The organism is Microbacterium sp. NPDC007973 (assembly GCF_042958465.1).
GTDB lineage: Bacteria > Actinomycetota > Actinomycetes > Actinomycetales > Microbacteriaceae > Microbacterium > Microbacterium galbum.
This window is the reverse complement of sequence record NZ_JBIBJJ010000002.1, coordinates 394511-504051: the sequence shown is the minus strand read 5'-3', so window position 1 is coordinate 504051 and position 109541 is coordinate 394511. Positions and strand designations below refer to the sequence as shown.

The following is a 109541-nucleotide window of genomic DNA, read 5'->3' as shown; positions in this document are numbered from 1 at the left end:
CCGCCTCCGCGGCGACGCGCGCGCAGATCGCCGACGCCGTCGCGCGCGGCGCCGTCGCGCGACGGGTCGATCTGGACGCTGCAGCATCCGCTCCCGCCGACGAGATCGCGGCCCTGGCCGCGTGGATGCGCAGCCTGCCGCCGTCCGCCCTCCCGCTGATCTCGTCGGTCACCGAGCTCGCCGACGTCCGCCGCGATGCCTACGCGACCGCGGATGCCGTCGAACACGTGCTCTCGGCGGTCGTCGCCGAGCTGGTCTCGACGGGCGACGTCCACCGGGTCATCGTCGCGGGAGGGGAGACCAGCGGCGCCGTCGTGCAGGCGTTGGGCGTCTCGACCCTCGAGATCGGCCCCCAGCTCGCGCCCGGAGTGTGCTGGAGCGCCGGCGAGACGGCATCCGGAAACACCGTCGCCCTCGTCCTCAAGAGCGGCAACTTCGGTCGCACCGACCTGTTCACCACTGCCTGGGAGGCCATCGCATGAGCGCCCTCGACGACCTCATCGCCGCGGGCCGTGCCCTGGTCGACGCGGGGCTCAGCCCCGGTACGACAGGAAATGTCAGCGTGCGCGACGGCGATCGACTGCTCATGTCGGGCACCGGAACCCGCCTGGGGTCGCTGACCCCCGACGACATCGCGATCCTCACCCTCGACGGTGCGATCGTCAGCGGCGCCCGACCCTCCAAAGAGGTTCCCCTGCACGTGGCCATGTTCGCCCGCAACCCCGAGCACCGTGCCGTTGTGCACGTGCATTCCCCCTCGACGGTGGCCGTCTCCTGCCTCGAACCCTGGGCGCCTCACACCGCCGTGCCCCCACTGACGCCGTACTCGCTCATGCGCGTGGGGCAGGTGCCGTTGCTCGACTTCGTGGCCCCGGGCGACCGGGCGATGGGTGACCTCATCACGGACTGCCCCCTCCTCTTCCGCGCTGCGCTGCTCGCCAACCACGGCGCCGTCGTGAGCGGGACGGATGCCGCGACAGCGGTCGACAGCACGATCGAGCTCGAGGAGGCGTGCCGCATCACCCTCCTCACCGACGGCCGACAGCGCCGCCTCATCGCGCCGGAGCAGGTAGCCGAGATCACGACCCGCTGGGGCACTCCGTGGACAGAGATCGCTTCAGTAAGCTGAGCGGGACCGAAGGACGAGGATGACCGAACCCGCCCCGATGATCCCCGATCAGCGTCGGGAGAGGATCGTTCAGGCCCTGCATCGCGAGCGCGTCCTGAGCTTCCGCCAGCTGAGCGACCTCGCGGGCGTGAGCCAGATGACGGTGCGCCGGGACATCGCCGTGCTCGAGGAACAGGGACTCGTGCAGGCGACGACCGGTGGGGCGAAGCTGGTCAGCCGCCTTGTGCTCGAACCATCGCGTGCCGAGAAGGCGACGACCGAGATCGCCGAGAAGACGGCCATCGCCCGACTCGCAGCCACTCGCGTCCGCGACACCATGACCATTTACCTCGATGCGGGTACCACCGCGCAGGCGATGCGGCCGTTCCTCGAGCACGTGCGAGATCTCACCGTCGTGACCAACGACATCGCCACCGTGCAGACCTTCCTCGATCACCCCTCCGCCGACCTCATCTCGGTCGGCGGGCGGGTGGACCGCACCAACCTCTCCACCATCGGCCGACTGACGCGCCTGACCCTCGCCGAGCTCTCCCTCGACCTGGCCTTCATCTCCTCGAGTTCGTGGGACCTCGCTCACGGCGTGACGACACCGGTCGAGGCGAAGATCGAAGCCAAACGCGCCGCCGTGGAGGCCGCCGAACGTGCCGTCCTCATTGCCGACAGCTCCAAATACGGGCGCTTCGCGAAGTACCGGGCGCTTCGCCTCAGCGAGGTGGCCGAGGTGATCACCGACGCCGGCTTGCCCGACAACGCGGCCGACGCCATCGTCGCTTCCGGCGTCGAGGTCGCCCGGGCCTGAGCGCGCCGCGTCACTGCTGGGCCTCCCCCTCGGCGTCCCTCGGCGAGAAGTCGATCGACGGAATGCCGGCAGCGACGCTCCAGCGCCCTCGGTCGGCACGCACTACCGGAGGGGGCCACCGATCTCGCAGATGGACCACCGCCCGGTCAAGGCACGCCGATAACGCTTCCGACCTGGGAGGATCGACGCATGGCAGACGAGGATCTCCCCGATTCGCTCGAACCGGCGACCGGCGTCCCGCCACGCGAGGAGCCGCCCGCTCCCCCGACCCCGAAGGGCGACCTGAGGGCCGTCTCGATCATCGCGATCGTCACGGGGGTGATCGTCATCGCCTGGTACCTGTTCATCGCGACGGCGCGCACGGTCGCCGAGATCGACCAGCTGCCGTGGATCCAGATCGGCATGTGGGTTCTCGCCGTGGTGTCGTTCGTGTGCGGCATCCTGAGCCTCAACGCGCGCATGGCGCGCGAACTCGCCGCTGCCGGCTTCATCGCCGGGGTCGCGGCGGGCCTGCTCTCGATCTCGATCGGATTCTTCAGCGAACTGCTGACCTGACGCGTCAGCCGGCGCACTCCCGGCTGAGCTCGGTCAACATCCATGCTCCGCTCGAGCGATCCAGGTGCACCGTCCCGCAGTCGCCGCTGTCGTAGGCCACGTCGAGGACCGCCTCGGACGCCGTCTGGGAGACGACCTGCACCTCGACGTCCGCTGACATTCCGGTCGCGGCATACATCGCCGAGGTCTGGGTGACCAACGTGGTGCAGTCGGTGATGCCGGCGCCGAGCGCGTCGTTGTACTCCTGTATCATGCGCTGCTGCAGGGGGGCGGTCAGGGCGCCGCACGCCGCGACGGTGTCGGCCGCACGCACAGCGCTCCACCACGACCGGAAGGCCTCGACCGGCCCGGTATCGGGCGACGCCGACGCCGTGGCCACGGGGCTCGCGGCGGCCGCGGCGGTCGGAGCGCCGTCGTCGGGAGCGGGCTCGGATGCCGTCGGGCCGGTGCAGGCGGAGAGGACGAGGCTGGCTCCGACGAGCGCGGCGAGAAGCAGCGGGCGGGGGGATCGCATGCCTCCATCCTCGGCCAGGCGGCTCCGTGGTGCCAGTCGGGTGAGGTGGGCGTGACCGAGGAATACCCGGGCCTCGGGTCGGGTTCGACCGTGACATGACGCCGTCGCACGCCCTCGAGCGCGCCTTCTCGCGCATCGACGTCTCGCCCGGCCACGCCTGGCGCCAACGCCTCGCGGCCGGGGATCGACTCACCCTGGCCCGCGGTGACGCGGCGCTGGTCTACCTCCTCGGCGGGGAGCTCACGGGCCGCGCCTCGCAACGATCGGCGTGCGCGGTCGACGCTCCGTCCGGCGCCGCGGCGGCGATCGCGGGCGACCGCACGCTCCTCGCGGGTGACGCCGTCGTCTCGCTCGGATGCCACGCCCTCACCCTGACGTCGCAGTCCGGCGCCGAGGTCACCGTCGTGCCGCTCGCCCTCACCCCCACCAGCGACACCCGCGCACTGCCGCCCGTCGTGTTCGTCAGCGACTTCGCGCGAGCAGAGCCCGCCGCCGCGGGGCTGGCCGCGCACCTCGGCATCCCGGCACCCGAGGTCGAGAGCCCGCGCGGCGGCGACGGCACGATCTGCAAGCTCATGGTCACGACGGTGCTGCTGTCGGCACTGCGCGCGTGGGCGGCGACCGCGCACGAGCAGACCTGGCCGCCCCGCACCGACGACCCCTTCCTCGCGCGGGTGGTCTCGGCGGTGATCGACGACCCCGGGCGCGAGTGGAGCATCGACCAACTCGCGGCCCTGGGCGCCATGTCGCGGTCGGTGTTCGCGGCGCGGTTCCGGCAGGTGTTCGGCACCTCGCCCGCGTCGTACGTGACCGAGGTGCGCATGCGGCGTGCGAAAGACCTGCTGGATGCCGGAACGGGCGTCTCCGAGACCTCCCGCGCCCTGGGCTACGCCTCCGACGAAGGCTTCCGACGGGCGTTCCGTCGCCACGTCGGCGTCGCGCCGTCGGCGTGGCGGGCGGGTCGGCGCGAGCTCGCGGTCTGACCCGGCGGGGTCGCGGGTCCGGGTTCAGGGGCGCGGTCCCGGTGCCCGGCGTTCGGGGCGCGGTCCCGGTGCCCGGCGTTCGGGGCGCGATCCGACGTTCGGGGCGGAAGAATGCCGCCCCGAACGGGGGGGGATGCGCCCAAACCCGCGAGGCCCGCCCCAACCCCGAAGGAATGCACCCCGACCCCCGAGCGTCCCGCCCCGAACACGAAGGTCAGCGCCCCACACCCCGAGCAGCCCGCCCCGCGGTCTCGGCTCCACCGCGACTCAGGGCCGCGCGGACCGCCGCTCGCGCACCGACACTCCGAAGAGCACCGCGCCGATGGCGAGGAGCGCGATGCCGATGGCATCCACCGTCTGCACACTCGTCGCGTCGACGAGGATGCCGCCCACACCTGCAGCGATGGTGATCGCGAGCTGGAACCCCGTGACGACGAGGCTCCCGCCGGCCTCGAGGCGGTCGGGCATGCGGTGGCCGACCCACGTGTTGACGATGATCAGCCACGACGAGAAGAAGAAGCCCCAGACCGCGACGGCGATCGCGACGACCGCGAGCGACCCGGGCATCAGCATGACGGCCGCGATCGCGAGGGCGATGGCGAGGGGTCCGACGACGGCGAGACGCGCGAAGGCGCGGTCGACGACGAGGCCGACGAGGATGTTGCCGACGAATCCGCCCACGCCGAAGAGGGCGAGCAGCAGCACGATCGTGCCCGCGTCGACGTCGGGGATGCGCTCGAGCGACAGACGCACGTAGGTGTACGCGACGAAGTGCCCCAGCACGACGAGCACGTGCCCGGCCATGCCGCCCATGTTGCCCGGGCGCCGGAGGGTGTCGAACAGGATGCCGAGACTCGACGCCGCGGCCGGCGGCACCGGGGGCAGCGCCACGCGCACCGCGACGCCCACGGACGCGGTCGCGACGGCGACGAGGAGGAAGGCCAGGCGCCAGTCGAGCGCCTCGCTCAGGGCCACCCCGATCGGGACGCCCGCGACCGTGGCCAGGGAGAGGCCGGCGGAGCCGAACATCATGGCCCGGCCGATGCGGTCGGGGCTCGACAGGCGCGCGGCGACCGTGATCGACATCGACCAGAACGCGCTGATCGCGGCTCCCAGCAGGAAACGAGCGACGAGGATCGCGGGCAGGCTCGGCGCGATCGCCACGACCAGGCTCGAGACGGTGGCCGAGGCGGCCGCGCCGACCAGCAGCGTGCGTCGGTCGAGACGCGGCAGCAGCAGCCCCACGGTGGGGGCGAACAGGAGCCCGGCGAGCGCGGTGACGGTGACCGTCTGCCCGGCCTGACCCGCGGTGACGCCGAGCGAGGCGGCCATCTCGGTGAGCACGCCGTTGGGGAGGAACTCGGCGGTGACGAGCAGGAAGCTCAGCAGCATGACGACGATCAGTCCGCCGTAACGCATCGTGGACGGCCCGGCGACGGGCGTGGGAACGGGAGCGGTGGTGGTCATCCTCCGATGCTCGCGGGCGGTCGTGGTTCGCGCCGGGCCGTTCGTCCGCGGCATCCGACCGATCGTCCGGGGGACCGTGGGCCCCGCCTCAGCCCATCGACGAGGGCCCCACGTACCGCGCGGAGGGCCGGATGATCTTCGGGTCGCGCGCCTGTTCGAGCACGTGCGCCGTCCAGCCGATCGTCCGGGCGAGGGCGAAGGTCGGCGTGAACATCTCACGGGGGATGCCGCACTGCTCCATCACGACGGCGGCGAAGAACTCGACGTTCGCCCGAAGGGGCCGCTCCGGATGCCGCGCGGCGAGCTGCCGCTCCGCCTCCGTCTGGAACGCCAGCGCCTGCTGCACCCGGTCGCCGCCGAGGCCGCGCGCGACCTCGCGCAGGAGCTCCGACCGCGGATCCGCCGTGCGATACACCGCGTGCCCGAAGCCCATGAGCCGTCGTCCGGCCGACAACTCCCCCGCGATCCACGCGCCGGGGTCGGCGCCCGCGGCGTCGAGGCTGTCGAGGGCGCGCGCCGGAGCTCCCCCGTGCAGCGGTCCCGACAGCGCCCCGAGCGCAGCGGTGAGACAGGATGCCATGTCGGCACCCGTCGACGCGACGACCCGAGCCGTGAACGTCGAGGCGTTGAAGCCGTGGTCCATCGCCGCGACGAGGTACGCCGACAGGGCGCGCACGTGCACGTCGTCGGGGACGACGCCGGACACACGCTCGAGGTAGCCGGCCACGAGGCCGCGGCCCGCCGGCATCCGTTCCGCAGCCGGAGCGAGTGCGAGCGGCGCCATCGCGGCGAACGCGATCGCCTCGTCGAGCCTCCCGGACTCGTCGAGGTCGTAGAGCGCCGGGGAGCGGCGGAGGGATGCCGCCAGCGTCCACACCGCGCGGAGCACCGCGAGCGGGTGGTCGCTGTGCTTTCGCACGGCGGCGATCAGAGGCGGCATCCGGTCGTCCGCCTGCGCCGAGGCGATCCGCTCGGCGAAGGCGCCCGGGTCATCGGGCAGCCCGCCGACGACGAGGAGGTGCCAGACGTCCTCGAAGGTGCGGGTGCGGGCCAGGTCGACCGCGGAGTGGCCGCGGTACTGGTAGAAGCCGGCCGCGCCGTCGACGTCGCTGATGGCCGTCTCGGCCGCCACGACGCCGTTGAGTCCGCGGGGCACCTCGATCAGATCGCTCATGCGCTCAGTGTGCGAACATGACGTCGACAGCATCAACGTTGATCGGATCAAGATGCCAGCGCCCCTCCCCCGCCTCACCGCCGCCCAAGCCGCCGCCCGACTCGGCGTCAAGCCCGAGACGGTGTACGCCTACGTCTCGCGCGGGCTGCTCGGCCGCGAGCGCGACGCGCGCGGATCCACCTTCGACGCCCTCGAGGTCGAGGCCTTCGCGACCGGGAGGCGACGCGCCGCCGCACAGGCGCCCTCGCACCCCACCACCGGCATGCCGCTGGGGGTCGTGCACACCGACATCGCCGACATCGAGGACGACGAGCTGCTCTACCGCGGTCGCCGCGCCCGCGATCTCGTGGACCGCCCGCTCGCCGAGGTCGTCGCGTGGCTCTGGGATGCCGAGCGCGTCGATGCCCCCGACCCCGCCATCGGGAGCGCGCGCGAGATGGTGGCGGCGCTGCCGCCGCACGCCGGCGCCATGGACCGTCTGCGCGCCGCCCTCACCGGCTTCGCCGCCGACGATCCCCTGCGCCACGACGCCTCGCCGGCCACGCTGCACCGCATCGGGTGGGCGCTGCTCACCGGTCTCCCGGTCGCCCTCGGCGGGGACCCCGACCACGACATCGCGCTGTCTCTGGCCCGGGCGTGGAACGCCCCGGCATCCATCGGACCCGCCGTCAATGCGGCTCTCGTGCTGCTCATCGATCATGACCTCGCGGTCTCGACCTTCGCCGCCCGCGTGGCCGCGTCGGCGCGCGCCGACGGATACGCCGCCGTCAGCGCCGCCCTCGGCGCGGCGGATTCGCCCCTGCACATCTCCGCCGCGACGCGCACGGCACGGCTGCTCACGCGCGTGCGCCGAGGCCTCGACCCCGAGCGGGCCCTGGCCGAGGCGCTGCAGGACGGCAACGGCATCCCGGGCTTCGGCCACCCGCTCTACCGCGACGTCGACGACCGCGCCGACGCCCTCTTCCCGTTCATCGCCGCTCTCCCCGACGGGGCCGGGACGATGAATGCCGTGCACCGGCTCTCGGAGGTCGTCGCCGCGCGGGCGCGCCTCCGGCCCAACGTGGATCTGGCGTTGGCCGCGCTGGCATCCGCCGCCCGTCTGCCCGAGGACGCCGCGAGCACGATCTTCGTCGTCGGCCGACTCGCGGGGTGGATCGCGCACATCGCCGCGGAGTACGCCGAGCCCGCGATGCGGCTTCGCCCGAGGGGCGAATACGTGGGGCGGTGAAGCCGAACTAGCCAGGTGGATGGCTAGGATGCCGCCATGATGTACAACGTCTTGGAGGCGCGCAACAACCTGTCGCGGCTGATCGCCGAGGTCGAGTCGGGGGTGGAGATCACCATCGCGCGACGGGGGGTTCCCGTCGCGCGGATCGTTCCGTTCGACGCAAGCGAACCGCCTCGGAACGCGTTCGCGGAATGGCTGCGAGAGAATCCGCTGACGCCCGAGCTGACGCGCCCCATCGAGCAGATCGAGGAGATCATCGCCGAGAACCGGGTCGCCGGAGCGTGATCTACGTCGACAGTTGCCTGGTGATCTATGCGGTCGAGCGCGACGACGAGCTCGGCGACCGGGCCCGCCAGGCGCTGGCCGAAACGGACTCCGCCCTGGCCGCGAGTCCGCTCGTCATGCTCGAAGCCATGGTCGGTCCGATGCGCGACGGGTACGCCGAGCCGCAGCTGCGGATGTGGAGCATCTTCGAGCGCTTCGAGATGTTGTCGGCCGGGCCCGACGCCTATCTGAGCGCGGCGCGCCTGCGGGCGAGGAACCCGGGTCTGCGGACGGCGGACGCTCTGCACCTCGCCATCGCCCAGCACGCGGGGTGTTCGCACCTGTGGACGAACGACTCGCGTCTCGCCGCGATCGCGCACGACTATGCCGTCGACGTCCTGACGGCTGCCTGACCCTCACCGCGCGGCGCCGACCAGCGTCAGCACGCTTCGCAGCCCCTCCGGCGTCCCCGGCCAGTGCCGCTCGATCGCCGGCATCCCCGCGTGCCGGATCGCGAAGCGCAGCGCGATCACGACCACGATCGCGTCGTCGGCATAGCCGATCACCGGCAGGAAGTCGGGGATGAGGTCGATCGGCAGCAGCAGATACACCAGCAGTCCGCCCAGCCACCATCGCGTCGCCCGCGGCACCGTCGGGTCAGCCGCCACCCGGCGGATCAGTCGCACCACGTCGGGCGCCAGACGCAGCACGGCGCGCCACTCGACCGCCCCTCCCGACCGCTTCTGCTGCACCCACAGCACCGCCACGAGGGCCAGCCACACGATGACGAGCCCGGCGAGCACACCGAGGACGACGGCGAGCCACTCCGGCATCGAGGATCAGCGACTCTCCCACTCGCGCGCCATCTCGACGACGGCGGCGACGGCGTCCGCGGTGTCGGCGGGCGTCCCGCCGGCGCGGCCCGCGACGAGTCCGGCCACGAAGGCGCTGAGCGGAGCGGCGGGGCGGGCGACGCCGTTCGCGACGTCGCGAGCGAGGTCGAGGATGAGCGGGACGGGGATGTCGCCGTCGGCCAGGCCGAAGCGTTCGGCGAGCGCGGCGCTCCAGTCGTTCAGCGCCTCGGGCGGCAGGGTGCGGTTCTCGGTCATGGCTCCTCCTCGGGCTCTGCGGAGATCGTCCCACGTGTCGATGTCGTGCGTCTCGCTCGCGGGGGCCGGGATACATGCGATCGCCAGCCCCTCGAGCAACGCGCGCATCGAGGCGTCGCGCCCCGCATCGGGAAGAGCGGATGCCGCGGCCCGCAGCGCCGCGGTGCGATAGCGGCCGAGGAGCCACTGGCGTCGGCCGTCGTCGAGGCACGCCCCGTCGGCCCCGGGCGGCAGCGGGGCGGCGAGCCGCTCGACGGCCGCAGCCGGTGCGGCGAGGTCGCAGGCGATGACGTAGACCTCGTCGGCATCCACCGTGTCCAGCGCCGCGACGGCGGCGGCGACCGGGCCACCGAAGGGCGGGTCCTCGCGCACCCACTCCACGTCGAGGGAGGCGTCGAGCACCGGCGCGACGACGACGATGCGCCGCGCGCCGCCGGCTCGCACCGCGGCGACCGCGGCAGCGAGCAGCGTCGAGCCCCCGACCTCGAAGAGCGGCTTCACCGCACCTCCGACCCGCGAGCCGCGACCGCCGGCGAGCAGGATCGCGTCGACGCTCACCACAGGGCCACCGACACCGTATCGCCCGCGACGAGATCGGCCGTGGTCGGCGGGATCACCGCGAGCCCCTCGGCGGTGCCGAATCCCCGGGTGCCGCGGGCCGTGGGCGTCGCCCACCATCGCGCGGGATCGCTGCGGTCGATCGTCACGGGGACGTATTGCGTCTTGTCGGCCCGGGCCCGCCACCCGGCGGCGAGCGCGATCCGCACCCGCGCACGGCTCGGCTCGACGTCGCCCTCGAGGGCGCGTAGCGCCGGGCGCACGAACAGCTCGAACGACACCGCGGCGCTCACCGGATTGCCGGGGAGCCCGAAGAGCAGCAGGCCGCCCGGGGAGCGCCCGAAGCCCTGCGGCTTGCCCGGCTGCATGCGCACGCGGTCGAACCGCATGAGGTCGCCGAGGGTGTTCTTCACGACCTCGTACGCGCCCGCGCTCACGCCGCCCGAGAAGACGACGACGTCGGCGCCGGCGGCCTCGGCGGCGGCGATCGCGCGGCGCGGGCCGTCGCCGGAGTCGTCGACGCTCGTGCGCAGCACGACCTCGGCCCCGGCCTCTTCGGCAAGGCCGGCGAGCAGCACGCTGTTCGACTCCGGGATCCGCCCTCGACGCAGTTCGGCGCCGGGCGCGACGAGCTCCGACCCGGTCGACACCACGGCCACGCGGGCGGCGCGCGAGACCTCGACGACCCCGACACCGGATGCCGCGATCGCGCCGATCCGCGCCGCGGTCAGGCGCACGCCGGCCTCGACGACCAGTTCGCCCGCCCGCACGTCCGAGCCGCGGCGGCGGATGTGCGTGCCCGGTGCCCGCGGGGCGACGACGACGTCGACGGGTTCGAGGCCCCCATCGAGGCCGCGCGCGGTGTCTTCGAACGGGACGACGGCGGTGGCGTCGGTGGGCACGGGCGCCCCGGTCATGATGCGAGCGGCGTCGCCGGCATCCATCCGCGGGTCGAGGTCGGTGCCGGCGGGAAGGTCGGCGATCACGCGCAGGGTCGCCGGCACGTCGAGGTCGCGCACGGCGAAGCCGTCCATCGCGGAGGAGTCGAAACCCGGCACGTCGACCGCGGCCGTGACCGGATGCCGGAGCACCCGGCCGCGCGCGGCGGCGACGTCGCGCGGTTCGGCGTCGAGGGGCCGCACCGTCTCGAGGATCGTCGCGAGGTGCTCGGCGACGTCGATCACGCGGCGGATCCGGGAAGGAGGAGGGGCATGTGCTCAGCGTAGGCTTCGAGGCCCGGCGCCGGCGCGGGAGGCCGGCGCTGACCGCAACCCGGGTCGTCCGGCCGCCGCACCCCGCTACCGTGTGCGCATGGACGGCCTGACCTACACGGAGGTCGGCGCGACCGCCGGCGAGATGCCCGCGGGCTACCACCACGTACGCGCCCACCGGGTGATCGGCCGCGGTCCGGACGTCTTCGCGCGCGCCGCCGATGCCCTCCTCGCGGGCGAGGCGCAGCGCCGGGCGGGAGCGCGCGTGGTGCTGAGCGAGACCCCGATGCGCGAGGGCACCCGCGTGACGATGCGCCTGGGGGTCGGCATCCTGAGCTTCCGCATCCCGTGCCTCGTGGTGTGGGCCGAACGCACCGACACCGTCGCGGGATTCGCCTACGGCACGCTGCCGGGGCACCCTGAGCGCGGGGAGGAACGGTTCACACTCACGCTGCGGCCGTCGGGCGAGGTGGTGTTCGACATCGCCGCGTTCTCGCGCCCGGGGCGCTGGTTCACGCGGGTCGGTGCGCCGGTCGGTCGCCTCGTGCAGGTGTGGATGACCCGGCGGTATCTACACGCGCTCTGACGGCGCTGCGGTCCGCCCCGCGCGACGCCCCGGTTAGATCGCACGATCCGCGGGGATCACGCTCGCCCTTGGCGCCGGTCGGCGTGCGATCTCGCGGCGGATGCCGACACGCGGCGACCAGAGCGACCGCTTATCGCACGTCGCCGACGTCTTGGCAACGCCCTGGACCTTCTCGGAGCACTTCTCGACCCTGGCGAAGCGCTTCTCGATGCCGAGACGGCGCGCGAAAGGAGAAGACAATGCGCGACATCATCCCCGGGTCCTCCGCCGCCGACCGGTCCTGCCGGTGACCGTCTCCTCCACCCCTGCCACCGAGAGCGACACCGCCGGAAAGCACCGCCGACCTCCTCGACAGAGGGTCAAATACAACCGCCGTGAAGCGATCGCGGGCTACCTGTTCATCTCGCCGTGGATCATCGGATTCCTCGTCTTCACGGCAGGCGCGATGATCTACAGCCTCGTCATCTCGTTCTCGAGCTACAACCTCGCCACCGGCGCCGCCCGGCCGGTCGGGGCCACCAACTACGCCCAGCTCTTCGAAGACCCGCGGGTGGCCGTGTCCCTCGGCAACACCCTGTTCTATGCCGTCATGGCGGTGCCGCTCGAGATCGCCTTCGCGCTCTTCCTCGCGCTGCTGCTGAGCCGCGTCGGTCGCGGCGCCGGCATCTTCCGCACGCTTTACTACCTGCCGAAGATGACGCCGGCCGTGGCGACGGCGGCGGTGTTCTTCCTGCTGCTCAACGGCAACTCGGGGGCGATCAATCAGGCGCTCGGGGCCGTCGGCATCCAGGGTCCGCAATGGCTCGTCGACCCCGCATGGGTCAAGCCGAGCATCGTCATCATGGCGCTGTGGACCGTCAGCGGCACAATGGTGATCTTCCTCGCGGCGATCAAGAACGTGCCCGTCGACCTGTACGAGGTCGCGCAGATCGACGGCGCCGGGCCGATCCGCCGGTTCTTCTCGATCACCCTGCCGATGATCTCGGGCGCGATGTTCTTCAACGTCATCGTGCTGACGATCGCGGCGTTCCAGGTGTTCGACCAGGCGTATCTGCTGTTCTGGCGCGATCAGAGCAACGCCTCTCCCGAGGCATCCCTGTTCTACGCGATCTACCTCTTCCAGCAGGCGTTCCGCCAGTTCAATTTCGGCTTCGCCGCCGCGATGGCATGGCTGCTGTTCGTGATCATCCTGCTCATCACGCTCGTGCAGGTGCGCCTGGGCAACCGCTTCGTCTATTACGAGGGGGACCGCTGATGGCCACGACCCTGCAGACGCCCGGGGTCGCGCAGGCGCGTCCGGAACTCGTCGTCCCGCCCCGCAGACGCTGGCGCCGGGCGCTCAGCCAGCCGAAGACCCTCGCCGGCCGCGTCGTGCTCGCGTCGGTGCTGGTGCTGTTCGCACTGCTGTTCCTCTATCCCTTCGCATGGTTGCTCGCGGCGAGCCTCAAGCCGCGTGGCGAGGTGTTCGACAACGCCCTCATCCCGAAGACGTTCCTGCCGGGCAACTACGCCGAGGTGTGGAACCAGCTGCCGCTGCTGAACTGGATGTTCAACAGCGTCGCGATCGCCCTGCTCGCCGCCACCACCGTGGCGGTGATGAGCTCGATCGTCGCCTTCGGCTTCGCCTACTTCCGCTTCCCCGGCCGCGGACTGCTGTTCGGCCTCGTGCTGGCGACGATGATGCTGCCGGGCGCGGTGACGATGATCCCGATCTACCTGATCTGGAAGGAGACGGGCCTGCTCGGCACGTGGGTGCCGCTGTGGGGCATGAACCTGTTCGGCAGCGCCTTCTACATCTTCCTGCAGCGGCAGTTCTTCCTCGGCGTGCCGCGCGAGCTGTTCGAGGCGGCGCGGCTCGACGGCTGCAGCGCCTGGGGACTGTTCTGGCGCATCGCGATGCCGCTGTCGATCCCCTCCTTCATCATCGTGTTCCTCTTCGAGTTCCAGGCCAGTTGGAACAACCTGCAGGCGGCGCTCATCTACCTCAACGCCGGCAGCGTCGAGGACTTCACCGCCCCGCTCGGCATCGCCTACGCGATGACGAAGTACAGCCCGAGTGCGGGCGGTCAGGGCGATTACCAGTACGTGATGGTCGCCTCTCTCCTGGTGACCCTCCCGATGCTCATCATCTTCGCCTTCGGCCAGCGGTACTTCGTCGAGGGCGTCGCCACCCAAGGCCGTAAGGGCTGACTCCTCTCCCCCCGTTCCGAAAGGACCCCCACCATGCGCAAGCGCTCCCTCGCCGGTGCCGCCGCCGTCGCGGCATCCGTCATCGTCCTCGCCTCCTGCAGCGGCGGCGGCGATCCCGCCGAGCAGGCGGCCGACGTCGACTTCTCCGCCACGCCGAGCGGCACCCTCGCGGCGTGGGGCTTCGAGAACGCCGACGACGTGGGCCAGTCGCGCCTCGACTACGCCGCTGAGCAGCTCCCCGACGTGCAGGTGACCCTGGATGCCACGGCCTTCGACGCGCAGAAGTTCACGACCCGCATCGCCGGTGGCAATGTGCCCGACGTCGTGCAGATGGACCGCCGGTACGTGACGACCTACGCCGCTCAAGGACTGCTGATGCCGCTCGACGCGTGCTTCGAGGCGAAGGGCGTGACCCCCACCGACCGGTGGTACCAGAACGTCGTCGACGACGTCACGTACGAGGACGCCGTCTACGCGGTGTCGCAGTTCTACCAGCCGCCGGCGATCCTGCTGAACATGAACGTGCTGAACGAGGCGGGCGTGAGCCCCGACGCCTTCGACACCTCCGACATGGACGGCCTCCTCGCCGCGATCGGCAAGATCTATCAGGGCTCGGGCAGCACCCCGACCCGCCTCGGATTCGATCCCGTCGCCACCGGACAGGGGGGCCTCTGGGTGCTGGGCATGGGCGGCCAGCTCACCGACGACACCGGCAAGCCCACCCTCGACGACCCCTCGAACGCCGCGGGCATCGACGCGCTGAAGAAGATCACTGATGCGCAAGGCGGGTACGCCGCGGTGAAGAGCTTCACCGACTCGTTCGACACCTTCGGCGACGCGAACCAGTTCGTGTCGAACCAGGTCGGCGCGCAGGTCGCCAACCAGTGGTACCCGAACGTGCTGAGCGCCTACCGCGACCAGATCTCCCTGCAGGCGGTCCCCTTCCGGGATGCCGAGGGCCAGCCGTTCTCCCTCGCCTCCGGCACCGCGTTCGTGATCCCCGTGGGGGCGGAGAACCCCGCCGCGGCGTGCGCGTGGATGACCGATCTGACCTCGACCGAGGCGTGGATGGCGGCCGGCGCCGCGCGCGCCACGACCATCGAGGGCAAGGGCGGACTCAACACGGGCCTGTTCACCGGGTCGCCCGAGGCCGACGAGAAGATCCGGTCGCAGTACGTCACGCCTACCGGCGACAGCGGGTTCGATCAGGTCATCTCCACCTACTACGACGTCGTCGGCTCCGGCCGGTCGTTCGGTTCGTCTCCCGCCGGCCAGGACATCCAGAACGAGCTGAACAACGCCATCACCGCGGCTCTGCTGGGCGACAAGACGACCGAGCAGGCCCTGTCCGACGCGCAGCAGGCCGCGCAGCGCGCGTACGACAACGCGACGGCGCAGTAAACCCCGCCTCACGTGAGAGGGCGCCCCGGCCGCAGCCGGGGCGCCCTCTCACGTCTGTGATCTCAGCTCCGCGGTCGCTCGTCCTCCACGACCGACTGCACGCCGTCGACGGCCGGCGTCTCGTCGTCGCCGCGCACCTCGTCGGCCGCGATCGCGATGTCGACCGCGGCGTCTTCGAGCGCCTCGGCGACGACGTCGCGCACGTCGGCGCGCTCCTCGTCACCGCGCACGTCGGCGCGCTCTTCCTCAGCGGCGGGGTCGGTGGTGTCGAGGGCCGAGCCCTCGTCGGTCGGCTCGAGACCCTCGGTCACGCGGTCGGCGGCGTCGATGTCGGCCTCCGCCTGCTCACGGCGCGTCGCCTCGGCGTTCTGACGGGCAAACTCCCCGGCCGCCGCAGCCGCTCCGGCGGCGAGGTCGGAGGCGGCGTCCTTCGCGTCGCCGAGCGCCTTCGCTGCGTCATCGGCCTTCTCGCGCACGACGGCGGCAGCGTCGGCCGTCTGCTCGCGCACCGCGGCCGACGCGGCATCCGCCCTTTTCTTCGCCTCACCGGCGATCTCGCGGGCGCGGTCGCCCGCCGCCTCGGCCTTCTCGCGCACGGCGGCCGTCGCGGCATCCGCCTTGTCCTCCGCCTCGGCGACGACGTCGCGGTCGAACGGGCCGAAGACGCCGGTCACGACCACGTCGACGTCGATGCGCCCGCGTCCGAGCGGCTCGAGGGCCGTGCGGACGGCGGTACGCACCGCGTCCGACACCTCGTGGAGCTTGTGCGGATAGTCGACGACCAGCGAGATCGTCGCCGTGACCGAGTCGGCGCGGTCTGCGTCGATCTTCACGCCGGGAGCGGTGCTGGCCAGGCCCACGCGCTCACGGACGGCATCCGACGCGCGGCCGAGCAGGCTGCCCAGGGCGTGGACGCCCGGCACGGAGCCGGCAGCCGTGGCGGCGAGGCTCGCCGCGGCATCCAGGTCGGGCGGGTCGATGGTGGCATCGATGGTGGTCATGACGTCTCCTCGTGGGGTGTCAGTGCACGCGGGTGTTGTCGCGAGCGAGCTTCGCACGCAGACCCGAGTGGATGGAGATGTACGCGCGCAGGTTCTGGCCCGTGAGGGCGGCGAGGTTGGTGACGAGCGTGTCGACGTGCTCCGCCACCTGGCGCGGCGAGGTGTTCTGTCGCGGGGTGACCGCGACGTGCAGGACCGACTCGTTCTTGATCTCGCCGGCGGTGATGCGCGAGGAGAGGATCTCGTCACGCTCGGCGAGCGCGTTCTTCAGCGCCTCGGAGGCGAAGCCGTCGGTGACGGTGATGCGACCGGCGTCGTTCGCGCTGCCGGTGGACTGCAGCGCAGCCTGGCGGCGCCCGCGCACGGCGGCGGATGCGATGACGATGAGGATGATCGCGAGCACCACGAAGGCGGCGACGGCACCCCAGCCCGCCGAGTCACGACCCAGCGACTCGAGCCAGCCCTGGAATCCGCCCATGACGGAGGTCCAGGTGTCGGCGCCACCGGGCAGCAGTCCGACGACGAGCGCGAGAGCGCCCAGGCCGAGCAGCACGAGGGCGACCAGGAAGAGGATGAAACGGTTCAGACCGCGACGCGTGGCGTTCATCAGGACTCCTTGGTGTCGGGACGCTCGATGCGCAGGTGCGTGCGCACGGCGGGGGTGAGCTTGTAGGCGGCGACCTCGGCGTCGACGATCCGGCGCAGCTGCGCCTCGTCGACCGGGATGCCGACCGGGGGCCGCACCGTCACGTCGACGGCGCGGTGGGCGACGCCCACGACGATGTCGTCACGGGCGATGCCGGACTCGTTGCTGAGGTGCTGAGCCAGGGCGGATGCCACGACGCCGTTGTCGACGACGACGGCACGCTGGCCCCACTCCATCTCGTGACGCGACAGGCGCCCGGGCTTGAGGGCGATCACGAGGACGATGAGTCCGAGGATCGCGAGCACGACGCCGCCGACGATGAAGGCGACCGGCATGAGAGCGGTCGGGGCCGCGACGACGGCGTTGAGCGCCTCGCCGGGCGAGACCAGCAGCGGCTGGGCACCGGTGAGGGCGAGGATGATCTCGACCGCGGCGTACGCCAGGACGAGCAGGAGCAGCACGACCACGACGAGCATGGCCACGGTGCGCGGGGAGTGCGTCTCGCGACGCACGACGGTGCGGAGCACGGCGTCAGTCATCACAGCACTCGCTTTCGCTGGGGGGCGGTGGCGCCCGAGATGGTCAGGTCGACGCGCGAGATCTCGCGGCCGAACAGCCGCGACAGGCGCGTGCGCAGTTCGCTCTGGGCGGCGGCGGCCGCTTCGAGCACGGGGGTGGCGGCCTGGACGGCCGCGGTGTCGTCGAGGCGCGGCACCGGGAACGGCGACGTCACGCGCACCGCGGCGGTGTCGCGGGCCGAGACGATCTCGACGTGGACGCCCTTGGCATCCACCCCGATGATGTCAGCGGCGGCGCGCTCGGCCGTCTTCTGCAGCACGCGGTCGGCGATGTTCACCCGGCCGGCCGGGAGGCCGGGGCCGGCAACCGCGCTGCGGCTGCCGACCCCGGGGGAAGCGGTGACGGTGGTCACGATGTGCTCCGACCCTTGAAGGCGTTGACGACGTTGCGGAAGTCGATCTCACCCGCGGTGATGCGGGCGACGACCACACCGATCGCCATGAACAGGGCGACGAGGATGAATCCCCAGAAGCCGAAGATCAGAGCGCTGAGGGCCAGCACGAGGCCGGCGAGAGCGCCCTTCGTCGTGGCGCTCACTGGACGCGCTTCTCGGACTCGGCGTCGTTGTTGTCGTCGCCCGGGATGTGGACGTCGTTCACATCGACGTTGACCTCGACGACCTCGAGTCCGACGAGACGGCTGATCGCACCTGCGACGCGACCGCGGACCTGGTCGGCGACCTCCTGGATCGGGGCGCCGTACTCGACGACGATGGTGACATCGGCGGCGGCCTGGGTCTCGCCCACCTCGACCTTGACGCCCTGCGTCAGGTCAGTGGCGTTGATGGCGTCGCGGATGGCGCCGAGCGCGCGGGCTCCGCCGCCGCCGAGCGCGTACACGCCGTTGACCTCACGGGCGGCGATGCCGGCGACCTTGGCGACGACGCCCTCGGCGATCGTGGTCTTGCCCTCGGTGTGGGTCTCCTGACCGCGCGCGGCGAGGGGACGGTTCACGCGCGACGCCGACTGGGGGACGTTCTGCGCAGCGGGGGTGGTGGGGGCGTTCTCAGCCATGTCCGTGCCTTTCGATGTCGTGACCCGATGATTCGGGGTGGGCGCTTCGGCCTACACCACTAAGACGTACCGGCTTTCGGAATCGTCACGCCGGGATTGAAATTCCTTTCGCGATGTGTATGTCTGCGAATGCGCTTACGGCGTATATCGCTGTCGTGGCGGGAGGGTCAAGCGGCACCTTCTGTTCGTTTCGCGTCGCCATGATTCGGAGGTTGCGGCGGCATCCGAGGCACTCGGGTGTGACACTCGCCCTGCTCGCAACGTCATCCCCCCCGACACACCCGTGGGAACAGACAGAACGGAGCATCATGGGCAAGAAGGACAAGAAGCGCAACGAGCCGGTCGACATCGCGGACTCCACCTCGGAGCAGCAGCGGCAGAAGGCGGGCAGCTGGTCGTCGCCCGCGCGGTACGCCGCGGAGCTGTTCGGCACCTTCCTGCTGGTGCTGGGCGGGGTGGGCACGGCGCTGTTCGCGGCGAACTTCCCCAGCGCCGACGACAACCAGGCCGGTGTGGGCTTCCTCGGCGTGGCCCTGGCCTTCGGCCTGACCCTGGTCGCGGGCATCGCGGCGGTCGGCCACATCAGCGGCGGCCACTTCAACCCCGCCGTGACCCTCGGCCTTCTCGCAGCGGGCCGCACCGACGCCCGCCACGTGCCCGGGTACATCCTGGCGCAGCTGATCGGCGGCATCCTGGCCTCCAGCGTCATCGCTCTCGTGCTCGCGGGGCGCCCCGACGGCTTCGCCGCCGCGCAGGAGGCGGGCTTCGCCTCGAACGGCTTCGGCGAGGGCAGTCCGGGCGGCTACGGCCTCGCGGCGGTGTTCGTGACCGAGGCCGTGCTCACCGGCATCTTCCTCGCGGTGATCCTCTCGGTCACCGCCAAGGCCGAGTATCAGGCGTTCGCCCCGATCGGCATCGGCCTCACGCTGACGCTCATCCACCTCATCAGCATCCCGATCAGCAACACGAGCGTAAACCCCGCACGGTCGATCGCCACCGCCGCCTACGGCGGAACCCTGCCGCTGAGCCAGCTGTGGGTCTTCATCGTCGCCCCGATCGCGGGAGCCCTCGTCGCCGGCGCCGTGGTGCGCGTGCTGGGTCGTCGCACCGTCACGGCCTGATCGAGGACGCCGTACCACCGGCCCGGGAACGTGGGGTTCCCGGGCCGGTCCCGCGTCGGCCGGGCGTACGCTCGACCCATGTCCCCCCAGCTCCCGTCGGTGCGGTCCTGACATGGGCCGTCTCACCACCTCGCGCCGGGTGACGCGCATCACCCTCGAGGGGGCGAACCGACAGCGACCGGATGCCATCGCGGTCGAGGAGCCGCTCGAGATCCGCGTCGCCGGATCGCCGCTCGCCGTGACGATGCGCACGCCCGGCCACGACGTCGAGCTCGCCGCCGGCTTCCTCGTGTCGGAGGGCGTGATCAGCCGCGGCGACGAGTTCGCCCGCGCGATCCACTGCGGCGGTCCGGGCACGGGAGGCGCCGACGGCAACACCTACAACGTGCTCGACCTCACGCTCGCGCCGGGCGTGGCCCTGCCCTCCCCCGACATCGCCCGCTCCTTCTACACGACGAGCTCGTGCGGGGTGTGCGGCACCGCGTCGATCGAGGCGGTCGAGAAGGTCTCGACCTACGACGTCTCCCGTGACGCGCTGTCGGTGTCGGCCCACGAGGTCGCGGCCTTCCCCGACCGGCTGCGCGAGCAGCAGAAGACGTTCGACAAGACCGGCGGCCTCCACGGGGCCGCGCTCTTCGACGGCACGACGGGCGAGCTCCTCGTCGCCCGCGAAGACGTGGGTCGGCACAACGCCGTCGACAAGGTCGTCGGGTGGGCTCTGCTGAACGACCGCCTTCCCCTGCGTGAGACGGTGCTGCAGGTGTCGGGCCGCGTGAGCTTCGAACTCGTGCAGAAGGCCGTGATGGCCGGCATCCCGATGCTCTCGGCCGTGTCGGCGCCGTCGTCGCTCGCCGTCGAACTCGCCGAGCGCGCGGGCCTCACGCTCGCCGCCTTCGTCCGCGGGTCGAGCATGAACCTGTACACCCGCGCGGATCGCATCGTCGTCCCATCCACAACCCCCGTGGCGGAAGAGGTCGCGGGCGTACGCTGACGTTCGTGCGCGCGGTGTGTGGATGCCACCGGTTCGGCGCCGGAAACCACGGAGGGTGAACATGGGTGAGTCGTTCGGGCTGATGACCGAGGAACCGCGCCAGGGAGGCCTCGGGCCGCAGGTCGACGGCGAGTGGTCGAGCACCGGCCCCTACGAGCATCCTGCCGCCGGATGGGGCGCCGCTCTCACCGTGGGCAAGGTGCTCTACGAACAGCGTCAGCCCCTCGCGGGCACCAAGGCGATGTTCACGATGAACCACCCGAAGAGCGGCTTCGACTGCCCGGGATGCGCGTGGCCCGACGACAAGGGCGTCACCCTCGACATCTGCGAGAACGGCATCAAGCACGTCACGTGGGAGATGACCCACAAGCGCGTGGGCAAGGAGTTCTTCGCCGAGCATTCCGTGAGCGAGCTGTCGCAGTGGAGCGACTTCGAACTCGAGGACGCCGGGCGGCTGGTGGGGCCGATGGCGTACGACGCCGCGACCGACCACTACGTGCCGATCTCGTGGAACGACGCGTTCCGCCTGATCGCGCAGCACCTCACTGCCCTGGACTCCCCCGATCAGGCGGCGTTCTACACCTCCGGCCGCCTGAGCAACGAGGCGTCGTTCCTCTACCAGCTGTTCGCGCGCGAGCTCGGGACGAACAACCTCCCCGACTGCTCGAACATGTGCCACGAGGGCTCGGGCCGCGGGCTCACGGCATCCCTCGCCACCGGCAAGGGCACGGCCGACCTCGAGGACTGGGAGGCGTGCGACGCCCTCTTCGTGCTCGGCGTCAACGCCGCCTCGAACGCCCCTCGCATGCTCACGAGCCTCGCCGAGGCCATCGACCGCGGCGCCCAGGTCGTGCACGTCAACCCGCTGCGCGAGGTCGCGGGCACCCGCACGATCGTGCCGCACGAGATCGTCGACATGGCGACGTTCAACAGCACTCCCACGAGCACGATGAACCTGCAGGTGCGTCCGGGCGGCGACCTGGCCCTCGTCCGCGGTATGGCGAAAGTGGTGTTCGAGGCCTCGAAGACCGACCCCACGGCGCTCGACCAGGCCTTCCTCGACCAGTACACGAGCGGCCTCGACGCCTACCGCGCCCTCGTCGAGGCGACGCCGTGGTCGGAGCTCGTCGAGCAGGCGGGACTCACCGAGGCCGAGATCCGCGCGGCCGCCGACATCTATCTCGCCTCGAAGGCGTGCGTGATCAGCTGGTGCCTCGGAGTCAGCCAGCACCAGCACGGCGTCGACACGGTACGCGAGATCGTCAACCTGCTGCTGCTCCGCGGCAACGTCGGCCGCAAGGGCACCGGCCCCTCCCCCGTGCGCGGCCACAGCAATGTGCAGGGCAACCGCACCTGCGGCATCAACCACAAGCCCACCGAGGAATGGCTGGCGAAGCTCGACGAGGTGTGCGGCATCACCTCGCCGCGCGAGCCCGGCCTCGACACCGTGCACACGGTCGCGGCCCTGCACCGTGGTGACCTCAAAGTGTTCCTCGGCATGGGCGGCAACTTCGTGCGGGCCGCTCCCGACACCAAGCTGACCGCCGAGGGCATGGGCCGCTGCGAGCTGACCGTGCACGTGAGCACCAAGCTCAACCGCAGTCACCTCACCCACGGCAAGGAGGCGCTCATCCTCCCGTGCCTCGGCCGCACCGAGCGCGACATGCAGGAGGCGGGCCCGCAGTCGATCTCGACCGAGGATGCCATGAGCTCCGTCATGCTCTCGCTCGGCTCCCGCAAGCCCGCGTCCCCGCACCTGCTCAGCGAACCCGAGATCATCGCGCGCATCGCGCGGGCGACCATGCCCGGCTCGGCGACCCCGTGGGAGTGGTACGTGGGCGACTACGACCGCATCCGCGACACGATGGCGAAGGCGCTGCCCGGCTTCGAGGGCTTCAACGAGCTGGTGCGCCAGCAGTACGGATTCCGCATCCCCCAGCCCGCGCGCGAGCGCGACTTCCAGACGCCCTCCGGCAAGGCGGAGTTCTCGGATGCCGAACTGCCGAACGTCATCCCCGAGGAAGCCGACGTGCTGGTGCTGCAGACCATGCGCTCGCACGACCAGTGGAACACGACGATCTACTCGGCCGACGACCGCTACCGCGGCGTGCGCAACATCCGCGAGCTGGTGTTCATGAACCGGCGCGACATGAAGGAACGCGGTCTCGCCGAGGGCGACCTCGTCGACATCGTGGCGACCTCGCGAGACGGGTCGGTGCGCCGTGTGACCGCGTTCCGCGCCCTGGAGTACGACACCCCGCGCGGCAGCGCCGCCGGCTACTTCCCGGAGCTGAACGTGCTGCTCGGCCCCGATGACTACAGCCGCCAGAGCGATCAGCCGCTGATGAAGGACATCCGGGTCAGGATCGCGAAGACGGCGTGACGCCGGGTCAGGGCCCGGGCCGTCGTGCCTCGGCTCCGGCCGGAGCCACGCCGGGACCGGGCTGAAGTCCCGTCCCCGTGCACATCGGCGGGTCGATCGCCCGACCCGCCGATGCGTGCCTGCCCGCGGCGGCGTGCTGACCGCGTCTTCCGCCGTTGCGCACGGCCACCGCGCCCGACGCCGCGGCATCCGCCCCGGCGTCAGCCCGGCAGCACCCCCGTGCGCGCGAGCCCGGCGTACCAGTGCCCGCTGTCCTTCACCGTGCGCTCGAGGGTGTCGAAATCGACGCGCACGATGCCGAAGCGCTTCGCGTAGCCGTAGCCCCATTCGAAGTTGTCCAGCAGCGACCACACGAAGTAGCCGCGCAGATCGACGCCCTGCTCGAGGGCGCGGTGAGCGGCGGTGAAGTGACGGCGCAGGTAGTCGAGCCGTTCCGGGTCGGGGACGGACCCGTCGTCGGCCACGACGTCGTCGAACGCGGCGCCGTTCTCGGTCACCATGAGCGGCTGCTGCGGGAACTGCTCGCGCAGCGACAGCAGAAGCTCCTCGAGTCCCTCGGGCGCGATGTTCCAGCCCATGGCGGTCGACGGGCCCGGCTGCGGCAGGAACTCGAGCACGTCGTCGCTCCCGGGCCACGCCGTGCCGCCGGCGGCGGCCTTGTGTCCGTCGTTGCTCTGCTTCGGCGACACCCCGTCCCAGATCTGCGCGGTGACGGTGGAGTAGTAGTTCACGCCCAGCACGTCGAGGGGCTGATGGATGGCATCCAGGTCGCCCTCGTGCACGAACGACCAGTCGGTGACGGATGCCGTGTCGGCCAGCAGGTCGTCGGGATAGGCCCCGCGCAGCATCGGGCCGGTGAAGGCCCGGTTGGCGAGGGCGTCCACGCGTCGCACCGCCTCCGCCGCCTGCTCGCCGCGGCCTCGCGGCACGTGGAAGTTCAGCGTCACCGAGTACTCCGGGTCGCCGGTCGAGGTGGCCCGCAGCGCCTGCACCGCACGGCCGTGCGCGAGGTTGAGGTGGTGCACCGCGGCGAGCGCGGCGGCCGGTTCGTGGCGCCCCGGCGCGTGTCCGCCCTGCCCGTAGCCGAGGTAGGCCGAGCACCACGGTTCGTTCAGCGTCGTCCAGGTGTGGATGCGATCGCCCAGCGCCGCGCCCATGATCTCGGCGTAGCGCTCGAAGGCGTCGGCCGTCGCGCGCATCGGCCAGCCGCCGGCATCCTCCAGGGTCTGCGGCAGATCCCAGTGGTACAGCGTCGCCACCGGCCGGATGCCCCGCTCGAGCAGGCCGTCGACGAGACGCGAGTAGAAGTCGACGCCCGCCTGGTTGACGGCGCCGGTGCCCTCGGGGACGATGCGCGGCCACGCGATCGAGAACCGGTAGGCGCCGAGGCCCAGCTCCGCCATGAGGTCGAGGTCGGCTTCCCAGCGGTGATAGTGGTCGCAGGCCACGTCGCCGGTGTCGCCGTTCCAGACGCGACCCGGGGTCTTGCTGAAGGTGTCCCAGATCGAGGGGAGCCGGCCGTCCTGCGCCGCCGCCCCCTCCACCTGGTAGGACGCCGTGGCCGAGCCGAACGTGAAGCCCTCGGGGAAGACGAGCCCGCTGTCGCGGTAGTCGGTCGAGCCGACCGTCGGGGGAAGGGTCATCGGGAGGGCTCCTCGAGGTCGACGGTGAAGACGGACGATCGCCCGTCGGGGGTCGTGACGATGATCTCGCGCGTTCCGCTGCCGCCGGGGAAGACGCGCACCTCGAGTCCGTCGAGGTAGTCGTAGTCGGGTCGGTCCCCCCGCGCCCCCCACGGGATGACGGCGCCCGGGCGGACGTAGAGCGGCAGGCTGTCGAAGCCGTGGCGTTCGCGCAGCCAGCGCCCTCCGTCGGCATCCTCGCGGGCGTCGCTCCCACCGTACGGCGCCGTCGAGGCACAGGCAGACAGCCTCCCGCCCCTGATCAGGAGGGGATGCCGTCGCCCCACCGCTCCAGCGCCGTCGCGGTCGCGATCCGGACGGCGGCGGCGGGTTCTTGACGCGCCCGCCGCTCGCCCACGGTCTCGACGAGCGAGATCGCGGGCAGGTCCGCCGCCCCCGCGTCGACGACCCCCGCGACCACGAGGGCGCGCACCCCGTGCGCCGCGGCGAGCGCGAGCACGTGCCCGGGGCCTTTCCCGGCCAGGGAGGTCTCATCGAAGGCCCCCTCGCCGGTGAGCACGAGGTCGGCGCCCGCGATCAGCGCGTCCAGCCCCAGCGCGTCGGAGATGGAGGCGGCCCCGTCGACCAGCTCCGCACCCGCCGCCGACAGCGCGCCCGAGAGCCCGCCCGCGGCACCCGTGCGGGGAACGCGACGCACGTCCCGCCCGAAGCGGAGCGCCCACTCCGCGGCATCCGTCTCGAGCCGCTGCGTGAGGCGCCGCACCATCGCGGCATCCGCCCCCTTCTGCGGCGCGAAGACCCTCGCAGCGTCCTCGAACGCGACGGTCGTGTCGGTCAGCACGACGACCCGCCCGGGAGCGAAGGGGACGCGATCACCGAGAGCCTCGAGCGCCCCGCGTCCGCCGTCGGTCATCGCCGAGCCGCCCATGCCGACGACGATGCGCGACGCGCCGCCGTCGAGGGCCAGGGCGACGAGCTCGCCCACGCCCCGGCTCGTGGCGGCCCACGGATCGTTGCCGCTCGCTCCCCCGGCGAGCACGAGCCCGGATGCCACGGCCGACTCGATGACGGCCCGATCGCCGTCGAGGCGCCACGGCGCACGCACCGGCGCCCCCCGGGGTCCGGTCACCACGTCCTCGCGGTTCGCGCCGCCGAGAGCGTCGAGCGTGCCGTCACCGCCGTCGGCGATGGGCACGCCCACCACCTCCGCGCTGCGGCGCCACGCGCGCACGGCCTCGGCCATGGCATCCGCCGCCGCCCGAGCGCTCAGGGTGCCCTTGAACTTGTCGGGGGCGACGATGACGCGCATGCGGCCGCGTCAGACGTCGGCGCTGACGAGCACGCCTTGCCGCTGCAGGTCGGCTTGCACGCGGGAGACGACGTCCTGATACGCCGTGTGCAGCTTCCGCTGCTCCAGACCGTCGTCGCTGCCGCCGGCCGGCTGGAAGATCGGGCGGTGCAGGTCGACGCGGACGGTGCCCTCCAGGTCGGTGAAGCGCACGTCGAGTACCTCGCGCACGTCGGCGTCGTTCGCGCGCAGACCGAGGAACATGGTCTTGGCGACGCTGCCGTGGGTCGCCTTCCAGTGGTCGCGCCCCTCGGTCACGGTGAAGCCGGCCGCCTCGAGCGCGGTCCGAGTGGACTGCTCGGCGGCGGCGAGGTCGCCCGAGACGACGAGATGGAAGTTCAAGATGGCCATGGGCGTGCGCCTTTCGCTCCGGTGCGGCTCAGCCTGTCGGTTCCGCTCTCCTCTGCACAACCTCCGTTCGCGCCGCTTGGTGCGGGTGGGGGGTCTGCAGATCACCGCGCGGGGAGGGCGGCGGAACGGATGCCGTCCTCCCCACGCCCTCCCCACCCGGCGAGCGGAGATCGCCGCCCGGGCATGTCGGCCCGCCCAACTAGACTGGCTCCCGTCCGGCCCCTGCGATTCTTGGAGCTCAGCCGCGTGACCACCCCGAACCCCGCCGCCCGTACCGCCCTCGCCGACACGGTCGAGAACGCGATCGCCACGCCCGAGAAGGACCAGCCCTACGGCGCCCTGGGTCTCAAGAGCGACGAGTACGCGAAGATCCGCGAGATCCTGGGCCGCCGCCCCACCAGCGGCGAGCTGGCGATGTACTCGGTCATGTGGAGCGAGCACTGCTCCTACAAGTCGAGCAAGATCTACCTCCGTCAGTTCGGCCAGAAGGTCAGCGACGAGATGAAGACCCGCCTCATGGTGGGCATGGGCCAGAACGCCGGCGTCGTCGACGTCGGCGAGGGCTGGGCGGTGACCTTCAAGGTCGAGTCGCACAACCACCCGAGCTACATCGAGCCCTTCCAGGGCGCCGCGACCGGCGTCGGCGGCATCGTCCGCGACATCATCTCGATGGGTGCCCGTCCCGTCGCGGTCATGGACCAGCTGCGCTTCGGTGCCATCGACCACCCCGACACCCCGCGCGTCGTGCACGGCGTCACCAGCGGCATCTCGTTCTACGGCAACTGCCTGGGCCTGCCTAACATCGGCGGCGAGACGGTCTTCGACGCCGTCTACCAGGGCAACCCGCTCGTCAACGCCCTCGCGGTCGGCGTCATGCGCCACGAAGACATCAAGCTCGCCAACGCCACGGGCGTGGGCAACAAGGTCGTGCTGTTCGGTGCCCGCACGGGCGGCGACGGCATCGGCGGTGCGAGCATCCTGGCATCCGACACCTTCGCCGACGGCGGACCCACGAAGCGCCCCGCGGTCCAGGTCGGCGACCCGTTCGCCGAGAAGGTGCTCATCGAGTGCTGCCTCGAGCTCTACAAAGACGATCTGGTCGAGGCCATTCAGGACCTCGGGGCCGCGGGCATCTCGTGCGCCACGAGCGAGCTCGCCGCCAACGGCGACAGCGGCATGAAGGTCGAGCTGTCGAAGGTGCTGCTGCGCGACCCGTCGCTCACGCCCGAAGAGATCCTCATGTCGGAGTCTCAGGAGCGCATGATGGCGATCGTCGCGCCCGAGAAGCTCGACGCGTTCCTCGCCGTCGTCGGCAAGTGGGACGTTGAGACGAGCGTGCTCGGCGAGGTCACCGGCGACGGACGCCTCGTCATCGACTGGTACGGCGAGCGCATCGTCGACGTCGACCCCTCCACCGTCGCGGTCGACGGCCCCGTCTACGAGCGTCCCGTCGCCTACCCGACGTGGATCGACGCGCTGCAGGCCGACTCCGCCGCATCCCTCCCGCGCGCGACGGATGCCGACACCCTCCGCGAGCAGTTCACCACGCTGGTGGCGAGCCCCAATCTCGCCGACACCTCGTGGATCACGAACCAGTACGACTACTACGTGCTGGGCAACACCGCGCTGAGCTTCCCCGACGACGCCGGCATGATCCGCGTCGACGAGGAGACCGGCCTCGGCTTCGCCATCGCGACCGACTGCAACGGCCGCTACAACCAGCTCGACCCCTACAACGGCGCGAAGCTCGCCCTCGCCGAGGCGTACCGCAACGTCGCCGTCACCGGTGCCGTGCCCACCGCCGTCACCGACTGCCTCAACTTCGGCAGCCCCGAGAACCCCGAGGTCATGTGGCAGTTCAGCCAGGCCGTCGAGGGTCTGAGCGACGGCTGCCTCGAGCTCGGCATCCCGGTCACGGGCGGCAACGTGTCGTTCTACAACCAGACCGGCGACCAGCCGATCCACCCGACCCCGGTGGTCGGCGTGCTCGGCATCATCGACGACGTCGCCGCCCGCATCCCGAGCGGTTGGCAGGATGCCGGCGAGAACCTCTACCTGCTCGGCGTCACCGCCGACGAGCTCGACGGCTCGCAGTGGGCCGGCACCATCCACGACCACCTCGGCGGTCGCCCGCCGAAGGTCGACCTCGCGCAGGAGCGCAAGCTCGCCGAGCTGCTGCAGGCCGCGGGTTCGCAGTCGCTCGTCTCGAGCGCTCACGACCTGTCGTCGGGCGGCCTCGCACAGGCCCTCGCCGAGGGCGTCATGCGCTTCGGCGTCGGCGCACGCGTCTGGCTCACCGAGCTCATGGAGCGCGACGGACTGGATGCCACCGCCGCCCTGTTCAGCGAGTCGACCGGTCGCGTGCTGGTGAGCGTGCCGCGCGAGGAGGACGTGAAGTTCCGTGGGCTGTGCGACGGTCGCGGCTATCCGGTGCTGCGCATCGGCGTCACCGACATCGAGCCGGGCACCGAGGCATCCCTCGAGATCCAGGACGTGTTCACCGTCCCCCTCGCGGAACTGCGTCGCCTGTCGACCGAGACCCTTCCTGCGGTCTTCGGACCCACCGTCGCGGAGCCGGTGGCGTGAGCCGATCGCCGCGCGGGATTCCCACCCGCGCGGCATCGACTGCCCCGCTCGACGCCGCCGACACGCGGCACGGACCCCAGCCGAGAGGAGATGCGCGATGACGGATGACGACGACATGACCGTCTTCAGCGACAAGCGTCAGAAGCGCGTGAAGATCACCGCCTGGATCGTGATCGGTGCGCTCATCCTCACCGGCGGGGGCGCGACGGTGATCTCGCTCATTCTGGGCTGACGACGCGAGGCGATTCCTGATGTCCCTGATCGACCCGACTCCTGAGACCGTCGCCACGCTCGACGCCCTCTCCGATGCGGCGCGCGCCCAGCCCACCAGCTTCGCGGCAATGGATGCCCTCTGGCGCGCCGTCTACGCGCTGCCGCACTGGTCGTTCATCGCGCGCGGACCCGACGACGCCCCGTCGCCGTTCATCGGTCAGCTCGCGAACGGGCCGATGGTCTTCGCCTTCACCACGCGACAGCGCGCGCACGACGGCGCCCTCGCGAACGGACTCGACGAAGAGGCCGCCTCACGCGTGCTGAGCGTTCCGCTCCCCGGGGCGGTCGAGTGGCTCGCCGGGTTCGCGCAGCAGGGCGTCGTAGGCGTCGTGTTCGACCTGCCCGCGCAGGGCTACACGGCCCCGCTGCAGAACCTCCTGCCGATGCAGGCGCACATCGCGAGCGCTCCTCCGACCTGACGCCCGGCTCAGCCGAGGGCGGAGCGATCCGCCCGGTCCCGCCGGTGTGCTCGCGATCAGCAGGTCTCCCGCGCTGACGGCGGATGCCGCGCACACCAGGTGCACGGGGCGGAAGCACGGCCGACCTCGACGATCGTCGCTCGGTGCCGTCGCGAACGGCCGGCGGCTTGAAGGCCTGACCCGCCCGATCACGCAGGCGCGCCGTCTTCGCGACGGCGGCGTGCACCGAAGGGTGAAGTCGTCGTGAATCGAGCCCCGCACAAGAGACGCGGCAGCGCGCGGCGGGTGAGTCCCCGTCGAGCGCCTCGACGCCCTGCCCGCGATGGTCCGGACCGCAAGGTCCAGGTCGTTCCGCAGGGGTCGGCCCGGGGTGGTCGGGGCGGCCTCCTGAACCGAGGGCGTTACGAGATGTTTCGCCGGCGTAAAACGTCGGCGCTGAGCACCATTCTCGTCAAAAGAATTCTGTATACAGAATGCAGTTCCATTTATCCGACCGCTCCGCTCCACCCGAACCCGAAGGACATCATGCGTCGACACCCGCGCCGCGCGCTTCAGATCCTCAGCGTCGCCGCCCTCGCCGGACTCCTCCTGAGCGCCTGCGCCTCGCCCTCCGCCAGCTCCTCGGCGCCCACCGGAGACGCGTCCGTCACGGCGCCGTCGGGCCTCGCGTCGTCCGGGACCCTCACCTTCGGCGTCGCCGCCACCTTCCCGCCCTTCGAGTACAAGGACGGCTCCGACCTGGCCGGCTTCGACATCGAGATGGCTCAGGCTCTGGCCTCCGAGATGGGCCTGTCCGTCACGCCCAGCGACATGGACTTCGACGGCCTCATCCCCGCCCTCAACGGCAAGCGCATCGACATCATCAACTCCGCGATGTACATCAAGCCCGAGCGCGAAGAGCAGGTCGATTTCGTGCCGTACATGCTCGTCGGCGAGGCGGTCATGGTCCCGAAGGGCAATCCGAAGGGCATTTCGAACATCCCCGACGACCTCTCGGGCCTGACCGTCGCCGTCACGCGCGGCGCCATCGGCGAGACCTACATGACCGACTTCAACACTCAGCTCGAGGCTGACGGCAAGGCGCCCATGACGATCCTGACGTTGCCCACAAACCAGGACGCGCTGCTGGCCGTGACCTCGGGCCGGGCCGATGCGTTCGACACCTCGACTCCCGGCGCGGCCTACACGCAGACCGAGCAGCCCGACACATTCGAAGTCGCCGGCACGTTCGACCTCGGTACCGAGGTGGGGATCGCCGTGCGCAAGGGCGACACCGAGATGAAGACCGCCGTTGAAGCCGCGCTGAAGGAGCTGGTCGACTCGGGCGACTACGAGAACCTGATCGCCAGGTTCAACCTCCCCGCCGAGTCCAACTACTTCACCTCGTCGAAGTAACCCGTCGTCGGATGCCGAGGAGCTACGCATGAACGTCGTCGAATTCCTGATCTCGCCCGCGTTCCTCAACGGGGCGCTCGTCACGGTCGCGCTGACGGTCCTGTCGATGGTCCTCGGCATCCTCGGCGGGCTCGTCCTCGCCGGCCTGGGCGCCGTGCGTTTCGCCCCGGCCCGGTGGCTGGCCCGGGCCTACATCTGGCTATTCCGCGGCACGCCGGTGCTGCTGCAGCTCATCTTCGTCTTCAACGTGCTCCCGCTGGTCGGACTCCGCTTCGACTCGTTCACCTGTGCGATCATCGCGCTGAGCCTCAACGAGGCGGCCTACATGGCCGAGATCATCCGCGGCGGCCTCCTCGGGGTGCCGAACGGCCAACGTCCCGCAGCCCAAATGCTGGGCTTCACGCGCTCGCAGACGCTGGTGTTCATCGTGCTGCCGCAGGTGGCCCGTCTGGTGCTCCCACCGACGGGCAATCAGCTCATCGGCATGTTGAAGACCTCGGCTCTGGCTTCCGTCGTCGCGGTGCAAGACCTCATGCTGGTCGCCCAGCGCGCGGCCGCCGGCACCTTCGACTACGTCGGAACGCTCATCGCTGCGGCCGTGCTCTACCTGCTGCTCACCACGATCTTCAGCGGCGTCCTCGGCGTAATCGAACGCCGGATGGACACCGGTCGCAAGTCCGCCCGCCGCCGCAAGCGCGCCGCACTCGTCCTCGCCGCCGAAGGAGGCCGCTGACATGGCATCGATCATTCAAGCCCACTCGATCACCCGCACCTACCACGGCAGCTCCGTCCTCGAGGACGTCTCCTGCCGCATCGAGGAGGGCGAGTGCGTCGTCATCCTCGGCCCCTCGGGCGCGGGCAAGTCGACCCTGCTGCGGTGTCTCGCCGGTCTCGAAGACCTCGCCACCGGGACGGTCGACTTCCAGGGCACGCCCTACATCGACCGCACGGGCATGCGCCGGCGTCTGCGCGGCGAGATCGGCATGGTGTTCCAACAGTTCAACCTCTTCCCGCATCTCACGGCTCTCGACAACGTCGCCATCGCTCCGGTGCGCGTGCGACGGCAGCGCCCCGCCGCGGCCGAGCGGCTGGCGCGGGACACCCTCGCCTCGGTCGGCCTGGCGGATCGCGTCGATCACTACCCCGAGGAACTCTCGGGCGGCCAGCAGCAACGCGTCGCGATCGCCCGCGCCCTCGCGATGAATCCGTCGCTCATGCTCTTCGACGAGCCGACGAGCTCGCTCGACCCCGAGTACACCCGGGAGGTGCTCGAGGTCATGCGCCGCGTGATCGCCTCGGGGATGACGGTCGCCATCGTGACCCACGAGATCGCCTTCGCCCGCCAGATGGCCGACCGGGTGCTCTTCCTCGACCAGGGCCGTCTCATCGAAGACAGCCCCGCCGACGTGTTCTTCCGCTCGCCGAAGACCGAGCGGGCGCAGCGCTTCCTCGAGCAGATCGCGGAGGAGGAGTGACCTCCGTCTTGGCCCCCGGCCTCCACGACGCGCACACGACGGCGCGCGTGGATCGGCTGTCGTGGGCGACGGCGGGCCTCCCCCTCGCCCACGAGCTGCACCACGCGCGCGCCCGGACGGCGGCACTCGATGCGGTCGTGTGCCGCATCGAGATCGAGGGCGTCACGGGCATCGCCGAGGTACGCGGGAACGCCGCGTACGGCACGGGCGAGAATACCGCCGATGTCGTCTCGGCTCTCTCCCTCGCTCGCGCGACCGGCACGGTCGGCGAACGACACGCGAGCCTCTCCCGCCGCTCCCGGCTCGCGGCCCTCGCCCTCGACCTCGCCGCGTGGGACGCTCGCGCCCGCGCTGCCGGGCTCCCCCTCGCCGTCTTCCTCTCCGGCCCGGTCCGCGGCTCGATTGATACGCACGGTCAGATTCCCTTCGGAACGGTGGCGGATGCCGAGGCCCGCGCGTCCGCCCTCACCTCCGACGGACTGGGTCGCCTGAAGATCCGCGTGGGTGGCCCCGATGTGGCCCTCGACGTCGCCCGCGTCCGCGCGGCTCGATCCGTGGCCGGCGAGGCGGTGGACATCTCGGTCGACGCGAACGGCGCGTGGGATGCCGAGCACGCGATCGACGCGAGCCGAGCGCTGGCATCCCTCGGCGTCGTGTGGGTCGAGCAGCCCACCCCCGACCTCGAGGGCCTCTCCGCGGTACGGGCCGACGGCGCGGTGCGTGTCCGTGCCGATGAAGCAACGCACGACGTCGAGGATCTGCGTCTGCTGGGGGGCGTCGTCGACGGCGTGCATCTCAAGCTGGAGAAGAGCGGCTCCTTCGCCGCTCTGGATGCCGCCGTGGCCGCCGCCGAGGACGTCGGCCTCGACGTCGCGGTCGGCCAGTTCGACCAGGGGCGCCTCGGTTGCGCCGCGACCCTCCACTGCGCTGTCGCCCTCGGGTTCACCACGGCCGAGGTCTGGGGCTTCGCCGACGTCTCCCGCGATATCGCGGGCGTGCTCGAACGCCGGGGCCCCGGCGTCCCCCTCCCCTCCGGACCCGGGCTCGGCGTCGACCTGCTGACCCCCCTCGATTGGACCTCCGCACGATGACCCCCCTCGACACCGTCTCCCTCCTGCAGCGCCTGGTCGCCCTGGACTCCACCAACCCCGGCGGGGACGAGGCGGCCGTCGCCGGCGTCCTGGCGGAGGTGCTCGCCGACGCCGGCGCCGAGGTCGAGGTGATCCCGTACGCCGAGGGGCACGTCAACCTCGTGGCCGAGCTGCGGTTCGGTCCGGGGCCGCGCGTGATGCTCAACTCGCACCTCGACGTCGTGCCCGCGGGCGCGGGCTGGTCGGCCAACGCGTTCGCTCCCGAGGTGCGCGAGGGCCGCGTCTATGGGCGGGGATCGGCGGATGCCAAGGGCAGTCTCGCCGCGATGGCCGGGGCCGTCGTCGATATCGTCGCGGCCGGTGAGGTCACTCGCGGCACCGTCGTCTTCACCGCGGTCGGCGACGAGGAGGTGGGCAGCACCGGAGCACGCGCCCTGGTGGAGAACCTCGAGGTCGACGCCTGCATCGTCGGGGAGCCCACCGGGGTGCAGCTTCTGGCCGCACACAAAGGATCGCTGCGACCCGTGATCGAGGTCATCGGGCGCGGAGCGCACGCGGCCGCCCCCCACAACGGCGTGAATGCCATCTCCGGCGCGGCCGACCTGCTCGATCGACTGGCTCGGCACGCCGACATGCTCGGGGACCGCCTCCATCCTCTGACCGGAGCGCCGACCCTCACGCCGGTGCTCATCGAGGGGGGCCAGGCCCCCAACGCCGTGCCCGAGCGCTGCCTGATCACGGTCGATCGCCGCATGGTTCCCGGCGAGACCGCCGAACAGGTGCGCGCCGAGTTCGAGCGGATCCTCGATGACTTCTCGCGAGACAACGCCCCCCTCACCGCTCGGATCGCCGCGCTCGCCCCCTCGACCGGCGGTCCCTCGGAGACCCCGGCCGACGACCCCTTCGTGCTCGCGTGTCGATTGGGACTGAGCGCGATCGGCGAAGCGGACGATATCGGCGGTCTCGTCGTCAACTGCGACATGACCACGTTCCGCGGAGCCGGCATCCCCACCGTGGTGCTCGGACCGGGCGAGCTCGGCGTCATGCACGCCGCCGACGAGTACGTGCCAATCGACCAGCTCGAACGGGCCCGTCGCGCATACCGCGCTATGGTCGAGCGCGCGTTGCGGGAGCTGCCCTGATGGCCCGCATCGCCGTGGGCCAGGCCCCCTTCTCGGCCGACGTCGATGCCAACGTCGCCACCGCGCGCGACCTGAGGGCCGCCGCGAGTGCCGAGGGCGCCGACCTCCTGGTGTTGTCGGAGCTGTTCCTGTCCGGCTACCGCGTCGCAGGGATCGACGGGGATCGCACGCTGACACTCGATGACCCGCGGCTCGCGCCCCTCGTCGACGACGGCTCCCCCACCGAAGTGCTCGTCGGCGCCGCTGTCGACGGGCCCGGCGGGCGCCGGAACGCCGTGTTGCGATTCCGGGCGGGCGACGCCCCGGAAGTCGCCTACGCGAAGCTCCACCTCTGGGAGAGCGAGCGCGGCCCGTTCGCCGCCGGCCACGACCTGTCCGTGATCGAGGTGGCGGGCCTGCGAGTGGGTCTCGGCGTCTGCTACGACGCCGGGTTCCCCGAGTTCTCCCGGGCCTACGCCCACGCGGGCGTCGATCTCATCGTCTTCTCCTCCGCCTTCCTCATCGGAGAGGAGGCCGATCGCTACGACATCTACCACCCGGCGCGGGCCCTCGAATCGGGCTGCTTCGTCGTCGTCAGCGACGCCGCGGGCTCCGACGGCGACGGCCGCTTCTACGGCCACTCGCGCATCGTCGATCCGCGCGGCCGGGTGCGGGCCGACCTCGGCGAGACCGGCGCGCTCGCGTGGGTCGACGTGTCCCCCGCCGACGTGCGCGCGACGCGCTCCGCCCTCCCCTACCTCGACCACCTGCTGCCCGCGTACCGGGCGCACCTCTGACCCGATCGGAGATCACCGATGCCGACCTTCCCCGCCACCGAATACGCCGACCGCCTGCAGCGGTTCCAGCGCATCCTCGTCGAGCTCGACCTCGACGTCGCGGTCGTGACCGCCCCGGAGAACATCTGCTACCTGGTGGGCCACGAGACGCCGGGCTACTACACCTACCAGTGCCTTCTCGTGCCGCGTGACGGACAGCCCACCATCCTGCTGCGCGAGACCGAGACGGTCAACGCGGAGCAGACGACCTACCTCAGTGACATCCGCGGATATGCCGACGTCGACGACCCGATCGCCCGCACGATCGAGGTCGTTCGCGACGTCGCCCCGGCACCGCGTCGAGTCGGCCTCGAGGAGCGCTCCTGGTTCCTGCCTCCGGTGGCGTACCGCGCTCTGACAGAGGCCTTCGTGCCTGCCCAGGTCGTCGCGATCGACGACGAGGTCGCGTCCCTGCGCCTCATCAAGTCGCCCGCCGAGATCGAGGTGATCCGGGCGGCAGCGGCGATCACGGATGCCGGCGTGCGCGCGGCCGCGCTGACCGTCGCCGTCGGCGTCCCCGAGCGCGAAGTGGCGGCTGCCGGCTTCGCCGCGATGATCCGGGCCGGCTCGGAGTACGTGGCCATGGAGCCCTTCGTCGCCTCGGGCCCGCGCGCCGGCAACATCCACGCCTGGTGGGGCGACCGTCGTATCGAGGCGGGCGAGGGTGTGCTGCTGGAGATGTCGGCGACGAAGGGGCGATACAACGCCCCGCTCATGCACACGGTGCGCACCGGGGCGCTGAGCGGCGAGTCAGCCCGAATGGCGGAGGCGTGCCTCGCGGCGCGCGACGCCACGCTCGCGGTGGTGCGTCCGGGCCGCACACCCGCCGAGGCGCACGCGCGATGCAAGGCCGTCGTCGCCGAGCACGGTCTCTCGCACACCTACCGCAAGCGCAGCGGCTATTCCGTCGGTATCGGCTTCGCCCCCGACTGGGGCGAAGGGCACATCCTGTCACTGAAGGAGACCGAGCACCGTCCGTTCGAGCCCGGCATGGTCGTGCACGTGGTGCCGACGCTGCGCGCGGCCGGGGTGGCGGGCCAGGGCTTCTCGGCGACGGTGTTGATCACGCCCGAGGGCAACGAGATCCTCACCTCGTGCGACGTCTTCGAGAACTGAGCGTCCGATGCTGACTCCGATGGGCGCCTACGCCCTGACCGCCGAGGCAGACGGCCTGCTCTTCGTCGCCGGGATGACCCCACGAGAGGACGACGGCTCCCTCCGCGCGGGCATCGTCGGCGCTGACATGGACCTCGAGACCGCCCGTACGGCCGCCACGCGGGCCGTGACCCGGGCACTGGATGCCGCGAGCGAGAACCCGCGGTTCGTGCGCGTGGTCGCGATGACGGTGTACGTGCGCTGCGCGGTCGACTTCACCGCGCTGAGCACCGTCGCGGACGCGGCGAGCGCCGTCGTGCACGCGTGGGCTCCCGACCATCCCCTCCCCGCCCGCGCCGCCGTCGGTGTCGCCTCCCTCCCCGGTGGGGCTCCGGTTGAGGTCAGTCTCGTGCTGGGGGCATCGTGATCGTCCGTCCGGTCGTCGCCGTCCTCGAGGACGCGGTACCCGTCCGCGGCCTCGAGGAAGTGGCGCGCGACGCCGACCTCCTCGTCACGGACGCCGACGGCCTTGCCGAGGCCATGGGCCGCGCGGATGCCCTGCTGATGTGGGATTTCTTCTCCGACACCGCCGCCGCCCTGCTCGCGGCGGGAGTCCCGCCCCGGCTGCGCTGGATCCACGTGGCGGCGTCGGGTGTCGACGGCATCCTGAGCCCGGCCGTGGTGGACGCCGACGTGCAGGTGACGAACGCCGCGGGGGTGTTCGAGCGACCCATCGCCGAGTATGTGCTGGCGTGCGTGACCGCGCACACCAAGCAGCTCGCGCGCTCGGCGCATCGCCAGAGCCGGCGCGAGTGGGCCCCGCGCGAGACGGCGGACTTCACCGACGCGCGGGTGGTCGTGCTCGGCGCCGGGGCGATCGGACGGGAGCTGCGACGCCTGCTCGGCGCGATCGGTATGAACGTCACACTCGTGGCGCGCACCGCACGCGCGACGCCGGACGGCCCGGTGCACGCCGTGTCCAGCCTCTGCGAGGCCCTCGCCGATGCCGACGTTTTCGTCGTCGCCCTCCCGCTCACCGCCGAGACCCGGGGTCTCGTCAGCGATGACGTGCTCCGCGCCCTGCCCCCCTCGGCGCTCTTCGTGAACGTGGGCCGCGGGCTCACCGTTGACGAGGAGGCCCTGATCGACGCCCTGCGCGGCGGCCGCCTGGCGGCCGCCGCCCTCGACGCGTTCGCGGTGGAGCCGCTACCGGCGGACAGCCCGCTCTGGAGCGACCCGCGGGTCTTCGTCTCTCCGCACTCCTCGTCGCGGACGCACGGCTGGCGCGATCGTCTGGCCGCGCAGTTCGTCGCCCAGTACCGGCTCTGGCGGGCGGGGTCGTCGTTCAGCGCGGCCGTCGACAAGAAGCGGGGGTACTGATGGACGGCGGTGTGCTTCTGGTCTCGCACGGCGACGGTTGGCGGCCGTCCGATCCCGCCCGCCCGCTGCTGCGCGCGGACGATCTGGCCGCCACGCGCGGTGACGGCGTGTTCGAGGCGATCGGCGTCTTCGGCGGGCAGCCGCTTGCCCTCGAGGCTCACGTGGAGCGCCTGCGGCGATCGCTCGCCGCCGTGGGTCTCGAGGCGTGGAACACATCATCCGTGCGCGCGGGGATCGAGGAGGCCATCCTGCGCCACGCCCCGATCGCCGAGATGCTCGTCAAGGTGCACGTGAGTCACGGCCCCGAAGGGGAAGGGCCGTGGGCGTGGATCCACGCCCGGCCGAATGCCGATCACCGGTCCGCGCGACGCGACGGGCTCGCAGTGGCCCTGCTCGATCGAGGCGTGCCGCGGGGAGCCGGAGCGCGAGCGCCCTGGGTCCTCGCCGGGGTGAAGTCGCTCTCGTACGCCCAGCCACGCGCGGCACAACGCGAGGCGCGGCGCCGCGGCGCCGACGACGCCGTCTATGTGTCGACGGACGGCTATCTCCTCGAGGGCCAGGCCTCGACGCTCATCGTGCTGCACGGCGATGCGTTCTCCACCCCCGACCCCGTCGACGGCGCTCTCGTGGGCACGACCCAGGAGCGGATCTTCAGCGGCCTCGCTCGACGTGGTCACGCCGCGGTCGTCCGCAGCATGCACAGCGACGAGCTCGAGACCGCGGATGCCGCGTGGCTGTGCTCGAGCGGTCGGCTGCTCGCCCCGATCCGTTCCGTCGACGGCCGCATACTCCCCGCGGCGCCCGCGGCCACGGCCACGCTCTGGCAGGCCCTGGATCTCGCCGCCCGTCCCGCGGGGGCGCCCCCGGCCGTCCTGGGTAGCGTTCACCAGACAGCTTCCGGCCCAGCGAGGGGATACGACCATGAGTGAGACGTCGATCGACGGCGCGACCTATTTCCGCAAACAGGATTGGGCCTACGACCAGGTCCGCGCGCAGATCCTGTCCGGTGGAATCCCCGCGGGCAAGCCGATCGGCCAGGAGGATCTCGCCGATTCGCTCAACATCAGCCGCATCCCGCTTCGCGAGGCCTTGTCCCGGCTCAAGGCCGAGGGATGGCTCGAGGGGCTCCCCCACCGCCGCCTGGTGGTACCCGCGCTCTCGCTGGCGGGGGCCCGCGACATCTACACCGGACGCGCCTCGCTCGAGTCGACACTGGCACGCACCGCCGCGGCCGCGGGGCCTCACGCTCCGTTGGCGGTAGCGCGCGCAGTGCTCGACCGGCAGCGCCACGCCTCCGACACGGGCGACCTCCCCGGTTTCCGCGCGCTGGACCGCGAGTTCCACATGGGGATCTACGCTCTCGCCGGGATGCCGCAATCGATGTCGGCTGCGGCTCAGCTCTATGCCCTCGGCGAGCGCTACGTCGGCCTCTACCTCGGCACCACCGATCGCAGCGACGAGTCGCTCGCTGAGCACGCGCGCATCCTCGAAGCGGTCGAGACCGGGGACGCGGATGCCGCAGAGGCCTTGACGCGCGAGCACATCTCTCACGGCCTCGTCGTGCTCGAGGACTTCCTCCTTCCCGCAGAACCACCACCGTCAGAAATGAGCGACGAATGACCACGATCACGACCTCCCCGCGGCCCGCCGCGATCGACCGCCTCGACCTGCCCGAAGCGGAGGCCTACGCGGGTACCTCCGTGCGCGCCGCGGAGCGCGAACTGGAGCGTGCGTCGGTGGCAGCCGGTCCGGTCCTGGATGCCACGTACGCCAACACCCACCGTTTCCCCGCGCCCGCATACGCCCTCAGCGCCTTCACCGCCGCGGCCTCGGGCGCGGGGATGACATACACCCCCTACGTGGGCGACACCGGCGTGCGCGCCACCGTCGCTGCGAACATCGAGGCGCACCTGGGGCTGACCGCCACCGGGTCCAGCGACCTGATCCTCGCGCCGGGCACCCAGGGCGCCCTCTTCATTGCGCTCAGCGCGATCATCGAGCCCGGCGACCTCGTCATCCTCCCCGATCCCGACTACCTCTCGACCGAACGCACGCTGCGGTACCTTGGCGCCGACGTCGAGCGGGTACGCGTGAGCTTCGAGGACGCGGAGGGCCGCCCGACCCTCGACGCCGAGCGGCTGCGCGAACTCGCCGCCCGGTCGCCGAGGCTGTTCATCTTCAGCCACCCCAACAACCCCACCGGCGCCGTCTACTCCGACGAGACCCTTGAGCTCATCGCCGAGCTCGCGCAGCAGCACGACTTCCTCGTGCTGGCCGACCAGCTGTACTGCCGGCTCGTGTACGACGGGGAGGCTTACACCCACATCGCCGAACTGCCCGGAATGCGCGAGCGCACCATCACCACGCTCGGCCCTTCCAAGACCGAGTCCCTGTCGGGATACCGCCTGGGCCTCGCGGTCGCCCCTGCCGAGCTGATCGAGCGCATGGAAGACGTGCAGTCCATCACGGCGCTGCGAGCCCCGGCCTACGCGCAGCACGTGCTCGCGCACTGGCTCGCTGAGGACGGCGACTACGTCGCGGAACGCACCGTCGAGTACCAGGCGCTTCGCGACTGGACGGTCGACCGACTCAACGCGTCACCCGCCTTCACGGCGACGAGGTCGTGGGGGACGTCGTACATCTTCCCGCGGGTGCTCGCGCCGGTGTCGGATCAGGAGCTGGCGATCGCGATCAAGGAGCGAGCCGGCGTCATCGTCAACCCGGGCTACCAGTTCGGCGCCGAGGGCGCTTCGCACATGCGGCTGTGCATCGCGCAGGACGAGACGGAATGGCGCGAGGCGCTCGAGCGGCTCATCGCGGTGACGGAGTCCTTCCTGCCCTGACCTGCGCGGACGAGCCGCCGTCATCCTCGTCGGTCGATGTCGGCGGCTCACCCCGTGCGCATTCCGGCCCACCGCCCAGCCCGCTGTCGGGAGCCCGGCATAGCATGGGCGTGTGGAACCGCTGTTGGTCTTTCTGGCCGAGTGGTGGTGGATCGGCCCCGCGGCGGCCGGTGCGGGCACCGTCGGCTGGATCGGCGTGCGTCGATCCCGACACCGCGCGCTGCCGGCCGGAGCGACCACCACCGGCGATCGCGCCGCTCGCGCGTGGGCGTCACGCCCCCTGGGCAAGGCGGCGGCGCGGCGCCTCGAACTCGACGCGGCTCTGCTCGATCTGCAGACCGCGCGGCACGCCGTCACCCGCGGACGCGCCGACGTCAAAGTCGCCGACGCCGAGGTGGTGCGCGCTCAGGCGGAGCGGGCGGCATCCCGTGTCTCGTCCGACGTCGTCTCCGCCGCACGCGGACGCCTCACCGACGCGCAACGCGACCTGCGCGCCGCGCTGGCCGAGGTGCGCGCCCGCCGCGCCGGGGTGAGGGCCGCGAAGGCGATGCTCCCCGCGATCCGCGCGGGCAGCGCCCCTCTGCCGGTGGCGCGCCTGCTCTCGGAGCACGACGCGATCCTGGCGCGCTGGATGGCCTACGAGACCGACCCCGGTCTCGCCATCGACTTCCCGCAGATGAGCGACTCGCGCTCCCCGCTCCTCGCCGACTTCCTGCGCGCGAACGAGAGGGCGCAGTGGCTGCGGCCCGCATCGGTGCAGACGCGCCTCGAGCCCGCCGACTACCTCGCCTACCGCGATGCCGTGCGCCGCACCGCGCACGCGTTCGACCGCGCCGAGCGCGCAGCCCGCCAGGGTGCGGACCAGCCCGGCATCGAGGGCCCCGATGCGTGGAGCCGCGTGGCATCCGATCTGGCCGAGACCGCCCAGCGCGCCCTCGCCCGGTCCATGGAGTCGATGGGCCGCGCCGCCGCCCGCACCTGGGAGGAGCGCGGCGCCCGACGCGCTCAGAAGCGAACCCCGGATGCCGCGAGCCCCCGGCCGCAGAACGGTCCGGTCTGGCCGCCTCCCGCACGCGATCGGCCGCGACCTCCGGCATCCTGATGACGGCGAAGCCGGGCGGCGTAGCATGGCGCAGGTGCAGGACTTCTGGAACTTCGCCGGCCACTACTGGTGGCTCGTCTTCCCCCTCTTCGGAATGACGATGGGGGCGGTCAACGCGAGGGTGAAGCACCGCGAGGTCACCGCCCGCCGCCGCCACAAAGAGCAGCTCGAGCTGCTGCGGGCGCAGGGTCTGGCCGCGGGGGGCGAGCCTCCTGCCGCGCTCGCCCCGGCGACCGACGATGCTCGCGCGCGTCTCACGTCCGCGCATGACGCGGTCACCCATCGCTGGCTCGAATACGAGCTCGACGCCACGAAGCTCATCTCCTACCCCGCGATGAGCGATGGCCGACAGCCGCTGACGGCGGCGTTCCTGCGCGCGAAGAAGGTCGCCGACAATCTGCGACCGGCCGCCGACGAGACGCTCTCGCCCGAGCGCCTGCGCGAATACCGCGAGGCCGTCACCGACTACGAGGTCGCGTTCGACGTCGCCGAGCGCGAGGCGCGCCGCGTCAAGGATGCGGCGTTCACCGCCGACGAACGCAAGCGCCTCGACACGGCCAAGCAGCTGCTCACCGTCGCGACCGATCAGGCGGCGACGTCGAACGAGCGTCAGCTCGCGTACAAGCGCGTGCGCGAGGAGCTCGACGGCCTCATCTGGCTGAGCGACGAGGCGGTCGACGAGCTCGAGAAGAAGGTCGCGCTCGAGCTCCCCCGCGGCTCCACGCAGCCGCGTCCCTCGACGACCCCGCCAGAGCCCGCGGTCTGAGGCGCGCTCCGCCGCATCGCGCGGCCCCCGCCCAACCCCGCAGATCCCGCGGCGCCTTCTCGTCAGCCTGTGCGACGAATGCGCACGGGACCCCGCGCGGTGGTCACATCGACGACCTCGCCCTTCTGCGTGACCTCGACCTCGCCCAGGTCGACCAACTCTCGCGCGGCGTCGCGCGCCGGCTGCATGAGGTCGCGCCACTCCTCGCCGCCGACCGCGCGGGCGGCCTCAGACGGGCAGATCGTCTTGCCGGCATCCCTCGCCGCGAGGAGTTCGCGAATGGATGCCACGAGCCGAGGATCCGCACCAGACGACGGGGTCATCTGTCCAGTCTCCCTCCGCTGCGGGGAGTCGGGGCCAGAATGACCCGGTGATCACCGAGCGCCACGCCCCCGACCTCCCCGGTCGCGCCGTCATCGCCCAGCGGTGGAACCGCGCGGTCTTCGTGCACTGGCGGATCGACCCGGGGGAGGTCGCGCCGCTCCTGCCGCCCGGAACCCGTCCCGACGTGCACGACGGGTCGGCCTGGGTGGGGCTCGTGCCGTTCGTGCTGAGCGAGTTCCGCTTCCTGCCCCTGCCCCCGGTGCCCTTCGTGGGCACCTTCACCGAGATCAACGTCCGCACCTACGCCGTCGACGACGCCGGGCGTCGCGGCGTGGTCTTCCGCACGCTCGAGGCGGAGCATCTCGCGCCGGTCCTCGCGGCTCGGGCCCTCTTCGGCCTGCCCTACCGCTGGGCGCGCGCCGGCGTGCGCACCGAGGGCGAGCGCATCGAGTACCGCTCACGACGCCACGGGGGCCGGCATCCGGGCACGCGGATCCGGGCCCGGCTGGGCGCGGAGACGGTCGACGACGACCTCTCGCGCTTCCTGACCGCGCGCTGGGGCTTCCACGAGCGCCACCTGGGCCGCACGATCTGGGCCGCGAACAGCCACGAGCCGTGGCCCCTCGTCACCGCCGAGCTCGAGGCGATCGACGACGACCTCGTGGCGGATGCCGGCTTCCCGCAGCTGGCGGGAAGCGCCCCCGACTCGGTGCTCGCGATGCCGGCGGGCCACCCCGGCTTCATCACCCGCTTCACTGCGGCCCACACCGTCGCCTGACGGCGCGAGCTCGGGCGGGCTTCGTCAGAGAGAACAACACTTCACCCTCTGCCCCGGCTTTTTCATCTTCCCATGTTTACGTGCTCATTCATACCTTTTCCCCAAGGCGTCGTCCGGCGCCGCTCGGCGCCACAGCTGCGCCCGATGGAAGGAAATGATGAGAATCACTCGCCGAATCGCAATCGCGCTGGCGTTCGCCGTCGCCTCCCCGGCTCTCGCCGCGCCTGCGCGGGGCAATCCCGCTCGGGTCGACGGTCGCATCTACACGGCATGACCGTTCCGGTGTGCGCTTCCGTAGCCCCGCGGTCGAGCACCCTCCTGTGGTGGGTGGTCGGGGCTGCAGTCGTGGCGGTGTTCGCGCCGCTGCCGGACGGTTGGGCACTCACCGTGCAGGCCGCCGCACTCCTCTTCGCGGTATTCGCCCTCTGCATCGTCCGCGACCGCCCTTCGCGGCTCCTGGCGGCGCTCGTCGTCACCGTGCTGGGCGCCGTGGTCGGGCTTCAGATCACGGGGCACATCGCTGCGATGAGCCTCGAGCAGTCCTTCACCGAAGATGCGGTCGTGGTCCGCTGAGACGCAACCCGGGAGCGTCCAGCCCGATGCGCGGACGGCCCCCTCCACCCGATGGAGGAGGGGGCCGTCACCGCGCGGGGTCAGTCGCGCTGCGTCGAGAACGCGTCGGGGTTCTGCTCGAGCCACGCGTCGATCGCGTCGGCTTCCTTACCCTCGCCGTACTCGTTGACGACGAGGTCCTCCAGCGAGCCGTACTGCGCGTCGTCGAGCTGGATGCCGGCGATGAGCTCAGCGGCATCCGGGTACTTCTCGGCGAAGCCGCTGGTGCCGAGGAAGTGCAGCGCCTCAGGGTCGCCCATCAGGCCCTGGGGGTCTTCGAGGTCTTTCACGTCGTAGGCGTCGTTCGCCCAGAAGGGGCGCCACAGCGTGACGGCGATGTCCTTCTGCGCGGCGATGGCGTTGTCGAGCTCGGTGAGCATCGCCGCGGTCGACGAGGTCACGAGCTCGAGGCCGTCGAGGCCGTACCCGGGCATGGCGACTTCCTGCGTCTGCTTGGTCAGACCCGCGCCGGGCTCGATGCCGTAGATCTTGCCGTCGAAACGCGCGGCGTTCGCCTGGAGCTGGTCGATCGAGTCGATGTCGACGTAGCTCGGCACCGCGATCGTGAGCTTGGCGTCGTCGTAGTAGGCGCCCAGGTCCTCGATCGAGTCGCCGTACGTCTTCATGTAGTCGGCGTGCGTGAGCTCGGGCCAGGCCGAGGGGTAGATGTCGACGTCGCCCTGGGCGAGGCCGGCGTAGAGCGGTCCCGCCTCGGTGAGCGTCTGCATCTCGACGGTGTAGCCGAGCTTGCCGAGCTGGTCCTCGAGCAGGTACGCCGTGCTCAGGCCGTCGGTCCACGAGGGGAGGAAGCCGAGCGTGATGGTGCCCTTGTCGCCACCGTCGCCCGAGCCGCCTTCGGCCTGATTGCCGCTCGCGCAGCCGGCGAGCGCGAGCGCCGCCACGCTGCCGAGGGCGAGGGTTGCGGTGAGGTGTCGTGTCTTCATTGCTGTGTTCTCTTCCTTTTCGTCCGTGATTTCCGTGGAGCCCCGCGCAGCCGCGCGTATGAGGAGTCATTTTTCGTCGCCTGGAGACAAGCTCGGCGACAATTTCTGACCCCTCACGCACCCGGCGCGAAGGGGAGGGAGGGTCAGCGGCCCGTCGAGATCGGCGCGCGGCGCGGAGAGGCTTCCGCGCGCTCGGCCTCGCGTGCGGCATCCGCCGAGGTGTCGACGGGCCCGGCCGCGGGGGCGCCGGCCGTGGCCGCCGCCGTGGAGCGGGCGGCACGCCGTCGCGCGAGCACTCCAAGCAGCGAGCCGGTGTTGTCGGCGCGATTGCCGAGAGCCGCGGTGAGGCGGTCGAGGTAGACCGCGAGGATGACGACGCTGAGGCCCGCCTCGACACCCTTTGGCAGGTTGACGGTCGAGATCGACTGCACGACCTCCTTGCCGAGGCCGTCGGCGCCGACGATGCCGGCCACCACCGCCATCGACAGCGCGAGCATGATGACCTGGTTGACGCCGGCCATGATCGTGGGCGTCGCCAACGGCAGCTGGATGCCGCGCAGGATCTGCCACGGGGTGGCACCGAACGCCTGACCCGCCTCGACCGTCTCCGAGTCCACCCCGCGGATGCCGAGCTCGGTCAGTCGCACGCCCGGGGGCAGCGCGAAGATGACGGTCGAGACGACACCGGGGACGACGCCGATGCTGAAGAACGTGATCGCGGGGATGAGGTAGACGAAGGCGGGCATCGTCTGCATGAAGTCGAGGATCGGCTTCAGCACGGCGCGCACGGTGCTGTTGCGCGCCGACCAGATGCCGAGCGGCACCGAGATCGCGACGGCGACGATCGTCGCGATGAGCACGAGCGCGAGGGTCTGCATCGCGGTGACCCACTGCCCCATCGCGAGGATGAGGGCGAAGCCCACCACGGTGCCGAGCGCGAGCTTCCACGAGCGCAGCAGCCAGGCCAGGAGCGCGGCGACCACGATGACGACCACGATGGGCGCCGACAGCAGCACGTCGCTGAGCCCTCCGACGAGGAAGCGCACGGTCACGGCGATGACGTCGAACAGGCCCGAGAGGTTGTCGCGCAGCCAGTCCACGGCGGAGTCGACCCACGAGCCGACGGGGATGCGGAACCCGTCCATCAGCGCACCCCCTCGGTCTCGGAGGCGACGACCGGCGCGTCGAGCACCGCGTCGATCTCAGCGGAGGGCAGGGGCTGGGGCAGCACGGTGATCTCCTCGGTGGAGCTCGGCCCGGGTCCGAGCGCGGCCAGCAGGGTCACGCGCGGGATGACACCGGTCAGGCGACCGTCGGCATCGAGCACGGCGAGCGGCAGGGGCGACTCGACCGACGGCACGAAGAGGTTCATGAGCACGTCGTCCTCGCGCACCGCCTGCGGCAGGGGCTTGAGCCGGCTGAGCAGGGAATTCTCCCCGGCCCGCACGAGCTTCATGGCATCCCGATCGGTGATGATGCCGAGCGGCTTGCGGTCGCGGTCGGTGACGTAGACGGCCGACATGTAGGCGTCGCGCATCTGGCGCAGGGCCGTCCGGGGACCGGCCGAGGCGTCGACGCGCGGACGCGGACGTTCCATCACGTTGCCGGCGGTGAGCACGCGGGCGCGGTCGACATCCTGCACGAACTGCTCGACGTAGTCGTTCGCCGGGTCGGTGAGGATGTCTTCCGGGGTGCCGATCTGCACGATGCGCCCGTCGCGCATGACCGCGATGCGGTCGCCGAGGAACATCGCCTCGTTGAGGTCGTGGGTGATGAAGACGATGGTCTTCTTCAGCGTCCGCTGCAACTCGATGAGCTGCTCCTGCATCTCGCGGCGGATGAGCGGATCGAGAGCGCTGAACGCCTCGTCCATCAGCAGGATGTCGGTGTCGGCGGCGAGCGCCCGGGCGATGCCGACGCGCTGCTGCATCCCGCCCGACAGCGCCGAGGGGAGCTTCTCGCCCCAGCCCTCGAGGCCGACGAGACCGAGGATCTCGTTCGCCTTCGCAAGGCGCTCGGCCTTGCCGACGCCCCGGAGTTCCAGGGGGTAGGCGACGTTGGCCGCGACCGTGCGGTGCGGGAGGAGCGCGAAGTGCTGGAAGACCATCGCGAGGCGATCGCGCCGCAGAGAGCGCAGGCGCGCGGGACCGACACCGGTGAGGGCGTCGCCCTTCACCTCGACGGTACCGGCGGTCGCCTCGTGCAGGCCGTTCAGCATGCGGATGATCGTCGACTTGCCCGAGCCCGAGAGGCCCATGATGACGAAGATCTCGCCGGGGCGCACGTCGAAGCTCGCGTCGATGACGGCGGCCGTTCCGTGGTCGGCGATCTCGTCGCGCGTCGAACCCGCGCGGAGTTTGTCGACGGCGGCCTGCGGGGCACGGCCGAAGACCTTGAAGAGATTCTTGGCGGCGAGGGCGGGCGTCTCGCTCGCGGGTGCTGACGGAGCGGGCTCCGTCGAAGCAGGCGGATGTGTCACTGGTGCACCTCAGCGGCCTTCGGGTGGCCGCATAGGTCACGCCCGGGTGGCAGCCGTCGGCGCTCTCCGGGGGTGGAGCACGTCGACACCGGACATCGGGTCCGGAGTCCTGGCCGCCGACCGTACGCTCGCGGCATCCCCTCCCCCGAGAAGACACCGACGACCGCGGACTGGTCGGGTGAACGGCCCCTCAAGGGCCTCACCCAACGTTTCACGGTGATGGATCGGCTGGCAAATCGCCCTGCGCCTTGCGGAAACGGATGCCGTATGGCACGCGCGCGCGCCTGATCCGCTCTCCCGCACGGGGAGGGATCCATGCACGCGCATGTCACCCCGGGCGTGTCGCAGCGCCCTTGAGACCGGGGGCGGGATGAGCCGAGGTCAGTCGTCCTGCGGCTCGGCCGCGGCCGTGCGGTGGTGGCGGATGACCTCCGCCACGACGAAGTTGAACCACTTCTCCGCGAAGGCCGGATCGAGGTCGGCGTCCTCGGCCAGACGCATCAGCCGCGCGATCTGCTGCTCCTCGCGAGTGGGATCGGATGCCGGCATCCCGTGCTTCGCCTTGAGCACTCCGACCTGCTTGGTGCAGCGGAAGCGCTCGGCCAGCAGGAAGATCAGCGCGGCGTCGATGTTGTCGATGCTGCCGCGCAGCCCTTGAAGGATCGTCGAGGGATCGGCGTCGGTCATGAGTCCTCCCACATCGCTCCGACCCTACCGCGCCCAGCGGTGCGCCGCCGTTCGCAGGGGCTGAGTCCTACAGTGTGACCATGAGCCGATCGACGCGCCCCGACCCGACCGCCGTAGGCGCCGACGCCGGGGCCGCCACGTCGCGCGACAAGCCCGTATGGTCGGCGATCTCCCGACCCTACGCGGCGGGGTTCTTCCTCACCCTCGGCGGACTCACCGCCTTCCTCCTGGCGCTCGCGCTCGGGAAGCTCTCGACGGTGCTCATCTACATCGCGATCGCGCTCTTCGTCGCCCTCGCCCTCGACCCCCTCGTGCGCATGCTCGTGCGCCGCGGACTGTCGCGGGCCTGGGGCATCGTGATCGTCTTCGGCGGCCTGGCCCTCGTGCTCGCCGGGGCGCTGTGGCTGCTCATCCCGCCGGTCGTGCGCCAGGTCGAGCAATTCGTCGGGGACATCCCCTCGTTCGTCAACGACGTCATCGACAGCGACGCGGTGCGGTGGGTGGAGCAGAACTTCGGCGACAGCCTCGGCGACGTGCTGAAAGAGGTGCAGGGCTTCGTCACCAACCCCGCCAACATCGCCGCCATCGGCGGGGGGCTGCTGCAGGTGGGCATCAGCATCGGCGAGTTCATCTCGGGCGCGATCATCGTGCTGGTGCTGAGCCTGTATTTCCTGGCATCCCTGCCGAAGATGAAGAACAGCCTCGTGCGCCTCACCCCCGCGCGCAGCCGCGAGACGGTCTCCGACATGACCGGCCAGATCACCGACTCCGTCGGTGGCTACCTCGCCGGAATGGTCGTGCTCGCGCTGTGCAACGCGGTGTTCGCGTTCATCGTGCTGACGATTCTGCAGCAGCCGTTCGCAGCCCTCCTCGCCGCCCTCGCGTTCGGCATCACGCTGATCCCCCTCGTCGGGTCGGTGCTGTTCTGGGCCACCGCGACGCTGTTCACGTTGATCGTCAGCCCGACCGCGGGACTCATCTTCGCCATCGTTTACCTCGTCTACATGCAGATCGAGGCATACATCCTCACGCCGCGCGTCATGAACCGCACGATCTCGGTCCCCGGCGCGCTGGTGGTCATCGGCGCGCTCGTCGGCGGCACGCTCCTCGGTCTGCTCGGGGCGCTGGTGGCGATCCCCGTCACAGCGTCGGTGCTGCTGATCATCAAGCAGATCGTCATCCCGCGACAGGATGCCAAGAAGTAGCGTCAGCCGCGTCGCCGCGGCGTGCGGACGGCTCATCGCCGCCGCGGGCCGACGTGCCCGTGCCGCTCAGCGCGTCGCGAGCAGACGCGTCGGGGACGCCGACACGGTGCGATGCCGCACCCGGCCGGGCACGCCCGTGCGCGCGTCGAGCGGGAGCGACACGATCTCGTCGGCGAGCTGACCGGCGACGAGCAGCGTGTCGTCGACCACGAGATGGTGCCGCGGCCAGTGCGTGCCCGTCTCGGCGAGCGCGGTGAGCTGCAGGGCCTCCCCTGCGCCGCGGACCGCGAGGACGCCGACCGTGTCGCTTCCGCGCACGCCGGCGTAGAGCGTCGCCCCGTCGCGACTCATGCTCAGCTCCGCAGCGGTGTCGGTGTCGAGGGTGCCGAGCAGCGGTTCGCCGGAGCGTACGTGCCAGCGGCCCTCGCGGTCGGCGGCGAGCGCGAAGACCTCCCGGCTGAGCTCGGTGACGACGTAGAAGTGCCCCGACGGATGCCACACGCCGTGCCGCGGCCCGCTGCCCTTCGGCAGGACGACCTCCTGCACGAGACGGAGTCCGGAGGGCGCGTTGCGCCACAGGCGCACGAGGTCGAGTCCCATGTCGGTCGTCGCGATCAGGCCGCCGGGGAGGAACGTGGCCTGGTGGGCGCGCGAGACGCGCGCCCCCGCCGCCGCCTCTTCCGACTCGGCGTCGGTCTCGGGCACGTCGTCGTACGCGGGTACGAGGTGCGCGTACTCGTCGCCGGCAGCATCTCGCAGAGCGCGGGCCGCGGCGGCGAGATCGGGGACGACGGCGCCCGACACCCGCGCGCCGGTGGAAACCGTGCCCTCCTCCGGTGACGAGCCGTACGGGTCGGCCGCCTCCGCGGCGATCACCGGCCGGGAGGGGCGGCCCACGGCATCCAGGTCCATCCGCACCACGCGCCCGTCGCCCCAGCAGCTCGCGACGAGGGACGTCGCGTCGGGCGCCACGACCACGTGACACACCGCCTCACCCGCCTCGATCGGCGCGCCGATGGGGGCCAGCCGCGTGTCGGACACGCGGCGGTAGGCCTGCACGGCGCCATCGGACTCCAGGGCGGCGTAGAGGACGTCTCCCGAGGGGTGCGGCGCGATCCACGAGGGCGATCCCGGCGCGGCGACGGCCGTGCCGACCATGCCGAGAGGACCACTCGCCCCGGGAGCATCGGACTCTCCGGCCTGCAGGATGCCGATCCCCTCGGCGGAGCCGGCATCCGCGGCGTAGGCACCGACCCAGAGGCGCATCAGTCGATGAGGTCGTGGCGCACGATCACCTGGTCGCGGGCGGGACCCACGCCGATGACCGAGATGCGGGTGCCGCTCATCTTCTCGAGCGCGAGCACGTAGTCCTGGGCGGTCTGCGGCAGGTCGTCGAACGTGCGCGCCGACGAGATGTCCTCGCTCCAGCCGGGGTAGTACTCGAGGATCGGCTTCGCGTGGTGGAAGTCGGTCTGGTTGACCGGGAGGTCGTCGAACCGCTCTCCGTCGACGTCGTACGCGACGCACACGGGGATCTGGTCGAGCCCCCCGAGGATGTCGAGCTTGGTCAGCACGAGGTCGGTGATGCCGTTGATGCGCGTGGCGTAGCGCGTGATGGGCGCGTCGTACCAGCCCACGCGGCGCGGGCGGCCGGTCGTGGTGCCGAACTCGAAGCCGCGCGAGCGCAGCCAGTCGCCGCTCTCGTCGAACAGCTCGGTGGGGAACGGACCCGACCCGACGCGCGTCGTGTACGCCTTCACGATGCCGACGATGCGGTCGAGGCGGTTCGGACCGACTCCCGAGCCGGTCGCCGCGCCGCCGGCGGTCGCCGACGACGAGGTCACGAACGGGTAGGTGCCGTGGTCGACGTCGAGCATGGTGGCCTGGCCGCCCTCGAAGACGACGACATCGCCGGCCTCGAGCGCGTCGTTGAGCAGCAGCGAGGTGTCGGCGACCATGGGACGCACGCGGTCGGCGTAGGCCAGCAGGTCGTCGACGATCTCGTCGGCCGTGATCGACCGGCGGTTGAAGATCTTCACCAGCAGGTGGTTCTTCTGATCGAGCGCCCCCTCGACCTTCTGGCGCAGGATGTTCTCGTCGAAGAGGTCTTGCACGCGGATGCCGACGCGGTTGATCTTGTCGGCGTAGGCCGGGCCGATCCCGCGCCCGGTGGTGCCGATCATGCGCTTGCCGAGGAAGCGCTCGGTGACCTTGTCGAGCGTGCGGTGGTACTGCGTGATGATGTGCGCGTTGGCGCTGATCTTGAGCCGACTGGTGTCGAGACCGCGCGCGTTGAGCGCCTCGAGTTCGTTGAAGAGCACCTCGAGGTCGACCACGACGCCGTTGCCGATCACCGGGGTCACCCCGGGAGACAGGATGCCGCTGGGCAGGAGGTGCAGCGCGTACTTCTCGTCGCCGATGACGACGGTGTGGCCGGCGTTGTTGCCGCCGTTGAACTTCACCACCCAGTCGGTGCGCTCACCGAGCAGATCGGTGGCCTTGCCCTTGCCCTCGTCGCCCCACTGGACGCCGACGATCACGATTCCGGGCATGAGTGCTCCTCGCATGTTGTCCGGCGGTACACCCCATCCTACCGAGAGGGTGCGGAACGCCTGCCGTCCCGCGATCGTCCGGTCGAAACGCCGTTCGGGACGCCCGGGCCGTGGCCGGTCTCTCGCTGTCGTCCCGGCTCCGGCATATCCGTTTCACGCAAGAGCGACGGTGACGCGATCGATCCCAGGGTGATCGACATGTCGCCGTTGTGCGGGCCGAGAACGTGAAGCGCGGCGATGTGGATAATCTGACCGCTATGGGGACGAATAGCGCAGCGGGGGCGGGCGAGCGTACGAATCGTCGTGGGGGATTGAGCACGCAATCGAGGCTGCTGATCATGCTGCTCGTGGTGAGTCTGCTCAGCGCCGCGGTGGTCGGGGCGGTGGGCTACGTCAGCGGGCGCGAATCGCTGCGCGCCGAAGTCGTCGACAAGCTCACCGCGATGCGGGAGCTGCGCACGGGCGAGATCACCGCTCTGCTCGGCGAGGTGCAGCGCGAGGCGGCACTCGCCAGCAACAACGCGAGCGCTCGCGATGCGTCCACGGCGTTGAACGCCGGGTGGGATGCCCTGCAGGACCGGCCCCTGTCGAGCGAGCAGGATGCCGCGCTCTCCTCCTTCTACTCCGCCACCTTCCTGCCGCGACTGGAGGGCGCGACGGGCGACGACTACGCCGACCGCGCGTTCGTTCCGACTTCGACCGCGGGCCGCAACGCCCAGTACCTCTTCACGCGACAGGACGGCGCGGCCGACCGGCCCGCGACCGACCCCGGCGACGGCAGCGCCTACACCGCCGCCTACCTCGCGGCCGACGACTACTTCTCGGAGCTCGTGCGCACCGTCGGCTACACCGACGTCGTCGTCACCGACCTCGCGGGCGATGTGGTCTACACCGCCGCCGGAGGAGCCGACCTCGGGTCGAATCTCGATGACGGCCCGTTCCGGGAGAGCCGGCTCGCCCAGGGCTACCGCGACGTCGTGGCCGCCAACTCCGTCGACACCACCGTGACCACCGACATCGAGGAATGGACGCCCGCGCTCGGCTTCCCCGTGATGTGGGTCGTCTCGGCGATCGGCGACGACGACGGCATCACCGGTGTGATGGCCCTGCAGGTCCCCGTCCAGTGGATCAACGACGTCACGACCGGGTACGAGCAGTGGCAGCAGCAGGGCTTCGGGGCGACGGGTGAGACCTACCTCGCGGGGTCCGACCGCCTCATGCGCTCCACCTCGCGCCGCCTCGTGGAGGACCCCGACGGCTACGCCGCCGCGGTCATCGCCGACGGCACCTCGGCGGACACGGCCGAACGCATCACGAAAGCGGGCGGATCGGTGCTTCTGCAGCCCGTCCGCGGCACCGCCGTCGACGAGGCCATCGCCGGGCGCACCGGCACCGCGGTGTCGACGGAGTACATCGGCGGCGAGAGCATCACGGCCTACGCGCCGCTCGACATCGACGGCCTCGACTGGGTCATCGTCGCCCGGATGGAGGCCTCCGAGGCCTTCGAGCCCGTCACCGACTTCACGCGGACCCTCCTGCTGTCGACGCTCGGACTGGCCCTGATCGTCAGCATCCTGAGCCTGCTGCTGTCGCAATCGTTCACGCGCCCCGTCCGCCGCCTCGCACTCGCGGTCGGCCGCGTGGCCGACGGTGATTACTCGACACGGGTTCCCGCCCGCGGCACCGACGAGTTCGCCGACCTCGCCCGGTCGTTCAACGACATGGCCGGCGATCTCGAGGTGCGGCAGGACCTCATCGACCATCAGCGGGCCGAGAACGACCGGCTGCTGCGCAGCATCATGCCGCAGAGCCTCATCGAGAAGTACCGCGACGGCGAGCAGACGCTCGCGGAGCGGCACGACGATGTCGCGGTGGTGTTCGCCGAGCTCCTCGGATTCGACGAGTACGCGCGCTCACTCGACGGTCGTGCCGAGACGCTGGCGCTGAACGATCTCATGCGCGGATTCGACGAGGTCGCCGAGCGGTGCGGAGTCGAGTCGGTGCGCACCCTCCGCGGCGGGTACCTGGCCAGCAGCGGTTTGACCGTTCCGCGCGTCGACAACGCCCGCCGGGCCGTCGAATTCGCCCTGGGCATGCGCGAGAGCGTGCAGCGCTTCAATGCGCGCACCGGCGCATCGCTCGACGTACGCGCGGGTGTCGACACCGGCGCCGTCATCAGTGGCGTGGTGGCTCGTGCGAGCCTCGCGTACGACCTGTGGGGCGACGCCGTCTCGTTGGCATCCCGACTCCGACGGGCAGGACAGGAACCCGGCGTGTTCCTGACCGATGCCGTCCGCGCGCGGGTCGAGGGCCTCTTCGACCTCGGCGATGCCGGCACCGTCGAGGTCGACGGCCGTGAGGCTCCCGTCTGGCGGGTGGCGTGATGCCCAGCGTGTTCGACGGCACCGCGATCGGGTGGGCCATCGCGGTCGTGGTGGCCGTTCCGATCCTGCTGGTCGTGCTCACCGAGGTGATCGGCCTGCTGCGCCGGCGCCGGAGTCCGGCCGTCAAGCCTCTGCTCCTCCTGCGCAACTGGGTCGTCCCGGTCGGGGGCTTGGTCGGGCTCCTGGTCTTCGCCACGCGGTCCGAAGACGATCTCGTCTGGCCACGCATCGTGGCGACGGTCTTCGGCTTTCTCGTCATCCTGCTCCTGCTCAGCGCGCTCAACGTGGCGTTGTTCGCGACAGCGGAGCGCGGCACGTGGCGCGAGCGCGTCCCGACGATCTTCGTCGAGATCGGCCGGCTCCTCCTCGTCGTCATCGGCTTGGGCTTCCTGTTTCAGCAGGTGTGGGGAGCCGACGTCGAGGGCCTCATCACGGCGCTCGGGGTCACCTCGATCGTCATCGGTCTCGCTCTCCAGAATGCGGCGGGAGGCATCGTTTCGGGCCTGCTCGTGCTGTTCGAGCAGCCGTTCCGCCAGGGAGACTGGATCGAGACGGGCGGCGCGACCGGTCGCGTGGTCGAGGTGAACTGGCGCGCCCTGCACATCGATACCGGGTCGGGCCTGCAGATCATCCCGAACGCGAAGCTGGCCGACGCGTCGTTCATGAACCTCTCCCGCCCGCCGGGACCCTTCACCGCCGTCGTCACGGCCGTCTTCGACCCGGGCACTCCTCCGCACGCTGTGACGGCCGTCCTGCGCCAGGTCGCCGAAGACCTCCCCGCTCGTGTGCCCGGCGGCGAGATCACCGTCACCAACGGCGGCGGCGGAGCGTGGGAGGTGTCGATCCCCCTCGATTCCCCCGTCAACGCCGACGAGGCGCGCAGCACCTTCCGGTCGTGGCTCTGGTATGCCGCGCGGCGGCGTGGACTCGCCCTGGACAAGATCGCTTCGGATGCCACGGCCGATCGCCGCGAACTCGAGCACGCCGTCGACGCCTCCGCCCGCTCGCTGCACCTCGATGAGACGCTGCGCGACACCGTGATCGACGGGGCGCACCTGGAACGCTTCGGCGCCGGAGAGGTGCTGCTGCGGGCCGGGAGCACAGCGGGCCCGCTGTCGCTCGTGGTCGACGGTCGCGTGCTGTTCACCTCTCCCGACGCAGAGCCCGTCGGCGTCGCCGCTGAGCGCGGGGAGTGGATCGGCACCTCGACGCTCACTCGAGAGCCGGCGGCCACCACCGCGACGGCGCTGACGGTCACGACCGTGCTCGTGCTCCCCCTCGCCCTCGCCGACCGTCTGTTGCGCGCTCGTCCCGCTCTCGCCGCCGAGCTCAGCGCCGACGCCGACCGCCGGCGGGAAGCGCGCCCCTCGGTCTGACCGGCGGCCGATCGACGACGACCGGCCGGACCGCTCGGGTCGCGGGTCAACCGGCGGCGCAGCCGCGCAGGCCGCCCACTAGCCTGAGGCCATGCAGCGATCGCGGGGGTTCGTCACCGGCTGGAACATCGCCCGGGCCGTCGCGGCCGTGGCCATCATCACCGCGGTCGTGGCGCAATTCGTCTCGACCGTCGCGGGGGCCGTCGACAACGGACGCGACGTCGTCACCACCGTGGCGAACTTCTTCAGCTTCTTCACGATCCTCTCGAACGTGTCGGCGGCGATCGTGCTGCTTCTGCTCGCCGCACGGTTCCTCCGACGGCGCAGCCTCGAGGCCGATCCGCCCGCCCTCGCGACCGCGCTGGCGTGGGTGTCGACCTACATGATCGTCACCGGCATCGTCTACAACCTGCTGCTGCGCGGTCTCCCCCTCCAGCCCGAGACCGTCGGCTGGTCGAACGAGATCCTGCACGTGTGGGGTCCGCTGTTCCTGCTCCTCGACGTGCTCCTCGGGGCGGGTCGCCGACGCCTCGGATGGGGCGCGGCCCTCGGCGCCGCGATCTTCCCGATCGCCTGGATCGTCTACACGCTCGTGCGCGCGCCCCTCATCACCAACCCCACGACGGGGGCGCCCTTCTGGTACCCCTACCCGTTCCTCAACCCGAACGAGGGCGGCGGCTGGGGCAGCGTGGTCGTCTACATCGTCATCATCGCGGTCGTGATCATCGGGCTCGCCTTCGGCGTCGTGGCGATCGGGCGTGCGCGGGGTCGGCGCGCAATCTGACCCGAACGGGGTGCTTTCCCGGCGCAACCGGGCATAATGACTCGTCCCGTCCCTCGACGAAAGCCCGCCGGATGCCGCCGCGTCGCACGTTCCGCACGATCGCCCTCCTCGCGGGCACCCTCGTGGCCCTGATCGCGCCGTTCGCGGTCGCCGGGCCGGCAGCGGGCGAGAGCCCCCGTGCGACGCCTCGCGTGGCGACCGCCAACCCGTTGACATCCGGGCCCGCCCTTCCGACGTACTCGGCGGCCGCCGAAGCGCAGAAGGCGGCCGCCGCGGCCGGTCGCACGGAGGTCGCGAAGCAGATCGGTGTCATCGCGCGTCAGCCCACGGCGGTCTGGCTGGGCGAGTGGTACGACCGCTCGGCCCTCGTGCGGGTGCTGCAGGCCGAGACCCGCGCCGCCGCGCAGCAGAAGAAGACGGCCGTCTTCGTGCTCTACGCCATCCCCGCCCGCGACTGCGGGCTGCATTCCGGCGGCGGTCTCGACCCCGCTGCGTATCGCGAGTGGGTCGCCCTCATCGCGCAGACGCTGCGCGGGACCCGCGCGGTCGCGATCGTCGAGCCCGACGCCCTCGCGATGCTCGGCGACTGCGCCGGGCAGGGCGATCGCACCGGCCTCATCCGCGACGCCGTCCGTACGCTCGCCTCGGCGGGGGTGGCCTCGTACATCGACGCGGGCAATTCCGGATGGATCCCGGCCGAGACGATGGCCGCACGATTGCGCGACGCCGGTGTCGCCGACGCCCGCGGGTTCGCCACCAACGTCTCGAACTTCTACCCGACGGCATCCGAGCAGAAGTACGCGGAGCGGGTGCGCGCGCTCCTCGGCGGCAAGGCGCGCTACGTCATCGACACCTCGCGCAACGGCCGCGGGTGGACCGGCGACTGGTGCAACCCCTCGGGTGTCGGTCTCGGCAGCACGCCCCGCGCCGTCAGCGGCAGCGGCGGGCTCGACGCCCTGCTGTGGATCAAGCGCCCGGGCGAGAGCGACGGTACCTGCAACGGGGGTCCTTCGGCGGGGAGCTGGTTCGAGAAGGCAGCGCTCGACCTGGTGACGCTGCGCAAGACCTGAGCGCCCTACCCTTGAACGCGTGCGTACGCGACTGATGTCCGCGGCCCTGGCCGCCTCCGCCCTGCTCCTGCTCGCCGGCTGCTCCGTCGGCACCTCGGACGAGGCCGCTCCCGCCTCGAGCGCCTCCGCGGCGAGCGCCGGCAGCGCCGAGTGCTCCTACCCCGCCTCCGGGCAGCCCGCCGTGGACGTGACCCCGCCCGCCGCGGGCACCGACCGGCCCACCGGTGACGTCGAGGCGGTGCTGAAGACCTCGGCGGGAGACATCCCGATCACCCTCACCGGCGAGCGCACCCCGTGCACCGTCGAGAGCTTCGTCTCGCTCGCGCAGCAGCAGTACTTCTCGAACACCGAATGCCACCGCCTCACGACCTCGGGCATCTTCGTGCTGCAGTGCGGCGACCCGACCGGCACCGGCCGGGGCGGACCGGGCTACCGCTTCGCCGACGAACTCGACGGCAGCGAGACCTACCCCGCCGGGACGGTCGCGATGGCCAACGCCGGCCCCGGGACCAACGGCTCGCAGTTCTTCCTCGTCTACGAGGACACGCAGCTGCGGCCCGACTACACCGTCTTCGGCCGGATGTCACCCGAGGGCCTCGCGGTGGTGCAGGGCATCGCCGCGGCCGGCGCCGAGGGCGGGGCGGACGACGGACGCCCTGCAACGCCCGTCACGATCACCGACGTCACGGTCGGCTGAGGCTCCTCCCCAGGCCTCTCGCCGGCCGCGCTCCTCCATCGGAGTCGGGCTGCGGCATCCCTCCGCCCTAGAATCGAGGGCATGTCCAAGGTCCTGCAGTCCCTTCCCGTCGGCGAGCGCGTCGGCATCGCCTTCTCGGGTGGTCTCGACACCTCCGTGGCCGTCGCGTGGATGCGCGACAAGGGCGCGGTGCCCTGCACGTACACGGGCGACCTCGGGCAGTACGACGAAGACGACATCGCCTCGATCCCCGGCCGCGCGACGCAGTACGGCGCCGAGGTCTCACGCCTGGTGGACTGCAAGACGGCGCTGGTCGAAGAGGGCTTCGTCGCGCTCGCCTGCGGCGCGTTCCACATCCGCTCGGGCGGCCGCACCTACTTCAACACCACGCCCCTGGGTCGTGCCGTCACCGGCACGCTGCTGGTGCGCGCGATGAAAGAAGACGGCGTCGACATCTGGGGCGACGGCTCCACCTACAAGGGCAACGACATCGAGCGGTTCTACCGCTACGGCCTGCTCGCCAACCCCGCCCTGCGCATCTACAAGCCCTGGCTCGACGCCGACTTCGTCACCGAGCTGGGCGGCCGCAAAGAGATGAGCGAGTGGCTCGTCGCCCACGACTTCCCCTACCGCGACAGCGCCGAGAAGGCCTACTCGACGGATGCCAACATCTGGGGCGCCACGCACGAGGCCAAGACCCTCGAGCACCTCGACGTCTCGCTCGAGATCGTCGAGCCGATCATGGGCGTGCGCTTCTGGGACCCCGCGGTCGAGATCGAGACCGAGGACGTCACCGTCGCCTTCGAGGCCGGTCGTCCGGTCGCGATCAACGGCACGCGCTTCGACGACCCGGTCGCCCTGGTGCGCGAGGCGAACACGATCGGCGGACGCCACGGCCTCGGCATGAGCGACCAGATCGAGAACCGCATCATCGAGGCCAAGTCGCGTGGCATCTACGAGGCCCCGGGCATGGCGCTGCTGTTCCTGACCTACGAGCGCCTGGTCAACAGCATCCTGAACGAAGACACCCTGGCCACCTACCACGAGCAGGGTCGTCGCCTCGGTCGCCTCATGTACGAGGGCCGCTGGCTCGAGCCGCAGTCGCTCATGCTGCGCGAGTCGATCCAGAAGTGGGTCGGGTCGACCATCACCGGCTCGGTCACCGTGCGCCTGCGCCGCGGTGAGGACTACACGATCCTCGACACCGTGGCATCCGGCATGTCGTACTCGCCCGAGAAGCTGTCGATGGAGCGCGTCGGCGACGCCGCGTTCGGTCCGGTCGACCGCATCGGCCAGCTCACCATGCGCAACCTCGACATCGCCGACTCGCGCGCCCGTCTCGAGCAGTACGCCTCGCTCGGCCTCATCGGCGGCCCGACCGGCGAGCTCGTCGGCGATGTCGCCGCGGGCGGCGCGCAGGAGATCATCGAGCCCGCCGCTCCCCTCTCTGCCGCCGGTGAGCGCCTCGCCGAGGCGACGGATGCCGCGGGCGAGTCCGCCGCGTTCGACGCCGGCACCGACTGAGGCAGTCACGCACGAGAGCCCGCGGCGCCTCGCGTCGCGGGCTCTCGTCGCGTCCGAGCCGACCCCGCTGAATCCACCGGCGCCGGATCAGCTCGCGACACCCCCGTACCGAGGCTTGTGGCAGGTCCCTGAGCCTGTCGAAGGAACCGAACCCCGGCACGCGCCCGGTGGCTTCGACATGCTCAGCCACCTTCGTTATCGCCCTCGCGCGATAACTTGCACACGCGTGTGCACTTTAGGCGTACACTCGACGCGTGAGCATCCCCACCCGCCGCGACGCCGTCGAGAACCGCGCCGGCATCCTCGACGCGGCCACCGCCGCCATCGGGCACGACCCCCGCGCCTCGATCGACACGATCGCCCGCCGCGCCGGCCTGTCGCGCCGCGCCCTCTACGGACACTTCGACGACCGCAACGCCATCGTGCGCGAGGTCATCGCCGCCGGCGCCGCGCGCTTCAACGCCATCGCCGACGACGTCGACGACGCGGATTCTCGCGTCGCGCTCGCCCGCCTGGCATCCGAGCTCTGGCGCGAAGCCGCCCACGTGCAGGCCGCCGCGGCCCTCGCGCTCGACGACGCGCACCTGCCCGAGACCTCGGCGGCCCTGGCTCCCCTGCGCCGCCGCATCGACGCGATCGTGCGCCGGGGTCAGGAGGCGGAGGAGCTGCGCACCGACCTCCCCGCGCCCACCCTGGCGCGCCTGCTCGAAGAGACCGGTCGCATGGTCGTCTCCCGGGTGGATGCCGAGTCCTCCACCGCTCGCTCCATCGCGGTGTGCGCCGTGCTGGGCATGGCCGGCCTGTCGTGGACCGAGGCGCGCGACATCCTCGCGCAGCACCCCGAGCTGGAGGCGCAGGCCTGATGAGAATCGTCGTCGACGCCGTCGCCAAAGGACGCAGTGCCCTGCCCGAGACCTCGACGGCTTTCGAGACCGGCGCGGCGTCGCTCGTCGTCGCCGAGACCGAGCAGCGACCCACGGTGCTGGGCCTCGTGGCATCCGGTCGCATGAAGGTCGACGCCGGCACCGTCACGATCGACGGTCGCGCCGACCGCGGGGCGATCCGCCGTCGCGTCGCGCTCGTCGACGCACCGGTCGTGTCGGAGCCGGAACCGAACGTCACCGTCACCGGCGTCGTCGCCGAGGAGCTGATGTTCGCCGGGCGCGCGCCGACGCCCTTCGCCGCGGCGCGCTGGCTCGAGCAGATCGGGCTCGAGGCGATCGCCGGACTGCCCATCGGCAACGTCGATCCCGCCGCACGCGTGCGGCTGCTGCTCGAGCTCGCCGCCCTGCGCGCGGACGTCGAGGGTCTCGTGCTCGTCGCCCCCGACCGCCATGGTGGGGAGCCTCTCGGGTGGTGGCGCATCGCGCGGGAATTCGCCGAACGCGGCTACGCCGTGCTCGTGATCGCGGGCAGCGCCTCGCGCACCGCGATCGATTCGTTCGACGAGGCCGAGGAGGCCACGCGATGAAGATCCCCCAGATGATCGCGGCCGAGCTGCGCCGCCTCACCTCCACACGCATGTCCGTACTGGCGCTGGTCGCGCTGCTGGCGGTCCCGATCCTCTACGGCGGTCTCTACCTGTGGGCCAACCAGGACCCCTACGGCAACCTGTCCGAGGTCCCCGTGGCCCTCGTGGTCGATGACCAGGGCGCCGACGTCAACGGCGAGCAGCGCAACCTCGGCGACGAGGCGGCCGAGCAGCTGCTCGACGACGGCACGTTCGAGTGGCACCGGGTCTCGTCGGATCAGGCCGACGCCGGCCTGCAGGCCGGTGACTTCGACTTCGTCGTGACCCTGCCGACCGACTTCACCGATGCCGTGGCCTCGCTCTCGACGAACACCCCGCGCCAGGCCGACATCGAGCTGCGCACGAACGATGCGAACAACTACCTCGCCTCCACCATCGGCACGCAAGCGGTCGCCAAGATCCAGACCTCCGTCGCGCAGAAGGTGATCGACGAGGCCGGGGGGACCCTGCTCGACGCCCTGCACACCATCCGCGTGAAGCTCGTGGATGCCACCAACGGGGCGACCCAGCTCGTCGACGGTCTCGGCACGGCGAAAGACGGTTCGTCGCAGCTCGCGAGCGGGACGACGACCCTCGCCGACGGATCGGCACAGCTGGCCGATGGCACGGCCCAGCTCTCGGCGGGAGCGGGTCAGCTTCGCGACGGCACCGCGCAGCTGCGTGACGGATCGGCGCGCGTCGCCGACGGGGCGGCGCAGGTCGCCGACGGCGTGGACCGCATCGACGCGGCTGCGCGGCAGGTCGGCTCGATCGCCGGCGACGCCGCGGCGCAACTCCCCCAGGCACGCGCCGACATCGCCACGGCCCTCGCGAACGCCGGTCTCGACCAGGCGCGCATCGACGAGATCCTCTCGCGCCTCGACCCCGTGGGCGAACGTCTCACATCGGCGAACGACCGCGTGCAGAGCACGGTCGACCAGATCAACCAGCTCGACGACGGCGCCCGCCAGGTCGCCGACGGCAGCGCCTCGGTGGCGTCCGGCGCGGCGAACGCGGCCGACGGGGCGTCGGCCCTCGCCGACGGCGCCGCCTCGGCGGCATCCGGTGCCGTGCAGCTGCGCGACGGATCCGCCCAGCTGCGCGATGGCGCGGCCCAGCTCGACAGCGGCATCGGCCAGCTCTCCGACGGCGCGACCCAGCTGCGCGACGGTCTCTCGGCGGGCGTCGATCAGATCCCCGACTCCGACGACGCCACGCGGGCGGCCCAGGCCGCGGCCATCAGTGATCCCGTCGCCGTCGGCACGACCTCGGTCACGAAAGCGCAGAACTACGGTGCGGGCCTCGCGCCCTTCTTCGCCGCCCTGGCCGGCTGGATCGGCATCTACGCGCTGTTCCTCATCGTCAAGCCCGTCTCCAAGCGCGCCATCACGGCCCTGCGCTCCCCCGTGCGGGTGACCCTCGCGGGATGGCTCACGCCCGCGGGCCTCGGTGCCCTGCAGATGGTGGGGCTGTTCACGGTGCTCGCGATCGCCCTGCAGTTCTCGTTCGCGAATCCGTGGGCCGCCCTCGGCATCCTGCTCTTCGCCTCGGCGACGTATGCGGCGATCGTGCTCGCGCTGAACGTGTGGCTCGGCTCGGTGGGGCAGTTCCTCGGCCTCGTGCTGATGGTCCTGCAGCTCGTCACCGCGGGCGGGACGTTCCCGTGGCAGACGCTCCCCGCTCCCCTGGCGGCGCTGCACCACGTGCTGCCGATGGGGTACGTCGTGGATGCCATGCGCCAGGTCATGTACGGCGGAGACGTCTCGCGGGTCGGCCCCGACCTGCTCGTGCTCGGGGCGTGGATGGTCGGCGGCGTGCTGCTCGCGGCGATCGGCGTGACCCGCATGACGCACCACCGCACCCTGCGCGACCTGCAGCCGAGCCTGATCGGCTGAGGCAGTCGGCGGGCCCGCCGTCGGGAGCGGCGCCCGGTCGCCATGCCGGGGGCCGGGGCGGGCCGCCGCGCCACGCGCGCGTTCGTGGCCCCGGGCGCCAGAAGTGGCCCCAGTGCTACCCACGTCACACCCCCCGCCGCCTCACACCGGCAGCCGCACCTCGAACACCGTCCGCCCCGGAACGCTCTCGACCGCGATGCTCCCGCCGTGGGCCTCGGTGATCGCCTGGGCGATCGAGAGTCCGAGGCCCGTGCTGCCGGCATCCCGGTTGCGAGAGTCATCGGCCCGGGCGAATCGGTCGAACAGCCGCCCGGCGACCCCCGGGTCGATCCCCGGTCCGTCGTCGGCGACGCGCAGCACGGCCCCCGCCCCGTCGCGTGCGAGCGACAGGGTCACCGTCGTCCCCGGAGGGGTGTGCACCTGCGCGTTGCGCAGCAGGTTGGCCACGACCTGGCGCAGGCGGTTCTCATCGCCCGTCACCGAGATGAGGTCATCGGTGACGTCGAGGCGCCAGGCGTGCGCGGCATCCGCCGCCTGCGCGTCGCTCACGGCGTCGACGGCGAGGAGCGTGAGCTCCACCTCGTCGCGGCGCAGGGGCTGACCGGCATCCAGGCGGGCCAGCAGCAGCAGGTCGTCGACGAGGGACGCCATGCGCGTGGCCTCCGACTCGATCCGGTCGAACGAGCGGGCCTGCGTCGGCGTCATCGGTGCATCTTCGCCCAGCGACAGCTGCGCGTAGCCGCGGATGCTCGACAGGGGCGTGCGCAGCTCGTGGCTGGCGTCGGCGATGAAGCGGCGGAGCTGGTCCTCGCTGTGCTGACGGGCCGCGAGCGATGACTGCACGTGGCCGAGCAGACCGTTGAGCGATGCTCCGACCCGGCCCACCTCCGTGACCGGATCGGTGTCGGCGGGGGCGACCCGGTCGGGGATCTCGACGCTGCCCGCCGCGAGGGACAGCGTCGACACCCGCTGAGCGACCGCGGCCACGCGGTCGAGGGGCCGCAGGCTCCGGCGCACGAAGAGCGAGAGGCCGACCACGGCGATCAGCAGGGTCGCCGCGCTCACCGCGAGGAGGATCACCGTCAGGGCCGTCGTGGTCGCCGTGAGGTCGGCATCCGAGTTGCCGGCGAACACCGTCGTGCCGTCGACCTCGGCCGCGGCGACCCGGAACGAGCCCAGGTCACCGCCGAGGTCGATCGTGGTCGGGGTGCGGTCGGTCGGTACGCCCGCCCGCAGCGACGCCACCTGGCCCGCGGTGAGCTGCACCTGCGTGCCGTCGCTTCGGGTGTACTCCGACGCGCGAACAGTGCCGTCGGAGGCGACCGTCACCTGCAGCGAGCCGATCCGCGGCGCCGGGCGGTCGGCATCCTGACCCTGCGTCTGGCTCGGCGGCGGCTGCGATCCGCCCCGGTTCTCGAACGACCCGCGGCCCGCCGCGAACGACAGCCCCTCGGTCACCTGCTGATCGAGCCGGTCGAGGGTGAAGGAACGCAGCGAGACGATCGTCGCGAGACTCATCACCACGAAGGCCAGCGCGACGAGCAGGCTGGTTCCGACGACGAGGGTGCGGCGCAGCGTCCACCGCCGCCGCGACGACGGATGCCGCGACACGGCGGACGCGGTCATGACGCCTTGATCGTGTAGCCGACGCCGCGCACCGTGTGGATGAGGGGCTCGCCGAGGGTGTCGATCTTCTTGCGCAGGTACGAGATGTAGATCTCGACGACGCTGCCGTCGCCGCCGAAGTCGTAGCTCCACACCTGGTCGAGGATCTGCGCCTTGCTCAACACCCGGCGGGGGTTCTGCATGAGGTAGCGCAGCAGCTCGAACTCGCGCGCGGTGAGCTTGATCGGGATGCCGCCGCGCTCGACCTCATACGCCTCCTCGTCGAGGGTCAGATCGCCCACGCGCAGTCGCGGATCGGCGTCGGCGACGGCGGCGACGTGGCGTCGGGCCATGCCGCGCAGTCGGACGACGACCTCCTCGAGGTTGAACGGCTTGGTGACGTAGTCGTCGGCGCCGGCCGAGATGCCGGCGATGCGGTCTTCCACGGCATCCTTCGCCGTCAAGAAGAGCACGGGGGCGTCGTTCCCGGCCGCGCGGACCCGGGCGAGCAGCCCCATGCCGTCGAGCCCCGGCATCATGATGTCGAGCACCAGCAGGTCGGGGTCGAAGTCGCGGATGACGCCGAGCGCCTCCTGGCCGTCGGCGGCGGTGCGGGCGTCCCACCCCTCGTTCTGCAGGGCCATACGCAGCAGCTCGCTCAGATTGGCCTCGTCGTCGACGACGAGCGCGCGGATCGGCGTGCCGTCGGGACGCAGCAGGGGGGCGGGGCGGGAGGTCATGGATGCCAGCATGCCCGCCCACAGCGGCCGTGTCACCGCGACATACGTGCTTCATAGAAAGCGTGAGGCGGCGGTGAGGGTGCCGTTCCTACGTTCACTGCGACGGCCGCACCCCGCGTCCGGAAGGAGAAGCATGTACGGCACCTACCTGCGGCGCGAACTCGCCGGCCGCACCAAACAGACCGTGATCGTCGCGGTCGGACTCGCGATCGCCATCGCGCTCGTCATCGTGGTCAACGCGCTCTCGGCGGGGGTGCGCGACGCGCAGTCGCAGGCGCTGTCGTCGGTCTATGGAGTCGGCACCGACCTCACCGTCACGGGGGCGCAGACCGAGCCGGGCGAAGGCGGCGGCGGTCCGCGCTTCGACTTCGGCGCCGACGACGGCGCCACCAGCGACGGGACGACCACCCTCAGTCAGTCGCGCCTGATGACCGACATGATGCGCGGCACGCTCGACGCGTCGACCGTGACCACGGTGACGGGTCTCGACGGGGTGACGGCCGCGACCGGCGCCCTCGCCCTCACCAACACGACGTTCTCGGGCGAGATCCCCGACCGCAGCGCCGACACCGGCACCGGCACCGGCACCGGCACCGAGCAGGGACAGGGCATGGGCGAACCGCCGGCGGGCGGCCCGGGCGGCGACGGCGGCAGCGCCTTCGGCGTGGACTCCTTCAGTGTGCTGGGCGTCGACCCGGCGGCATCCGTCGGCCCCCTCACCTCCGTCACGGTCAGCGAGGGTCGTGCCCTGGAGGCAGCGGATGCCGGAACGAACGTCGCGGTCATCGACGCGACGTACGCGGCGAGCGCCGGACTGAGCCTCGGCGGCACCGTCGACGTGGGCGGCACCGCGATGCAGATCGTCGGCATCGTCGCCTCGGCTTCGGCCGACGCCGACACCGCCGCGAACGTCTACCTCCCCCTCGACGTGGCCCAGACGCTCGCCGGGGTCGGCGACGTGGTCTCGACCGTGTACGTGCAGGCTGGGTCGGCGGATGCCATCGACCAGGTGCAGAGCGAGCTCACCGCCGCGCTGCCCGACGCGACGGTGAGCTCGCAGTCGGAGCTCGCCTCCACCGTCTCGGGTTCGCTCTCGAGCGCTTCGACGATGATCTCGAACCTCGGCACCTGGCTCAGCCTCGTCGTGCTGCTGGTCGCGCTCGCCCTTGCGGTGCTCTTCACGATCTCGGGCGTCGCCCGCCGCACCCGCGAATTCGGCACGCTCAAGGCCATCGGGTGGTCGAACGCGCGCATCGTGCGGCAGGTCGCGGGCGAGTCGCTCGTCCAGGGCTTGCTCGGCGGTGTCGCGGGTCTGATCCTCGGGCTCGGCGGCATCCTGCTGGTCAACGTCATCTCGCCGACCGTGTCGGTCGCCGCGAACACCTCCGGCGGCGGACAGGGCGGGCCGGGAGCCGGCGGCCCCGGCGGCGGATTCGGTCAAGCGGCCGCGCAGGCCACCGACATCGTCCTCAGCGCCCCCGTCACCCCGGTCGTCGTGGTGGCCGCGGTCGGCATCGCCGTCCTCGGCGGCGTGCTCGCCGGGGCGTTCGGCGGATGGCGTGCTGCACGCCTCAGCCCCGCCGCCGCCCTCCGTTCGGTCGCGTGAGCGGCATCCCCCGTCCTTCGAAGGAGACATCATGACCCTCACCGTTCCCACCGCCACCGCCACCGCGTACCGCCTCTCGCAGGTGACGCGCACGTACCGTCAGCGGGATCGCACCGTGCAGGCTCTCGCGGGCATCGACCTCGAGATCGCCGCGGGCGACTTCGTGACCATCCAGGGCCCGACCGGCGGCGGCAAGTCGACGCTGCTGCAGATGCTCGGCGCCCTCGACCGGCCCTCGAGCGGGTCGGTGACCCTCGGCGAGGTCGACATCGCACGGGCGTCGAACGCGCAGCTGAGCCGCCTGCGTGCCGAGGAGATCGGCTTCGTGTTCCAGGGCTTCAACCTCATCCCGACCCTGACCGCGTCGGAGAACGTCGACATGGGCCTCGAGCCGCTGCGCCTCGATCGCGGCGAGCGCGATCGACGCGTGACTGAGGCGCTCACGCGTGTGGGTCTCGCCGACCGCGCCGATCACCGGCCCGGAGAGCTCTCAGGCGGGCAGCAGCAGCGCGTCGCGATCGCGCGGGCCGTCGCCAAGCAGCCGCGGGTGCTGCTCGCCGACGAACCGACGGGGAACCTCGACGAGAGCATGCGCGACGAGATCCTCGACGTGCTCGAGACGCTCAACGCCGAGGGGCTGACGCTGGTGGTCGTGACGCACGACTCGGCGGTGGCCCGCCGCGCCCGCCGTCGGCTGCGCCTGGCGAAGGGCGTGGTGACCGACATCACGCGCGGCTGAGGCGGGCGCGGAGGTGCCCGGGGCGCGGAGGTGGTCCTTCGCGCCCCGGGGCCACTCTCCACGCCGGGCCCCGGCGCAGCGCCGAGGCCGCTCTGCGACGCAAGGCCCCTGAGCCTGTCGAAGGGGCCGGGCCCCCGCCAACCCCGGTGGCTTCGACCAGCTCAGCCACCTCCCTGCGCCCCCACTCCCGTTGGCTTCGACAGGCTCAGCCACCTCCACCGGCACCACCGCCCGACCGAGCCGTCAAGTCCCGCCGGGGACGCGGCATCCACCCCCTACAGTCGAACCACGCCGACCGGAGGGAAGCAGTGCTATGGCCGCCCGCAACACCCGCCTCATGCGGTGCACACCCGACGACCTCTTCGCGGTGCTGTCCGACGGGTGGCTCTACCCCGTGTGGGTCGTCGGCGCCGCCCGCATGCGCGACGTCGACGCGGAGTGGCCCCGGGAGGGCAGCCGCATCCATCACTCCCTCGGCGTCTGGCCCGTGATGATCCACGACGAGACCGAGATCGTCGAGTGGGACCCGCCGCGACGACTGCGGCTGCGGCCGGAAGCCGGTCTCCTCGGTCGGGGCGTCATCCGCATCGATGTGCGTCCTCACGGCGACGGGATCGCCGTGACGATCCTCGAGGAGCCCGTCTCGGGTGCCGCCGCCCTGCTGCCTTCACTGCTGTGGAAACCGATGCTCGTGGCGCGCAATCACGAGTGCCTGAACCGCCTGGCATTCCTCGCCGAGGGCCGTCGGGAGGAGCGGGAGGCACGCGAACTCGACCACCGCACCGAGACGCCCGACCCCGCGGAGGGGACCCCGTCTCCGCAAGCGGCGGAGGACGTCCGCGAAGCCGGCGTGTGACGCGCGTTCCGTGATTCGCCTAGGAGAAGTCCGGGGCGCTCGGTCGATGCGGGACCTCCAGAGGGGCGGATTCAAGAATCCCCGCTACCCGGTCGTATGTCGCGGGTCGCAGACCCTCCGCTGGGAAGAACTCGTCCAACAGTTCCTCGGCCGCATCCGCCGTTTGGATGCGGAGCACAGCGAGCAAGAGGGCGACGTCTCCTCCGTCGCGCGGACCCCGCCTCTCGAATGCGCGGAGTTTCATAGCCAGGAGCATGGCGGGGGAAGCGACCTCAATGAGGATCCCGTCCTGGTTGTGAAGCGTCATCCATTCCGCAGGTCTCCCCATCCCATCCGGAAGGAAGATCCTCGCCTTGTCATTGACCCAGTCGAGAGGCCAATTCCGCTCCATCGCAATCGTCGCGGCGACTGCCTGAACGTCATGGAGAGGTGTGACCGGACCGTCCACATCCGTTGTCGCGGGGCGGTCACCGTCGATCGTCAGCGCGATGGCTGCCCCGCCGACGATCTGGATCGTCGCCGTCTTTCCCGCCGCTCGAAGTCGTGAGACGAGCTCGCGAAGCCCGTCGATGATGTCATCGCGAGAGAGCGTGCCGGACATGGTTCTCCATGTTTGCAAGAGTGGTGGTTCTTCATACGCTCATGAGCTCTCCTCGCTCGATCGCGACGCCCCGGCGGAGGAACTCCGGCGGGACGTGTGAGCGATCCGCAGTGAGGGAGAGCGGACGAGAGCTTCTCGGAGGCTCCCACTGGGCGTTCGGCTGACCATCTCGCGCGGTCACCCACGCGGGGACAGGGGCAGACACTTCTCCGAGACGAACCTCGAGCAGCGCAGCGATGGCATCGAGCCACCGCGACGGAGAATTGTCTGGTTCCTCGGCCGAGAGAAGTACTCGCGTGACGGGATCGGCGGACGCGAGGTCGTCCGCGAGCTGGATGAAGCGTCGGTAGGCCCGGGCGTGCTCGCCGTGAGCTTCCGCCACCGTGATCTCCTCAGCCGCTCGTGCGGCTGGCGCACGACCTTGCGTCACGGCAGGGATCCATTCGACCCCGATGCTAGAGGCGAGTCTGCTCAGCGTCACCGAAGTGGGGTCACGATGCCCGTTCTCGATCGCGCTGATGTTGCTCGCGGCGACCCCGGAGCGGAGGGCGACGTCTCGAAGACTCGCGCCGGAGCGCTTCCGCACCCTTCGTAGTGAAGCTGCCAGGTTCACCATCCACCCCCTGTTATCTGAAACGATAATACCCTCGAGTCCTGATATCCGCTCGGCACATCGCCGGAGGCGCCGTTCCGGGAGATGATGCCAACACGCGCGTCACCGCCGACGCGTGCAGGGAGGGAACCGATGGATGCCGATGTCATCATCGTGGGCGCGGGACTGGCAGGCCTCGTCGCGAGCAACGAGCTCGTGCGCGCGGGCAAGCGGGTACTGCTCGTCGACCAGGAGAACGCGTCGAACCTCGGCGGGCAGGCGTTCTGGTCATTCGGAGGGATCTTCCTCGTCGACTCCCCCATGCAGCGCCGGCTCGGTGTCCGCGACTCGTTCGACCTCGCCTGGCAGGACTGGCAGGGCTCGGCCGGGTGGGACCGGCTCGACGGCCCGCACGCCGAGGACGAGTGGGCGAAGAAGTGGGGACGCGCCTACGTCGAGTTCGCCGCCGACGAGAAGCGCGCCTGGCTGCACGAGCACGGCGTGCGCTTCACACCCGTCGTCGGATGGGCGGAGCGCGGGTCGCTCTCGGCTGCGGGTCACGGCAACTCGGTCCCTCGTTTCCACGTGCCCTGGGGCACCGGCACCGGGATCTCCGAGCCGTTCGCCGACCGTGCCCGCGCCGCCGCGGCGGAAGGCGCCCTCGATCTCCGTTTCCGCCACCGGGTCGATGCGCTGGTGTTCACGGACGGCCGGGTGACCGGCATCCGTGGGGCGATCCTCGCCCCCGACGATTCCGCGCGCGGGGTGTCGTCGTCGCGCGACGAGGTGTCGACGTTCGAGCTGTCCGCGCAGGCCGTGGTGATCGCCACGGGCGGGATCGGCGGAGATCACGACCGCGTACGCGCCTGGTGGCCGAAGCGGCTGGGGACCCCGCCGAAGAAGATGGTCACGGGCGTCCCCGCGCACGTCGACGGGCGCATGCTCGACATCGCGGAATCGCAGGGCGTTCGCCTGGTCAACCGCGACCGCATGTGGCATTACACCGAGGGCGTGCAGAACTTCGCGCCGGTGTGGCCGGGCCACGCCATCCGCATCCTCCCCGGTCCCTCGTCCCTGTGGCTCGACGCGCGCGGCCGCCGCCTGCCCACACCCGGCCTCCCCGGATACGACACGCTCGGCACCCTGCGCCTGCTGCGCACCACCCCGGACCTCGCCGACTACGACTACTCGTGGTTCGTGCTCGACCAGACGATCATCAAGAAGGAGTTCGCCCTGTCGGGGTCGGAGCAGAATCCCGACATCACCGACCGTGACCTGGGGCTGCTCCTGCGCAGTCGGCTCGGTCGCACCGCGCCCGGGCCGGTCGAGGCATTCAAGACCCGGGGCGTCGACTTCGTCGTCGCCGACACACTCGGCGACCTCGTGGGCAAGATGAACGCGCTCACGGGCGACGGTCTGCTCGACGAGGACGCGATCCGCCGACAGATCGTCGACCGCGACCGCGAGATGGTGAACCCCTACGCGAAGGACGCGCAGGTGATGGGCATCCGCAACAGCCGAAGGTTCCTCGGCGATCGCATCTTCCGCACCGTGAAGCCCCACGCCCTGCTCGACCCGCGCCACGGACCTCTCATCGCGGTGCGCCTCTGGATCGTGACGCGCAAGTCGCTCGGCGGCATCCAGACCGACCTGAGCGGACGGGCGATGGATGCCACCGGCCGCCCGATCGAGGGTCTGTACGCCGCGGGAGAGGCGGCGGGATTCGGCGGCGGCGGCGCCCACGGCTACAACGCGCTCGAGGGCACCTTCCTCGGCGGCTGCCTGTTCACCGGCCGCACCGTCGGTCGGGCCCTCGCCGCGGCGCTGTGAACCCCGGCATCCGACCGAATCGCCACGGCCGCGAGGGCCGCCCGACTCGTCAGCTCTCCGGCCGCGTCTCCGCCCCGGTCGACCCGGGCTGCTCGGTCCTGTGCTGCAGCTCGTCGACGAAGAGGTTCGCCTCGTCGGTCGTGCGGTTGCGGTAGGCCGCCCGACCCACCATGTGCGCCGCGAGCGGAGCCGTGGCGAACTGGATGAGCACGATCGGGATGCCGAAGGCCACCACCTCCCACGTGCGCAGCGACAGCGCGACCGCGATGACGATGAGCAGCACGCCCAGCACCTGGGGCTTGGTCGCCGCGTGCAGACGCGTCGGGACATCACGCCAGCGCAGCAGCCCCAACGTGGCCGTGAGGCAAAGCACGGCGCCGATCAGCACGAGGACGAGGGCGACGGTGTCGAGCACCGATTCGAGGGTCACCGCGGGTTCTCCTTCCGCGCGACGAAGCGGGCGACGGCGATCGAACCGAACACGCCGACCGCCGCGATGATGAGCATCGCGGGCAGAGAGCGCGTGTGGTGGTTGATCACCATGTCGGCACCGAGGATGCAGATCACCTCGGTGAGCAGCACGTCGGCGGCGACCGCACGGTCGAGGATCGACGGGCCGATCACCAACCGGATGAGGGCCAGCACCGCAGCGACGGCGAAGACGACGAGGATGACGACGACGAGGGCGGTCACAGCAGGGTCCTCCCCTCTCGCGGCGATTCGATCGAACTGTGGTGATGGGTCGAGCTGTCGGCGATGCGGGCGCGCAGCTCCTGCAGCTCCTCGCGCGAGCCGACGGCGCGTGTGATGCGCGCCTCCCAGCCGAGCACGATGCGGCGCTGGTGCTCGGCATCCTCTTCGCTGCGCACCCCGATCGTGTGCAGATACAGGGTGCGGTTCTCGCGGTCGACGTCGACGATGAGCGACCCCGGGATGAGGGATGCCGTCACGGCGGTGTGGGCCATGATCACGTCGTCGTCGACCCGCAACGGCACCGCGATGATCGCGGCGCCGGGCTGGCGACGGAAGTCCAGCACCTGCCAGGCCACGATCAGCGACCCCTTGACGACGGCACCGAGGAACGTGACGACGAAGATCACGCCGTACCAGAGGTTGATGCGACCCGACAGCTCCACCGGCGGCAGACGGAACACGCGCGTGACGAAGACCGCCATGACGAGACCCGTCACGAAGGCGAGCCACGTGAACTGGCCCCACAGCAGCATCCACAGGGCGATCAGCCACAGCAGGAGCGGTAGCTGGTGCAGGAAAAGCGAAACCTGCGCGCGGCGGGTGGGGCTCATCGCGGGTCCTCCGCATCCTGCAGCTGCACGAGGGTGACCCCGCCGTAGATGCGCTCCCCGGCCCGCAGACATGCGTCAAGAAGGGGACCGGCGAACACGGTCAGCGAGATCGTGACGATGACCATGCCGGCGGTCGCGACGGTCATGATGCGCGGGATCGTGCGTCGCTCGGTCGAGATCGTCGCCGCGGGGGCGTTGCCGAGGTAGGCGATGCGCTCGCTCGTCTCGGCCGAGTCGTCGTCCTCTCGCCAGAACGAGAGGTTCCACGCGCGCATGAGCGCGTACAGCGTGAGGATCGAGGTGACGATACCGCCCACGATGAGCACGATCATGACGGGCGTGCCCACCTGGGCCGCGGCGTCGAACAGCGCGTACTTGCCGATGAAGCCCGAGAACGGCGGAAGCCCACCCAGGTTGATCGCCGGGATGAAGTACAGCACCGCGAGCAGCGGAGCCGCGCGCATGAGTCCCTTGACCTTGAGGATCGAGGTGCTGCCCGCTCGGCGCTCGATCAGCCCGACGGCGAGGAACAGGGTCGTCTGCACGATGATGTGGTGGACGATGTAGTAGATCGTCGCGCCCACCGCGAGCGGAGTGTTGATCGCCAGGCCGAAGATCATGTAGCCGATGTGGCTCACGAGCGTGAACGACAGGATGCGCTTGAGCTCGGCCTGAGCCACGGCGCCCAGCACGCCGACGATCATCGTCGCGAGGGCCACCATGAGCAGCAGGAAGTTGATGTCGTTGTCGACGAACAGCTGCGTCTCGGTGCGGATGATCGCGTAGACGCCGACCTTCGTCAGCAGGCCCGCGAACACCGCCGTGACCGGGGCCGGTGCCGTCGGGTACGAGTCGGGCAGCCAGAACGACAGCGGGAACACCGCGGCCTTGATGGCGAAGGCCAGCAGCAGCATGAGGTGCAGGATCGTCTGCGTGTCCTGCGGCAGCATCGCCATGCGCTCGCTGATCTGCACCATGTTGACGGTGCCCAGCGCCCCGTAGACCATCGCGATGGCCGCGAGGAACAGGATCGACGACACCAGAGACACGACGATGTAGACGACGCCTGTGCGGATGCGCGACTCGGTGCCGCCGAGGGTGATGAGCACGTACGACGCGACGAGCAGGATCTCGAAGCCGACGTAGAGGTTGAAGAGGTCGCCGGCGATGAAGGCGTTGAAGATGCCTGCGCCCAGGATGAGATACGCCGGGTAGAAGATCGAGACAGGGGTGTCCTCGTCGTTGTCGGCCGCCCCCTGACCGATCGAGAACAGCAGGACCGCGAGCAGGACGATGCTCGTGACGACCACGAGCAGAGCGGCCAGCACGTCGACGTAGAGCACGATGCCGAGGGGGATCTGCCACGCGGCGATCGCCACGGCGATGGGGCCGTTGGTGTCGACCGCGACGAGCAGGATCGCGCCGAGCACGAGCACCGCCGCGAGGGAGGCGACCGACACGACGATCTGCGTCTTCTTGCGACGACCGAAGATGAGGTTGATCGCGGCGCCGATGAGCGGGATGCCGACGAGCAGGGGCACGAGGGCGCTCACGAGCGATCACCGTCCTGGGGGTCGCGGGGGGCCTCGGGGTCGTCCTCGGACGTGCGGCGCCGGACGGCCACGCGGTCGACCGGCGCGTCGTCGACGAGGTGCGACAGGTCGCCCTGGTGCAGCACGCGGATCGGGTTCGCGACGTCGCCCACGAAGTCGGTGGTGACGTCGTCGTCGTCGGAGCGCGATTCCTCGTCCATCGCGTCCTCGACCTCCTCCGCCGTGCGGGTGCGCAGGGCGATGTCGTCCGCATCGTCGACGACCGTGTCGGCCTGACCGAGCTGCCACGAGCGGTAGATGAGGGCGAGCAGGAAGGCCGAGATGGCGAACGTGATGACGATCGCGGTGAGCGTGAGGGCCTGCGGGAGCGCGTCCGACATGTCGGCGGCATCCGTCTCGCCGTCGTAGAACGGGGCGAGGGCCGGGCGACCCATGACGATGAGCAGCAGCAGGTTCGCGGCGTTTCCGAGCAGCAGGAAGCCGATGAGCACGCGCGTGAGGCTGCGCTCGAGCATCGCGTAGACGCCGCACGCGAAGAGCACGGCCATCACGATCACCAGCACGAGGGAGATGTTCACGGGTTCACCACCTCCGCGTCCTCGGGCAGTTGCGACTGCCGGTCGACCTCGGCGCCGAGGCTGCGCAGCACGTCGAGCACGAGGCCGATCACGACGAGGTAGACGCCGATGTCGAAGATCGTGCTCGTGACGAACTCCCAGTGACCGATGAGGGGCAGCTCCCCCTCGAAGGTGAAGCTCTGCAAGGGGGCGAACCCGAAGAACATCGGCACCAGGGCGCACAGCACGGCGATCGCCATTCCGGCGCCGAGGAGGCGACCGGCGTCGGTGGGGGCGGCGGCGCCGAGCTCCCAGCGCCCACCGGCGATGTAGCGCATGACGAGGCCCAGACCGGCGACGAGCCCACCGGCGAAGCCGCCGCCGGGGAGGTTGTGGCCCGCGAAGAGGAGGTAGAGCGAGACGACCATCACCGTGTGGAAGAGCACGCGGATGATGATCTCGAGCAGGATCGACCGGTTCTCGGGCTGCACCTTGGAGCCCGACACGAGCCAGGCCCGCGGCGCCCCGGTCTCGCCGACGCGCTGCGCGCGGACGCCGCTGTCGGTCTCGACGAGCGGACGGCGACGTCCGAGACCCGTCCGACTGCGCGCGGTGCCGGAGCGGCGCGAGAGGTTGTCGCTGCGATCGGTGATGAAGACGAGGGATGCCACACCCGTCGCCGCGAGCACCAGCACCGACAGCTCGCCCATCGTGTCCCACCCGCGCAGGTCGACGAGCGCGACGTTGACGACGTTGCGGCCGTGGCCGATCTCGTACGCCAGCGGGGGCCACTCGAGCGAGATGGGCAGGTCTTGACGGGCTCCCGTCGCGACGATGGCGACCAGGGCCATCGTGAGACCGACGCCCGCGCCGAGCACGGCCCGGGCCAGCGGAGCCACGGAGGCGTTCTGCTCCCCCATGCGCGCGGGAAGGCGCCGCAGCACGAGGGCGAAGACGACGAGGGTGACGGTCTCGACGAGCACCTGCGTGAGGGCGAGGTCGGGGGCGCCACTCGTGGCGAACAGCACGACCAGACCGAGTCCGGTGACCGAGACGAGCGCGACACCCGTGTAGCGCTTGCGAGCGCGCACGGCGAGGATGCCGGCGGCGATCATCAGCGGGGCGGCGATGAGCTGCGTCGGGGAGTGCCAGGCATCCAACTGCGCCCGCCACTCGGCCGAGGCGAACAGGGCCGTGCCCTCGGCGATGACGAGCACGATGAAGATCGTGCCGACGTAGAAGGGCAGCGAACCCCGCTGGAAGCGCGCGGTCACCCACTCCGAGGAGTGGTCGATACCGCGGAGGGCGACGTTGTAGACATCGTTCGCCGTGAAGGGGAGTGCGCGGCGCCGCTTGTGCAGCTGCGTCTTGCGCACGAGCCAGAAGATCCCCGCGCCGAGCGCGAGCGTACCGAGCGAGATGAACAGCGCCGGCTCGAGACCGTGCCAGAGGGCCAGGTGGTAGGGGTACTCCGGTGCAGGGACACCGGGCGTCGCCTCGGGAAGACCGTCGGCGTAGGGCGCCAGCCAGTGGTCGACGACTGGGGCCAGCACGCCGAGCACGAGCGAGGCCGCGGCCAGCAGCACGGGCGCCGAGAGGAAGCCGATGGGCGGGTCGGGCCACTCGGTGGTCTCGACGTCGCGCTTGGTCCAGTACGCGCCCCACAGGAACCGGATGCCGTACGCCGCCGTGAGCGCGGAGCCGAGCACGATTCCCACCAGCGCGACGATCCCCCACCCCGCGCCCGCCTCGGCCTCGTGCAGGAGGGCGGTGAGCGCGGTCTCCTTCGCCACGAAGCCCAGCGTGGGGATGACGCCCGCCATCGAGGCGATCGCGATGAAGGATGCCGTCGCCATGACGGGAGCCTGCCGACCGAGGCCGGACAACTGCCCGATGTCGCGGGTGTTGAGCTGTCGGTCGATGACGCCCACGACGAGGAAGAGGCACGACTTGAACAGCGCGTGGCTCAGCAGCAGAGCCGCGCCGGCGAGGGCGGCATCCCGCGTTCCGTAGCCCAGCATGACGGTCAGGAAGCCCAGCTGACTGACCGTGCCGAACGCCAGGATGCGCTTGAGGTCGCGCTCGCGCAGGGCTTGGAAACCACCGAGCAGCATGGTGAAGACCCCGAGCGCGATCAGCGTCGGTCGCCAGAACGGCGTCTCGGCGAAGCCCGGCGCAAGGCGCGCGATGAGGTAGATGCCCGCCTTCACCATGGCGGCGGCGTGCAAGTACGCGCTGACCGGGGTCGGGGCCGCCATGGCGCCGGGGAGCCAGAAGTGGAAGGGGAAGATGGCCGATTTGCTCAACGCCCCGACGATCAGCAGCAGCACGGCGATGTCGACGACCGTGCCGGTGGGCGGGTCGGCGAGGATGGCCGACAGGCTCGAGGTGCCGGCCTGCACGACGAGCAGCACCACGCCGATCAGCATGACCAGGCCGCCGAGCGTGGTGACCAGCAGGGCCTGCAGAGCCGCCCGTCGGCTGGCGGCACGTGCGTGGTAGTAGCCGATGAGCAGGTACGACAGCACGCTCGTGACTTCCCACAGCATGACCAGCACGACGACGTCGTCGGTCAGGACGAGGCCGTACATCGCGCCGGCGAAGGCGAGCAGCACCGCGGAGAACTGCCCGACGCCCTTCGTCTTGTCGCGGAAGTACCAGCGGCAGTACAACATCACCAGCGCGCCGACGCCGGTGACGACGAGGGTGAGGATCCAGCCGAGCACGTCCATTCGCATGGACAGCGAGACGTCGATCGCCGGAATCCAGCGATATTCCTCGAAGGGAATGTCTCCGGCGAATACGGCGGGGGCGAGCACCAGAGCGTGGGCGAACGCCAGGGCCGGGAGAACGGCCGCGACGTAGAACGCGCGCGCACCGATCCTCGAGACGAGCCACGGGAGGACCAGAGGAAGAGCCGCGAAGGCGCCCAGGAACATCAGCATGTGCGGGCCTCCTCGGGGTCGACGGGCGAATGCCCGGGCTCTCGGGGTGTCGAACCTATTCTATGCGGAGCATGAGAGTCCGTGGACCACGGGTTCTCATGTGGTAGGCGGCGGGGCCGTCGTCGTCCCCACGCGGAACGTACAGGTCAGGTCGAGTCCGGAGGGCTCGGCGTCCTCCAGCATCGCGGCCACCGCCTCGCCTGCCGCGCGCCCCTTCGCGGTCGCGGGTTGCACGAGGGTCGTGAGCACGTGAGGCGCGAGGCCGTCGACCACCACGCCGTCGAAGCCGGTCACGCTGACGTCGTGCGGAACACGCAGCCCGGCCTCTTCCGCCGCGCGGATGACTCCGGCGGCGAGCAGATCGCTCTGCGCGATCACGGCGGTAGGTCGGCGCGACGGGTCGCCGAAGATGGTGCGTCCCGCGATCGCCCCCTCGTCGATCGAGCTCGTCGCCGCGGCGAGCACCGGCGCCTGGGGGAACACCTCGCGCGCACCCGCCAGGCGGTCGGCGGTGACGTCGACGCGGACGGGCTCGTCGGCCGTCACCCATCCGCGGCGTCGCGAGGTGTCGATGGGGAGGGTCACGATGACCACGTCGCGGTGGCCGAGGTCGGCGACGTGCTGGGCTGCGGCGCGCTGAGCCTCGGCGTTGTCGAGCAGCACCTGCGGGACACCCTCTCCCGCGTCGCCCTCGACGACCACCACCGGGATGCCGCGCCCCCGGACGATCTCGAGGGAGTCGCGCATGCGGGGGCTGCACCCGATCAGCACCGCCGCGTCGATGGGTGCGGTGTGCAGAGAGGGCTCGCTGACGGTCTCGCCGTCGTCGCGCAGGAGCAGCAGCGCAGCGCCGAGGCGCGAGACGCCGTCGGCCAGGCCGTCCATCATGTGCGTCGTGACGGGGTCGAGGAACGCCGTGCCCAGGTGCGTGTCGAACACCACTCCCACGATCCCGCTGCGACCGCGCCGCAGCGAAGCCGCGCGCGGATCAGGGCCCGTATAGCCGAGCGCCTCGGCGGCAGCGAGCACGCGTGCGCGGGTCGCCTCGGAGGTGGGCGTCTTGCCACTGAAGACCACCGAGGCGGTCGACGGTGAGACGCCCGCCTCACGGGCGACGTCGCTGATGGTGGCGCGGCGGGTGCTCACGGCCTGATCGTACCCGCGACACGCGTCCCTTCCGAATCGATTCGATCGATGTCGAATCGATTCGGTACAGTGTCGGCATGCCCACCTCTCTGACCCGCTCCCAGCTCGTGCGCTGGCACATCGCGATCTGCGCCATCTTCTTGGCGAGTGGACTGAGCATCTCGACCTGGGCATCCCGGGTCCCCGCCATCCGCGAGTCGCTCGGCATCGAGAACTCCGGGGTCGGCCTGCTGCTGCTCGGCATGGGCGTGGCATCCATCATCGGTCTCTCCATCGCGCCCGCGGTGATCGCACGCCTCGGTGCGCGCACCGGAATGCTCGTCGCGCTCGTGCTCGTCGGCGTCGGGCTCGGCGTCATCGGGTTCGGCGCCGACACGCTGCAGGTCTTCGGCGTCGCCCTCGTCGGCCTCGCCCTCTTCGGCTTCGGCAACGGCGCGGTCGACGTGATGATGAACGTCGAGGGGGCCGCCCTCGAGAAGGCGACCGGCCGCACGATCATGCCGTTGCTGCACGCGTTCTTCAGCTTCGGCACGGTCATCGGCGCCGGCCTGGGATTCGTCGCCGTCAGCGCGGGGATCCCCGTGCTCGCGCACTGCGTCGCGATGGGTGTCGTCATCCTCGTGGTCGCCTTCGTCTCCGTGGCGAACGTGCCGCGGGCCGAGGTCGCGATGGACGCCCCCGCCGCCGAGGAGCGCGCGCACTGGCGTGATCGCCTCGCCACCTCGCTCCAGGCGTGGCGCGAACCGCGCACCTACACGCTCGGCGTCATCATGCTCGGCATGGCCTTCGCCGAGGGCAGCGCGAACGACTGGCTGCCCTCCGCCGTCGTCTACGGCCATGGCGCCCCCGAAGAGGCGGGTCCCGCCGTGCTCGCGGTGTTCTCGGTCGCGATGACCGTCGGTCGCATCGCGGGCGGCCCGGTCGTCGATCGCCTCGGCCGCGTGATCGTGCTGCGCGTGCTCGCGGCGACCGCCGCCGCGGGTCTGCTGCTGTTCATCCTCGCGCCATACGGACCGCTCGTGTTCATCGGCGCGGCACTGTGGGGCCTCGGCGCGTCGCTGGGCTTCCCGATCGGCATGTCGGCCGCCGCGGACGACCCCGCCAAGGCCGCTTCCCGCGTCGCGGCCGCCGCGACCATCGGCTACGTCGCATTCCTGTGCGGCCCGCCCATCCTCGGTTGGATCGGCGACCACATCGGCCTGCTGAACACCCTGTTGATCGTGGTCGGGCTGATCGTGGCATCCGGGCTCTTCTCCGGCGCGGCGAAGCCGCTGGTGGTCGACGAGGCGAAGGTCGACGAGGCCGCGCGCCGCTGACGCCCGACGGGGCGGAAGCCGCGAGCGCGATTAGGCTCGTCGGGTGCGTCTCGTCATCGCCCGTTGCTCCGTCGATTACACCGGCCGTCTCAACGCGCATCTTCCCCTCGCCACCCGCCTGCTCGTGCACAAGAACGACGGCAGCCTCTTGGTGCACTCTGACGGCGGCTCCTACAAGCCGCTGAACTGGATGAGCCCGCCGTGCAGCCTCACGCGCGAAGACCCCGACGAGGTCGACGTGGAGGATGGCGTGATCGAGCGGTGGCGCGTGACGCACGCGAAGACCGGTGACGCCCTCCTCGTCCGCATCCACGAGATCGTGCACGACACGGCACACGACCTCGGGGTCGACCCCGGGCTCATCAAAGACGGCGTCGAGGCCGACCTGCAGCGTCTCCTGGCCGAGCAGGTGTCGGTCGTGGGCGAGAACCTCACCCTCGTCCGCCGCGAGTACCCCACCGCGATCGGCCCGGTCGACCTGCTGCTGCGCAACGACAACGGTCCCGGCACGGTCGCCATCGAGGTCAAGCGCCGCGGCGACATCGATGGCGTCGAGCAGCTCACGCGCTATCTCGAACTGCTCAACCGCGACCCGCTCCTGGCGCCGGTGACGGGCGTCTTCGCGGCGCAGGAGATCAAGCCCCAGGCTCGCGTGCTCGCCACCGACCGCGGCATCCGGTGCCTCACCCTCGACTACGACGAGATGAAGGGCGTGCAGTCGGGGGCTCCGCGGCTGTTCTGAGGTCGCCCCGGTCGTCCTTCTCGACGCCCGGGGCCGGCTTTCTGCGGACCGCCTTGCTCCGTCCCCGCGACGGCCCCGACGCTGAGACCCACCCCGCACGGCTCCGCCGGTAGCGTGGTCGTATGCGCGTTCGCTCTCCCTTCTCCTGCGTCCTGTGGGACGTCGACGGCACCCTCGTCGACGCATCGGAGGGGATCCTCCGCCGCCTGACCACGACTCTCGAGCACTTCGGTCACCGGGCGCCCACGCGCGGCGAGCTGTCGCACTGGATCGGCCCGCCGATGTTCGAGTCGTTCCAGGCCAACGTCGGCATGACCCCCGAGGAGGCGACCGCGGCGGTCGTGTTCTACCGCGAGCTCAACAAGAGCGAGGGCTACACGGTCAGCGCGCAGCTCTACCCCGGCGTGGCCGACCTCCTGCACGACGTGCACGCGGCCGGAGTGCCGCAGTCGACCGCGAGTTCCAAGCCCGAGGTGCAGGTCGTCGCGCTCATGGACCACTTCGGTCTGGCCCCCGACCTCGAAGCCGTCGTGGGGGCGACCCTCGACGAACGAACCCTGAGTTCCAAGGCCGACATCGTCCGCGAGGCCCTGCGTCGTCTCGCCGCCACCGGAGCCGACGTCTCGCGCCCCGTGCTGATCGGCGATCGGCATCACGACGTCGAAGGCGGAGCGGATGCCGGTGTGCCGGTGATCTTCGTCCGCTGGGGCTTCAGCTGGCCCCACGAGGCCGACGGCGCGCAAGCCGCCGTCGATGACGTGGCGCAGCTGCGCGCTCTGCTGCTGGTGGAGGACCCCGCCGGTGCCTGACCTCGGCGCGGCGGTGCCGTTCGTCATCGCTCTGATCGCGGTGCTCGTCGTCGCCGGGGTGACCGCTCTCGTCGTTCGGGCGACGCGCCGTTCGCCGCGCGCCCGCGCGGCCGCCGACGAGGCCGTCGCGGATGCGGCGGAGGCGCTGCGGCGCCTCGACGACGCCGTCGACGACCTCGACGTGGCTTTCGAGGCGGTCGACGCTCTCGACGCACCCGACGCGCCCACCGACCTGCGGCGCGGGCGCACCGCCGCGCATCGCGACCGCGACCGCGGCTTCACCGACCTGGGGGAGCTGGACGACCGCTCCGCCGTCCCGGCGCGTCGGCGGGACCAGGCCCGACGGGTCGGCCGAGACCTCGACACGAGCCGTGCGCGGGTCGACGCCCTGCGGAGCCGCCTCGACGAGTGGGCGGCCGACAGCCGACTCCCCGCCGCTCTGCGCGACGCCGCCCGGGTGCGCCGCGATGGTCTCCTCGAGGCGACGGGTGACCCGGAGCCTCTTCTCAGGGCGCTGCGTCGACGCTTCGATGCGTCCGACTGGATCGACGCCCAGCGCGCCGCTGACGCCGCGGCCTCGGCGATCTCCGACGCCGACGAGGCGCTGCTCGACGCCGAGACCGACCCGTCCCCCTCCGTCCTTCGTCGCGCCACCGCGGCGCTGCGTCGCGCCGAGAGGAATGGGCGTGCCGTCGAAGACGTGCACCGCTTGGCCCTGCAGGCGGCCGAGAACGCCGACGCCGAGCTCGCGGCCGCCCGCGACGAGCTCGACGCGGCGATCGCGATCGCGACTGCCCGCCCTGCGGAGTGCGCTCCGTCCGCCGACGAGATGCTGCGGGCGGCCCTCCGCGAGCTCGAGACCGCCGCCGCGGCCGCCGAGCACCGCCCGCGCGAGGCGATCGCGACCGTGGCGCGCGTGCGCGAGACGCGCGATCGCGCTCTCGCCGCAGCCGTCAACGCGCGTCAGCAGCTCGAGGCCGCTCGCGCGGCGCTTCCCGGCACGCTCGCGTGCGCGCGTGCCGCCCTCGCCGCCGCGGATGCGCGCGGCGACGTCCCACACATCGCCGACCGCTTGCAGCTCGCGCGAGCCCGGCGCGAGCTCGCCGCGGCCCGCGCCGCCACCGACGCCGCCGAGGCCCTGGCCAACGCGCGCGCGGCGTGGCACGCCGTTCCGACCGCTCGCGACTGAGGCGTCGTCGCCGCGCCGTGCAATATGGTGAGCGGCATGGCGGACTCCTCCCCCATCCGACGCCTCTCGGCCGTGGCCCGAGGCATCCCGGTCACGCTCGGGCTGGTCACCGTCCTCATCCTCTGCGGGATCATCGGGGGCGGCCTGTGGTCGCCGTTCTCGGCATCCTCGATGTACGCCGATGTCGCGTACGGGCTCCCCGCGTTCGCCGAGGGCCGGTGGTGGACCCTCGTCACGGGGACGTTCTTCGTCTCGGAGCCCTGGGTCTACCTCGCAGGCGTGCCCGCCGTGGCGATCATGGCGTTCTTCGAGTACCGGCGGGGGAGCCGCGCCACGGCGGTCTTCTTCGCCGGAGGCCAGCTCTTCTCCGTCCTGGCGTCCGCGGGATTCCTCGCCCTCGCGTCGCTGCTGCCGTGGGCGTGGGCGCAGCAGCAGGCCGCCGCCCTCGACGTCGGCCCCTCCGGCGGCGTCTTCGCATGCATCGCCGGGGCGCTCGCGCTCCTGCCGTCACCGTGGCGATTGCGCGCGTGGACCGTGTTCATCGCGATCCTCGCCGTGACGTTCGTCTACTACGGCTCCCTCCCCGATCTGGAGCACGTGCTCGCCGTGGGCCTCGTGCTCGCCGTCGACCGCTCGCTCCGGCCGCAGCGAGTGAGCGTGCGCGAACAGCGCCTCATCGCCTTCGTGGTGGTGTGCGGCCTGGGCGCCTTCGAGATCCTCGGCTACGTCGCGCCGATGACGGGTCCCTTCGGTACCTCGGCCGCGACCTCCGGATCGTGGATCGACGTCGCGCTCAACACCGCGGTCGTGCTCGTCGTCGCCACGTCCCTCCGCCGCGGTCGTCGGTGGGCCTGGGTCGTGGTCCTGGTGTACTGCCTCCTCAACGTCCTGCTCGTCGTCGCGGTCATCGGCCTCCTGGTCGCCGTCGGTCTGTCCGGAATCGAGGCCGAGATCGACACCGACGTCACGAGCGTGCTGGCGTCGTCGGTGCTGTGGGTCGTGGCATCCGTGTACGTCGTGCTGGTGCGCGGGGCGTTCCGCGCCCGCCCGCGCGCCGCCCTCGGCGACGCGCCCGCACCGACGCTCGACGACGTGAAGACCGAGCTGCGTGCCAGCGGTGGCGGAACGCTGTCGTGGATGACGACGTGGGACGGAATGTCGTACGCCCGGTTCGGCCGCGGCATCATCGCCTACCAGCGCCGGTCGGGGGTCGCCCTCGCGCTGGGCGATCCTCTCGGCCCTGACGCCGATCGCGCCGCCACCGTCCGACGATTCATCGAGCGGTCCGAGGCCGCCGGCCTGGCGCCCTGCTTCTTCAGCGCCGGCGAGGCGACGAGCGCCCTCGTGCCCGCCGACTGGCGCCGCATCGTGGTCGCCGACGACACCGTGGTCGATCTGCCCGGTCTGCAGTTCACCGGCAAGGCCTGGGGCGCGGTGCGCACATCGCTGAACCGTGCTCAGCGCGAGGGCATGACGTTCCGGCTCACGCGCCTCGCCGAGGAACCGTGGGGCGTGCGCCAGCAGCTGCGGGCGATCTCCGAGAGGTGGGTGGGCGACAAGGGTCTGCCCGAGATGGGCTTCACCCTCGGCACGCTTCACGAGGCCTCAGACCCCGAGGTGCGCCTGGCCCTCGCCGTCTCCCCCGACGGCGACGTCGACGGGTTCCTCTCATGGCTGCCGGTCTACGGCGAGGGAGAGGTACGGGGATGGACCCTCGACCTCATGCGACGGCGCGACGGCGGCTTCGGCCCCGTCATGGAATACCTGATCGGATCGTCGGCGCAGCAGTTCTCAGCCGAGGGCGCGCAGATCATGTCGCTGTCGGGCGCCCCTCTGGCCCACGAGTACCCCCCGGATGCCGGAGCCATCGCCGATCTGCAGACGCGCATGGCCGACATGCTCGAGCCCGTCTACGGCTTCGCGTCGCTCCACCGCTTCAAGCAGAAATTCCACCCGCGGTACGAGACCATGTATCTCCTCTACCGCGACGAGGCAGACCTGACGAGGATCGGGGCGGCGCTCACGCGGGCGTTCCTGCCTCACGCCACGATCCGGCAGTTCGCGGCCGCCGGGGTGGAGCTCGTCCGCCAGGAACGCTGATCGCCCCGACCGCGGAAGAACGTGCGGACGGGGCGGCATCGGCCGCAGCCGACGGCGTCAGAGTGCGCGGATGTTCTCCGCCTGCAGGCCCTTGGGGCCCTGGGCGATCTCGAACTCCACGCGCTGGTTCTCCTCGAGCGAGCGGTAGCCGCCCGACTGGATCGCGCTGTAGTGCGCGAAGACGTCCTGCCCGCCGTCATCGGGGGCGATGAAGCCGAAGCCCTTCTCCGAGTTGAACCACTTGACCGTGCCCTGCGTGCTCATCGTGATGCCGTTTTCCCCTTGAGCCGACGCCGAGCGCGCCGGTCTGTGCCCCCACGGTAACGGCCGGAATCCTCCGGCGCACGGCACCGTGACCCAAACGTTGCGGTCCGGGGAATGCGCCGGAATGGCGGGAGAAGTGCCCCGAGCCCATACGACGCCCGGGCTGAGCAAAGCTCGAAGCCCGGGCGTCGACGGATCCCCCCGGATATGCCACGCGATGCGTGACGGCGATCACTTTACCGGCGCGCGAGCGTGCGCGCGACACGAAAACGAAGAATCAGTCAGTTATGTCCATGTTCTGTGCTAGCGATGAGTCGTAAAATCCGGCTGATGGATGGTCGGCGGCGCGCTTCGGCCCTCGTCGACGCGGCATACCGCTCTCTCGGCGAGGCCATCGTCGACGGTCGCCTGCAGCCCGGCGACCGTCTGCGCGACGTCGAACTGGCCGCACTCATGGGCATCTCGCGCACTCCCGTCCGCGAGGCCCTGCAGCGCCTCGAACGCATCGGTCTCGTCGAGGTCGCCGCCAACAGATACACGCGTGTGGCCGCCCTCACCGACCGTGCCCGCACGGACATGCGCGAATACGCCGCCCACACGATCGCCGGCGTGATGCACGTCGCCCTCGACCGCGCGACCGACGAGGAGATCGCCGAGACTCTCGTCCTCACCGACGCCCTCCGCGACGCCCCGTCGTCGAGTGTCTATGTCGAGACCATGATGGCGTTCTACTCGCAATTGGTGGCCGAATCGCGCAACGTCGTCTTCCGCAAGGCCTTCGAACAGACCGACCTCGTCCTCCGCCGCAACCTGGACGGGTGGGACAGCATCGACGACGACACCCGCGCACCGCTTTTCCGGCACCTCCGCGAGCAGATCGCGAGGCGCGACGCGAACGGCGCCAGCTGGACGTTCCTCGCGCTGCACGGTTTCGCCTGACCGCACAAGGTCTCACCCGCCACCGCGGCACAGCACTACCGTGACGGCATGCCCCACATCGAGCTGCGCGCCCTGACCGACGACCACCGGGATGCCGCCTTCGACGCCGTGTCGGCCAGCAGATCCTCCTGGCCGCGCGGTGTCTTCGAGGGGCGGGCCTCCTTCGACGCGTGGGTCGACCGCCCCGACGTCGAGGTGTACACGGTCTCGGAAGACGGCCGGCTCTCCGGCGTCGCCGCCGCGATGGACGTCGACGGCGACCGCGAGATCCTGCTCGCCGTGACACCGGATGCCGGGGACGAGGCGCCGACGGAGGCCCTGCGCCAGCTGACCGTCCGGGAGGCCGAGAGGCCGCTCTACGCCTGCGTGTCGGTCGACGACGAGCCCGCTCACGACATGCTCGCGCGCATCGGTTTCGTCGAGCACGAACGCGATGGGGCGGACGTGGTCTACGTCCTCCCGCCGACGCTAGAGTGACGCGGTGCCGACGAACGACGACCTCACCCGCGTCCTGACGCGTCCCCGCTCGCTGGCGGTCTTCGTCGCGATCGTCTTCCTCGTCACCACCGTGCAGGCTCTGACCAACCCGCTCGCGGGGCTGCTGGAGGGCGAGTTCCCCTGGGACGGACCCGTTCCCCTGGCTGCCGTCGTCGCCCTCGTCGTCCTGGGCTGCGCGGCCCAGAGCGCGTTCCTCTTCCTCAGTGCCCGCGCGCCGGTGGTCGCCGTCATCGGCACCGCGGCCTGCTACGTCGCTCTCGTCGTCGGCCTGTCCATCCCCCGCTGGCTCACGGCTCTCCCGCTCGTGGTGGCGGTCGCCGTCTTCCTCCTCGCCGTGAGCAGGCGACCGCTGGTCGCCGTCGGGTGGTCCGTCACGGTGGTCGCCGCGGTGAGCCTCTCCCTCCTCGGGTGGGCCCTTTCAACGGGCGTCCCCCTCGGCATCGTGGGCAGCTTCGTCCTCGAGGCCGTCCTCGCCTTCGGCACCCCGGTCGCGGGCGCGGCAGCCCTGGGCATCTGGTGGGCGCGGCGCATGCGTGTCCTCCGACGCACGCGCGACGAACTCGCCGCCGCCGCCGAGCGCCATGCCGCCGAGATCGAGCGCGTCACCACCCTCGAACGCGCGCGCATCGCCCAAGAACTCCACGACGTGGCCGGCCAGCACCTCGCCGGATTGCTCTCCCTCGCCGATGCGGCCGTCGACATCGACGTCCTCGACACCGCGCAGGCGACCGAGCTCATCGCCGAGATGCGGGCCGAGGGGCGCTTCGCGTCGGCCAGCCTGTACGCCGCCCTGCGAGACCTCCGCATCCAGAACGGCTCGCGCGTCGGACCGACCCTCGACCTGCGTTCCCTCGACGACCTGCGCGACTTCTGGGCGGCGCGCGGCATGAGCATCGAGATCGAGGTGCGCGGATCCATGGCCGACCTCCCCGCGATGGTCTCCACGACGGCATACCGCGTCGTGCAGGAGGCGCTCACGAACGCGAGCAAGCACGCCCCGGGAGCCGCGACGCGAGTCGATGTCGAGGCGTCCCCCGCCACCCTGCATGTCGCCGTGCGGAATGCCCCCGCCCTCGTCCCCCGCACGGCGCCGGATGCCGGGGGTCTCGGATGGGGACTGACCGGCATGGCCGAGCGGGTGGACCTGATCCACGGCACTCTCACCGCCGGTCCCCGCGACGACGGCGGATGGTCGGTCACCCTGCGCGCTCCCGTCGGCGCCTTCGACGCGGTTTCGCCGTGACAGCCGCCGACCCCGAGGTCAGCGTCCTCATCGTCGACGACAACCGCACCGTCCGCCGCGGCATCCGCCTGCGGCTCGAGAACGCCCGGGGGATCCGCGTCGCCGGAGAGGCGTCGAACGGACAGGATGCCGTGGTCCTGGCGCGAGCCGAGCGCGTCGACGTCGTGCTCATGGATCTGCACATGCCCGGCATGGACGGCATCGAGGCGACCCGTCGGATCACGGCCGAGCGCGCCGATCGCTGCCGAGTGGTCCTGCTGACCAGCGAGGTGTCCGACTCCTTCCTCGTCGATGCCCTCGAGGCCGGTGCCAGCGGGTATCTGCTGAAGGGCCACGACAGCGACCAGCTGCTGCCGGTCATCCGCGGCACCGCGGCCGGCACGGCGACGATCTCGCCGCTCGTCGCACCCCGGCTGCTGCGCGAGCTCCGCGAGGCGCGGCCGACGCCGGCCGATCCCGCACAACTCGAGTTGCTCACCGCCGCGGAACGGCGCGTGGTGGGGCTGTTGAGCAGCGGCGTGACCTCCAACGACGACATCGCGCGCCATCTCTCCGTCTCGGTCAACACGGTACGGAGTCAGACGGCGGCCGCCCTGCGCAAGCTCCACCTCGGTGACCGGACGCAGCTCGCGCTCTGGGGCGCCCGGAACGGTCTCGATCGTCGCGACGCGTAGTCCGAACGGATGAAATCGCCACCGGCCCCCCCGGCCGATTTCCGCGCCTCGCGAGGGACCACGCGCCGCATTCGCGACGAATCGTGCGCGCCGGCGGCGAGAACGCGCCAGAATGCTGCTCACAGCGGCGGGGCTTCGCCGCTCATCCGCGCGGGGCCGGGAGTTTGGGGGCGGCCCCGCGCGGCCATACTGATCCCGTGCGGACGCTGCTGCGTCAGCGTCGGGACAGCGTCGCGACGATCGGGCGGTGGTCGCTCCCGGCGTCATCGAACCCCGCGATGACGGAGAACCCGTCGACCGTCCACGCCGAGCCGACGAGCACGTGATCGATGGGGGCGCCGAGCAGCGCCGGGAGCCGGACGGGCCACGTTCCCACGGCGGCCGAGCCGACTGCGGCGGCGGCATCGCGGCATCCGCCCAGATCGCCTCCGGCGGCGCCGTAGCCGTCGAAGTGGTCGAGGGTCGCGTTGAGGTCGCCCGCGACGATCACATCGTCGGCGGCGCAGGCATCGGCGATCCAGGCCAGCCCGGCGTCCCACTCATCCAGGACTTCGGGCAGGGGAGGCATCGGATGCGCGGCGACGAGCGTCGGTCCCCCGCCGTCGACCGGGCGCCACAGGCCGCTCGGCAGTCCGGGCGTCGATCCCGCGCGGACGTCTCGCGTGTAGACGCCGAGCGTGTCGGAGATGAGGATCGAGGTGGGGATCGTCTCGCCGCCCTCCGCCGCCCACACCGTGTCGTGGCGCATCGAGACTCCACCCGCCTGCAGGATGCCGACCACCTCCGCCGCGGCGAAGGCATCCGTCTCGGGCAGGCTCACGACGTCCGCGCCCGTCTCCCGCACGGCGCGTGCGATCCGTTCCGGCGTGACGGATCCACCGTAGGTGTTCCAGGCCATGACGGTGAGCTCCCCGTCGGGCACGGCCGCGCCCGGGCCGCGCACCGCGAGCACGACGCCGTTACCCACCGCCGCCGCGACGAGCGAGAGGGCGAGGGCCGCCGAGACTCCCCAGCGACGACGTCGCACCGCAATCGCCGCGCACGCGAGGGCCGCCACGGCGAGGCCGATGGCCAGTGGAGCCCGGAGGGAGATGGCGTTGGTGACGAGCGGGAGACGATGGATGCCGACTCCCTGAGGCCAGATCGCGACGGCGGCCGCGATCGCACCGAGCAGCAGCGCGAGGACGAACGAGGGGCGGGGTCGGGTCGGCATCCTGATCAGTAAAGCGCGCCCGTCACGCGGTTCGCACGTCCGCTGAGACGGCGGCGCGCTCGGACGCCGAATCGACGTCGCCGTGACGACGTGCGAGGGCCCGGGACGCGGTTCCCCGCCCCGGGCCCTTGTGTCACGTGATCAGCGCGCGGCGCGACGCCCCACGATGAGGCCGTAGATCAGCAGCACGATGATCGATCCACCGATGGCCAGCAGCCACGTCTGGATCGAGAAGAAGTCCTGAAGCGGGGCGTTGAACAGCAGTCCACCGAGGAAGCCGCCGAGCAGGGCGCCGACGACGCCGAGCACCAGCGTGATCAGCCAGCCGCCACCCTGCTTCCCGGGGAGGATCAGCTTGGCGATGGCGCCGGCCAGGAGGCCGAGGAGGAGAAATCCGAAGAATCCCATGTTGTCGTTCCTTTCGCGAGTGAGAACCGAAGCCCGCGCACGGCGGGACTCATTGCATACAGCCTCCTCCCAGGAAAGCGTTTCGCGGGGTGGGTTGCATCGGCGCTCATTGTCTGGTTCGCGCGGGGCGCGTTCGGCTGTTCGCATAGCGTGGGGCGGATGGCCGACCATCTCGCCGACCGCCGTCCCCCTCTCCGCGGCGGTCGCTGTCTGCGCCCTCGTGATGCCGGGATTGTCGGGCGCAGTCCTGCTGCTGATCTTCGGGCTGTACGAGACGACACTCGTCGCCGTCAATGAACGCGATGTCCCGTACCTCCTCGCCTTCGCCATCGGGGCGGTGGTGGGCCTCAGCCTGTTCGTGAACCTGCTGCGGGTGCTCCTCGCCCGGTTCCGCGGGATCATGCTCGCTCTGATGACGGGCCTCATGCTCGGATCCTCCGCGCCCTCTGGCCGTGGCAGGACGAGTTCGGGCAGGCGACGCCGGCGGGACCGGATGCCGTCCCGATGGCGTTGCTCGCGCTGGGGGGGCGCCGCGGTGGTGCTCCTCGTCGTCGCGATGCAGGCGCGACTCGACCGTCTGCGCCGTTGAGCTCTTCATCCCCAATCTGTGGACAACTCTGTGCACAGTCGAAAAACTCATGTGGATAACCCTGTGGGAAGTCGGCGCGGACGGCTCGCCGACGTCACGTCGACGCGGTTCACGTGCCCGTCATTCCGGGCGTCGAGGGGAATTACATCCGCGTAATTCCGCGAGACCGCCCGCATGATCGCGGCGGAGAACGTCCTGGGGAGAACTTCGCTCACAGGGGGTGGAAACTGTGGATAACTTTCCGACGCGGACGACTTCTCGTCCTGCAGAAGACGAAGACCCCGGGGATGAACCCCGGGGTCTTCGTCGTTCTGTGCGCGAGGGGGGACTTGAACCCCCACGCCCTTGCGGGCACTGGCACCTGAAGCCAGCGCGTCTACCTATTCCGCCACTCGCGCGAGTCACGGCACGAATGCCACGAACTCAACTTCCCGAGAATATCACGGCGGGGTCCACGTGACGAAACGCGGCCGCGGGAGGCCGCTTCCATGACCTGCCCAGCCGCCCTGGCTACGATGTGCCTACTGGTCTGCCTGCCCGAAGGAGTCTCGTGGGACTACTCGACAGTTTCGAGAAAGGTCTCGAACGCGCCGTCAACGGTGCGTTCGCGAAGACCTTCCGTAGCGGCATCCAGCCGGTGGAGATCGCCTCCGCGCTGCGCAGCGAGCTCGACAAGAAGGCCGTGGTGGTCACGCGCGAGCGCATCCTGGCGCCGAACGCCTTCTCGGTGCGCCTCTCCCCCGCCGACGACGAGAAGATGGGCGCCCTGGGCTCCACACTGCTCACCGAGCTCGACACGCTCGTGAAGAAGCACGCCCGCACGCAGGGTTACTCGTTCGCGGGGCCCGTCGCCATCACGATCGAGCGCGACTCCTCCCTGTCGACGGGCACGCTCCGCGTGGACTCGCAGACCACCGAGGGCCGTGTCGCCTGGCGCGGTGTCGTCGACATCGACGGCACGCGTCATCCGCTCACGAGCTCGCGCACCGTGATCGGACGCGGCAGCGACGCCGACATCACCATCCCCGACGCCGGCACCAGCCGCAAGCACGTCGAGATCCTGTGGGACGGTGAGCGCGCGATGGTCCGCGACCTGGGCTCGACCAACGGCACCACCCTGAACGGCCGCAAGGTCTCGGAGGCGGCACTGCCCCCCGATTCGACGATCTCGATCGGCCGCACCAATATCGTGTTCCGTGTGGTCGCGCAGGCGCAGCCGCCGCGGCGCCCGCAGGCGTCCGACGCCACGAGCATCTTCGACGTCCGGGAACGGGGACCCCTGTCATGAGTCAGCTGACTCTTCTTCTTCTGCAGGGCGGGTTCCTCGTGCTGCTGTGGTTCTTCGTGTTCGGCGTCGTCTACTCGCTGCGTGCCGACCTCTTCGGCGTGAAGGTGCGCAAGCTCCCCGAGCCGGCGGCAGCGTCGTCCGCTCCCGCGGCCGCGGCGCCGACAGCGTCTCCCGACGCCGTGACCACGCAGGTCAAGCGTCCGGCCGCACCGCCCGCTCCCGCCCCGGTCGGGGCTCTCGCGACGACCGCGGCGGTCTCGCGCATCGTCATCACGAGCGGCCCCAAGGCGGGTCTCGAACTCCCGCTGGGCACCGAGCCGCTCACGATCGGTCGGTCGAGCGAGTCGGGTCTCGTCATCCGCGACGACTACACCTCCAGCCACCACGCCCGACTCGTGCTGTGGGGCGATCAGTGGATGCTGCAGGACCTCGACTCCACCAACGGAACGACGCACGACGGCGTCCGCGTCGCGTCGCCCGTGCAGGTCAAGGTGGGTGCGCCCATCAAGGTCGGCGCGACCACGTTCGAGTTGAGGACGTAAGCCACCTCCATGGTCTTCCAGGGCTCGAGCGCCGCCATCTCGCACACGGGCAAGGTGCGCTCCAACAATCAGGACTCCGGCTATGCCGGGTCCAACCTCTTCGTCGTCGCCGACGGGATGGGCGGTCATGCCGGAGGCGACGTCGCCTCGAGTCTGGCGATCCACCGGCTGACCGAGCTCGACCAGCCCTTCGGCACCCCCGCGCAGGCGGAGCACGCGATCCGCGACGCCCTCGCCGACACCGCGGCCGAGCTGATCGACACGGTCGCCCGCCGCCCCGAGCTCGCCGGCATGGGCACCACGGTGAGCGCCCTGGTGATGGTCGACGACTACGCCGTCATCGGCCACATCGGCGACTCGCGCATCTACCTCTACCGCGACGACACGCTCACGCAGATCACGGCCGACCACACCTTCGTGCAGCGCCTCGTCGACTCGGGCCGCATCACGCCCGAAGAGGCGCGATACCACCCGCGGCGCTCCGTCCTCATGCGCGTGCTCGGCGACATGGACCCCGATCCCGAGGTCGACAGCTTCATCATGCCGACACAGGACGGCGATCGCTGGCTGCTGTGCTCCGACGGGCTGTCGGGGGTCGTCGACGACCCGCACACCGCCAAGACGCTCGCCCTCGGCATGCCCCCGGCGCGCACGGCCGACGCGCTGCTCAAGCAGGCGCTCGACGGCGGCGCGCCCGACAACGTCACCGTGGTGCTCGTCGACGTGGGCGGCCAGCATCCGGTGTTCATCGGCACCCCGGCGATCGTCGGCTCCGCCTCCAACCCGAGCGGCGTAGTCGTCCCGGCGGCCCGGCCCAGCCGTCCGAACTGGCTGCACCACGCCCGCCAGGTCGCCAACGAACCGACCCACTTCGAGCCCGCCGCGGAGTTCCTCGAGGAGCTCATCGAAGAAGACCGCCGTCGCGCGCGCCGTCGCCGCTTCGGCTGGCTCGCCGCGCTGCTCGTCGTGCTGGCCGGCATCGGGCTCGCCCTGTTCGCCGGGTACAACTGGACCCAGACGCGGTACTACGTCGGCGCCGACGAGAACTCGGTCGTGATCTACCGCGGCATCCAGCAGTCCATCGGGCCGATCTCGCTGTCGACCGTCTACGAGGACACCAACATCGTGCTCGCCGATCTGTCGGACTTCGACCGTCAGACCGTCGAGGCCACGATCTCGGCCCGCTCGCTCTCCGATGCGGAGCTGATCGTCGACCGCCTGCGCCCGGCGGCGGAGGGAAGCGGATGACCGACCAGAAGCAGACGCGCTCCCCCGACGCCGTGTCGACCGACACGGCCGTGATGCGCGCCCTGAAGAAGATCCGCGTCCCGGCGACGCAGCGCAACCGCGAGCTGGGTCTGCTCGTCTTCGCGATCGCCGTCTACGGCTCCGCGGTGGCCCTCGTCCAGCTCGGGGCGACCGGTGCGATCGACACGGGCTTCCTCTCGCTCGCCGCCGTGCCCGCCGTGCTCGGCCTCGTGATGCACGTCGTGCTGCGCCTGCGCGTGCGCGACGCCGATCCGTTCGTCCTCCCCATCGCCACCGTGCTGACGGGTCTCGGCATCGCGATGATCTACCGCATCGACCTCGCCGACCAGAGCAGCGGATGGGATGCCACGGGTCACCGCCAGATCGCGTGGGCCGCCATCGCGATGGTCTGCGCACTGGCGGTGCTGATCTTCGTCCGCAACTACCGCGTCCTCTTCCGGTACACCTACCTCTCGGGGCTGGTCGGCATCCTGCTGCTGCTCCTGCCGTTCGTGCCGGGTTTGGGCACCGACCAGAACGCCGACGTGTGGGTCTCGCTCGGCTTCGTGTCGTTCCAGCCCGGTGAGCTGGCGAAGATCTGCCTCGCGATCTTCTTCGCCGGCTACCTTGTGCGCACCCGAGAGAGCCTCACCTCCACGGGCACCCGGTTCCTCTTCATGACCTGGCCGCGGGCGCGCGAGCTCGGCCCGGTGCTCATCATCTGGCTCGTCTCGCTCGGCATCATCGTGCTGCAGCGCGACCTCGGAACCGGCCTGCTCATCTTCGGCATGTTCGTCGCCATGCTCTACGCCGCGACCGGCAAGACGAGCTGGGTCGTCATCGGCCTGATCCTCGTCGCCAGCGGTGCGTTCCTGGCATCCCGCGTTCTGCCCTACGTCCAGGGCCGCTTCGCCAACTGGCTGAACGCCTTCGACCCCGAGGTCATCGACCGCGACGGCGGCAGCTATCAGCTGGTGCAGGGCATCTTCGGCCTGTCCCACGGTGGACTGTTCGGCACCGGGCTCGGCCAGGGGCGTCCGTACATCACGCCGCTGTCGCAGAGCGACTACATCGTCCCCAGCCTCGGCGAGGAGCTCGGTCTCGTCGGGATCTTCGCGATCCTCGCGCTGTACATGGTGTTCACCAGCCGCGGCATCCGCGTCGGTCTCGCCGGTCAGGACGACTTCGGAAAGCTCCTCGCGACGGGCTTCTCGTTCACGATCGCCCTGCAGGTGTTCATCATGGTCGGCGGCGTCACGCGCGTCATCCCGCTGACGGGTCTGACCACGCCCTTCCTCGCCGCCGGCGGGTCGTCGCTCATCGCGAACTGGATCATCGTGGCGTTCCTGCTGCGCATCTCCGACGCCGTCCGCTCCCGCCCCCGGGTGGTGATCGGCTGATGCGCCGCACCCCCGCCGCCCCCCGACCCGAGGAGGCACCGTGACCAAAGAACTCCGACGCCTCAGCATCGTCATGCTCGCCATGTTCCTGGCGCTGTTCGCCTCGACGAGCGTCATCCAGGTCGTCCAGGCGAACGCCCTGACCAACACCCAGGGCAACACCCGCGCCCTCTACGACTCCTTCGAGATCCAGCGCGGATCGATCATCGTCAGCGGCACGCCGATCGCCCAGTCGGTCCCGTCCGACGACGTGTACAGCTGGCAGCGCCAATACGCGGATGCCGCCATGTGGGCGCCCGTGACCGGCTACATGAACCCCGTGCTCGACGCGAAGACCAACATCGAGTCCGCCGAGAACAGCGTGCTCAGCGGCTCCGACTCGAACCAGTTCTTCTCGCGCATCGACCGCGCCATCACCGGCCAGGCCCCGCGCGGATCGAACGTCGAACTCTCGCTCGACGCCAACGTGCAGAAGGCGGCGTGGGACGCCCTCGGCGACCAGCAGGGCGCCGTCGTGGCGATCGAACCCTCGACCGGGCGCATCCTCGCCATGGTCTCGAAGCCGAGCTTCGACACGAACACGCTCGCCTCCCACGACACGGATGCCGTGAACGCGGCGTACGACCAGCTGGTCGCCGACAGCGCGAAGCCGCTCGACAACCGCGCCATCGCGGGGAACCTCAACCCCCCGGGGTCGACGTTCAAGCTCGTCGTGGCCTCGGCCGCCCTGGCATCCGGCAAGTACACCCCCGACTCGGCCTTCCCCAATCTCGCCGCCTACACGCTGCCGCAGTCGACCAACGTCGTCAGCAACGCCGGCGGCGGAACGTGCGGCGGCGGCGACACCGTGACCATCGCGACGGCCCTGCGGCTGAGCTGCAATATCCCGTTCGCCGAGCTCGCTGTCGAGTTGGGAGACGACGCGATCCGCGCGGAGGCGGAGAAGTACGGTTTCAACACGTCCTTCACGATGCCGCTGACGTCGACCGCGTCCACCTACCCGGCCAGCCCCAACGCGCCGCAGACCGCGCTGAGCGGCTTCGGCCAGGGCGACGTCCGCGCCACGCCGCTGCAGATGGCCATGGTCTCGGCGGGCATCGCGAACGACGGCGTGGTCATGAACCCGCGGATGGTCGATCGGGTGATCGAGCCGAACCTGTCGGTGACCGACGAGGGAACCAGCAGTGAGTTCGGTCGCGCGATCGAGTCCGACGTCGCCGCCCAGATGGTGGCGATGATGACGGCGAACGTCCAGGACGGCGCGGCATCGAATGCAAGAATAGACGGGGTCCAGGTGGCGGGTAAGACCGGCACCGCGGAGAACGATTCCCGCCCCTACACTCTCTGGTTCACCGGCTTCGCACCGGCGGACGACCCTCAGGTCGCCGTCGCCGTGGTCGTCGAAAACGGTGGAGGCCAGGGGCAGAGCGGGAGCGGCAACGAGATCGCCGCCCCGATAGCGAAGAAGGTCATGGAGGCGGTGCTGGGTAAATGAGACCGACACAGGGTGTGACCTTCGGCGGGCGGTACGAGCTCGATTCACGGATCGCGATCGGCGGTATGGGCGAGGTCTGGGAGGCGACCGACCACGTCATCGGCCGGACCGTCGCCATCAAGATCCTCAAAGACGAGTACATGGGCGATCCGGGCTTCCTCGAGCGCTTCCGCGCCGAAGCCCGCCACGCCGCGCTCGTGAACCACGAGGGCATCGCGAGCGTCTTCGACTACGGCGAGGAAGACGGCAGCGCCTTCCTCGTGATGGAGCTCGTCCCCGGCGAGGCCCTGTCCACGATCCTCGAGCGCGAGGGGTCGCTCTCGAGCGACAAGACCCTCGACATCGTCGCGCAGACCGCAGCCGCCCTCCAGGCGGCGCACGCCGCGGGCCTCGTGCACCGCGACATCAAGCCCGGCAACCTGCTGATCACCCCCGACGGCCGCGTGAAGATCACCGACTTCGGGATCGCCCGCATCGCCGATCAGGTCCCGCTCACCGCGACCGGCCAGGTCATGGGCACGGTGCAGTACCTCTCCCCCGAGCAGGCCTCAGGACACCCGGCGTCGCCGGCCACCGACACCTACTCGCTGGGCATCGTCGCGTACGAGTGCCTGGCCGGGAAGCGTCCCTTCACGGGCGAGTCGCAGGTGGCCATCGCCATGGCGCAGATCAACGAGCAGCCCGCTCCCCTGCCGCCCACGGTCGCGGTCCCGGTGCAGAACCTCGTCATGGCGATGATCGCGAAGAAGCCCGAGGACCGCCCGGCATCCTCCGCCGCCGTCTCGCGCGCCGCAGCCGCCCTTCGCCGCGGCGACCTCGCCGCTGCCGCGGCGGCCGTCCCGGCGATCGCCGCCGGCGCCGCCTCCGTCGACGACGCCACGCAACTCCTCACCTCGGGGCAGACCTCGGCCACCACGCGCCTGCTGCCCGCGGCCGGCGCCGCCGCCGCGGGCGTCGCTCCCGTCCTCACGGAGGAGCACACCGAAGAGGACGCCGCCCCGCAGAAGAAGAAGCGCAGCCCCTGGACGTGGCCGCTGGTCGCGCTCATCGTGCTGCTCGCCCTCGTCCTCGGCGGAACCCTCTTCACGCTCCTGGCGAATCAGGGCGAACCGGACGCCGCCCCCACCAGTTCCGCTCCGAGCTCCGCGGCCCCGAGCACCCCCGCATCTCCGTCGAACACGCCGACGCCCACGCAGTCGGCGCAGCTCGTCGATGTCGACGCCCTCGACCTCATCGGCAAGACCTGCGACGAAGCCCGCAGCATCCTGGGCGAGGCGAACCTCGGCGCGACGTGCGCCACCGGCACCGCCGCCGAGAGCGCCGATCAGATCGGTCTCGTGTACATCGTCGACCCCACGGGACGCAACCCCGAGGGCACGAACATCACGGTGACCGTGTACGGCGAAGAGACGCCCCTGCAGCAGCCGGGCACGCCCACCCTCCCGGGCGCGTCCGTCACGGCCGGCAGCGACATCCAGGTGTCGTGGCAGCAGTACTCCTGCCCCGCCGGTACCGGCAGCGTGACGTCGTACAACTTCACCGCGACCAACGGCACGTTCGACACGAACGGTCAGTCGACGGCGTCGTTCTCGCCCGACGAGCGCAACGCGCAGCTGAAGGTGAGCAACTCGGCCGGACAGTCGCTGCGCGTCACCTACACCGTGAGCTGCTCGGGCACCGACCGCACGGCAGGGCCCTCCGGCGAGGCATCCGCCTCAATTACCGGGGGCAACTCGCCGAGCCCCTCCTCCACGGGCAACGGCGCCGCCGCCACCACCAAGCCCTGAGCTTCGACCCACCCCCTCCGGGAGTTTTCGTGACCATTGAGACGCGCGTCCTGTCCGGGCGCTACCGCGTCGACGACCTCATCGGTCGCGGCGGCATGGCGAGCGTCTACCGTGGCTACGATCAGACGCTCGGGCGCACGGTGGCCATCAAGATCCTCAAGGCCGATCTCGCGGGCGACGCCGCATTCCGTACGCGCTTCCGTCTCGAGGCGCAGGCGGCGTCCCGCATGGCGCACCCGACCATCGTCCGTGTCTTCGACGCGGGCGAAGACGTCGAGGTCGGCATCGACGGCCAGGAGCGCCCCGTTCCGTACATCGTCATGGAGCTCGTGCACGGGCGCCTGCTGAAGGAGATCATCGCCGAGGGATCGGTGCCGGTCGACGATGCGCTGCGCTACGTCGACGGCATCCTCGAGGCCCTCGAGTACTCTCACCGCGCCGGAGTGGTGCATCGCGACATCAAGCCCGGCAACGTCATGATCACGGATGCCGGACGCGTCAAAGTCATGGACTTCGGTATCGCGCGAGCCGTGTCCGACTCGTCGTCCACCGTCGCCGAGACGACCGCGATCGTGGGCACGGCGGCGTACTTCTCGCCGGAGCAGGCGAAGGGTGAGTCCGTCGACGCCCGAGCCGACCTCTACTCCACCGGTGTCGTGCTCTACGAACTGCTCACGGGCCGCCCTCCCTTCCGCGGCGAGACCCCCGTGGCCGTCGCGTATCAGCACGTCAGCGAGGCCCCGCTGCCGCCGAGCGAGGTCAACGAGAGCATCCCCCGCGCCCTCGACGCGATCGTGCTGCGCGCCCTCGCGAAAGACCCGTTCCAGCGTCCGCAGGATGCCGCGGGCTTCCGCGAGGCGCTCGATGAGACCGCCGACGGCAAGGCGCCGACGAAGCGCCAGATGTCGGCCCTGTCGAACGAGCTCTACGGGCCGAACCCCCGCCAGGCCGCCGAGACCGCCCGTTCGCTCCGGCAGCTCAGTACCGACACGACCATGCGTCGCACCCAGCCCGGTCCGCCCGTCGCGTGGATCTGGGCCGGGGTGACGGTGCTCGCCGTCCTCCTCGTCGCCGTTCTCATCTGGGTGATGCAGATCCAGCCGAACGACGACGTGCCCACGAACTCCTTCACCGTCCCCAACGTCGTCGACATGTCGTACGACCGCGCGGTCGAAACACTCGAGGCGCAGGAGCTCACCGCGAACCGTGTCAACGAACCCGACGCGAGCATCGCCGCGGGCAACGTGACGCGCACCACTCCCGACTCGGGGACCACCGTGGCATCCGGCCAGCAGGTCACCGTCTACGTCTCGACCGGACCCGACACCGCGTCGGTGCCGTCGTTGGAAGGACTCTCCGAGTCCGAGGCGCGCAGCGCGCTGCAGAACGCCGGCCTGTCGGTCGGATCGATCCGTCGCACCACCGACCCCGCCCTCGCCGCGGGCACCGTGATCTCCGCGAGCGCGGAGGCCGACACGCAGCTGGCCAAGGGCACCGCGGTCAACCTCGTGGTCGCCAGCGGGCAGGTCGTGATCGTCAACTACACCGGGTACACCCTCGACGCCGCCAAGCGCGAGCTCGAGTCCGACAGCAAGCAGCTGACGGTCGTCACCCAGGAAGACGCCGGATGCCGCGCCACGACGCCGCAGACGGTGAGCGGCCAGTCGCTCGCCCCGGGTGAGGTGCCGGTGCACAGCGAGATCACGCTGACGGTCTGCTCGGGCTCCTGAGGCCGCGCGGGCTGAGACGGGCGGCGCGTTCGGCCGCGCCGGGCATGCCGGCGTTCTCCAACCACCGACCCAGGAGCGCGTGGCCCCCCTCGGTGAGGATGCTCTCCGGGTGGAACTGCACCCCCTCGATCGGCGCGGAGCGGTGGCAGAGCCCCATGACGACACCGCCATCCGTGAGCGCCGTCACCTCGAGCGCGTCCGGCACCGCCCCCGGGTCCACCGCGAGGGAGTGATACCTCGTCGCCGAGAATCCGTCCGGCAGGTCGGCGAAGACGCCCGCGCCGTCGTGTCGGACGACGCTCGTGATCCCGTGCAGCAGCTCGGGGGCGTGCCCCACGCGCCCCCCGAACGCCGTCGCGATGGCCTGGTGCCCGAGGCACACGCCGAGAAGAGGGATGCCGAGCTCCGCCGCCTCGAGGATCACTCGCTCGGACTGGCCGGCTTCGGCGGGATGCCCCGGGCCCGGGGAGACCAGGACGGCATCGGCGGCCCGTCGGACGACCGTCGTCAGCCTGGTGTCGTCGGCGGACAGGAGGTCCGTCTGCGCACCCAGGTCGCGCAGGTAGCCGGCGAGGGTGTGGACGAAACTGTCGCGGTTGTCGACGATGACGACGCGCCAGGGGCTCACTCGACCGTGACCTCCTGCGGGTAGACGATGTCGCTGACCCAGGGGAAGACGTAGAAGAAGAGGCCGTAGAGCACGGCCGCCAGCAGGACGATCACGATCAGCAGGCGCACCCACCACGGACCGGGGAGGACGCGCCAGAGGGCTCCGTACATCAGGCTGCTCCAGAAGTCAGGGCGAGAGGCGGGCCCGCCTCGGTCCGGGGGGTGTACGACTCGAAGACACCGTAGGCGATCGCCCGTTCCGAGAAGCCGTAACGCGGGCTGCAGGTCGTCATCGTGATGATGCGGTCGGTCACCTCGATCTCGGGGTGCTGCGGAAGGGGCAGCAGCACGTCGACCGCGTCCGGACGCACGTACTCGAGGTTGCGGTAACGGTAGGTGTACCACCCGGTCTCGGTCTCGACCACGATGGCGTCACCGATGTGCAGCGACGGCAGATCCGCGAAGGGGGCCCCGTGGCTCCCGCGGTGACCGGCGATCGCGAAGTTGCCGAGCTGACCGGGCATGGCGGTGTCGGGGTAGTGCCCGAGGCCGATGGGGTCGAGTGTCCGCGACGCGCTCACCCCACCGGCCAGGCGGAACTGATAGTCGGGACCCAGTCGTGGAATGCGCACGACGCCGAAGATCTGGGCATCGTCAGGCTGCGTCATCGCCGGCGGATCGGCGGTGGGCGGGACGCCCGGAGTCGAGGTGTCGCTCGGAGCCGGTGGGGGCGGATCGGCCGCCCACGACTCGGTGATATCGCGCGCCTCGTTCTTGAACTGCGATCCGATGATGACGTCGCCGATCCACAGCTGCCAGACGACGAAGAGGAGCACCAGCACACCGGCGGTCACGAGGAGGTCGCCGATCACGCCGATGACCGAGAGACCGCGACGGGGAGCCGTCGTGCGCCGCCGTGCCCGTCGGGTCTGAGGCTGAGGGACGGTGTGCACGAGGCGAGTCTAGTTCCGTGGGTTCGCGCACACCTGAGCATTAGACTGTGCCGCATGGCTCGAACTGGCAAAGGCGAAGACCCGATCGCCGAACGCAACGACGGTGGATCCGCCCCGAACCCGGTGTGGTTCCTGCCCATCATGATCGGCCTGATGCTGATCGGCCTCGTCTGGGTGCTGGTGTTCTACCTCAGCAACTCGCAGTTCCCCATCCCGGGGATCGGTCCTTGGAACCTCGTCATCGGGTTCGGCATCGCCTTCGTCGGCTTTCTCATGACCACCCGCTGGCGCTGACTTACACCCGTGTAATTCATCCCCACCTGTGGATGAGGCTGTGGATAAGTCTCAGAGGTAAGCCACCGCGGGTATCGCCAGCAGCGCGATGAGCACCACGGTGACGGCTACGAGCAGACCCGTCTGCAGACCCCTTTGACGCTGCGCCCGCGTGCGCGAGTAGATGACGCCGACGACGGCGCCGGTGACGAGGCCGCCGAGGTGCGCCTGCCACGAGATGCCGATGGCTGCGAGCGACGACGCGAAGTTCCCGGACCCGATCGCGTTGATCCCGGCCAGGACGAACGGCCAGGCGAAGTTGATGGCGATGAGGATCGCGATCACGCGGATGTCGGCGCCGAGGTGCCGACCGATCACGAGCAATGCGCCGAACAGCGCGAAGATGGCTCCGGACGCGCCGACCGTCCACACACCCGGTGCCAGCAGGGCGACGGCGACCGAGCCGCCGAGCGCCCCGAGCAGATAGAGGATCAGGAACCGCGCCCTGCCGAGTAACGGCTCGAGGCTGCGCCCGATGAACCACAGCGCGAGCATGTTCAGCGCCATGTGAAGGAAGCTGCCGTGCACGAGTGCCACCGTGAGCAGACGCCACGGCTGCAGGATTCCCGCCTGCGGCAGCACGAAGAAGCTGTTGAACGCCAAGAGGTCGGACAGCACGCTTCCGACACCCGGGATCAGCCCGACGATGTAGACCAATCCGGTCACGGCGATGATCCCGAGCGTCATGGTCGGCCGGCCTGACGAGACGACCGACATGGGACGGGACGCCCAGCGGCGTTCAGCCTTCTTCTGCGCCGGTGTCTGCGTGGCGCGCTGCTGCGCCATGCACTCGGGACAGATCACTCCGACGGCGGCGGGGGTCCGGCACTCCGAGCACACGGTGCGCATGCACCGCTGGCACAGCACGAAGCTCTGCCGGTCGGGATGCCGGTAGCAGAAGTTGTCGCTGTTGCGACGGAACTCCTCGGTGGTGGACACCCGCCGCCGTCCGGATCAGACCGCGGCGATGTCGACCGAATGCAGCACGACGTCCGCCTTCGGCCGATCCTGAGCACCGGTGGGAACGGCGGCGATGGCGTCGACCACGGCCTTGGAGGCGTCATCCGCCACCTCGCCGAAGATCGTGTGCTTGCCCTGGAGCCACGGAGTGGGGTCGGTGGTGATGAAGAACTGCGAGCCGTTCGTTCCCTCCGGCTGACCCGTGATCGCGTTGCGACGCAGGCCGGCGTTGGCCATGGCGAGCTTGTAGGGCGCGGTGAAGTCGAGCTCGGGGTGGATCTCGTCGTTGAAGTTGTATCCGGGGCCGCCGATGCCCTGACCGAGCGGGTCGCCGCCCTGGATCATGAAGTTGGGGATGATGCGGTGGAAGATGACGTCCTTGTACAGGGGACCCTCGCCCTTGGCGCCGGTGGCCGGGTTGGTCCATTCCTGCGTCCCATCGGAGAGACCGATGAAGTTGCGGACGGTGCGCGGAGCGTGGTCACCGAAGAGGTTGACGACGATGTCGCCGTGGTTGGTGTGCAGGGTCGCGACGGCGGTGTGGTTGGCCATGGGTACATTCTCTCAGAGTTATCTGCAAGGGTCGGCGGCGCGGACGGCCCGTTCTGGCAAGATGAGGGCAACGTACATCCCATCGACAGGGAGGATGAGCCGTGGGCCTCAGCCGCAAGAGCAAGAAGGAACTGCGCAAGCTCCAGAAGCACGCCGCCAAGGTGTGGGAGTCGCAGCAGGTGCTGCTGGGCGAGAGCGGGAAGGTCGCTCGTGAAGCCGGCCACCAGCTCGGTCGCTTCAGCCGCGAAGACCTCGTCCCCGCCGTGCAGGACGGCTACAACAAGTACGCCGCGCCGTACGTCGACAAGAGCGTGAAGTACAGCAACCGCTTCCTCAGCAACAAGGTCGTTCCGGCCGCTGGTGCTGTCGTCGGCGGTGCACTCTCGGTGTGGGACGCCGCAGGCGACACCCGCGACCGTCTCGCCAAGGGCAAGGGCTTCGAGCTCGACACCCACAAGTATGCGAAGCGCGCCGAGAAGTACGGCAAGCAGGCCTCGAAGCGCCTCTCCAAGAAGCTTCCGTCACAGCACGACGGCATGGGCGCCGGTGGCGTCATCGCCATCATCCTCGGCGTCGTCGCCGCGGCGGGCGTCGCGTACGCCGCCTGGCAGACGCTGCGGGCCGACGACGAGCTGTGGGTGGCCGACGACCCGCTGCGGGCGCCGGACGCGTGAGCGATCCCACCATCAGAGTCAGAGAGGCCGCGCGCGAGCGCGGCCTCTCTGTCGATGTGCGTGAGCGACCCGCTGCGTCGAGTCTCGACGAGGCGGCCGCTCTGCTCGGCATCCCCTCGGCATCCATCGTCAAGACGCTGGTCGTCAAGCGCTCTGACGACACGTACCTCTTCGCGCTGGTTCCCGGCGATCGGGCCATCTCCTGGCCGAAGCTGCGAACCGTCGTCGGGGTGAACAAGCTCCGCCTGCCCGAGCCCGAGCTGGCCCTCGCGGCGACGGGCTACGAGCGCGGCACGATCGTGCCGATCGGCAGTTCCACCGCATGGCCCGTCTTCGCCGATGAACGCATCGTGGGCACTCGCATCGCGATGGGGGCCGGAGCACACGGATACAGCCTGTTCGTCGAAGCCGACGACCTGATCGCCGCGTACAGCGCCACCGTCGCCGACATCACCACCGAGCGGCCCTGACCGCGATCAGGGCCGCGGCAGGTCGGCCATGCGCAATGCGATGTCGACGAGTTGCACCCGCCGCACCTTCCTCGCGGCCTCGAGCGTGAACCACGCGGCCCGGTCGGTCGAGCCGTCGGTCTCGAAGCGAAGCCGACCGCCGACGATGCGCGCGCGATAGACGATGCGCAACGCGTGCAGAGGCTCCGAAGCACCCTCCGCGAGCCTCGACTCGGCGGGGATGACACGGGAGTGGATGCCGAGCAGGTCGCCGACGACGACCCGGAACCCGGTCTCCTCCCGAACCTCTCGACGCACCGCGTGCACCGGATCCTCCCCGGGCTCGAGTCCGCCACCGGGGAGCGTCCACGCGGCCCGTCGACCGTCGATCCAGTGGGCGAGCAGCACGCGGTCGTCGGCGTCGGTGATGACGGCGTACGCGGCGACCCGCATGTCCATGACCGAACTCTACCGACCGCCGACGGCAGCCCCTCTCCGCCGAGCGGAAAGCCGGCCCCGCATGCCGAACGCATCCTCAGCCGGAAAACGCCGAAAGCCGGCCCGAGAGCCGGCTTTCGTGTCGCGGATGTGGAGCCTAGGAGATTCGAACTCCTGACATCCTGCTTGCAAAGCAGGCGCTCTACCAGCTGAGCTAAGGCCCCGCGAGGGAAGGGGTGGGGCTACCAGGACTTGAACCTGGGACCTCTTCATTATCAGTGAAGCGCTCTAACCGCCTGAGCTATAGCCCCGTCTCGCTGACGTGATGTCAACCTCGAAGACTTTACCGGACTTGCGAGGTTTTGACGAATCGGCGTCAGTTCGAGGTGAAACCGACGAGCAGGCCGCCGGTCACCTTGACGGCGAGGTTGTAGATCCCGGCCATCACGGCGCCGAGGACGGTGACCACGACGAGGTTCAGGATGGCGACGATCGCCGCGAACGCCATCACCTGCGGCAGACCGATGTACTGCGAGAGCGTCGCTCCCCCGTCGGTGAAGCTGGTGAAGAACTCATCGAGCTTCGTGAGCAGCGTCGCGGAGACCACCAGGTAGATCAGGAAGTACGACACGACGGTCACGATCGCGAGAGCGACCGCCACCAGGAACGACAGCTTCACCGCCGACCAGAAGTCGATGTACACCAGGCGCAGCCGCACCTGCTTGGCAGGGGTCTTGTGAGTCGACTTCTTGGCGAGCTTGTCGGCTACCGTGCTCATGCGTCAGTACTTTCCTCGGGGGTCTCGGGAGTGGAGGCGGTGACCTCGTCCGCAGAATCTGCGGCGGGCTCCGTGGCCGTCTCCGTCGTCTCGGTCAGGTTGCGCTCGGCGTTCCGGGCGATCGCGATGATCTTGTCGTCGCCTCCTGCGCGGGCGAAAACGACACCCATCGTGTCGCGTCCCTTGGCGGGCACCTCGGCCACGGAGGAGCGTACCACCTTGCCGCTGGCAAGAACCACAAGGACCTCGTCGGTCTCGGACACCATCATCCCGCCCGCGAGCACCCCGCGATCATCGGTCAGACGGGCCACCTTGATGCCCAGACCGCCGCGGTTCTGCATGCGGTATTCGGTCACTGCGGTGCGCTTGGCATAGCCGCCCTCGGTCACCACGAACACGAACTCGTCGTCCTTGGCGACGGATGCCGAGAGCAGGCTGTCGCCCTCACGGAAGTCCATGCCCTTCACACCCGACGTCGACCGGCCCATCGGGCGCAACGCGCTGTCGGTGGCCGAGAAGCGCAGCGACATTCCCAGGCGGCTGATGAGGAGGATGTCCTCTCCCTCGTCGACCAGGAGCGCACTGACAAGCTCGTCGGCGCCGGCCTGCTCGTCATCGCCCTCGTCGGACGTCTGACCACGCAGCTTGATGGCGATGACACCACCCTGACGGTTGGTGTCGTACTCGTCGAGACGCGTCTTCTTGACCAGACCGCCCCGGGTCGCGAGGACCAGGTAGGTCGCCACCTGGTAGTCGCGGATGTCGAGGATCTGCGCGATCTCCTCGTCGGGCTGCAGAGCGAGCAGGTTCGCGACGTGCTGGCCCTTGGCATCCCGGCCGGCCTCGGGGACCTCGTAGGCCTTCGAACGGTAGACCCGTCCCTTGTTCGTGAAGAACAGCAGCCAGTGGTGCGTCGTCGTGACGAAGAAGTGCTCCACCACGTCGTCGGCGCGCAGCTGCGCGCCCTTCACGCCCTTGCCACCGCGGTGCTGCGAACGGTAATTGTCGCTCCGGGTGCGCTTGATGTAGCCGTCGCGGGTGACGGTGACGACCATCTCCTCCTCGGCGATGAGGTCTTCGATCGAGACGTCGCCGTCGAAGCCGTGCAGGATCTCGGTGCGACGGTCGTCGCCGAAACGATCGGTGATCGCGGTGAGCTCGTCGCGGATGATGGTGCGCTGACGCCCGGGGGTGGCGAGGATGTCGTTGTAGTCGGCGATGCGCGCTTCGAGCTCGGTGGCCTCGTCGACGATCTTCTGACGCTCGAGAGCGGCGAGACGACGAAGCTGCATGTCGAGGATGGCCTGCGCCTGCACCTCGTCGATGTCGAGGAGCTTCTGCAGCCCCTCGTTGGCATCCTGAGCCGTGGGCGAGCGGCGGATCAGCGCGATGACCTCGTCGAGCGCGTCGAGCGCCTTGAGGTAGCCGCGCAGGATGTGCATGCGCTCCTCCGCCTTGCGCAGGCGGTAGCGCGTCCGACGGACGATGACCTCGATCTGGTGGTCGATCCAGAGGCTGATGAAACCGTCGAGCGACAGCGTGCGCGGCACGCCGTCGACGATGGCCAGCATGTTGGCCCCGAAGTTCTCCTGGAGCTGGGTGTGCTTGTACAGGTTGTTGAGCACGACCTTCGCGACCGCATCGCGCTTGAGCACCACGACCAGGCGCTGACCGGTGCGTCCCGAGCTCTCGTCGCGGATGTCGGCGACGCCGGTGATCTTGCCCTCACGGGCCAGGTCGCCGATCTTCACGGCGACGTTGTCGGGGTTCACCTGGTAGGGCAGCTCGGTGATCACGAGGCACGTTCGGCCCTGGATCTCCTCGATGTTCACGACGGCGCGCATCGTGATCGAGCCGCGCCCGGTGCGGTACGCGTCCTTGATGCCGCGGGTGCCGAGGATCTGCGCGCGGGTGGGGAAGTCGGGCCCGGGGATGCGCTGCATGAGCGCTTCGAGCAGCTCCTCGCGGGTGGCATCCGGGTTCTCGAGAGCCCACAGGGCTCCGGCGGAGACCTCGCGCAGGTTGTGCGGCGGGATGTTCGTGGCCATACCGACCGCGATGCCGACGGAGCCGTTGACCAGCAGGTTCGGGAAGCGCGCCGGCAGGACCGTGGGCTCCTGGGTCTGGCCGTCGTAGTTGTCCTGGAAGTCGACGGTCTCTTCCTCGATGTCGCGCACCATCTCGAGCGCGAGGGGAGCCATCTTGGTCTCGGTGTACCGCGGCGCGGCCGCGCCCTGGTTGCCGGGCGAACCGAAGTTGCCCTGTCCGAGGGCCAGCGGGTAGCGCAGCGACCACGGCTGCACGAGGCGCACGAGGGCGTCGTAGATGGGCGCGTCACCGTGCGGGTGATAGTGGCCCATGACCTCGCCGACGACACGGGCGCACTTCGAGAACGACTTGTCGGGCCGGAAGCCGCCGTCGTACATGCCGTAGATCACACGGCGGTGCACCGGCTTGAGGCCGTCGCGCACGTCAGGCAGCGCGCGACCGACGATGACGCTCATCGCGTAGTCGAGGTAGCTCCGCTGCATCTCGAGCTGCAGGTCGACCTGGTCGATCTTGCCGTGGTCGTGCACCGGCTCACCCCGGACGTCGTCGGGCTCGGGGGTGGTGTCGTCAGCCATGTCTTCTCAGTTCCGTAGTGCGTTCGTCGTCTGGATGCCGTGTCTCGCGTCGGCGAGATCAGATGTCGAGGAAGCGGACGTCTTTGGCGTTGCGCTGGATGAAGCTGCGGCGCGACTCGACGTCTTCGCCCATGAGGACCGAGAAGATCTCGTCGGCTGCCGCGGCGTCGTCGATC

Annotated in this window: 114 protein-coding genes and 3 tRNA genes (2 of these 117 running past the window's edge); 68 read left to right on the top strand and 49 right to left on the bottom strand. The window is 70.8% G+C overall.

Features of this window, described 5'->3' with window-relative positions; translation table 11 throughout:
- The 4 genes from otnK to ACFZA2_RS07505 all read left to right on the top strand — a co-directional run.
- Positions 1-482: the end of a 3-oxo-tetronate kinase gene (otnK, locus tag ACFZA2_RS07520; RefSeq protein ID WP_391402720.1), read on the top strand. 739 nt of this gene lie to the left of the window's left edge; only the last 482 of its 1221 coding nucleotides appear in the window; the start codon falls outside the window, past its left edge; its stop codon occupies positions 480-482.
- Positions 479-1129, top strand: coding sequence for a class II aldolase/adducin family protein (locus tag ACFZA2_RS07515; protein ID WP_391402717.1), 651 nt, complete (start codon positions 479-481; stop codon positions 1127-1129). Before otnK ends, ACFZA2_RS07515 begins: the two co-directional genes overlap by 4 nt.
- Positions 1130-1148: 19 nt before the next feature.
- Complete coding sequence (locus ACFZA2_RS07510) at positions 1149-1928, top strand: DeoR/GlpR family DNA-binding transcription regulator (protein ID WP_391402714.1); 780 nt, start codon at positions 1149-1151, stop codon at positions 1926-1928.
- Between the two features lie 189 nt (positions 1929-2117).
- Positions 2118-2483: a hypothetical protein gene (locus ACFZA2_RS07505; protein WP_391402711.1), complete on the top strand. Its 366-nt coding sequence runs from the start codon at positions 2118-2120 to the stop codon at positions 2481-2483.
- Positions 2484-2487: 4 nt separating this feature from the next.
- Here the strand turns inward: ACFZA2_RS07505 and ACFZA2_RS07500 are convergent, their stop codons facing one another.
- Positions 2488-2997 (bottom strand): hypothetical protein, encoded by a 510-nt coding sequence (locus tag ACFZA2_RS07500; RefSeq protein ID WP_391402709.1) that lies wholly within the window; start codon positions 2995-2997, stop codon positions 2488-2490.
- 95 nt (positions 2998-3092) lie between these two features.
- On the opposite strand from ACFZA2_RS07500, the gene ACFZA2_RS07495 reads away from it, so the two are divergent.
- Entirely contained in the window at positions 3093-3980 is an 888-nt protein-coding gene (locus tag ACFZA2_RS07495; protein ID WP_391402706.1) for a helix-turn-helix transcriptional regulator, read from the top strand.
- A gap of 267 nt (positions 3981-4247) precedes the next feature.
- Here ACFZA2_RS07495 and ACFZA2_RS07490 read toward each other — a convergent pair whose 3' ends face one another.
- Complete coding sequence (locus ACFZA2_RS07490; protein ID WP_391402703.1) at positions 4248-5447, bottom strand: MFS transporter; 1200 nt, start codon at positions 5445-5447, stop codon at positions 4248-4250.
- An 88-nt stretch (positions 5448-5535) separates the two neighbouring features.
- The gene (locus ACFZA2_RS07485; RefSeq protein ID WP_391402699.1) at positions 5536-6621 is read right to left on the bottom strand and encodes a citrate/2-methylcitrate synthase; all 1086 of its coding nucleotides are present in this window, start codon (positions 6619-6621) and stop codon (positions 5536-5538) included.
- Between the two features lie 52 nt (positions 6622-6673).
- Here ACFZA2_RS07485 and ACFZA2_RS07480 point away from each other — a divergent pair, with 52 nt between their 5' ends.
- The 3 genes from ACFZA2_RS07480 to ACFZA2_RS07470 are packed head-to-tail and all read left to right on the top strand — an operon-like array spanning position 6674 to position 8526.
- The gene (locus tag ACFZA2_RS07480; protein ID WP_391402696.1) at positions 6674-7849 is read left to right on the top strand and encodes a citrate synthase; all 1176 of its coding nucleotides are present in this window, start codon (positions 6674-6676) and stop codon (positions 7847-7849) included.
- 36 nt (positions 7850-7885) lie between these two features.
- Positions 7886-8134, top strand: coding sequence for a type II toxin-antitoxin system Phd/YefM family antitoxin (locus tag ACFZA2_RS07475; RefSeq protein ID WP_391402693.1), 249 nt, complete (start codon positions 7886-7888; stop codon positions 8132-8134).
- Positions 8041-8526: a type II toxin-antitoxin system VapC family toxin gene (locus ACFZA2_RS07470; protein ID WP_391402690.1), complete on the top strand. Its 486-nt coding sequence runs from the start codon at positions 8041-8043 to the stop codon at positions 8524-8526. Before ACFZA2_RS07475 ends, ACFZA2_RS07470 begins: the two co-directional genes overlap by 94 nt.
- A gap of 3 nt (positions 8527-8529) precedes the next feature.
- Here ACFZA2_RS07470 and ACFZA2_RS07465 read toward each other — a convergent pair whose 3' ends face one another.
- Genes ACFZA2_RS07465 through glp form a run of 3 tightly spaced genes read right to left on the bottom strand, consistent with a single transcriptional unit; the run spans position 8530 to position 10964 of the window.
- Positions 8530-8946 (bottom strand): YkvA family protein, encoded by a 417-nt coding sequence (locus tag ACFZA2_RS07465; protein ID WP_391402687.1) that lies wholly within the window; start codon positions 8944-8946, stop codon positions 8530-8532.
- Between the two features lie 6 nt (positions 8947-8952).
- Entirely contained in the window at positions 8953-9783 is an 831-nt protein-coding gene (locus ACFZA2_RS07460; RefSeq protein WP_391402684.1) for an NTP transferase domain-containing protein, read from the bottom strand.
- Positions 9777-10964, bottom strand: a complete 1188-nt coding sequence (gene glp, locus ACFZA2_RS07455; protein ID WP_391402681.1) for a gephyrin-like molybdotransferase Glp — start codon at positions 10962-10964, stop codon at positions 9777-9779. The genes ACFZA2_RS07460 and glp overlap by 7 nt, the downstream gene beginning before the upstream one ends.
- A 127-nt stretch (positions 10965-11091) precedes the next feature.
- Between glp and ACFZA2_RS07450 the strand changes: the two genes are divergently transcribed.
- The 4 genes from ACFZA2_RS07450 (at position 11092) to ACFZA2_RS07435 (ending at position 15168) form a co-directional block, all read left to right on the top strand.
- The gene (locus ACFZA2_RS07450) at positions 11092-11577 is read left to right on the top strand and encodes a DUF1990 family protein (RefSeq protein WP_391402678.1); all 486 of its coding nucleotides are present in this window, start codon (positions 11092-11094) and stop codon (positions 11575-11577) included.
- A gap of 286 nt (positions 11578-11863) precedes the next feature.
- Positions 11864-12832 carry a carbohydrate ABC transporter permease gene (locus ACFZA2_RS07445; protein ID WP_391402674.1) on the top strand — a complete coding sequence of 323 codons (969 nt, stop codon included), beginning with the start codon at positions 11864-11866 and terminating at the stop codon, positions 12830-12832.
- Positions 12832-13767: a carbohydrate ABC transporter permease gene (locus tag ACFZA2_RS07440; RefSeq protein WP_391402671.1), complete on the top strand. Its 936-nt coding sequence runs from the start codon at positions 12832-12834 to the stop codon at positions 13765-13767. The genes ACFZA2_RS07445 and ACFZA2_RS07440 overlap by 1 nt, the downstream gene beginning before the upstream one ends.
- A gap of 33 nt (positions 13768-13800) precedes the next feature.
- On the top strand, positions 13801-15168 hold the full coding sequence (locus ACFZA2_RS07435) for an ABC transporter substrate-binding protein (RefSeq protein WP_391402668.1): 1368 nt from the start codon (positions 13801-13803) through the stop codon (positions 15166-15168).
- Positions 15169-15230: 62 nt separating this feature from the next.
- On the opposite strand, the gene ACFZA2_RS07430 is transcribed toward ACFZA2_RS07435, so the two are convergent.
- The 6 genes from ACFZA2_RS07430 to ACFZA2_RS07405 are packed head-to-tail and all read right to left on the bottom strand — an operon-like array spanning position 15231 to position 18407.
- Positions 15231-16169 carry an Asp23/Gls24 family envelope stress response protein gene (locus ACFZA2_RS07430; protein ID WP_391402665.1) on the bottom strand — a complete coding sequence of 313 codons (939 nt, stop codon included), beginning with the start codon at positions 16167-16169 and terminating at the stop codon, positions 15231-15233.
- 19 nt (positions 16170-16188) lie between these two features.
- The gene (locus tag ACFZA2_RS07425; RefSeq protein WP_391402664.1) at positions 16189-16776 is read right to left on the bottom strand and encodes a hypothetical protein; all 588 of its coding nucleotides are present in this window, start codon (positions 16774-16776) and stop codon (positions 16189-16191) included.
- Positions 16776-17354 (bottom strand): DNA/RNA endonuclease G, encoded by a 579-nt coding sequence (locus ACFZA2_RS07420; protein WP_391402661.1) that lies wholly within the window; start codon positions 17352-17354, stop codon positions 16776-16778. The genes ACFZA2_RS07425 and ACFZA2_RS07420 overlap by 1 nt, the downstream gene beginning before the upstream one ends.
- Positions 17354-17746 carry a hypothetical protein gene (locus ACFZA2_RS07415; RefSeq protein WP_298870280.1) on the bottom strand — a complete coding sequence of 131 codons (393 nt, stop codon included), beginning with the start codon at positions 17744-17746 and terminating at the stop codon, positions 17354-17356. The genes ACFZA2_RS07420 and ACFZA2_RS07415 overlap by 1 nt, the downstream gene beginning before the upstream one ends.
- Positions 17743-17931, bottom strand: coding sequence for a DUF2273 domain-containing protein (locus ACFZA2_RS07410; protein ID WP_076673182.1), 189 nt, complete (start codon positions 17929-17931; stop codon positions 17743-17745). The genes ACFZA2_RS07415 and ACFZA2_RS07410 overlap by 4 nt, the downstream gene beginning before the upstream one ends.
- The gene (locus ACFZA2_RS07405) at positions 17928-18407 is read right to left on the bottom strand and encodes an Asp23/Gls24 family envelope stress response protein (RefSeq protein ID WP_391402656.1); all 480 of its coding nucleotides are present in this window, start codon (positions 18405-18407) and stop codon (positions 17928-17930) included. Before ACFZA2_RS07405 ends, ACFZA2_RS07410 begins: the two co-directional genes overlap by 4 nt.
- A 308-nt stretch (positions 18408-18715) precedes the next feature.
- Between ACFZA2_RS07405 and aqpZ the strand changes: the two genes are divergently transcribed.
- The 3 genes from aqpZ to ACFZA2_RS07390 all read left to right on the top strand — a co-directional run bounded on the left by aqpZ (position 18716) and on the right by ACFZA2_RS07390 (position 22902).
- On the top strand, positions 18716-19528 hold the full coding sequence (gene aqpZ / locus ACFZA2_RS07400; protein ID WP_391402653.1) for an aquaporin Z: 813 nt from the start codon (positions 18716-18718) through the stop codon (positions 19526-19528).
- 112 nt (positions 19529-19640) lie between these two features.
- Positions 19641-20519 carry a formate dehydrogenase accessory sulfurtransferase FdhD gene (gene fdhD / locus ACFZA2_RS07395; RefSeq protein WP_391402650.1) on the top strand — a complete coding sequence of 293 codons (879 nt, stop codon included), beginning with the start codon at positions 19641-19643 and terminating at the stop codon, positions 20517-20519.
- A 61-nt stretch (positions 20520-20580) separates the two neighbouring features.
- Positions 20581-22902: an FdhF/YdeP family oxidoreductase gene (locus tag ACFZA2_RS07390; RefSeq protein ID WP_315994011.1), complete on the top strand. Its 2322-nt coding sequence runs from the start codon at positions 20581-20583 to the stop codon at positions 22900-22902.
- Positions 22903-23102: 200 nt separating this feature from the next.
- Here the strand turns inward: ACFZA2_RS07390 and ACFZA2_RS07385 are convergent, their stop codons facing one another.
- Genes ACFZA2_RS07385 through ACFZA2_RS07370 form a run of 4 tightly spaced genes read right to left on the bottom strand, consistent with a single transcriptional unit; the run spans position 23103 to position 26244 of the window.
- Positions 23103-24545: a GH1 family beta-glucosidase gene (locus ACFZA2_RS07385; protein WP_391402646.1), complete on the bottom strand. Its 1443-nt coding sequence runs from the start codon at positions 24543-24545 to the stop codon at positions 23103-23105.
- Positions 24542-24871, bottom strand: coding sequence for a hypothetical protein (locus tag ACFZA2_RS07380; RefSeq protein ID WP_391402643.1), 330 nt, complete (start codon positions 24869-24871; stop codon positions 24542-24544). The genes ACFZA2_RS07385 and ACFZA2_RS07380 overlap by 4 nt, the downstream gene beginning before the upstream one ends.
- Positions 24847-25854, bottom strand: a complete 1008-nt coding sequence (locus ACFZA2_RS07375; protein ID WP_391402640.1) for a glycerate kinase — start codon at positions 25852-25854, stop codon at positions 24847-24849. Before ACFZA2_RS07375 ends, ACFZA2_RS07380 begins: the two co-directional genes overlap by 25 nt.
- A 9-nt stretch (positions 25855-25863) precedes the next feature.
- Positions 25864-26244, bottom strand: coding sequence for a hypothetical protein (locus tag ACFZA2_RS07370; protein WP_391402637.1), 381 nt, complete (start codon positions 26242-26244; stop codon positions 25864-25866).
- Between the two features lie 183 nt (positions 26245-26427).
- Here ACFZA2_RS07370 and purL point away from each other — a divergent pair, with 183 nt between their 5' ends.
- The 17 genes from purL to ACFZA2_RS07285 all read left to right on the top strand — a co-directional run bounded on the left by purL (position 26428) and on the right by ACFZA2_RS07285 (position 42626).
- A complete protein-coding gene (purL, locus tag ACFZA2_RS07365; protein WP_391402634.1) occupies positions 26428-28830 on the top strand; it encodes a phosphoribosylformylglycinamidine synthase subunit PurL in 2403 nt (800 codons plus the stop codon).
- Positions 28831-28927: 97 nt separating this feature from the next.
- Positions 28928-29062 (top strand): hypothetical protein, encoded by a 135-nt coding sequence (locus ACFZA2_RS07360; protein ID WP_315994022.1) that lies wholly within the window; start codon positions 28928-28930, stop codon positions 29060-29062.
- A gap of 19 nt (positions 29063-29081) precedes the next feature.
- A complete protein-coding gene (locus tag ACFZA2_RS07355) occupies positions 29082-29522 on the top strand; it encodes a hypothetical protein (RefSeq protein WP_391402631.1) in 441 nt (146 codons plus the stop codon).
- A gap of 525 nt (positions 29523-30047) precedes the next feature.
- Positions 30048-30917 carry an ABC transporter substrate-binding protein gene (locus ACFZA2_RS07350; RefSeq protein WP_391402628.1) on the top strand — a complete coding sequence of 290 codons (870 nt, stop codon included), beginning with the start codon at positions 30048-30050 and terminating at the stop codon, positions 30915-30917.
- Between the two features lie 28 nt (positions 30918-30945).
- On the top strand, positions 30946-31650 hold the full coding sequence (locus ACFZA2_RS07345) for an amino acid ABC transporter permease (RefSeq protein ID WP_391402625.1): 705 nt from the start codon (positions 30946-30948) through the stop codon (positions 31648-31650).
- A 1-nt stretch (position 31651) separates the two neighbouring features.
- Complete coding sequence (locus ACFZA2_RS07340; RefSeq protein WP_391402622.1) at positions 31652-32392, top strand: amino acid ABC transporter ATP-binding protein; 741 nt, start codon at positions 31652-31654, stop codon at positions 32390-32392.
- Complete coding sequence (locus ACFZA2_RS07335; RefSeq protein WP_391402619.1) at positions 32389-33483, top strand: mandelate racemase/muconate lactonizing enzyme family protein; 1095 nt, start codon at positions 32389-32391, stop codon at positions 33481-33483. Before ACFZA2_RS07340 ends, ACFZA2_RS07335 begins: the two co-directional genes overlap by 4 nt.
- Positions 33480-34625, top strand: coding sequence for a M20 family metallopeptidase (locus ACFZA2_RS07330; protein WP_391402617.1), 1146 nt, complete (start codon positions 33480-33482; stop codon positions 34623-34625). The genes ACFZA2_RS07335 and ACFZA2_RS07330 overlap by 4 nt, the downstream gene beginning before the upstream one ends.
- Positions 34625-35401 carry a carbon-nitrogen hydrolase family protein gene (locus tag ACFZA2_RS07325; protein WP_391402614.1) on the top strand — a complete coding sequence of 259 codons (777 nt, stop codon included), beginning with the start codon at positions 34625-34627 and terminating at the stop codon, positions 35399-35401. The genes ACFZA2_RS07330 and ACFZA2_RS07325 overlap by 1 nt, the downstream gene beginning before the upstream one ends.
- Positions 35402-35419: 18 nt before the next feature.
- On the top strand, positions 35420-36556 hold the full coding sequence (locus ACFZA2_RS07320; protein ID WP_391402611.1) for a M24 family metallopeptidase: 1137 nt from the start codon (positions 35420-35422) through the stop codon (positions 36554-36556).
- A gap of 7 nt (positions 36557-36563) precedes the next feature.
- The gene (locus ACFZA2_RS07315) at positions 36564-36962 is read left to right on the top strand and encodes a RidA family protein (protein WP_391402608.1); all 399 of its coding nucleotides are present in this window, start codon (positions 36564-36566) and stop codon (positions 36960-36962) included.
- Positions 36959-37915, top strand: a complete 957-nt coding sequence (locus ACFZA2_RS07310; RefSeq protein WP_391402605.1) for a D-2-hydroxyacid dehydrogenase — start codon at positions 36959-36961, stop codon at positions 37913-37915. The genes ACFZA2_RS07315 and ACFZA2_RS07310 overlap by 4 nt, the downstream gene beginning before the upstream one ends.
- A complete protein-coding gene (locus ACFZA2_RS07305) occupies positions 37915-38844 on the top strand; it encodes an aminotransferase class IV (RefSeq protein WP_391402602.1) in 930 nt (309 codons plus the stop codon). Before ACFZA2_RS07310 ends, ACFZA2_RS07305 begins: the two co-directional genes overlap by 1 nt.
- Positions 38837-39535: a GntR family transcriptional regulator gene (locus tag ACFZA2_RS07300; RefSeq protein ID WP_391402599.1), complete on the top strand. Its 699-nt coding sequence runs from the start codon at positions 38837-38839 to the stop codon at positions 39533-39535. The genes ACFZA2_RS07305 and ACFZA2_RS07300 overlap by 8 nt, the downstream gene beginning before the upstream one ends.
- A complete protein-coding gene (locus ACFZA2_RS07295) occupies positions 39532-40758 on the top strand; it encodes an aminotransferase class I/II-fold pyridoxal phosphate-dependent enzyme (RefSeq protein WP_391402597.1) in 1227 nt (408 codons plus the stop codon). The genes ACFZA2_RS07300 and ACFZA2_RS07295 overlap by 4 nt, the downstream gene beginning before the upstream one ends.
- 112 nt (positions 40759-40870) lie before the next feature.
- A complete protein-coding gene (locus ACFZA2_RS07290; protein WP_391402595.1) occupies positions 40871-41860 on the top strand; it encodes a hypothetical protein in 990 nt (329 codons plus the stop codon).
- A 34-nt stretch (positions 41861-41894) separates the two neighbouring features.
- Positions 41895-42626 (top strand): hypothetical protein, encoded by a 732-nt coding sequence (locus tag ACFZA2_RS07285; protein WP_391402592.1) that lies wholly within the window; start codon positions 41895-41897, stop codon positions 42624-42626.
- A 62-nt stretch (positions 42627-42688) separates the two neighbouring features.
- Here the strand turns inward: ACFZA2_RS07285 and ACFZA2_RS07280 are convergent, their stop codons facing one another.
- Positions 42689-42949 (bottom strand): DUF3253 domain-containing protein, encoded by a 261-nt coding sequence (locus ACFZA2_RS07280; protein ID WP_391402589.1) that lies wholly within the window; start codon positions 42947-42949, stop codon positions 42689-42691.
- 47 nt (positions 42950-42996) lie between these two features.
- On the opposite strand from ACFZA2_RS07280, the gene ACFZA2_RS07275 reads away from it, so the two are divergent.
- Positions 42997-43728, top strand: a complete 732-nt coding sequence (locus tag ACFZA2_RS07275) for a YqjF family protein (RefSeq protein WP_391402586.1) — start codon at positions 42997-42999, stop codon at positions 43726-43728.
- Between the two features lie 345 nt (positions 43729-44073).
- A complete protein-coding gene (locus ACFZA2_RS07270) occupies positions 44074-44301 on the top strand; it encodes a hypothetical protein (protein WP_391402583.1) in 228 nt (75 codons plus the stop codon).
- A gap of 80 nt (positions 44302-44381) precedes the next feature.
- On the opposite strand, the gene ACFZA2_RS07265 is transcribed toward ACFZA2_RS07270, so the two are convergent.
- The 4 genes from ACFZA2_RS07265 to ACFZA2_RS07250 form a co-directional block, all read right to left on the bottom strand.
- The gene (locus ACFZA2_RS07265; RefSeq protein ID WP_391402580.1) at positions 44382-45284 is read right to left on the bottom strand and encodes a glycine betaine ABC transporter substrate-binding protein; all 903 of its coding nucleotides are present in this window, start codon (positions 45282-45284) and stop codon (positions 44382-44384) included.
- A gap of 143 nt (positions 45285-45427) precedes the next feature.
- On the bottom strand, positions 45428-46429 hold the full coding sequence (locus ACFZA2_RS07260) for a proline/glycine betaine ABC transporter permease (protein WP_366376836.1): 1002 nt from the start codon (positions 46427-46429) through the stop codon (positions 45428-45430).
- Positions 46429-47763, bottom strand: a complete 1335-nt coding sequence (locus ACFZA2_RS07255; RefSeq protein WP_315994032.1) for a glycine betaine/L-proline ABC transporter ATP-binding protein — start codon at positions 47761-47763, stop codon at positions 46429-46431. The genes ACFZA2_RS07260 and ACFZA2_RS07255 overlap by 1 nt, the downstream gene beginning before the upstream one ends.
- A 381-nt stretch (positions 47764-48144) precedes the next feature.
- On the bottom strand, positions 48145-48450 hold the full coding sequence (locus ACFZA2_RS07250) for a chorismate mutase (RefSeq protein ID WP_315994033.1): 306 nt from the start codon (positions 48448-48450) through the stop codon (positions 48145-48147).
- A gap of 80 nt (positions 48451-48530) precedes the next feature.
- Here ACFZA2_RS07250 and ACFZA2_RS07245 point away from each other — a divergent pair, with 80 nt between their 5' ends.
- Positions 48531-49655 (top strand): AI-2E family transporter, encoded by a 1125-nt coding sequence (locus ACFZA2_RS07245; protein ID WP_315994034.1) that lies wholly within the window; start codon positions 48531-48533, stop codon positions 49653-49655.
- A 66-nt stretch (positions 49656-49721) separates the two neighbouring features.
- Here the strand turns inward: ACFZA2_RS07245 and ACFZA2_RS07240 are convergent, their stop codons facing one another.
- Together ACFZA2_RS07240 and ACFZA2_RS07235 are read right to left on the bottom strand one after the other, a co-directional pair.
- Positions 49722-50921: a lactonase family protein gene (locus ACFZA2_RS07240; RefSeq protein WP_391402575.1), complete on the bottom strand. Its 1200-nt coding sequence runs from the start codon at positions 50919-50921 to the stop codon at positions 49722-49724.
- Complete coding sequence (locus ACFZA2_RS07235) at positions 50921-52207, bottom strand: adenylosuccinate synthase (protein ID WP_363388169.1); 1287 nt, start codon at positions 52205-52207, stop codon at positions 50921-50923. The genes ACFZA2_RS07240 and ACFZA2_RS07235 overlap by 1 nt, the downstream gene beginning before the upstream one ends.
- Positions 52208-52518: 311 nt before the next feature.
- Between ACFZA2_RS07235 and ACFZA2_RS07230 the strand changes: the two genes are divergently transcribed.
- The 9 genes from ACFZA2_RS07230 to ACFZA2_RS07190 all read left to right on the top strand — a co-directional run bounded on the left by ACFZA2_RS07230 (position 52519) and on the right by ACFZA2_RS07190 (position 63447).
- Entirely contained in the window at positions 52519-54591 is a 2073-nt protein-coding gene (locus tag ACFZA2_RS07230) for an adenylate/guanylate cyclase domain-containing protein (protein WP_391402571.1), read from the top strand.
- Positions 54591-55967: a mechanosensitive ion channel domain-containing protein gene (locus tag ACFZA2_RS07225; protein WP_391402568.1), complete on the top strand. Its 1377-nt coding sequence runs from the start codon at positions 54591-54593 to the stop codon at positions 55965-55967. Before ACFZA2_RS07230 ends, ACFZA2_RS07225 begins: the two co-directional genes overlap by 1 nt.
- Positions 55968-56058: 91 nt before the next feature.
- Positions 56059-56751 carry a Pr6Pr family membrane protein gene (locus ACFZA2_RS07220; protein WP_391402565.1) on the top strand — a complete coding sequence of 231 codons (693 nt, stop codon included), beginning with the start codon at positions 56059-56061 and terminating at the stop codon, positions 56749-56751.
- A gap of 71 nt (positions 56752-56822) precedes the next feature.
- Positions 56823-57821 carry a glycoside hydrolase family 6 protein gene (locus ACFZA2_RS07215; RefSeq protein ID WP_391402562.1) on the top strand — a complete coding sequence of 333 codons (999 nt, stop codon included), beginning with the start codon at positions 56823-56825 and terminating at the stop codon, positions 57819-57821.
- A gap of 19 nt (positions 57822-57840) precedes the next feature.
- Positions 57841-58518, top strand: coding sequence for a peptidylprolyl isomerase (locus ACFZA2_RS07210; protein ID WP_391402560.1), 678 nt, complete (start codon positions 57841-57843; stop codon positions 58516-58518).
- A gap of 81 nt (positions 58519-58599) precedes the next feature.
- Entirely contained in the window at positions 58600-60042 is a 1443-nt protein-coding gene (gene argG / locus ACFZA2_RS07205) for an argininosuccinate synthase (RefSeq protein ID WP_363388181.1), read from the top strand.
- Between the two features lie 254 nt (positions 60043-60296).
- Positions 60297-60905, top strand: a complete 609-nt coding sequence (locus tag ACFZA2_RS07200) for a TetR/AcrR family transcriptional regulator (protein ID WP_391402557.1) — start codon at positions 60297-60299, stop codon at positions 60903-60905.
- On the top strand, positions 60905-61513 hold the full coding sequence (locus ACFZA2_RS07195) for a hypothetical protein (protein WP_391402554.1): 609 nt from the start codon (positions 60905-60907) through the stop codon (positions 61511-61513). The genes ACFZA2_RS07200 and ACFZA2_RS07195 overlap by 1 nt, the downstream gene beginning before the upstream one ends.
- Positions 61510-63447, top strand: coding sequence for a YhgE/Pip family protein (locus tag ACFZA2_RS07190; RefSeq protein ID WP_391402551.1), 1938 nt, complete (start codon positions 61510-61512; stop codon positions 63445-63447). The genes ACFZA2_RS07195 and ACFZA2_RS07190 overlap by 4 nt, the downstream gene beginning before the upstream one ends.
- A 141-nt stretch (positions 63448-63588) precedes the next feature.
- Here the strand turns inward: ACFZA2_RS07190 and ACFZA2_RS07185 are convergent, their stop codons facing one another.
- Positions 63589-65073: a sensor histidine kinase gene (locus ACFZA2_RS07185; protein ID WP_391402548.1), complete on the bottom strand. Its 1485-nt coding sequence runs from the start codon at positions 65071-65073 to the stop codon at positions 63589-63591.
- On the bottom strand, positions 65070-65792 hold the full coding sequence (locus tag ACFZA2_RS07180; protein ID WP_315994046.1) for a response regulator transcription factor: 723 nt from the start codon (positions 65790-65792) through the stop codon (positions 65070-65072). Before ACFZA2_RS07180 ends, ACFZA2_RS07185 begins: the two co-directional genes overlap by 4 nt.
- Positions 65793-65925: 133 nt before the next feature.
- Between ACFZA2_RS07180 and ACFZA2_RS07175 the strand changes: the two genes are divergently transcribed.
- The 3 genes from ACFZA2_RS07175 to ACFZA2_RS07165 all read left to right on the top strand — a co-directional run bounded on the left by ACFZA2_RS07175 (position 65926) and on the right by ACFZA2_RS07165 (position 68993).
- On the top strand, positions 65926-67398 hold the full coding sequence (locus ACFZA2_RS07175; RefSeq protein ID WP_391402544.1) for an ABC transporter permease: 1473 nt from the start codon (positions 65926-65928) through the stop codon (positions 67396-67398).
- Between the two features lie 31 nt (positions 67399-67429).
- A complete protein-coding gene (locus tag ACFZA2_RS07170; protein ID WP_391402541.1) occupies positions 67430-68137 on the top strand; it encodes an ABC transporter ATP-binding protein in 708 nt (235 codons plus the stop codon).
- A gap of 313 nt (positions 68138-68450) precedes the next feature.
- Complete coding sequence (locus ACFZA2_RS07165; RefSeq protein WP_363577397.1) at positions 68451-68993, top strand: SRPBCC family protein; 543 nt, start codon at positions 68451-68453, stop codon at positions 68991-68993.
- Between the two features lie 19 nt (positions 68994-69012).
- Here the strand turns inward: ACFZA2_RS07165 and ACFZA2_RS07160 are convergent, their stop codons facing one another.
- A complete protein-coding gene (locus tag ACFZA2_RS07160) occupies positions 69013-69594 on the bottom strand; it encodes a hypothetical protein (protein WP_391402537.1) in 582 nt (193 codons plus the stop codon).
- 31 nt (positions 69595-69625) lie between these two features.
- Positions 69626-70210, bottom strand: coding sequence for a helix-turn-helix domain-containing protein (locus tag ACFZA2_RS07155; protein ID WP_391402534.1), 585 nt, complete (start codon positions 70208-70210; stop codon positions 69626-69628).
- A gap of 129 nt (positions 70211-70339) precedes the next feature.
- Here ACFZA2_RS07155 and ACFZA2_RS07150 point away from each other — a divergent pair, with 129 nt between their 5' ends.
- Positions 70340-72016 carry an FAD-binding dehydrogenase gene (locus ACFZA2_RS07150; RefSeq protein ID WP_391402531.1) on the top strand — a complete coding sequence of 559 codons (1677 nt, stop codon included), beginning with the start codon at positions 70340-70342 and terminating at the stop codon, positions 72014-72016.
- Between the two features lie 49 nt (positions 72017-72065).
- On the opposite strand, the gene mnhG is transcribed toward ACFZA2_RS07150, so the two are convergent.
- From mnhG to ACFZA2_RS07115, 7 genes are all read right to left on the bottom strand, one after another.
- Entirely contained in the window at positions 72066-72446 is a 381-nt protein-coding gene (gene mnhG, locus ACFZA2_RS07145; protein WP_315994051.1) for a monovalent cation/H(+) antiporter subunit G, read from the bottom strand.
- On the bottom strand, positions 72443-72709 hold the full coding sequence (locus ACFZA2_RS07140) for a monovalent cation/H+ antiporter complex subunit F (RefSeq protein ID WP_315994052.1): 267 nt from the start codon (positions 72707-72709) through the stop codon (positions 72443-72445). The genes mnhG and ACFZA2_RS07140 overlap by 4 nt, the downstream gene beginning before the upstream one ends.
- Entirely contained in the window at positions 72706-73320 is a 615-nt protein-coding gene (locus ACFZA2_RS07135; RefSeq protein WP_315994053.1) for a Na+/H+ antiporter subunit E, read from the bottom strand. Before ACFZA2_RS07135 ends, ACFZA2_RS07140 begins: the two co-directional genes overlap by 4 nt.
- A complete protein-coding gene (locus tag ACFZA2_RS07130) occupies positions 73317-74873 on the bottom strand; it encodes a Na+/H+ antiporter subunit D (RefSeq protein ID WP_315994054.1) in 1557 nt (518 codons plus the stop codon). Before ACFZA2_RS07130 ends, ACFZA2_RS07135 begins: the two co-directional genes overlap by 4 nt.
- Positions 74870-75451: a sodium:proton antiporter gene (locus ACFZA2_RS07125; RefSeq protein WP_391402526.1), complete on the bottom strand. Its 582-nt coding sequence runs from the start codon at positions 75449-75451 to the stop codon at positions 74870-74872. The genes ACFZA2_RS07130 and ACFZA2_RS07125 overlap by 4 nt, the downstream gene beginning before the upstream one ends.
- Positions 75448-78375, bottom strand: coding sequence for a Na+/H+ antiporter subunit A (locus ACFZA2_RS07120; RefSeq protein WP_391402523.1), 2928 nt, complete (start codon positions 78373-78375; stop codon positions 75448-75450). The genes ACFZA2_RS07125 and ACFZA2_RS07120 overlap by 4 nt, the downstream gene beginning before the upstream one ends.
- Positions 78376-78471: 96 nt before the next feature.
- Positions 78472-79521, bottom strand: a complete 1050-nt coding sequence (locus ACFZA2_RS07115) for a LacI family DNA-binding transcriptional regulator (protein ID WP_391402520.1) — start codon at positions 79519-79521, stop codon at positions 78472-78474.
- Positions 79522-79598: 77 nt separating this feature from the next.
- Between ACFZA2_RS07115 and ACFZA2_RS07110 the strand changes: the two genes are divergently transcribed.
- The 5 genes from ACFZA2_RS07110 (at position 79599) to ACFZA2_RS07090 (ending at position 85677) form a co-directional block, all read left to right on the top strand.
- The gene (locus ACFZA2_RS07110; RefSeq protein ID WP_391402517.1) at positions 79599-80837 is read left to right on the top strand and encodes an MFS transporter; all 1239 of its coding nucleotides are present in this window, start codon (positions 79599-79601) and stop codon (positions 80835-80837) included.
- Positions 80838-80880: 43 nt separating this feature from the next.
- Positions 80881-81579: an endonuclease NucS gene (nucS, locus tag ACFZA2_RS07105; protein ID WP_391402514.1), complete on the top strand. Its 699-nt coding sequence runs from the start codon at positions 80881-80883 to the stop codon at positions 81577-81579.
- A 122-nt stretch (positions 81580-81701) separates the two neighbouring features.
- The gene (locus tag ACFZA2_RS07100) at positions 81702-82388 is read left to right on the top strand and encodes an HAD hydrolase-like protein (protein ID WP_391402511.1); all 687 of its coding nucleotides are present in this window, start codon (positions 81702-81704) and stop codon (positions 82386-82388) included.
- Complete coding sequence (locus ACFZA2_RS07095) at positions 82381-83577, top strand: hypothetical protein (RefSeq protein WP_391402508.1); 1197 nt, start codon at positions 82381-82383, stop codon at positions 83575-83577. The genes ACFZA2_RS07100 and ACFZA2_RS07095 overlap by 8 nt, the downstream gene beginning before the upstream one ends.
- Positions 83578-83613: 36 nt before the next feature.
- Complete coding sequence (locus tag ACFZA2_RS07090; protein WP_391402505.1) at positions 83614-85677, top strand: bifunctional lysylphosphatidylglycerol flippase/synthetase MprF; 2064 nt, start codon at positions 83614-83616, stop codon at positions 85675-85677.
- Between the two features lie 57 nt (positions 85678-85734).
- Here ACFZA2_RS07090 and ACFZA2_RS07085 read toward each other — a convergent pair whose 3' ends face one another.
- Complete coding sequence (locus ACFZA2_RS07085) at positions 85735-85941, bottom strand: cold-shock protein (RefSeq protein WP_136586350.1); 207 nt, start codon at positions 85939-85941, stop codon at positions 85735-85737.
- A 330-nt stretch (positions 85942-86271) separates the two neighbouring features.
- Here ACFZA2_RS07085 and ACFZA2_RS07080 point away from each other — a divergent pair, with 330 nt between their 5' ends.
- Genes ACFZA2_RS07080 through ACFZA2_RS07065 form a run of 4 tightly spaced genes read left to right on the top strand, consistent with a single transcriptional unit; the run spans position 86272 to position 89295 of the window.
- Positions 86272-86880, top strand: coding sequence for a GntR family transcriptional regulator (locus tag ACFZA2_RS07080; RefSeq protein WP_391402502.1), 609 nt, complete (start codon positions 86272-86274; stop codon positions 86878-86880).
- 48 nt (positions 86881-86928) lie between these two features.
- On the top strand, positions 86929-87357 hold the full coding sequence (locus ACFZA2_RS07075; protein ID WP_391402499.1) for a hypothetical protein: 429 nt from the start codon (positions 86929-86931) through the stop codon (positions 87355-87357).
- Between the two features lie 4 nt (positions 87358-87361).
- Complete coding sequence (locus ACFZA2_RS07070; protein WP_391402496.1) at positions 87362-88621, top strand: sensor histidine kinase; 1260 nt, start codon at positions 87362-87364, stop codon at positions 88619-88621.
- Complete coding sequence (locus tag ACFZA2_RS07065; RefSeq protein WP_391402493.1) at positions 88618-89295, top strand: response regulator; 678 nt, start codon at positions 88618-88620, stop codon at positions 89293-89295. The genes ACFZA2_RS07070 and ACFZA2_RS07065 overlap by 4 nt, the downstream gene beginning before the upstream one ends.
- Before the next feature lie 214 nt (positions 89296-89509).
- Here the strand turns inward: ACFZA2_RS07065 and ACFZA2_RS07060 are convergent, their stop codons facing one another.
- Together ACFZA2_RS07060 and ACFZA2_RS07055 are read right to left on the bottom strand one after the other, a co-directional pair.
- Entirely contained in the window at positions 89510-90508 is a 999-nt protein-coding gene (locus ACFZA2_RS07060; protein ID WP_391402490.1) for an endonuclease/exonuclease/phosphatase family protein, read from the bottom strand.
- A 141-nt stretch (positions 90509-90649) separates the two neighbouring features.
- Positions 90650-90916, bottom strand: coding sequence for a GlsB/YeaQ/YmgE family stress response membrane protein (locus ACFZA2_RS07055; RefSeq protein WP_315994068.1), 267 nt, complete (start codon positions 90914-90916; stop codon positions 90650-90652).
- On the opposite strand from ACFZA2_RS07055, the gene ACFZA2_RS07050 reads away from it, so the two are divergent.
- Positions 90870-91505 (top strand): undecaprenyl phosphate translocase family protein, encoded by a 636-nt coding sequence (locus ACFZA2_RS07050; protein ID WP_391402486.1) that lies wholly within the window; start codon positions 90870-90872, stop codon positions 91503-91505. The genes ACFZA2_RS07055 and ACFZA2_RS07050 overlap by 47 nt on opposite strands.
- A 314-nt stretch (positions 91506-91819) precedes the next feature.
- Here ACFZA2_RS07050 and ACFZA2_RS07045 read toward each other — a convergent pair.
- A tRNA-Leu gene (locus ACFZA2_RS07045) sits at positions 91820-91903 on the bottom strand.
- Positions 91904-92055: 152 nt separating this feature from the next.
- On the opposite strand from ACFZA2_RS07045, the gene ACFZA2_RS07040 reads away from it, so the two are divergent.
- From ACFZA2_RS07040 to pknB, 7 genes are read left to right on the top strand one after another with little or no spacing between them, the layout of a single operon-like run.
- Entirely contained in the window at positions 92056-92793 is a 738-nt protein-coding gene (locus ACFZA2_RS07040) for a DUF3662 and FHA domain-containing protein (RefSeq protein WP_315994103.1), read from the top strand.
- Positions 92790-93335 (top strand): FHA domain-containing protein, encoded by a 546-nt coding sequence (locus ACFZA2_RS07035; RefSeq protein WP_315994104.1) that lies wholly within the window; start codon positions 92790-92792, stop codon positions 93333-93335. The genes ACFZA2_RS07040 and ACFZA2_RS07035 overlap by 4 nt, the downstream gene beginning before the upstream one ends.
- A 9-nt stretch (positions 93336-93344) precedes the next feature.
- The gene (locus ACFZA2_RS07030) at positions 93345-94583 is read left to right on the top strand and encodes a PP2C family serine/threonine-protein phosphatase (RefSeq protein ID WP_315994105.1); all 1239 of its coding nucleotides are present in this window, start codon (positions 93345-93347) and stop codon (positions 94581-94583) included.
- The gene (locus tag ACFZA2_RS07025) at positions 94580-95983 is read left to right on the top strand and encodes an FtsW/RodA/SpoVE family cell cycle protein (RefSeq protein WP_391402481.1); all 1404 of its coding nucleotides are present in this window, start codon (positions 94580-94582) and stop codon (positions 95981-95983) included. The genes ACFZA2_RS07030 and ACFZA2_RS07025 overlap by 4 nt, the downstream gene beginning before the upstream one ends.
- Positions 95984-96023: 40 nt before the next feature.
- The gene (locus ACFZA2_RS07020; protein WP_391402478.1) at positions 96024-97478 is read left to right on the top strand and encodes a peptidoglycan D,D-transpeptidase FtsI family protein; all 1455 of its coding nucleotides are present in this window, start codon (positions 96024-96026) and stop codon (positions 97476-97478) included.
- Positions 97475-99265: a serine/threonine protein kinase gene (locus tag ACFZA2_RS07015; RefSeq protein ID WP_391402475.1), complete on the top strand. Its 1791-nt coding sequence runs from the start codon at positions 97475-97477 to the stop codon at positions 99263-99265. The genes ACFZA2_RS07020 and ACFZA2_RS07015 overlap by 4 nt, the downstream gene beginning before the upstream one ends.
- Positions 99266-99294: 29 nt before the next feature.
- Positions 99295-100995, top strand: a complete 1701-nt coding sequence (pknB, locus tag ACFZA2_RS07010; RefSeq protein WP_391402472.1) for a Stk1 family PASTA domain-containing Ser/Thr kinase — start codon at positions 99295-99297, stop codon at positions 100993-100995.
- Here the strand turns inward: pknB and ACFZA2_RS07005 are convergent.
- From ACFZA2_RS07005 to ACFZA2_RS06995, 3 genes are read right to left on the bottom strand one after another with little or no spacing between them, the layout of a single operon-like run.
- Positions 100967-101623, bottom strand: coding sequence for an anthranilate synthase component II (locus ACFZA2_RS07005; protein WP_391402469.1), 657 nt, complete (start codon positions 101621-101623; stop codon positions 100967-100969). The genes pknB and ACFZA2_RS07005 overlap by 29 nt on opposite strands.
- The gene (locus ACFZA2_RS07000; RefSeq protein WP_315994111.1) at positions 101620-101775 is read right to left on the bottom strand and encodes a hypothetical protein; all 156 of its coding nucleotides are present in this window, start codon (positions 101773-101775) and stop codon (positions 101620-101622) included. The genes ACFZA2_RS07005 and ACFZA2_RS07000 overlap by 4 nt, the downstream gene beginning before the upstream one ends.
- Positions 101775-102557 carry a class E sortase gene (locus ACFZA2_RS06995; protein ID WP_391402466.1) on the bottom strand — a complete coding sequence of 261 codons (783 nt, stop codon included), beginning with the start codon at positions 102555-102557 and terminating at the stop codon, positions 101775-101777. The genes ACFZA2_RS07000 and ACFZA2_RS06995 overlap by 1 nt, the downstream gene beginning before the upstream one ends.
- 54 nt (positions 102558-102611) lie before the next feature.
- Between ACFZA2_RS06995 and ACFZA2_RS06990 the strand changes: the two genes are divergently transcribed.
- Complete coding sequence (locus tag ACFZA2_RS06990; RefSeq protein ID WP_076673116.1) at positions 102612-102851, top strand: cell division protein CrgA; 240 nt, start codon at positions 102612-102614, stop codon at positions 102849-102851.
- A 51-nt stretch (positions 102852-102902) separates the two neighbouring features.
- Here ACFZA2_RS06990 and ACFZA2_RS06985 read toward each other — a convergent pair whose 3' ends face one another.
- Both ACFZA2_RS06985 and ACFZA2_RS06980 read right to left on the bottom strand, forming a co-directional pair.
- Positions 102903-103829 (bottom strand): rhomboid family intramembrane serine protease, encoded by a 927-nt coding sequence (locus ACFZA2_RS06985; protein ID WP_391402462.1) that lies wholly within the window; start codon positions 103827-103829, stop codon positions 102903-102905.
- Positions 103830-103844: 15 nt separating this feature from the next.
- Complete coding sequence (locus ACFZA2_RS06980) at positions 103845-104402, bottom strand: peptidylprolyl isomerase (RefSeq protein ID WP_363388302.1); 558 nt, start codon at positions 104400-104402, stop codon at positions 103845-103847.
- Between the two features lie 101 nt (positions 104403-104503).
- On the opposite strand from ACFZA2_RS06980, the gene ACFZA2_RS06975 reads away from it, so the two are divergent.
- Together ACFZA2_RS06975 and ACFZA2_RS06970 are read left to right on the top strand one after the other, a co-directional pair.
- Entirely contained in the window at positions 104504-105076 is a 573-nt protein-coding gene (locus ACFZA2_RS06975) for a DNA helicase (RefSeq protein WP_391402459.1), read from the top strand.
- Positions 105073-105546 carry an aminoacyl-tRNA deacylase gene (locus tag ACFZA2_RS06970; protein WP_391402456.1) on the top strand — a complete coding sequence of 158 codons (474 nt, stop codon included), beginning with the start codon at positions 105073-105075 and terminating at the stop codon, positions 105544-105546. Before ACFZA2_RS06975 ends, ACFZA2_RS06970 begins: the two co-directional genes overlap by 4 nt.
- 6 nt (positions 105547-105552) lie before the next feature.
- On the opposite strand, the gene ACFZA2_RS06965 is transcribed toward ACFZA2_RS06970, so the two are convergent.
- The 6 genes from ACFZA2_RS06965 to gyrB all read right to left on the bottom strand — a co-directional run.
- Entirely contained in the window at positions 105553-105984 is a 432-nt protein-coding gene (locus tag ACFZA2_RS06965; protein ID WP_391402453.1) for an NUDIX hydrolase, read from the bottom strand.
- A 130-nt stretch (positions 105985-106114) separates the two neighbouring features.
- Positions 106115-106187, bottom strand: a tRNA-Ala gene (locus ACFZA2_RS06960).
- A 13-nt stretch (positions 106188-106200) separates the two neighbouring features.
- Positions 106201-106274, bottom strand: a tRNA-Ile gene (locus ACFZA2_RS06955).
- Positions 106275-106339: 65 nt separating this feature from the next.
- Positions 106340-106741 (bottom strand): DUF3566 domain-containing protein, encoded by a 402-nt coding sequence (locus ACFZA2_RS06950; protein WP_136586371.1) that lies wholly within the window; start codon positions 106739-106741, stop codon positions 106340-106342.
- The gene (gene gyrA, locus ACFZA2_RS06945; RefSeq protein ID WP_391402450.1) at positions 106738-109365 is read right to left on the bottom strand and encodes a DNA gyrase subunit A; all 2628 of its coding nucleotides are present in this window, start codon (positions 109363-109365) and stop codon (positions 106738-106740) included. The genes ACFZA2_RS06950 and gyrA overlap by 4 nt, the downstream gene beginning before the upstream one ends.
- 58 nt (positions 109366-109423) lie before the next feature.
- Positions 109424-109541 carry the 3' portion of a DNA topoisomerase (ATP-hydrolyzing) subunit B gene (gyrB, locus tag ACFZA2_RS06940; RefSeq protein ID WP_391402447.1) on the bottom strand. Its footprint extends 1919 nt past the window's final position, so 118 of the gene's 2037 nt are visible here — the last part of the coding sequence; its start codon lies beyond the right edge, outside the window; its stop codon occupies positions 109424-109426.

What these genes read in the sequence shown, in the direction of transcription:
- ACFZA2_RS07165 (WP_363577397.1), top strand. Translation starts at nt 68,451, where the DNA reads ATGGCCGCCCGCAACACCCGCCTCATGCGGTGCACACCCGACGACCTC.
- ACFZA2_RS07155 (WP_391402534.1), bottom strand. Translation starts at nt 70,210, where the DNA reads ATGGTGAACCTGGCAGCTTCACTACGAAGGGTGCGGAAGCGCTCCGGC.
- ACFZA2_RS07225 (WP_391402568.1), top strand. Translation starts at nt 54,591, where the DNA reads ATGCCCAGCGTGTTCGACGGCACCGCGATCGGGTGGGCCATCGCGGTC.
- ACFZA2_RS07055 (WP_315994068.1), bottom strand. Translation starts at nt 90,916, where the DNA reads ATGGGATTCTTCGGATTTCTCCTCCTCGGCCTCCTGGCCGGCGCCATC.
- ACFZA2_RS07245 (WP_315994034.1), top strand. Translation starts at nt 48,531, where the DNA reads ATGAGCCGATCGACGCGCCCCGACCCGACCGCCGTAGGCGCCGACGCC.
- ACFZA2_RS07135 (WP_315994053.1), bottom strand. Translation starts at nt 73,320, where the DNA reads ATGAGCCCCACCCGCCGCGCGCAGGTTTCGCTTTTCCTGCACCAGCTA.
- ACFZA2_RS07440 (WP_391402671.1), top strand. Translation starts at nt 12,832, where the DNA reads ATGGCCACGACCCTGCAGACGCCCGGGGTCGCGCAGGCGCGTCCGGAA.
- ACFZA2_RS07490 (WP_391402703.1), bottom strand. Translation starts at nt 5,447, where the DNA reads ATGACCACCACCGCTCCCGTTCCCACGCCCGTCGCCGGGCCGTCCACG.
- purL (WP_391402634.1), top strand. Translation starts at nt 26,428, where the DNA reads ATGTCGGCCCGCCCAACTAGACTGGCTCCCGTCCGGCCCCTGCGATTC.
- ACFZA2_RS07315 (WP_391402608.1), top strand. Translation starts at nt 36,564, where the DNA reads ATGCTGACTCCGATGGGCGCCTACGCCCTGACCGCCGAGGCAGACGGC.
- aqpZ (WP_391402653.1), top strand. Translation starts at nt 18,716, where the DNA reads ATGGGCAAGAAGGACAAGAAGCGCAACGAGCCGGTCGACATCGCGGAC.
- ACFZA2_RS07495 (WP_391402706.1), top strand. Translation starts at nt 3,093, where the DNA reads ATGACGCCGTCGCACGCCCTCGAGCGCGCCTTCTCGCGCATCGACGTC.
- ACFZA2_RS07265 (WP_391402580.1), bottom strand. Translation starts at nt 45,284, where the DNA reads ATGAAGACACGACACCTCACCGCAACCCTCGCCCTCGGCAGCGTGGCG.
- ACFZA2_RS07450 (WP_391402678.1), top strand. Translation starts at nt 11,092, where the DNA reads ATGGACGGCCTGACCTACACGGAGGTCGGCGCGACCGCCGGCGAGATG.
- ACFZA2_RS07510 (WP_391402714.1), top strand. Translation starts at nt 1,149, where the DNA reads ATGACCGAACCCGCCCCGATGATCCCCGATCAGCGTCGGGAGAGGATC.
- ACFZA2_RS07100 (WP_391402511.1), top strand. Translation starts at nt 81,702, where the DNA reads ATGCGCGTTCGCTCTCCCTTCTCCTGCGTCCTGTGGGACGTCGACGGC.
- ACFZA2_RS07405 (WP_391402656.1), bottom strand. Translation starts at nt 18,407, where the DNA reads ATGGCTGAGAACGCCCCCACCACCCCCGCTGCGCAGAACGTCCCCCAG.
- ACFZA2_RS07420 (WP_391402661.1), bottom strand. Translation starts at nt 17,354, where the DNA reads ATGACTGACGCCGTGCTCCGCACCGTCGTGCGTCGCGAGACGCACTCC.
- ACFZA2_RS07030 (WP_315994105.1), top strand. Translation starts at nt 93,345, where the DNA reads ATGGTCTTCCAGGGCTCGAGCGCCGCCATCTCGCACACGGGCAAGGTG.
- ACFZA2_RS07190 (WP_391402551.1), top strand. Translation starts at nt 61,510, where the DNA reads ATGAAGATCCCCCAGATGATCGCGGCCGAGCTGCGCCGCCTCACCTCC.
- ACFZA2_RS07480 (WP_391402696.1), top strand. Translation starts at nt 6,674, where the DNA reads ATGCCAGCGCCCCTCCCCCGCCTCACCGCCGCCCAAGCCGCCGCCCGA.
- ACFZA2_RS07515 (WP_391402717.1), top strand. Translation starts at nt 479, where the DNA reads ATGAGCGCCCTCGACGACCTCATCGCCGCGGGCCGTGCCCTGGTCGAC.
- ACFZA2_RS07430 (WP_391402665.1), bottom strand. Translation starts at nt 16,169, where the DNA reads ATGACCACCATCGATGCCACCATCGACCCGCCCGACCTGGATGCCGCG.
- ACFZA2_RS07110 (WP_391402517.1), top strand. Translation starts at nt 79,599, where the DNA reads ATGCCCACCTCTCTGACCCGCTCCCAGCTCGTGCGCTGGCACATCGCG.
- ACFZA2_RS07090 (WP_391402505.1), top strand. Translation starts at nt 83,614, where the DNA reads ATGGCGGACTCCTCCCCCATCCGACGCCTCTCGGCCGTGGCCCGAGGC.
- ACFZA2_RS07035 (WP_315994104.1), top strand. Translation starts at nt 92,790, where the DNA reads ATGAGTCAGCTGACTCTTCTTCTTCTGCAGGGCGGGTTCCTCGTGCTG.
- ACFZA2_RS07370 (WP_391402637.1), bottom strand. Translation starts at nt 26,244, where the DNA reads ATGGCCATCTTGAACTTCCATCTCGTCGTCTCGGGCGACCTCGCCGCC.
- ACFZA2_RS07015 (WP_391402475.1), top strand. Translation starts at nt 97,475, where the DNA reads ATGAGACCGACACAGGGTGTGACCTTCGGCGGGCGGTACGAGCTCGAT.
- ACFZA2_RS07075 (WP_391402499.1), top strand. Translation starts at nt 86,929, where the DNA reads ATGCCCCACATCGAGCTGCGCGCCCTGACCGACGACCACCGGGATGCC.
- ACFZA2_RS07025 (WP_391402481.1), top strand. Translation starts at nt 94,580, where the DNA reads ATGACCGACCAGAAGCAGACGCGCTCCCCCGACGCCGTGTCGACCGAC.
- ACFZA2_RS07485 (WP_391402699.1), bottom strand. Translation starts at nt 6,621, where the DNA reads ATGAGCGATCTGATCGAGGTGCCCCGCGGACTCAACGGCGTCGTGGCG.
- ACFZA2_RS07080 (WP_391402502.1), top strand. Translation starts at nt 86,272, where the DNA reads ATGGATGGTCGGCGGCGCGCTTCGGCCCTCGTCGACGCGGCATACCGC.
- ACFZA2_RS07195 (WP_391402554.1), top strand. Translation starts at nt 60,905, where the DNA reads ATGAGAATCGTCGTCGACGCCGTCGCCAAAGGACGCAGTGCCCTGCCC.
- ACFZA2_RS07385 (WP_391402646.1), bottom strand. Translation starts at nt 24,545, where the DNA reads ATGACCCTTCCCCCGACGGTCGGCTCGACCGACTACCGCGACAGCGGG.
- ACFZA2_RS07470 (WP_391402690.1), top strand. Translation starts at nt 8,041, where the DNA reads ATGGCTGCGAGAGAATCCGCTGACGCCCGAGCTGACGCGCCCCATCGA.
- ACFZA2_RS07465 (WP_391402687.1), bottom strand. Translation starts at nt 8,946, where the DNA reads ATGCCGGAGTGGCTCGCCGTCGTCCTCGGTGTGCTCGCCGGGCTCGTC.
- ACFZA2_RS07375 (WP_391402640.1), bottom strand. Translation starts at nt 25,854, where the DNA reads ATGCGCGTCATCGTCGCCCCCGACAAGTTCAAGGGCACCCTGAGCGCT.
- ACFZA2_RS07000 (WP_315994111.1), bottom strand. Translation starts at nt 101,775, where the DNA reads ATGTACGGAGCCCTCTGGCGCGTCCTCCCCGGTCCGTGGTGGGTGCGC.
- ACFZA2_RS07280 (WP_391402589.1), bottom strand. Translation starts at nt 42,949, where the DNA reads ATGACCCCGTCGTCTGGTGCGGATCCTCGGCTCGTGGCATCCATTCGC.
- ACFZA2_RS07175 (WP_391402544.1), top strand. Translation starts at nt 65,926, where the DNA reads ATGTACGGCACCTACCTGCGGCGCGAACTCGCCGGCCGCACCAAACAG.
- ACFZA2_RS07150 (WP_391402531.1), top strand. Translation starts at nt 70,340, where the DNA reads ATGGATGCCGATGTCATCATCGTGGGCGCGGGACTGGCAGGCCTCGTC.
- ACFZA2_RS07505 (WP_391402711.1), top strand. Translation starts at nt 2,118, where the DNA reads ATGGCAGACGAGGATCTCCCCGATTCGCTCGAACCGGCGACCGGCGTC.
- ACFZA2_RS07340 (WP_391402622.1), top strand. Translation starts at nt 31,652, where the DNA reads ATGGCATCGATCATTCAAGCCCACTCGATCACCCGCACCTACCACGGC.
- ACFZA2_RS07330 (WP_391402617.1), top strand. Translation starts at nt 33,480, where the DNA reads ATGACCCCCCTCGACACCGTCTCCCTCCTGCAGCGCCTGGTCGCCCTG.
- ACFZA2_RS07295 (WP_391402597.1), top strand. Translation starts at nt 39,532, where the DNA reads ATGACCACGATCACGACCTCCCCGCGGCCCGCCGCGATCGACCGCCTC.
- ACFZA2_RS07085 (WP_136586350.1), bottom strand. Translation starts at nt 85,941, where the DNA reads ATGAGCACGCAGGGCACGGTCAAGTGGTTCAACTCGGAGAAGGGCTTC.
- ACFZA2_RS07355 (WP_391402631.1), top strand. Translation starts at nt 29,082, where the DNA reads ATGTCCCTGATCGACCCGACTCCTGAGACCGTCGCCACGCTCGACGCC.
- ACFZA2_RS07500 (WP_391402709.1), bottom strand. Translation starts at nt 2,997, where the DNA reads ATGCGATCCCCCCGCCCGCTGCTTCTCGCCGCGCTCGTCGGAGCCAGC.
- ACFZA2_RS07305 (WP_391402602.1), top strand. Translation starts at nt 37,915, where the DNA reads ATGGACGGCGGTGTGCTTCTGGTCTCGCACGGCGACGGTTGGCGGCCG.
- ACFZA2_RS06990 (WP_076673116.1), top strand. Translation starts at nt 102,612, where the DNA reads ATGGCTCGAACTGGCAAAGGCGAAGACCCGATCGCCGAACGCAACGAC.
- ACFZA2_RS06950 (WP_136586371.1), bottom strand. Translation starts at nt 106,741, where the DNA reads ATGAGCACGGTAGCCGACAAGCTCGCCAAGAAGTCGACTCACAAGACC.
- ACFZA2_RS06965 (WP_391402453.1), bottom strand. Translation starts at nt 105,984, where the DNA reads ATGGACATGCGGGTCGCCGCGTACGCCGTCATCACCGACGCCGACGAC.
- ACFZA2_RS07350 (WP_391402628.1), top strand. Translation starts at nt 30,048, where the DNA reads ATGCGTCGACACCCGCGCCGCGCGCTTCAGATCCTCAGCGTCGCCGCC.
- ACFZA2_RS07215 (WP_391402562.1), top strand. Translation starts at nt 56,823, where the DNA reads ATGCCGCCGCGTCGCACGTTCCGCACGATCGCCCTCCTCGCGGGCACC.
- ACFZA2_RS07120 (WP_391402523.1), bottom strand. Translation starts at nt 78,375, where the DNA reads ATGCTGATGTTCCTGGGCGCCTTCGCGGCTCTTCCTCTGGTCCTCCCG.
- ACFZA2_RS06980 (WP_363388302.1), bottom strand. Translation starts at nt 104,402, where the DNA reads ATGGCCAACCACACCGCCGTCGCGACCCTGCACACCAACCACGGCGAC.
- ACFZA2_RS07300 (WP_391402599.1), top strand. Translation starts at nt 38,837, where the DNA reads ATGAGTGAGACGTCGATCGACGGCGCGACCTATTTCCGCAAACAGGAT.
- ACFZA2_RS07390 (WP_315994011.1), top strand. Translation starts at nt 20,581, where the DNA reads ATGGGTGAGTCGTTCGGGCTGATGACCGAGGAACCGCGCCAGGGAGGC.
- ACFZA2_RS07425 (WP_391402664.1), bottom strand. Translation starts at nt 16,776, where the DNA reads ATGAACGCCACGCGTCGCGGTCTGAACCGTTTCATCCTCTTCCTGGTC.
- ACFZA2_RS07235 (WP_363388169.1), bottom strand. Translation starts at nt 52,207, where the DNA reads ATGCCCGGAATCGTGATCGTCGGCGTCCAGTGGGGCGACGAGGGCAAG.
- ACFZA2_RS07240 (WP_391402575.1), bottom strand. Translation starts at nt 50,921, where the DNA reads ATGCGCCTCTGGGTCGGTGCCTACGCCGCGGATGCCGGCTCCGCCGAG.
- ACFZA2_RS07050 (WP_391402486.1), top strand. Translation starts at nt 90,870, where the DNA reads ATGGCGCCGGCCAGGAGGCCGAGGAGGAGAAATCCGAAGAATCCCATG.
- ACFZA2_RS07475 (WP_391402693.1), top strand. Translation starts at nt 7,886, where the DNA reads ATGATGTACAACGTCTTGGAGGCGCGCAACAACCTGTCGCGGCTGATC.
- ACFZA2_RS07360 (WP_315994022.1), top strand. Translation starts at nt 28,928, where the DNA reads ATGACGGATGACGACGACATGACCGTCTTCAGCGACAAGCGTCAGAAG.
- fdhD (WP_391402650.1), top strand. Translation starts at nt 19,641, where the DNA reads ATGGGCCGTCTCACCACCTCGCGCCGGGTGACGCGCATCACCCTCGAG.
- ACFZA2_RS07260 (WP_366376836.1), bottom strand. Translation starts at nt 46,429, where the DNA reads ATGGACGGGTTCCGCATCCCCGTCGGCTCGTGGGTCGACTCCGCCGTG.
- ACFZA2_RS07160 (WP_391402537.1), bottom strand. Translation starts at nt 69,594, where the DNA reads ATGTCCGGCACGCTCTCTCGCGATGACATCATCGACGGGCTTCGCGAG.
- ACFZA2_RS07170 (WP_391402541.1), top strand. Translation starts at nt 67,430, where the DNA reads ATGACCCTCACCGTTCCCACCGCCACCGCCACCGCGTACCGCCTCTCG.
- ACFZA2_RS07220 (WP_391402565.1), top strand. Translation starts at nt 56,059, where the DNA reads ATGCAGCGATCGCGGGGGTTCGTCACCGGCTGGAACATCGCCCGGGCC.
- ACFZA2_RS07325 (WP_391402614.1), top strand. Translation starts at nt 34,625, where the DNA reads ATGGCCCGCATCGCCGTGGGCCAGGCCCCCTTCTCGGCCGACGTCGAT.
- argG (WP_363388181.1), top strand. Translation starts at nt 58,600, where the DNA reads ATGTCCAAGGTCCTGCAGTCCCTTCCCGTCGGCGAGCGCGTCGGCATC.
- ACFZA2_RS07185 (WP_391402548.1), bottom strand. Translation starts at nt 65,073, where the DNA reads ATGACCGCGTCCGCCGTGTCGCGGCATCCGTCGTCGCGGCGGCGGTGG.
- ACFZA2_RS07345 (WP_391402625.1), top strand. Translation starts at nt 30,946, where the DNA reads ATGAACGTCGTCGAATTCCTGATCTCGCCCGCGTTCCTCAACGGGGCG.
- ACFZA2_RS07060 (WP_391402490.1), bottom strand. Translation starts at nt 90,508, where the DNA reads ATGCCGACCCGACCCCGCCCCTCGTTCGTCCTCGCGCTGCTGCTCGGT.
- ACFZA2_RS07320 (WP_391402611.1), top strand. Translation starts at nt 35,420, where the DNA reads ATGCCGACCTTCCCCGCCACCGAATACGCCGACCGCCTGCAGCGGTTC.
- gyrA (WP_391402450.1), bottom strand. Translation starts at nt 109,365, where the DNA reads ATGGCTGACGACACCACCCCCGAGCCCGACGACGTCCGGGGTGAGCCG.
- ACFZA2_RS07180 (WP_315994046.1), bottom strand. Translation starts at nt 65,792, where the DNA reads ATGACCTCCCGCCCCGCCCCCCTGCTGCGTCCCGACGGCACGCCGATC.
- ACFZA2_RS07435 (WP_391402668.1), top strand. Translation starts at nt 13,801, where the DNA reads ATGCGCAAGCGCTCCCTCGCCGGTGCCGCCGCCGTCGCGGCATCCGTC.
- ACFZA2_RS07250 (WP_315994033.1), bottom strand. Translation starts at nt 48,450, where the DNA reads ATGACCGACGCCGATCCCTCGACGATCCTTCAAGGGCTGCGCGGCAGC.